The organism is Bacillus sp. NEAU-Y102, from assembly GCF_054788175.1.
This window is the reverse complement of the sequence record NZ_JBTWFK010000014.1, coordinates 55,683-161,797: the sequence shown is the minus strand read 5'-3', so window position 1 is coordinate 161,797 and position 106,115 is coordinate 55,683. Positions and strand designations below refer to the sequence as shown.

101 protein-coding genes, 1 pseudogene and 1 riboswitch (1 of these 103 only partly in view) are annotated in these 106,115 nt (G+C 35.5%); of the genes and pseudogenes, 31 read left to right on the top strand and 71 right to left on the bottom strand.

Annotated features, from left to right (window positions below; translation table 11 throughout):
• The 7 genes from ACYFX0_RS27620 to ACYFX0_RS27590 all read right to left on the bottom strand — a co-directional run.
• Nucleotides 1-1,108: amino acid adenylation domain-containing protein (locus ACYFX0_RS27620; RefSeq protein ID WP_142398851.1), on the bottom strand; the 1,108-nt coding region annotated here is incomplete at its 3' end.
• Between the two features lie 903 nt (nucleotides 1,109-2,011).
• Nucleotides 2,012-2,749: a TIR domain-containing protein gene (locus ACYFX0_RS27615; RefSeq protein WP_000093953.1), complete on the bottom strand. Its 738-nt coding sequence runs from the start codon at nucleotides 2,747-2,749 to the stop codon at nucleotides 2,012-2,014.
• A gap of 956 nt (nucleotides 2,750-3,705) precedes the next feature.
• Nucleotides 3,706-4,230, bottom strand: coding sequence for a nuclear transport factor 2 family protein (locus ACYFX0_RS27610; RefSeq protein WP_000764218.1), 525 nt, complete (start codon nucleotides 4,228-4,230; stop codon nucleotides 3,706-3,708).
• A 146-nt stretch (nucleotides 4,231-4,376) separates the two neighbouring features.
• Nucleotides 4,377-4,769 (bottom strand): nuclear transport factor 2 family protein, encoded by a 393-nt coding sequence (locus ACYFX0_RS27605; RefSeq protein ID WP_001046367.1) that lies wholly within the window; start codon nucleotides 4,767-4,769, stop codon nucleotides 4,377-4,379.
• 4 nt (nucleotides 4,770-4,773) lie between these two features.
• Entirely contained in the window at nucleotides 4,774-5,595 is an 822-nt protein-coding gene (locus tag ACYFX0_RS27600; protein ID WP_460272027.1) for an MBL fold metallo-hydrolase, read from the bottom strand.
• Nucleotides 5,596-5,768: 173 nt separating this feature from the next.
• A complete protein-coding gene (locus ACYFX0_RS27595) occupies nucleotides 5,769-6,389 on the bottom strand; it encodes a DsbA family protein (protein ID WP_000448622.1) in 621 nt (206 codons plus the stop codon).
• A 467-nt stretch (nucleotides 6,390-6,856) separates the two neighbouring features.
• Nucleotides 6,857-7,486, bottom strand: coding sequence for a DUF4352 domain-containing protein (locus ACYFX0_RS27590; protein ID WP_000913403.1), 630 nt, complete (start codon nucleotides 7,484-7,486; stop codon nucleotides 6,857-6,859).
• Nucleotides 7,487-7,751: 265 nt separating this feature from the next.
• On the opposite strand from ACYFX0_RS27590, the gene ACYFX0_RS27585 reads away from it, so the two are divergent.
• A complete protein-coding gene (locus tag ACYFX0_RS27585) occupies nucleotides 7,752-8,537 on the top strand; it encodes an ABC transporter ATP-binding protein (RefSeq protein ID WP_079245114.1) in 786 nt (261 codons plus the stop codon).
• A 181-nt stretch (nucleotides 8,538-8,718) separates the two neighbouring features.
• Here ACYFX0_RS27585 and ACYFX0_RS27580 read toward each other — a convergent pair whose 3' ends face one another.
• The 8 genes from ACYFX0_RS27580 to ACYFX0_RS27545 all read right to left on the bottom strand — a co-directional run bounded on the left by ACYFX0_RS27580 (nucleotide 8,719) and on the right by ACYFX0_RS27545 (nucleotide 16,982).
• Complete coding sequence (locus ACYFX0_RS27580; protein WP_000771857.1) at nucleotides 8,719-9,099, bottom strand: BA_1872 family lipoprotein; 381 nt, start codon at nucleotides 9,097-9,099, stop codon at nucleotides 8,719-8,721.
• Nucleotides 9,100-9,295: 196 nt separating this feature from the next.
• The gene (locus ACYFX0_RS27575; RefSeq protein WP_000544137.1) at nucleotides 9,296-10,267 is read right to left on the bottom strand and encodes an ABC transporter ATP-binding protein; all 972 of its coding nucleotides are present in this window, start codon (nucleotides 10,265-10,267) and stop codon (nucleotides 9,296-9,298) included.
• Complete coding sequence (locus ACYFX0_RS27570; RefSeq protein ID WP_001291161.1) at nucleotides 10,260-11,252, bottom strand: ABC transporter ATP-binding protein; 993 nt, start codon at nucleotides 11,250-11,252, stop codon at nucleotides 10,260-10,262. Before ACYFX0_RS27570 ends, ACYFX0_RS27575 begins: the two co-directional genes overlap by 8 nt.
• Before the next feature lie 26 nt (nucleotides 11,253-11,278).
• Nucleotides 11,279-12,130, bottom strand: coding sequence for an ABC transporter permease (locus tag ACYFX0_RS27565; protein WP_106082159.1), 852 nt, complete (start codon nucleotides 12,128-12,130; stop codon nucleotides 11,279-11,281).
• Between the two features lie 6 nt (nucleotides 12,131-12,136).
• Entirely contained in the window at nucleotides 12,137-13,087 is a 951-nt protein-coding gene (locus ACYFX0_RS27560; protein WP_000278790.1) for an ABC transporter permease, read from the bottom strand.
• 101 nt (nucleotides 13,088-13,188) lie between these two features.
• A complete protein-coding gene (locus ACYFX0_RS27555; RefSeq protein WP_000810663.1) occupies nucleotides 13,189-14,778 on the bottom strand; it encodes an ABC transporter substrate-binding protein in 1,590 nt (529 codons plus the stop codon).
• Between the two features lie 202 nt (nucleotides 14,779-14,980).
• Nucleotides 14,981-15,958 (bottom strand): ornithine cyclodeaminase family protein, encoded by a 978-nt coding sequence (locus ACYFX0_RS27550; protein WP_000960312.1) that lies wholly within the window; start codon nucleotides 15,956-15,958, stop codon nucleotides 14,981-14,983.
• A gap of 19 nt (nucleotides 15,959-15,977) precedes the next feature.
• Complete coding sequence (locus ACYFX0_RS27545) at nucleotides 15,978-16,982, bottom strand: proline racemase family protein (protein ID WP_106082163.1); 1,005 nt, start codon at nucleotides 16,980-16,982, stop codon at nucleotides 15,978-15,980.
• A gap of 208 nt (nucleotides 16,983-17,190) precedes the next feature.
• Between ACYFX0_RS27545 and ACYFX0_RS27540 the strand changes: the two genes are divergently transcribed.
• A complete protein-coding gene (locus ACYFX0_RS27540) occupies nucleotides 17,191-17,421 on the top strand; it encodes a YflJ family protein (RefSeq protein WP_074790672.1) in 231 nt (76 codons plus the stop codon).
• A 105-nt stretch (nucleotides 17,422-17,526) separates the two neighbouring features.
• Here the strand turns inward: ACYFX0_RS27540 and ACYFX0_RS27535 are convergent, their stop codons facing one another.
• The 3 genes from ACYFX0_RS27535 to ACYFX0_RS27525 all read right to left on the bottom strand — a co-directional run bounded on the left by ACYFX0_RS27535 (nucleotide 17,527) and on the right by ACYFX0_RS27525 (nucleotide 21,596).
• The gene (locus tag ACYFX0_RS27535) at nucleotides 17,527-18,480 is read right to left on the bottom strand and encodes a TRM11 family SAM-dependent methyltransferase (RefSeq protein ID WP_106082158.1); all 954 of its coding nucleotides are present in this window, start codon (nucleotides 18,478-18,480) and stop codon (nucleotides 17,527-17,529) included.
• A 150-nt stretch (nucleotides 18,481-18,630) separates the two neighbouring features.
• Nucleotides 18,631-20,238: an N-acetylmuramoyl-L-alanine amidase gene (locus ACYFX0_RS27530; RefSeq protein WP_106082157.1), complete on the bottom strand. Its 1,608-nt coding sequence runs from the start codon at nucleotides 20,236-20,238 to the stop codon at nucleotides 18,631-18,633.
• A 308-nt stretch (nucleotides 20,239-20,546) separates the two neighbouring features.
• Nucleotides 20,547-21,596: a M42 family metallopeptidase gene (locus tag ACYFX0_RS27525; protein WP_098829682.1), complete on the bottom strand. Its 1,050-nt coding sequence runs from the start codon at nucleotides 21,594-21,596 to the stop codon at nucleotides 20,547-20,549.
• 126 nt (nucleotides 21,597-21,722) lie between these two features.
• Here ACYFX0_RS27525 and ACYFX0_RS27520 point away from each other — a divergent pair, with 126 nt between their 5' ends.
• On the top strand, nucleotides 21,723-21,902 hold the full coding sequence (locus ACYFX0_RS27520) for a hypothetical protein (RefSeq protein ID WP_086397354.1): 180 nt from the start codon (nucleotides 21,723-21,725) through the stop codon (nucleotides 21,900-21,902).
• A gap of 21 nt (nucleotides 21,903-21,923) precedes the next feature.
• On the opposite strand, the gene ACYFX0_RS27515 is transcribed toward ACYFX0_RS27520, so the two are convergent.
• The 3 genes from ACYFX0_RS27515 to ACYFX0_RS27505 all read right to left on the bottom strand — a co-directional run bounded on the left by ACYFX0_RS27515 (nucleotide 21,924) and on the right by ACYFX0_RS27505 (nucleotide 23,507).
• The gene (locus ACYFX0_RS27515; protein ID WP_001277348.1) at nucleotides 21,924-22,250 is read right to left on the bottom strand and encodes a nucleoside triphosphate pyrophosphohydrolase; all 327 of its coding nucleotides are present in this window, start codon (nucleotides 22,248-22,250) and stop codon (nucleotides 21,924-21,926) included.
• 17 nt (nucleotides 22,251-22,267) lie between these two features.
• Nucleotides 22,268-22,585 (bottom strand): hypothetical protein, encoded by a 318-nt coding sequence (locus tag ACYFX0_RS27510; protein ID WP_000827125.1) that lies wholly within the window; start codon nucleotides 22,583-22,585, stop codon nucleotides 22,268-22,270.
• A gap of 109 nt (nucleotides 22,586-22,694) precedes the next feature.
• The gene (locus ACYFX0_RS27505) at nucleotides 22,695-23,507 is read right to left on the bottom strand and encodes an enoyl-CoA hydratase (protein WP_001999174.1); all 813 of its coding nucleotides are present in this window, start codon (nucleotides 23,505-23,507) and stop codon (nucleotides 22,695-22,697) included.
• 300 nt (nucleotides 23,508-23,807) lie between these two features.
• Between ACYFX0_RS27505 and ACYFX0_RS27500 the strand changes: the two genes are divergently transcribed.
• A complete protein-coding gene (locus ACYFX0_RS27500) occupies nucleotides 23,808-25,202 on the top strand; it encodes an O-antigen ligase family protein (protein ID WP_106082156.1) in 1,395 nt (464 codons plus the stop codon).
• 46 nt (nucleotides 25,203-25,248) lie between these two features.
• On the opposite strand, the gene ACYFX0_RS27495 is transcribed toward ACYFX0_RS27500, so the two are convergent.
• The 4 genes from ACYFX0_RS27495 to ACYFX0_RS27480 form a co-directional block, all read right to left on the bottom strand.
• On the bottom strand, nucleotides 25,249-27,111 hold the full coding sequence (locus ACYFX0_RS27495) for an S-layer homology domain-containing protein (RefSeq protein ID WP_000847500.1): 1,863 nt from the start codon (nucleotides 27,109-27,111) through the stop codon (nucleotides 25,249-25,251).
• Nucleotides 27,112-27,253: 142 nt separating this feature from the next.
• Nucleotides 27,254-28,342 carry a polysaccharide pyruvyl transferase CsaB gene (gene csaB, locus ACYFX0_RS27490; RefSeq protein WP_001241600.1) on the bottom strand — a complete coding sequence of 363 codons (1,089 nt, stop codon included), beginning with the start codon at nucleotides 28,340-28,342 and terminating at the stop codon, nucleotides 27,254-27,256.
• A gap of 143 nt (nucleotides 28,343-28,485) precedes the next feature.
• Nucleotides 28,486-30,006 (bottom strand): putative polysaccharide biosynthesis protein, encoded by a 1,521-nt coding sequence (locus ACYFX0_RS27485; protein WP_001044005.1) that lies wholly within the window; start codon nucleotides 30,004-30,006, stop codon nucleotides 28,486-28,488.
• Nucleotides 30,007-30,342: 336 nt separating this feature from the next.
• Nucleotides 30,343-31,812, bottom strand: a complete 1,470-nt coding sequence (locus ACYFX0_RS27480) for a SulP family inorganic anion transporter (RefSeq protein ID WP_000486648.1) — start codon at nucleotides 31,810-31,812, stop codon at nucleotides 30,343-30,345.
• A 187-nt stretch (nucleotides 31,813-31,999) separates the two neighbouring features.
• On the opposite strand from ACYFX0_RS27480, the gene ACYFX0_RS27475 reads away from it, so the two are divergent.
• On the top strand, nucleotides 32,000-32,464 hold the full coding sequence (locus ACYFX0_RS27475) for a hypothetical protein (RefSeq protein WP_000954998.1): 465 nt from the start codon (nucleotides 32,000-32,002) through the stop codon (nucleotides 32,462-32,464).
• Between the two features lie 134 nt (nucleotides 32,465-32,598).
• Complete coding sequence (locus ACYFX0_RS27470) at nucleotides 32,599-32,796, top strand: hypothetical protein (protein ID WP_001098258.1); 198 nt, start codon at nucleotides 32,599-32,601, stop codon at nucleotides 32,794-32,796.
• A gap of 631 nt (nucleotides 32,797-33,427) precedes the next feature.
• Here ACYFX0_RS27470 and ACYFX0_RS27465 read toward each other — a convergent pair.
• Both ACYFX0_RS27465 and ACYFX0_RS27460 read right to left on the bottom strand, forming a co-directional pair.
• On the bottom strand, nucleotides 33,428-34,984 hold the full coding sequence (locus tag ACYFX0_RS27465; RefSeq protein WP_000281976.1) for a fatty acid--CoA ligase: 1,557 nt from the start codon (nucleotides 34,982-34,984) through the stop codon (nucleotides 33,428-33,430).
• Nucleotides 34,985-35,254: 270 nt separating this feature from the next.
• Nucleotides 35,255-36,742 carry a coproporphyrinogen III oxidase gene (locus ACYFX0_RS27460; RefSeq protein WP_000908777.1) on the bottom strand — a complete coding sequence of 496 codons (1,488 nt, stop codon included), beginning with the start codon at nucleotides 36,740-36,742 and terminating at the stop codon, nucleotides 35,255-35,257.
• A 255-nt stretch (nucleotides 36,743-36,997) separates the two neighbouring features.
• Between ACYFX0_RS27460 and ACYFX0_RS27455 the strand changes: the two genes are divergently transcribed.
• Nucleotides 36,998-38,701 carry an S-layer homology domain-containing protein gene (locus ACYFX0_RS27455; protein WP_016078053.1) on the top strand — a complete coding sequence of 568 codons (1,704 nt, stop codon included), beginning with the start codon at nucleotides 36,998-37,000 and terminating at the stop codon, nucleotides 38,699-38,701.
• Between the two features lie 68 nt (nucleotides 38,702-38,769).
• On the opposite strand, the gene ACYFX0_RS27450 is transcribed toward ACYFX0_RS27455, so the two are convergent.
• Both ACYFX0_RS27450 and ACYFX0_RS27445 read right to left on the bottom strand, forming a co-directional pair.
• On the bottom strand, nucleotides 38,770-42,849 hold the full coding sequence (locus ACYFX0_RS27450) for a SpaA isopeptide-forming pilin-related protein (RefSeq protein ID WP_460272026.1): 4,080 nt from the start codon (nucleotides 42,847-42,849) through the stop codon (nucleotides 38,770-38,772).
• A gap of 385 nt (nucleotides 42,850-43,234) precedes the next feature.
• Nucleotides 43,235-44,107, bottom strand: coding sequence for a Cof-type HAD-IIB family hydrolase (locus ACYFX0_RS27445; RefSeq protein ID WP_000640419.1), 873 nt, complete (start codon nucleotides 44,105-44,107; stop codon nucleotides 43,235-43,237).
• A gap of 134 nt (nucleotides 44,108-44,241) precedes the next feature.
• Between ACYFX0_RS27445 and ACYFX0_RS27440 the strand changes: the two genes are divergently transcribed.
• A complete protein-coding gene (locus ACYFX0_RS27440; RefSeq protein ID WP_086397351.1) occupies nucleotides 44,242-44,859 on the top strand; it encodes a DNA-3-methyladenine glycosylase in 618 nt (205 codons plus the stop codon).
• A gap of 138 nt (nucleotides 44,860-44,997) precedes the next feature.
• Here the strand turns inward: ACYFX0_RS27440 and alsD are convergent, their stop codons facing one another.
• Nucleotides 44,998-45,756 carry an alpha-acetolactate decarboxylase gene (alsD, locus tag ACYFX0_RS27435; protein ID WP_106082154.1) on the bottom strand — a complete coding sequence of 253 codons (759 nt, stop codon included), beginning with the start codon at nucleotides 45,754-45,756 and terminating at the stop codon, nucleotides 44,998-45,000.
• Between the two features lie 16 nt (nucleotides 45,757-45,772).
• Nucleotides 45,773-47,461, bottom strand: a complete 1,689-nt coding sequence (alsS, locus tag ACYFX0_RS27430; RefSeq protein ID WP_000103532.1) for an acetolactate synthase AlsS — start codon at nucleotides 47,459-47,461, stop codon at nucleotides 45,773-45,775.
• A 430-nt stretch (nucleotides 47,462-47,891) separates the two neighbouring features.
• Between alsS and ACYFX0_RS27425 the strand changes: the two genes are divergently transcribed.
• Nucleotides 47,892-48,452, top strand: coding sequence for an HAAS signaling domain-containing protein (locus ACYFX0_RS27425; RefSeq protein WP_106082153.1), 561 nt, complete (start codon nucleotides 47,892-47,894; stop codon nucleotides 48,450-48,452).
• Between the two features lie 21 nt (nucleotides 48,453-48,473).
• Nucleotides 48,474-49,079 carry an NDxxF motif lipoprotein gene (locus ACYFX0_RS27420; protein ID WP_097820833.1) on the top strand — a complete coding sequence of 202 codons (606 nt, stop codon included), beginning with the start codon at nucleotides 48,474-48,476 and terminating at the stop codon, nucleotides 49,077-49,079.
• 126 nt (nucleotides 49,080-49,205) lie between these two features.
• Here ACYFX0_RS27420 and ACYFX0_RS27415 read toward each other — a convergent pair whose 3' ends face one another.
• Both ACYFX0_RS27415 and ACYFX0_RS27410 read right to left on the bottom strand, forming a co-directional pair.
• Nucleotides 49,206-49,562 (bottom strand): YlbF/YmcA family competence regulator, encoded by a 357-nt coding sequence (locus ACYFX0_RS27415; protein ID WP_000164612.1) that lies wholly within the window; start codon nucleotides 49,560-49,562, stop codon nucleotides 49,206-49,208.
• Nucleotides 49,563-49,704: 142 nt separating this feature from the next.
• Nucleotides 49,705-50,841 (bottom strand): DUF445 domain-containing protein, encoded by a 1,137-nt coding sequence (locus ACYFX0_RS27410; RefSeq protein WP_142398816.1) that lies wholly within the window; start codon nucleotides 50,839-50,841, stop codon nucleotides 49,705-49,707.
• Between the two features lie 129 nt (nucleotides 50,842-50,970).
• Here ACYFX0_RS27410 and ACYFX0_RS27405 point away from each other — a divergent pair, with 129 nt between their 5' ends.
• Both ACYFX0_RS27405 and ACYFX0_RS27400 read left to right on the top strand, forming a co-directional pair.
• On the top strand, nucleotides 50,971-52,023 hold the full coding sequence (locus ACYFX0_RS27405; protein WP_000242803.1) for a YheC/YheD family endospore coat-associated protein: 1,053 nt from the start codon (nucleotides 50,971-50,973) through the stop codon (nucleotides 52,021-52,023).
• Nucleotides 52,024-52,043: 20 nt separating this feature from the next.
• Nucleotides 52,044-53,501, top strand: coding sequence for a YheC/YheD family endospore coat-associated protein (locus ACYFX0_RS27400; protein WP_033668911.1), 1,458 nt, complete (start codon nucleotides 52,044-52,046; stop codon nucleotides 53,499-53,501).
• A gap of 19 nt (nucleotides 53,502-53,520) precedes the next feature.
• Here the strand turns inward: ACYFX0_RS27400 and ACYFX0_RS27395 are convergent, their stop codons facing one another.
• Nucleotides 53,521-53,766 (bottom strand): hypothetical protein, encoded by a 246-nt coding sequence (locus ACYFX0_RS27395; protein WP_000510474.1) that lies wholly within the window; start codon nucleotides 53,764-53,766, stop codon nucleotides 53,521-53,523.
• A gap of 450 nt (nucleotides 53,767-54,216) precedes the next feature.
• On the opposite strand from ACYFX0_RS27395, the gene sasP reads away from it, so the two are divergent.
• Nucleotides 54,217-54,420 carry a small acid-soluble spore protein, SasP family gene (gene sasP / locus ACYFX0_RS27390; RefSeq protein ID WP_000013338.1) on the top strand — a complete coding sequence of 68 codons (204 nt, stop codon included), beginning with the start codon at nucleotides 54,217-54,219 and terminating at the stop codon, nucleotides 54,418-54,420.
• A gap of 51 nt (nucleotides 54,421-54,471) precedes the next feature.
• On the opposite strand, the gene ACYFX0_RS27385 is transcribed toward sasP, so the two are convergent.
• The 5 genes from ACYFX0_RS27385 to ACYFX0_RS27365 form a co-directional block, all read right to left on the bottom strand.
• Nucleotides 54,472-55,206, bottom strand: coding sequence for an amino acid ABC transporter ATP-binding protein (locus tag ACYFX0_RS27385; RefSeq protein ID WP_000623613.1), 735 nt, complete (start codon nucleotides 55,204-55,206; stop codon nucleotides 54,472-54,474).
• Between the two features lie 28 nt (nucleotides 55,207-55,234).
• Nucleotides 55,235-55,933, bottom strand: coding sequence for an amino acid ABC transporter permease (locus tag ACYFX0_RS27380; protein ID WP_000281496.1), 699 nt, complete (start codon nucleotides 55,931-55,933; stop codon nucleotides 55,235-55,237).
• Nucleotides 55,920-56,717, bottom strand: coding sequence for an amino acid ABC transporter substrate-binding protein (locus ACYFX0_RS27375; RefSeq protein ID WP_000732844.1), 798 nt, complete (start codon nucleotides 56,715-56,717; stop codon nucleotides 55,920-55,922). Before ACYFX0_RS27375 ends, ACYFX0_RS27380 begins: the two co-directional genes overlap by 14 nt.
• A 294-nt stretch (nucleotides 56,718-57,011) precedes the next feature.
• Nucleotides 57,012-59,012, bottom strand: coding sequence for an ABC transporter ATP-binding protein (locus tag ACYFX0_RS27370; protein ID WP_016078062.1), 2,001 nt, complete (start codon nucleotides 59,010-59,012; stop codon nucleotides 57,012-57,014).
• Nucleotides 59,009-60,769 carry an ABC transporter ATP-binding protein gene (locus ACYFX0_RS27365; RefSeq protein WP_000953778.1) on the bottom strand — a complete coding sequence of 587 codons (1,761 nt, stop codon included), beginning with the start codon at nucleotides 60,767-60,769 and terminating at the stop codon, nucleotides 59,009-59,011. Before ACYFX0_RS27365 ends, ACYFX0_RS27370 begins: the two co-directional genes overlap by 4 nt.
• A 596-nt stretch (nucleotides 60,770-61,365) precedes the next feature.
• Here ACYFX0_RS27365 and gapN point away from each other — a divergent pair.
• From gapN to ACYFX0_RS27340, 5 genes are all read left to right on the top strand, one after another.
• The gene (gene gapN, locus ACYFX0_RS27360; RefSeq protein WP_000213634.1) at nucleotides 61,366-62,805 is read left to right on the top strand and encodes an NADP-dependent glyceraldehyde-3-phosphate dehydrogenase; all 1,440 of its coding nucleotides are present in this window, start codon (nucleotides 61,366-61,368) and stop codon (nucleotides 62,803-62,805) included.
• A gap of 177 nt (nucleotides 62,806-62,982) precedes the next feature.
• A riboswitch (Lysine riboswitch) is annotated at nucleotides 62,983-63,164 on the top strand.
• 148 nt (nucleotides 63,165-63,312) lie between these two features.
• Complete coding sequence (locus tag ACYFX0_RS27355; RefSeq protein WP_106082151.1) at nucleotides 63,313-64,737, top strand: amino acid permease; 1,425 nt, start codon at nucleotides 63,313-63,315, stop codon at nucleotides 64,735-64,737.
• Nucleotides 64,738-64,796: 59 nt separating this feature from the next.
• Nucleotides 64,797-65,996, top strand: a complete 1,200-nt coding sequence (locus tag ACYFX0_RS27350) for an ABC transporter permease (RefSeq protein WP_000021362.1) — start codon at nucleotides 64,797-64,799, stop codon at nucleotides 65,994-65,996.
• Nucleotides 65,997-66,185: 189 nt separating this feature from the next.
• Nucleotides 66,186-68,183 carry a catalase gene (locus ACYFX0_RS27345; RefSeq protein WP_001036539.1) on the top strand — a complete coding sequence of 666 codons (1,998 nt, stop codon included), beginning with the start codon at nucleotides 66,186-66,188 and terminating at the stop codon, nucleotides 68,181-68,183.
• A gap of 23 nt (nucleotides 68,184-68,206) precedes the next feature.
• Complete coding sequence (locus ACYFX0_RS27340) at nucleotides 68,207-68,722, top strand: type 1 glutamine amidotransferase domain-containing protein (RefSeq protein ID WP_074790667.1); 516 nt, start codon at nucleotides 68,207-68,209, stop codon at nucleotides 68,720-68,722.
• 95 nt (nucleotides 68,723-68,817) lie between these two features.
• Here the strand turns inward: ACYFX0_RS27340 and ACYFX0_RS27335 are convergent, their stop codons facing one another.
• The 5 genes from ACYFX0_RS27335 to ACYFX0_RS27315 form a co-directional block, all read right to left on the bottom strand.
• Nucleotides 68,818-70,020: an MFS transporter gene (locus ACYFX0_RS27335; RefSeq protein ID WP_000742945.1), complete on the bottom strand. Its 1,203-nt coding sequence runs from the start codon at nucleotides 70,018-70,020 to the stop codon at nucleotides 68,818-68,820.
• A gap of 212 nt (nucleotides 70,021-70,232) precedes the next feature.
• Nucleotides 70,233-70,811, bottom strand: a complete 579-nt coding sequence (locus ACYFX0_RS27330) for a TetR family transcriptional regulator (RefSeq protein ID WP_002162922.1) — start codon at nucleotides 70,809-70,811, stop codon at nucleotides 70,233-70,235.
• A 129-nt stretch (nucleotides 70,812-70,940) separates the two neighbouring features.
• The gene (locus tag ACYFX0_RS27325; protein ID WP_000539671.1) at nucleotides 70,941-71,255 is read right to left on the bottom strand and encodes a DMT family transporter; all 315 of its coding nucleotides are present in this window, start codon (nucleotides 71,253-71,255) and stop codon (nucleotides 70,941-70,943) included.
• A gap of 2 nt (nucleotides 71,256-71,257) precedes the next feature.
• The gene (locus ACYFX0_RS27320) at nucleotides 71,258-71,602 is read right to left on the bottom strand and encodes a DMT family transporter (protein ID WP_000796019.1); all 345 of its coding nucleotides are present in this window, start codon (nucleotides 71,600-71,602) and stop codon (nucleotides 71,258-71,260) included.
• 412 nt (nucleotides 71,603-72,014) lie between these two features.
• Complete coding sequence (locus ACYFX0_RS27315) at nucleotides 72,015-72,374, bottom strand: MerR family transcriptional regulator (RefSeq protein ID WP_000288075.1); 360 nt, start codon at nucleotides 72,372-72,374, stop codon at nucleotides 72,015-72,017.
• Between the two features lie 134 nt (nucleotides 72,375-72,508).
• Here ACYFX0_RS27315 and ACYFX0_RS27310 point away from each other — a divergent pair, with 134 nt between their 5' ends.
• Complete coding sequence (locus ACYFX0_RS27310; RefSeq protein ID WP_000878080.1) at nucleotides 72,509-73,279, top strand: SDR family NAD(P)-dependent oxidoreductase; 771 nt, start codon at nucleotides 72,509-72,511, stop codon at nucleotides 73,277-73,279.
• A 66-nt stretch (nucleotides 73,280-73,345) separates the two neighbouring features.
• Here the strand turns inward: ACYFX0_RS27310 and ACYFX0_RS27305 are convergent, their stop codons facing one another.
• Complete coding sequence (locus tag ACYFX0_RS27305; protein WP_000686659.1) at nucleotides 73,346-73,801, bottom strand: N-acetyltransferase; 456 nt, start codon at nucleotides 73,799-73,801, stop codon at nucleotides 73,346-73,348.
• 128 nt (nucleotides 73,802-73,929) lie between these two features.
• Entirely contained in the window at nucleotides 73,930-74,424 is a 495-nt protein-coding gene (locus ACYFX0_RS27300; protein WP_000446097.1) for an Lrp/AsnC family transcriptional regulator, read from the bottom strand.
• 205 nt (nucleotides 74,425-74,629) lie between these two features.
• Between ACYFX0_RS27300 and ACYFX0_RS27295 the strand changes: the two genes are divergently transcribed.
• Nucleotides 74,630-75,541, top strand: coding sequence for a DMT family transporter (locus tag ACYFX0_RS27295; RefSeq protein WP_106082150.1), 912 nt, complete (start codon nucleotides 74,630-74,632; stop codon nucleotides 75,539-75,541).
• A gap of 34 nt (nucleotides 75,542-75,575) precedes the next feature.
• Here ACYFX0_RS27295 and ACYFX0_RS27290 read toward each other — a convergent pair.
• The 9 genes and pseudogenes from ACYFX0_RS27290 to ACYFX0_RS27250 all read right to left on the bottom strand — a co-directional run bounded on the left by ACYFX0_RS27290 (nucleotide 75,576) and on the right by ACYFX0_RS27250 (nucleotide 83,435).
• Nucleotides 75,576-76,060, bottom strand: a pseudogene (locus ACYFX0_RS27290) (DUF6241 domain-containing protein).
• The gene (locus tag ACYFX0_RS27285) at nucleotides 76,060-76,461 is read right to left on the bottom strand and encodes a nuclear transport factor 2 family protein (protein ID WP_001126696.1); all 402 of its coding nucleotides are present in this window, start codon (nucleotides 76,459-76,461) and stop codon (nucleotides 76,060-76,062) included. Before ACYFX0_RS27285 ends, ACYFX0_RS27290 begins: the two are co-directional and overlap by 1 nt.
• Before the next feature lie 154 nt (nucleotides 76,462-76,615).
• Nucleotides 76,616-77,020 (bottom strand): DoxX family protein, encoded by a 405-nt coding sequence (locus ACYFX0_RS27280; RefSeq protein WP_001071547.1) that lies wholly within the window; start codon nucleotides 77,018-77,020, stop codon nucleotides 76,616-76,618.
• A 152-nt stretch (nucleotides 77,021-77,172) separates the two neighbouring features.
• Entirely contained in the window at nucleotides 77,173-78,246 is a 1,074-nt protein-coding gene (locus ACYFX0_RS27275) for a DUF871 domain-containing protein (protein ID WP_460272025.1), read from the bottom strand.
• A gap of 48 nt (nucleotides 78,247-78,294) precedes the next feature.
• On the bottom strand, nucleotides 78,295-79,659 hold the full coding sequence (locus ACYFX0_RS27270) for a PTS transporter subunit EIIC (RefSeq protein WP_106082147.1): 1,365 nt from the start codon (nucleotides 79,657-79,659) through the stop codon (nucleotides 78,295-78,297).
• Nucleotides 79,660-79,683: 24 nt separating this feature from the next.
• Nucleotides 79,684-80,568 (bottom strand): N-acetylmuramic acid 6-phosphate etherase, encoded by an 885-nt coding sequence (gene murQ, locus ACYFX0_RS27265; RefSeq protein WP_106082146.1) that lies wholly within the window; start codon nucleotides 80,566-80,568, stop codon nucleotides 79,684-79,686.
• Nucleotides 80,569-80,879: 311 nt separating this feature from the next.
• Nucleotides 80,880-81,743, bottom strand: coding sequence for a MurR/RpiR family transcriptional regulator (locus tag ACYFX0_RS27260; RefSeq protein WP_000648167.1), 864 nt, complete (start codon nucleotides 81,741-81,743; stop codon nucleotides 80,880-80,882).
• A gap of 29 nt (nucleotides 81,744-81,772) precedes the next feature.
• The gene (locus tag ACYFX0_RS27255) at nucleotides 81,773-82,087 is read right to left on the bottom strand and encodes a hypothetical protein (protein ID WP_000704958.1); all 315 of its coding nucleotides are present in this window, start codon (nucleotides 82,085-82,087) and stop codon (nucleotides 81,773-81,775) included.
• Between the two features lie 124 nt (nucleotides 82,088-82,211).
• The gene (locus tag ACYFX0_RS27250) at nucleotides 82,212-83,435 is read right to left on the bottom strand and encodes a cation:proton antiporter (RefSeq protein ID WP_430981370.1); all 1,224 of its coding nucleotides are present in this window, start codon (nucleotides 83,433-83,435) and stop codon (nucleotides 82,212-82,214) included.
• A 105-nt stretch (nucleotides 83,436-83,540) separates the two neighbouring features.
• Between ACYFX0_RS27250 and ACYFX0_RS27245 the strand changes: the two genes are divergently transcribed.
• A complete protein-coding gene (locus ACYFX0_RS27245; protein WP_247727747.1) occupies nucleotides 83,541-85,001 on the top strand; it encodes an amino acid permease in 1,461 nt (486 codons plus the stop codon).
• Nucleotides 85,002-85,029: 28 nt separating this feature from the next.
• Here ACYFX0_RS27245 and ACYFX0_RS27240 read toward each other — a convergent pair whose 3' ends face one another.
• From ACYFX0_RS27240 to ACYFX0_RS27225, 4 genes are all read right to left on the bottom strand, one after another.
• Nucleotides 85,030-85,200 (bottom strand): hypothetical protein, encoded by a 171-nt coding sequence (locus ACYFX0_RS27240; protein ID WP_001174833.1) that lies wholly within the window; start codon nucleotides 85,198-85,200, stop codon nucleotides 85,030-85,032.
• Nucleotides 85,201-85,212: 12 nt separating this feature from the next.
• Nucleotides 85,213-85,416 carry a hypothetical protein gene (locus ACYFX0_RS27235; RefSeq protein ID WP_000435797.1) on the bottom strand — a complete coding sequence of 68 codons (204 nt, stop codon included), beginning with the start codon at nucleotides 85,414-85,416 and terminating at the stop codon, nucleotides 85,213-85,215.
• A 79-nt stretch (nucleotides 85,417-85,495) separates the two neighbouring features.
• Nucleotides 85,496-87,958, bottom strand: coding sequence for a LamG-like jellyroll fold domain-containing protein (locus tag ACYFX0_RS27230; protein ID WP_142398814.1), 2,463 nt, complete (start codon nucleotides 87,956-87,958; stop codon nucleotides 85,496-85,498).
• A 261-nt stretch (nucleotides 87,959-88,219) separates the two neighbouring features.
• Complete coding sequence (locus ACYFX0_RS27225; protein WP_003276823.1) at nucleotides 88,220-88,468, bottom strand: hypothetical protein; 249 nt, start codon at nucleotides 88,466-88,468, stop codon at nucleotides 88,220-88,222.
• On the opposite strand from ACYFX0_RS27225, the gene ACYFX0_RS27220 reads away from it, so the two are divergent.
• Nucleotides 88,353-88,736 carry an S-Ena type endospore appendage gene (locus tag ACYFX0_RS27220; protein WP_223697876.1) on the top strand — a complete coding sequence of 128 codons (384 nt, stop codon included), beginning with the start codon at nucleotides 88,353-88,355 and terminating at the stop codon, nucleotides 88,734-88,736. The two genes, ACYFX0_RS27225 and ACYFX0_RS27220, sit on opposite strands and share 116 nt — an antisense overlap.
• A gap of 54 nt (nucleotides 88,737-88,790) precedes the next feature.
• Here the strand turns inward: ACYFX0_RS27220 and ACYFX0_RS27215 are convergent, their stop codons facing one another.
• The 4 genes from ACYFX0_RS27215 to ACYFX0_RS27200 all read right to left on the bottom strand — a co-directional run bounded on the left by ACYFX0_RS27215 (nucleotide 88,791) and on the right by ACYFX0_RS27200 (nucleotide 90,521).
• Nucleotides 88,791-89,135, bottom strand: a complete 345-nt coding sequence (locus tag ACYFX0_RS27215) for a DUF3992 domain-containing protein (RefSeq protein ID WP_000525819.1) — start codon at nucleotides 89,133-89,135, stop codon at nucleotides 88,791-88,793.
• 20 nt (nucleotides 89,136-89,155) lie between these two features.
• A complete protein-coding gene (locus ACYFX0_RS27210; RefSeq protein WP_001277542.1) occupies nucleotides 89,156-89,524 on the bottom strand; it encodes a DUF3992 domain-containing protein in 369 nt (122 codons plus the stop codon).
• Between the two features lie 98 nt (nucleotides 89,525-89,622).
• Nucleotides 89,623-90,228 carry a DedA family protein gene (locus ACYFX0_RS27205; RefSeq protein WP_000435017.1) on the bottom strand — a complete coding sequence of 202 codons (606 nt, stop codon included), beginning with the start codon at nucleotides 90,226-90,228 and terminating at the stop codon, nucleotides 89,623-89,625.
• A gap of 11 nt (nucleotides 90,229-90,239) precedes the next feature.
• On the bottom strand, nucleotides 90,240-90,521 hold the full coding sequence (locus tag ACYFX0_RS27200; RefSeq protein WP_000733844.1) for a YkvA family protein: 282 nt from the start codon (nucleotides 90,519-90,521) through the stop codon (nucleotides 90,240-90,242).
• Nucleotides 90,522-90,872: 351 nt separating this feature from the next.
• On the opposite strand from ACYFX0_RS27200, the gene ku reads away from it, so the two are divergent.
• Nucleotides 90,873-91,685, top strand: a complete 813-nt coding sequence (ku, locus tag ACYFX0_RS27195; RefSeq protein ID WP_000557750.1) for a non-homologous end joining protein Ku — start codon at nucleotides 90,873-90,875, stop codon at nucleotides 91,683-91,685.
• An 18-nt stretch (nucleotides 91,686-91,703) separates the two neighbouring features.
• Here the strand turns inward: ku and ACYFX0_RS27190 are convergent, their stop codons facing one another.
• Together ACYFX0_RS27190 and ACYFX0_RS27185 are read right to left on the bottom strand one after the other, a co-directional pair.
• Nucleotides 91,704-92,483 (bottom strand): DUF2935 domain-containing protein, encoded by a 780-nt coding sequence (locus ACYFX0_RS27190; protein WP_106082141.1) that lies wholly within the window; start codon nucleotides 92,481-92,483, stop codon nucleotides 91,704-91,706.
• A gap of 14 nt (nucleotides 92,484-92,497) precedes the next feature.
• A complete protein-coding gene (locus ACYFX0_RS27185; protein ID WP_003276813.1) occupies nucleotides 92,498-92,866 on the bottom strand; it encodes a VOC family protein in 369 nt (122 codons plus the stop codon).
• A 93-nt stretch (nucleotides 92,867-92,959) separates the two neighbouring features.
• Here ACYFX0_RS27185 and ACYFX0_RS27180 point away from each other — a divergent pair, with 93 nt between their 5' ends.
• From ACYFX0_RS27180 to brnQ2, 4 genes are all read left to right on the top strand, one after another.
• Nucleotides 92,960-93,175, top strand: coding sequence for a spore coat associated protein CotJA (locus ACYFX0_RS27180; protein ID WP_001046257.1), 216 nt, complete (start codon nucleotides 92,960-92,962; stop codon nucleotides 93,173-93,175).
• Between the two features lie 8 nt (nucleotides 93,176-93,183).
• Complete coding sequence (locus ACYFX0_RS27175) at nucleotides 93,184-93,447, top strand: spore coat protein CotJB (RefSeq protein WP_000194492.1); 264 nt, start codon at nucleotides 93,184-93,186, stop codon at nucleotides 93,445-93,447.
• 12 nt (nucleotides 93,448-93,459) lie between these two features.
• A complete protein-coding gene (gene cotJC, locus ACYFX0_RS27170) occupies nucleotides 93,460-94,029 on the top strand; it encodes a spore coat protein CotJC (protein WP_000265275.1) in 570 nt (189 codons plus the stop codon).
• Nucleotides 94,030-94,247: 218 nt separating this feature from the next.
• Nucleotides 94,248-95,564, top strand: a complete 1,317-nt coding sequence (gene brnQ2 / locus ACYFX0_RS27165) for a branched-chain amino acid transport system II carrier protein BrnQ2 (protein WP_001260941.1) — start codon at nucleotides 94,248-94,250, stop codon at nucleotides 95,562-95,564.
• Nucleotides 95,565-95,608: 44 nt separating this feature from the next.
• Here the strand turns inward: brnQ2 and ACYFX0_RS27160 are convergent, their stop codons facing one another.
• The 3 genes from ACYFX0_RS27160 to ACYFX0_RS27150 all read right to left on the bottom strand — a co-directional run bounded on the left by ACYFX0_RS27160 (nucleotide 95,609) and on the right by ACYFX0_RS27150 (nucleotide 98,304).
• Entirely contained in the window at nucleotides 95,609-96,613 is a 1,005-nt protein-coding gene (locus ACYFX0_RS27160; RefSeq protein ID WP_460272024.1) for an ABC transporter permease, read from the bottom strand.
• A gap of 1 nt (nucleotide 96,614) precedes the next feature.
• On the bottom strand, nucleotides 96,615-97,481 hold the full coding sequence (locus ACYFX0_RS27155; protein WP_106103411.1) for an ABC transporter permease subunit: 867 nt from the start codon (nucleotides 97,479-97,481) through the stop codon (nucleotides 96,615-96,617).
• 88 nt (nucleotides 97,482-97,569) lie between these two features.
• Nucleotides 97,570-98,304 (bottom strand): YwaF family protein, encoded by a 735-nt coding sequence (locus ACYFX0_RS27150; protein ID WP_086397337.1) that lies wholly within the window; start codon nucleotides 98,302-98,304, stop codon nucleotides 97,570-97,572.
• Nucleotides 98,305-98,515: 211 nt separating this feature from the next.
• Between ACYFX0_RS27150 and ACYFX0_RS27145 the strand changes: the two genes are divergently transcribed.
• The 4 genes from ACYFX0_RS27145 to entC all read left to right on the top strand — a co-directional run bounded on the left by ACYFX0_RS27145 (nucleotide 98,516) and on the right by entC (nucleotide 103,341).
• Complete coding sequence (locus ACYFX0_RS27145) at nucleotides 98,516-99,622, top strand: efflux RND transporter periplasmic adaptor subunit (protein WP_086397336.1); 1,107 nt, start codon at nucleotides 98,516-98,518, stop codon at nucleotides 99,620-99,622.
• Nucleotides 99,619-100,293 (top strand): ABC transporter ATP-binding protein, encoded by a 675-nt coding sequence (locus tag ACYFX0_RS27140; RefSeq protein ID WP_000609101.1) that lies wholly within the window; start codon nucleotides 99,619-99,621, stop codon nucleotides 100,291-100,293. Before ACYFX0_RS27145 ends, ACYFX0_RS27140 begins: the two co-directional genes overlap by 4 nt.
• 26 nt (nucleotides 100,294-100,319) lie before the next feature.
• On the top strand, nucleotides 100,320-101,474 hold the full coding sequence (locus tag ACYFX0_RS27135) for an ABC transporter permease (protein WP_430981371.1): 1,155 nt from the start codon (nucleotides 100,320-100,322) through the stop codon (nucleotides 101,472-101,474).
• Between the two features lie 457 nt (nucleotides 101,475-101,931).
• A complete protein-coding gene (gene entC, locus ACYFX0_RS27130; RefSeq protein WP_106082138.1) occupies nucleotides 101,932-103,341 on the top strand; it encodes a cell wall-binding protein EntC in 1,410 nt (469 codons plus the stop codon).
• 233 nt (nucleotides 103,342-103,574) lie between these two features.
• Here entC and ACYFX0_RS27125 read toward each other — a convergent pair whose 3' ends face one another.
• The 3 genes in view from ACYFX0_RS27125 to ACYFX0_RS27115 are tightly spaced (each overlapping or abutting the next) and all read right to left on the bottom strand, a layout consistent with a single transcriptional unit that may run on beyond the window.
• Entirely contained in the window at nucleotides 103,575-104,660 is a 1,086-nt protein-coding gene (locus ACYFX0_RS27125) for a DUF871 domain-containing protein (RefSeq protein WP_000440072.1), read from the bottom strand.
• Nucleotides 104,650-104,928, bottom strand: a complete 279-nt coding sequence (locus ACYFX0_RS27120; RefSeq protein ID WP_460272023.1) for a hypothetical protein — start codon at nucleotides 104,926-104,928, stop codon at nucleotides 104,650-104,652. Before ACYFX0_RS27120 ends, ACYFX0_RS27125 begins: the two co-directional genes overlap by 11 nt.
• Nucleotides 104,904-106,115 carry the 3' portion of a PTS sugar transporter subunit IIC gene (locus tag ACYFX0_RS27115; RefSeq protein WP_098662060.1) on the bottom strand. Its footprint extends 99 nt past the window's final position, so the window shows 1,212 of its 1,311 coding nt (coding positions 100-1,311); its start codon lies beyond the right edge, outside the window — the gene reads right to left on this strand; the stop codon is at nucleotides 104,904-104,906. The genes ACYFX0_RS27120 and ACYFX0_RS27115 overlap by 25 nt, the downstream gene beginning before the upstream one ends.

The following is a 106,115-nucleotide window of genomic DNA, read 5'->3' as shown; positions in this document are numbered from 1 at the left end:
GTGGGATAAATGAGGCCTTTGTTAATTCAGGTTGATTCAAATATCCTCGTGCTAATGCGATACCTCCTATATAAAGTTCACCTACTGTTCCAATAGGGACAAGTTTTTTAGCTTCATTTAATACATATACCTCTACATTGGGAATGGACCGACCAATAGGAGGTGCTCCATCTCCTTTGTATATTCCCGCAACGGTATAAACTGTAGTTTCTGTTGGACCATACGCATTAATAAAAAGGTGATTTTGCATCCATCGTTTTGCCACTTGTTCACTACAGGCTGACCCCGCAGAAATAACAACCTGTAAATCTTTAAATACAGATTCATCTAACAAATTAAGTACCGTAGGGGGTAAAAGTGCATGTGTAATTTTATTCTTTTGCAAGAACTGAGTAAGTGGTTCAACTGGCATAATATCGTGTTGACTACATACATATAAAGTTCCACCTGAAACTAGGCTAGTAAATATCTCAAATACTGAAGCATCAAATGATAATGAGGCAAATTGAATATTTCTACTGTCTGAATTCATTTTTGTTAAATTAATACTAGAAATAATAAAGTTACATAAGCTTTTTTGTTCAATTAATACCCCTTTGGGTTTTCCTGTAGATCCAGATGTATAGATTACATATGCCAAATTATCTGGTTTAACTTCAATTGTAGGATTTATATTTTTTTCTCTCGAAATATTCATTTCATGTTCTTTTATATTAATACAGTCTATTTCTTTAGGTATCCACTGTGTTGGATGGTTTTGGGTTAGCAATACTTGTATGTTGGCATCTTTCAAGATATATTTAAGCCTCTTTGTTGGATATGCGGGATCTAGTGGGACATATGCGCCACCAGCTTTTATTATTCCTAATATACTTACAATCATCTCTAAAGAACGTTCTATATAAACCCCTACCATACTTTCAGGGCCTATGTTTCGTTTTTGTAGATAAAAAGCTAATTGATTTACTTTTTCATTTAATTCCTTATAAGTTAACTGTTGATCTTTATATACCAACGCAACAGAATCTGGATTCTGAATTACTTGCTGTTCAAATAATTTTTGAACAGTGTGTTCTGGTCTGTTTGATAATTTAAGATTAGTATTCATTATATCACTCCTTGAATATTATATTTAACAGTACTCATAGCGGTCCCAACAACAAAGCGCGAATTTCGTACGCTCAGGAATTATAAAGATTATAGCCTTAGCGTACAGAATCTATGAAATGTTGGTGCTACCCCATAAGGAAAACGTAAACAATCTCATTAGGCATATTAACTTTTAGGGGCAATGCCTTAATAAGTCAATTATATAACAAGTATTAACATTTGAAGATTTAAATTTTAAAAATTTAGTCAATTAAGAAAACAGAATGATTCATTGTATTTGCATCCCTAAAAAAATCCCATCTGTTCATTTTGTACAAAAAACTTTAAATCAACATTGATATTATAATGAATTAGTTAAATTATAAATATAAGTAAATAGCGAAGAATATTGCATTCTTACTGAAAGATATATATATTTATCTAAAAATAATATATGCATTAAATATATACATATAGTTATACGCATCTATTAATAAATCCATCATCATCTTTTCTTTTTAAAGTGTTCCAAATATAAATTAATGTATAATTTATATATAACAAAGAAAAAAGCACCTACTCTTATAGGTACTTTTTTCTATTTTGATTAATTGTGCATCTAGTTACAATTGCGACTTCATTTATATTTGAACAAAGGTTAACTAAAATGAGTGGGTCTATAAAAGATTACTATTTAAATAATATAAAAATAGATTGTTCAAATTAAGAATTCTAAAGATCCTAGATTATGCCTAAACAGATAAGTAGCTAACCATCTCTACACTCGATACCACAGAAAGACTGCCAAATAACTCTTCCGACGTATCTTTAAGGTTGTCACTATAAAAATGCTAACGCGCAATGGCTGAATATATGGTTCTGAAGAAAAGTAGCATTTAAACACCTCATAAATAGTAATAAATTATACAAATAACTTATTTGCATCTAACTCGTAGCCGGCATTTTTTAGCTCTTTAAATAACGCCATGTGCCAACCATTCCCTGAATCATAGTTAACATATACAACTCCTGATATATCATTTGGTTTTTCGATATTATCTTTAACTAATGCACAAACATTGGATCTTCCCAATCTAGCAATTAGATATCCATGTTCAAATACAACATTTTGTCTAGCTCTCATTTGTAGTTCATCATCATTCTTAGCCTTACCTAAATCACAAGGCGTATAAAGTACAATTCCAAACCCTACCTCTGTATTATTTTCTATTTTTTCAATAATTGTTGATCCACCACTAGCTTGTTCATGTAAAATTATTGGTTTCAAATCTAACCTTTCCAGAAACCTAGCGACGGAAATTTTTACACTCTCATCATGTCCATGTACTATAAATACTTTTTTATTATCAATTTCAGTAGATGAAGGACTTACTGATAATTTTAGAGGTTCTCGCATTCTTACTTTAGCTTCTTTTATTATTTCTGTTGTTACATCTTGAGTACATTCATCATCAACAAATGCATCCTCTTTTGTTACAAACCAAGCAATAGTTTCTGGTGTTTGAGCATCTATTATTTCTACTATAGCTTTTATTGGCAATTCTGTAGTTTTTACTTGTATTCTAACTATATTTTGAGCCTTTAAAAAATAACCGTTGAATTGTAGTTCTTCTTTTTGTAGGTTAAGAAAAGAAGACATCGCTTAAGATGTCTTCTTTTACTTGTACACTTGGTGTTAAGAAGGTATTTATTGCTTAAAAACCATAAAAAAATATAACAATCATCGAGTAAACATATTATAGCATCAATAAATAGAGTTTTTATATGAATCTTTACATATATATAGATTTATTTATGTTTTATCTATATAGTTAAATTGTCTGTTTCTTGTTTTAATTCGTTTGTTTATTTTGAGTGCTCCAGCAATGGAGCCTTTTTTTATGCAATAAAATATTTTCTTATCATTACTTAGTTGATCTATATTAACTTTACCCTCTTAAATTATATCTATATTTTACCAAAAAATATATAGATAACCAGTTTTTTCTAATAATCTAGTGGATTGATAATTTTAATGTTAGTTATTAATACTTACAGGAAAATTCAGTATGCAATGGAAATTGAGAAATCAAGAATTATAAAAAACTTATAGTATCTTTCGGAAAAATATATTTATAATCCATATATTAATATGTTATAATTTAATTTCTAAAACTACCAAAAAAGGACTGCCAGTAATGGTGGTCTTTTTAAATTGGTGAGATTGTACTAGGTTGAGCAAAAAAATGGAACCGAAAAAGTTATTTCTAATGAGGATAGCCTTCTTATGATGAAGTTTAATTCAGTGGATCTGCAAGCAAACATAAAAGAAGGAAAAAATTACAATTTTAATTTACGTGGATATAGAGTACCTATACTTTCATGGTTTCCAAATTTAGATGGTGTCGAACCACAAAATTAGCACTATTCTTTAATAAAAAATCCTACTCATTTTTTACTGAGTAGGATTTTTTATTAAAGAGCTATTTCGTATTAATTTGTGCCATCATTTAATATGCTATTTTTAAATGATTTCCAAATTTGATAACTAATTATCTAAATTTCTAAATTCTATACAGCACTATCAATTAAACAATTATTAAATATATCTTCTATCTAAAACATCGTATTATCATTAGCTGCTTCACTTGGAATCTCTTGAATTACATCCCAGTGTTCGACAATCTTTCCATCCTTGATACGAAATATATCCACTATAGCAACTCCCTTATCTTGAGAATTAGTACGAGAGTGTACATGAAGAGCAACCGTATCCCCTTCAGCTACTACACGTTTAATCTCTGCAGAGGAATTAGGATTTTTAACAAAATCCTCCTTAAAGAAATCCATGAAGGCTTTTCGTCCATCAGCAACAAAAGGATTATGTTGCTTATAATCTTCGCTAACATATTTAGGGATAATATCGATATTATGTTTGTTAAAAACTTCATTATAGAAATCAACTACCATCTTTTTATTCTTTTCATTTTCTTTCACTTCTTTTGATACAGAAGTAACATTCTCGCTCTTTATTGAGTTCCCTTTGTTATTACCGGTGGAAGCTTGATATACCAAAGTCGAAACTACTCCTAAAATAAATACAGAAATAATTGTTATGATTAAACTTTTCTCTAATTTCATATATACCTACCTCTTCTACTTAAATAAGTTTTCTTCTATAAAAAGTTTGAAGAAGGAGAAACCTTCCCCAAAATGTAATGTCAGGGGTAATGTTAGGAATTTCATTTATCCTCCCCCTATACAAGGCATATTAGAAACGATTAACTCTAACTTAATACCTCATTAACAGTTGCACTGTCCACAATTTGAATAAACTTCTTAACCTTATCGTTCTCATCAAACTTATAAAGATGACAAAAATCTGCTACAAATGACTTCCCTGTAGCTTTATATGTTCCACTATATTTTCCATACACAATAACAGTATTGTTATTAAAAGTATAAATTTCATCTTTAGCGCTATAGTCATCCCATTCCGTGCCAAGACGTTCATGTACGTTTTTCACTACTTCATCTGGACCTATATAAGTACCTGCATATGGAAACCCAGCAGCTTCTGTCCAAGATACATTTTCACTTAAATATGTTTTGAACGCATCCAATTTCCCTTCGCCAGTTAACACATACGTTTCATGTAATAGTTTTTGATATTTATTCATATCATTAACCCCAAGGCATTTCTTTTGTTACAACTTTTGCACTTAATTCTAATACACCTTTATTTGCAAAGTCTGGATATGCTGCTTCAAGTTTTGCCACAAAATCTTTTGAAGTTCCACTTTCCTCAGAAGCTTGAACCGCAGTTCTTAGATAATCCATTGTCGCAGTAAGTGCTTGATTATTTAGGGACTTTTCGATTGATCCATGGCTAGGTACAATTATGTCAGCATGTAATGCTTGTAACACTTTCAAGTTCTCAATCCACGCCTCCATCGTCGCTTTTGAACTAGTATCCGCTAAGAATACATGTATTTCGTTAAATACATCAATACCACCAATTAATACTTTCAGCTCTTTATTAAATAAGCTAGTTCTGTAATGATCTAAGCCTACTAGTTCAAATGTTAACCCCTGAAAATCAATCGCTTTTTCTTTAAACACTTGAGGTAATATCACGTTACTTGGTGCATTTTCTCCAAGGACGTCTTTCCAAACTTTTAATTTCCCTAAGACAGAATGAACGATATGTTCAACAGTAGACTCTGTTGCATACGCTATAGCTTCTGGGTAAACGGCTTTAATGCTCTCTAATCCAAAGTAGTAGTCTGGATCCCCATGAATAATAAAGATTTTATCTAAAGATAAGTCGTTTTTTTTCAGATACTCAACAATTTCTTTCGAATCAGATTGAGTAAATTTTGAGTTTATTAAAAATGCATGTCCTGCTTTCTCAACTAATGTTGCTGTGACCATAAAGCTTTTTTCGTCCGAACTAAACACCGTTAATTTCACATCTTTTTGATTTGTATCGATTGTTTTAAACATAGTATGTTATTCTCCTTTTGTTAAAGTTATTAACTAATTATCATATTTTTATCTTGTTCCGATAAAATCTCCCACTCCCATTTATCTGAAAGTGTAATAGTACTGGCGAATATTCCGGAGATGAATGTCAGGTGGCCTAAGATAACATGTTTGCTACTATATCCTAAATTTTCTTAATATAAATTTTTAAAACGCGCTTCAATTTTATCCGGCGTCATTACGCCACCACCAATAGGAATAATTTGATTATCCTTTTGTAAAAGTAAGGAAGGATAGCTATTAACACCAAGCTGTCGAACTTTATTGAAATCATTTTGGACATCTATTATTGTTTCTTGAGCGTTTAAACGTTCTAATACTTGTTCAGGGTCCAAACCATGCTCGATTGCAATTTTGCGATATGTTTCAGGATCACTCAGACTTTGGCCCTCATAATAAAACGCTTTTTGCATAGCCGAAGTGAATTCTAATAAACGGTCTGGCGCTAATGAGCGTAAAGCTGAAAAACCAATTGCAGCATCTTTCGAATTCATTTTAAAAGTCCCTTCCTCCACCAATTTTTGATATGAAGGACCAAATTCAGCACCTGTAAGTTGATTAATTCTTTTATTTCCTTCTTCTATATATGAAAAGTTTTTCATTGGTAAATTATCTAAAAATAACCCTCCACATAAAACTGTTAATGGCACTTCAGTGTGGTTTTTGTAAAATCCTTTAATACTTTCTGAAAAACCATAGCACCATCCACAATATGCATCCCATACGTAAATAAGGTTATCTTGTTTCGTCTCCATTTAAATCTCCTACCTTTTTTTTATTATCCAGCTCAACTAAATTTTTGGTTTATATAAGTACATCTTTTTATACCTTGTTCTTTTTTAGATACCTTACTATATTTCCCCAAAACTAATATTTCCAAAGAAAGATCCACCAAGGTTTTTAACAAAAGATAACGTTGCACCTTATTGCCCCGTAACAGAAAATACTAAAACTTAGAATATGCATTGATTTGAATGTGTTAGTAACTTTCTACACCGGGTGGCAACGTATGGACCACCATCCTTAATTAAATATATAAATCATATTTTTAGCAGATATTAGTTGTAACTAAATCGATTACATCTTTATGTAACTATTTTAGTTACAACTAATATAGAAGTCAATTCTTTTTTTCGAAAACATTAAATTTCTACATTATAACGAAATTCTGTGTTAACTTATAACAAAAAAAGAGGAACCATCTCCTCTTCATAAATAAACACTATTTAATTTGTTCCTTATACTCCTTGTTAACAAGTACATACCATTTTCCTGTATCAAATTTTTCTTTATTAATCACGTAAACTTTACTTTCTCTCCTTACCTCCCCTGGTTTTAATTCCTTAGTAATAGTAGAGGTCTCGCCTTTTTCAACCGCATAACTACTAGCTGCCAACACATCACTTTGGTAAGCATTATCATTTTCATCCACTAAATCCACTGATGGTAAAACGGCTAATTTCATCGGTTCGTTTGTGATATTTTTCCCTTCTGCTTCTACAACAATAAAGACATGTCCATCTTCAGGTTTTTGGAATCCTATACTTTCTTTACCAACCTTATCTCTTTCTACAACTCTTTTTACAGTTACATCAAATTTAGGTGTATGAAAATCCTTGTTTACAGCATACTCTTTTTCTTTTATTTTTGATTTCTCTTTTGTTTGTTCTGTATTTTTCTGCTTTGTATTCTCTTTCGTTTTCGCCTCATCAGTTGTTTGCACTTTCTTTTCTTCTTGTTTAGAATTGGTTTCTTTAGATTCTGAAGAAGTTTTGTCGGATGTATTGCCGCAACCAGATAAATTAAATACTAAAGCGCCACCTAAAATACATGTAGTAAATTTTTTCAACATCTCTTTTTATCCCCCAATAACACGATATGTAAATTCCTTACTTATCATAGCAAAAAATACAATCTTAAATTGTTGCATCTTGTCGAATGATTAAGAATAATCAAGTTACTCCACGTCCTCTTTTATTATAAAGGTAAATATAACGTCTATAAAACCTGCTATAATAGGTTTTTACACCCTTAGCGTACAATTTTTTACTTTCGGTAATGTGCCCCCCATTTGAAGGATAATTGGAATATTAAGACCAACTGATAGAGGTGTTTGCGTGGAATTATTTGAGTATTATAAAAAAAGGGGGAAGTTGAAGTGTTTAATTGGAACTGGGCTTTTTCTTTATGGATTAATTGGTATGTATAATACTTGGGGTAATATTAATTGGGGACCAGTAATCTTAATTATTATAGCTTCTCTTGTATTTTTTAGTATTGGATTTTGGCAATTAAGAAAAGGAAATTTACTAGAAAAAAATATAGTTAAAAATGATTTAACATTTTGGGATATTGATACTTATGTTTTGTTAGAATTACCCAGCAATAATAAACATTTAGGTTTATATACTCCTGATGGAAGATATGTAGCAGGAACAAAGATGATTTCTTCAACATTACCTATTTTAAAAAACAAAAAAGTTTTTGGATTGGAAGCAAGTGATGGAGAAATTCTTGCATATTTTCAAAGTGAAGTTGAAAATTATGATTGGGCTATTTATGATTCGAATTATAATTGTGTAGGTATGTTTAAAGAAAATATGATACAAGGATTTGGAATGGTACGTGGTTCTTTGATGAATGAAAAAGAGATAAAAATTTCTGAGATAGAAGTGGAATTTGATTTTTTCGAAACGTCTTTTCATACAATGGATGATCGTATATTAATAAACTGCAAGAGGGGATATATGCCTTTAGAATGGAGTGAAAGATTTGGCTTAAATGTACCGATTATTAAATTAGGTAATAATATTTCTAATACTGAAAAAATATTTGGTTTAGGTATTCTTCTTTATATTTTAGAAACAATTAAAGTAAGAAAAAGTAGGATTTTTAATGATTAGAATTAAATATTTATATTATGAAATTTATTGAATCTTTTATTAGAGATTACATCGCTGAAAGTGAAATATTGTATATTTTAGAATTACTTTACGTTCACTTCTTGAAATTGAGGAGCATTTGTTATGCCAGAACCAACTGGAAATGGAAACGGCAAGCGAGTATACTCCGCTTGCCGTTTTTTCATAGCTTCGTATGTATTTGAATTCCTTTTGCTTTCTCTTCTTCACCCTTCACACGTACAATTAAATCATATGATCCGGATTTTGGCGCTTCAAAAGAAAGCAAACCTTCTTTTTGAGAAGTGACTTCTTCTTCATAAATGACCTTATCGTCTTTTGTGACTTGCAATAAAATCGTACCTTCTTCAACTGCTGCCTCATAAGGAATTTCCACATTTCCTTTTTCAGCTTTAAGCGTTTGTACATCGTAATACCCCTGCAAAGAACCAATTGTTAAAGTCGTTTCGCCATTTTTTTGAACCTTTGTGACTTTTGTTGCTGTATTACATGCGCTTAACAATACAACAAGAGTCAAAATGAGAAATGAACGAAGCAATTTCATAGAGAGTCCCCCTTCCATTAAATATATTAAAGATAAAATATACAATCTAACATATCATTACAATTATAGTTGAAAAATAAGGAAAATTATATAACAGGAAATGCAACTATAAACAATCACTGACCATTAGTCTACAACCAACCCCACACCCCAACACAAAAGAAAAAAGCACCAGGTCCCCCCTAGTGCTCTCCCTCTAAAACAAATGACAAGCCACCTCATGCCCCTTCTCAATCTCCACCATCTTCGGTACTTCCTGTGCACATTTTTCAGTGGCGAATTTGCAGCGCGTTCTGAATTTGCAGCCGGATGGTGAGTTTAGTGGGCTTGGTACTTCTCCCTCTAGGATGATCCGTTCTTTGCCTGTGTTTGTTGGATCTGGTTCTGGCATAGATGAAAGTAGTGCTTGTGTGTATGGATGTGCCGGTTTTGTGTATAGGTCTTCACTGTCGGCAATTTCTACTATGTTTCCTAAGTACATGACTCCGATTCTGTCTGATATGTGCCTTACCATAGATAGGTCATGTGCGATGAATAAGTATGTGACGCCTGTTTCTTCTTGAATGTCTTGCAGCATGTTTACGACTTGTGCTTGGACTGAGACATCGAGTGCTGAGATTGGTTCGTCACATAAGATAAAGTCTGGTTTTACAGATAGTGCCCGCGCGATGCTAATGCGCTGGCGCTGGCCTCCGCTAAATTCGTGCGGATAGCGATATAAATGTTCTTCTTTTAAACCTACCTTTTTCAGAAGGTCTAAAATGATTTCTTTTTGTTCTTCTTTTTCGTAGGAACCGTGAATGTTCATCGGTTCGCTAATAATTTGGAATACGTTCATTGCCGGGTTTAATGATGCGTATGGATCTTGGAAAATGATTTGCATTCTTTTTCGATATTCTTTTAGTTCACTTTCCTTTAAACTTGCGATATCTTTTCCGTCAAACAAAACGTTACCTGAAGTGACATCATGTAAGCGAATGATACTTCTTCCTGTCGTTGATTTTCCACAGCCAGATTCCCCTACTAACCCGAATGTTTCACCCTTTTTAATAGTGAAGCTTAAGTCATCGACTGCTTTTAATTGCTCTGTTTTTCTGCCGAATAGTCCTTTTTTAATAGGAAAATACTTTTTTAAGTTCCGAACTTCAATTAAGTTTTCTTCATGCATGTGAATCACCTACTGTCTTATCGTTTAACCAGCACATGGAACGTCTTTTGTTTCCGATTTCAAAATATGGCGGACGTTCTTTTTCACAAATGTCCATCGCATGCGGGCAACGCTCTGCGAATGGGCAACCTTGTGGCGGGTTTAATAAGTTTGGCGTTACACCTTGAATAGGAGCGAGTCTTTCTTTTACGCCGTTCGCTATTTTTGGCAAAGAGTTTAATAGCCCTTTCGTATATGGATGATTCGGCGATTGGAAAATATCAAGTACAGGTCCTTCTTCCATAATAAGCCCGCCGTACATAACGATAACGCGCGTACAGTTTTGCGCGACGATTCCTAAGTCATGCGTAATAAGAAGTAACGCCATATTCGTTTCGTTCTTTAAGTTTTTCATTAAATCTAGTATTTGCGCCTGTATCGTTACATCAAGTGCAGTCGTCGGTTCGTCAGCAATAAGAAGGTCCGGATTACAAGACATCGCCATTGCGATCATAACCCGCTGCTTCATACCACCGCTTAGTTCATGCGGATATTGTTTTACCCTTTCTTCTGGTGACGAAAGGCCGACTTGTTTTAACAAGTTGATCGCAATCTGCTCTGCTTCTTTCTTTTTCACTTTTTGATGACGTATAATTACTTCCGTCATTTGTTTCCCAATTTTCACGACTGGATTTAGCGCTGACATTGGGTCTTGAGAGATAAGTGAAATTTGATTTCCTCTAATAGAACGTAATTCTTTTTCAGATTTAGAAAGTATGTTTTCATTATGAAAAAGGATTTCCCCTTCTTTCACTTTTCCTGGTGACGTAACGAGAGACATAACAGACTTCGCCATTACACTCTTTCCGCTTCCAGATTCCCCAACGATACCGACTACTTCTCCTTTATTTAAGCGAAATGTAACGCCGCGAACCGCTTCAACTTCGCCACTTTCTATGAAAAAAGAAGTCTTTAAATTTTTTACTTCTAGTAGTTTTTCAGACACGCTTCTCACTCCTTTCACTTAACACTTTAGTTTTCATGTCCGGCTCCTTTTGGTGCGAAAGCTTTCTTCAATGCTTCACCAATTACGTTAAAACTAAGTACCGTTAAAAGGATAAGGAATCCTGGGAAGAGTGTTAAATACCAAGCTTCACCAATATATCCTTGCGCATTGTTTAGCATGCTGCCCCAAGAAGAATCTGGTTCTCTAATACCTAAACCTAAGAAACTAAGTGATGATTCCATTAAAATCGATGTCGCAATTGTTAATGTCGCAGCGATAATAATGGTCGATAAAATGTTAGGAATGATATGTCTTACAATAATCATAAGTGATTTTTGTCCTGATACTTTTGCGTATAAAACGTACTCACGCTCTTTTACAGATAACGTTTCTGCCCTTACAATACGGGCGGTGTCCATCCATGTTAGTAATCCGATAATAAGAACTAACGTCGTAATTCCTGGTTTTAAATACGCATTTAATAGTAGCATTAAAAAGAATGATGGAATTGACATAAGTACTTCAACAACCCTCATTAAAAAGTTGTCTAACTTTCCGCCAAAATATCCGCTAATTGTTCCAACTGCGGTACCGATTGTAATAGAAACAACCATCGCAAGAAAACCGACCGCAAGTGAAACTCGTCCGCCATATAACGCTCTCGTTAAGTAATCTCTTCCGTAATCATCCGTTCCGAAAGGATGACTCATACTTGGTTCTTGTAAGCGATCTGGAATCGACATTTTGCTAGGATCGTACGGCGATACGAATGTGAAAATTGATGCGACCGTTAAAATCGCAAGTATAATAACTCCCATTGCAACAAACTTATTTTTTGTAAAGCTATGTTTTATCGTTTGAAATCTCCTATTATTCATTCCAAATCACCCCCTCATTCGAATGCGCGGATCTACTACGCCATATAAAATATCAGCAATTAAGTTACCGAGAATTAACATGAATGATGATAGTAATGTAATTGCCATGATAATCGGATAATCAAATCTAAAAATAGCATTTACCCCAAGTGAACCAAGACCCGGCCATGAAAATACTGTTTCCGTAATAAATGCTCCGCCTACTAAACTTGGAATCGATAATCCGAAAATTGTAATGATTGGTATTAATACATTTCGAAGTACGTGATTAAATAAAACCGTTTTCTTTGAAGCACCGTACGCATATTGAATTTGTACATATTCTTCTTCTAATTGCTGAATCGTACTTGAACGAATATATCTCATATAAACAGATACGTTTTGGAACGCTAGCACCATACAAGGTAAAATTCCGTGTTGCACAATATCCCAAACAGAATCTTTACCTACGGTGCGCATACCCATACTCGGAAGTAGGTTCAATTTTAAAGAGAATAAGTAGACTAATAATAACGCGAACCAAAAGACTGGCATTGAGATTCCCACATAAGAGATAAAGTTCACAATGCGATCAAAGATAGAATTCTTTTTCACACCTGTAAGTAGTCCAAGTGGTATTGCGATTACGAATGAGACGAGTAAAGATGATCCCATTAACCCAATTGTTGCGGGTAATCTTTCTGCGATAAGATCTAAAACAGGACGATGATTTTGAAGTGAGTAACCAAAGTTCCCTGTTAAAATATTTTTTAACCATAAAATATACTGCACGTAAATTGGTTGATCTAGTCCTAAACTTTTGCGAATACGCTCCACATCAATTGGACTCATATTTGGCGTTACAAAGTTTCGAACCGGATCCCCCGGTGCTAGTTTTATTAATAGAAAAGAAATAATAGAAATAACAAATAAAAGCGGAATTGCATTTAAAAGCCTCTTCGCAATTACTTTATACACAAACTTCCCCCCTCAAGCTAAAGTGAAACTTTCATTAGCCTACATCAATTAGGCTTTAACTTGATAAAGAAGCTGATTTCCACCAGCTTCTTTATTGTTTCTTATTTCACTTCATAAATCTTAGATAGATCTTCAAACATTGTGACAGGAATTGCTTTCGCTTCTTTTAATCCATCAAACTTTTTATCTACTGCAATAACTGCTTTCGGATACGCGATTGGTAGATAAGGTACGTCTTCTCTAGCTGTCTCTTGAATTTTATGGTATAGCTCTGCGCGTTTTGTTTTATCTGTCTCAACTGCAGCTTCTTCCCATAACTTATCGAAATCAGCGTTTTTATATCGTGCATAATTGTATTCAGCATTGCTTAAGAATAAGCTCTTATATGAATCTGGCTCAGGTCCCATTATGTAACCACCAAATGTAATGTCATATTCTTTATTCTCTTTATCTAAGCCTTTTTCACTTGCCGCACTAGCATCTAATGCATTTAGTTCAACTTCTAAGCCAACTTCTTTTAATTTTTGTTGTGTATAAAGCGCTAAGCTTTCCATAATTTTATTATTCGTTACATACATCACACGTACTTTTTCCTTATCTTTCACGCCAGCTTTTGCTAATAAATCTTTCGCTTCTTTTTTATCATACTTATAGTCTTTAATATCTTTCGCATAATACATAGCGTCTGGCGTTAAGATTGAATTTGCTGGTTCTGCAAATTCACCCGAAACGAATGCTGAGTTAATCATTTCTTTCTTATCTAACGCATGTGCAATTGCTTGGCGCACTTCTTTTTTCTTCATAAGATCAGTATTCATGTTATAAGATAAGTAGAATAATCTACCTTCAGGGAATGTCACCATTGAGAAGTTCCCAGTGCTATCTAGTTTCTTAAAGTCTTGCGGCTCAATCATCTTCATGTTGATTTGACCATTTTGCAGTGAAACATTTGCTGTATTACGGTCTTTTACAACGCGGTATACGATAGAGTCTAATTTAGCTTTCCCACCTACATAATCATCAAATCGATCTAATGCAACGTACTCATCTGATTTATACTCTTTAAACTTAAACGGCCCTGATCCTACAGGCTGTAAGTTTTTCTTACTCTTCGCTAAATCTGCTTCCCCTTCAAATACATGTTTCGGAATTGGGAAGAAATCATTCATCACACCTTCGAAAGATGCGCTTACTTGTGGTAAAACGAATTGAGTTGTTAACTCATCTACCTTTTTCACCTCAAGCGGCTTTCCTTTAAAAATAAAGTTTTCACGACTTGAGCTATTTTGCTTCTCATCCAAAATAGATTGGAATGTAAATGCTATATCGTCTGATGTAATTTTCTTACCATCATGCCATTTCAAATTATCTTTTAATTTCAATGTCCACGTTAATTGATCTTCTGAAGGCGTAAAGCTCTCAGCAAGAACAAACTTTTTCTTACCGTCTTCCATATGATATAGCGGCGCATATAAAGCTTGCTGCACAGTTAATGACACACGATCATTCGCATAAAGCGGATTCATCGTATCTGGATTATCGCTAACACCAATCGTTAACGTTCCTCCATCTTTCGGAGTCCCTGATTTACTAGTGCCCGCTTGCTTCGAAGAATCTTTTTCCCCAGAACAAGCCGCTAATGCAATAAGTAGTATTAGAACAAATGGTAATGCAAATAACTTCTGTTTCATCTTTCGGCCCCCTCGAACTGTTTATACCCATAAGAAAACTCGGAATTAATCCCGAGTTTTCTTATAAGTTTTAAATTACCACTACCTGTATGTAAAGTCAAACTTTTTTGTAAATGTGGAAAGTTTGCAATTTATTAATTCATTTTTGCCATAAAATATATTTATAAGGATGATAAAATAAAAAGACCACCAAAAGGCAGTCTCAAAACTCAATCTTACTCCCTACTCCTTGCTCCACCGCTCTCTCATACAAATACTTCGCAACGATAATATCCACTACTGCCAAACCAACTGATTTGAAAATAGTAATCTCTTCATCGCTTTCGCGGCCTGCTTTTTCCTCGCTTATAATTTGACCAAGTTCAGCGTGAATGGCGTTCGCTTTGAATAGACCTTCTTTTATCGGAACTTGGAGATCGCCTGTTTCGTCTAGTGCTGCTTCTTTTGATTCGACTACTACTTTGTTTGCGCTTGTGATGGCGTGAGATGGTAGTTCTTGCATGCTCGGTCTGAATGAGCCGACGGCGTTTACGTGGACGCCTTTTTGTAGTGTTTCTGAGAAGACTGGTGTGGATGCGTTCGTAGTTGTGACGATGATGTCTGCTTCGCTTATTGCTTCATTTGGATCTCTATAAACGTATGCTGGTTTACCTAATTTCTCTTGTATATATTGCGCAAATGCATACGCTTTTTCTTCTGTTCGATTGTATAAAATGACCTTTTCGATATCTCTAACTGCAAATATTGCTTCGGCAATCCCCTTTGCTTGTTCACCCGTGCCGATAATGCATAAAGTTTTTGCGTTATGACGAGCTAAATATTTTGTCGCTACTCCTGATAAGGCACCTGTTCGAATCATCGTTAAGTACGATCCTTCTAAAAGTGCGAGTGGTTCTCCCGTTTGAAAGTCTGATAGCATCACAATCCCATTGATTGTTTTCTTTCCTATCTGTTTATTTTGCGGGACTACCGTTACTATTTTTACTCCAAGTGCCTCAAGCCTTTCCGCTACTGAAGGCATAATTAATGCCGTATTTTTCTCGTTCGCAAATGGTAATGACCCCCTTATTGGTGTAATCGTTCTTTCTGCGGAAAATTCTTTTAAAGCAAGCGCCGCGTATTCAATAACTTCATTCATATTTACTAAGTTTCTTTGTTCGTTCGCGCTTATGACTAGCATATTTGTTCACCTCCTCCTCTTATCCTAACAAAAATCCCCGATTCAAATCATCCCTCGGATCTACAACGAACTGATGAAACCCTGTAATAAATGCATGCCCCGTTACTTTCGGAACGACAGCTTTATATGTATCTACTAGGGTTACCGACAATACTTCTCCCTCGAATTTCCCATCAGTAATGCATTCGTGGACGAACATTTCTCCCTTTTGTAAGGCATCTTTTTCAAAAAGAGTTGCGATTCTCGCTGAAGTTCCTGTACCGCAAGGAGAACGGTCTACTTGCCCATCAGCAAAAATCGTCACATTTCGTAGCGTAGCGCCTTTTTCTTTCGGTTCATCTGAAAATATAACGCCGTATATTCCTTTCAAACCTTCTTCAAGTGGATGTTTCACTTCCATTTTACTCTCTATATAATGTTTAATTTTATTGCCCCACGTTTGAATAGCAGGCAAGTCTTTAAAATCAACTTTCAAACCAAATTCTTTACAATCTACAACAGCGTAAAATGCTCCTCCAAACGCAATATCTACTTGAAATTCATAGTTATCTATTTTAATAGGAACGTCTTTTTTGTATACAAATGAAGGAATATTTTCAAATGATACAGATTCTACTTCACTCCCGTTATATTTTGCATACGCAACAACTTCTCCGGCCGGGCTATCAATAATGAACTTTTGTTTTTCACCCTTTACTTCAAACATGCCTGTTTCAATTCCAACTGTAATGACAGCAATAATGCCATGACCACACATCGTACTCCATCCTTCATTGTGCATAAATAACACGCCAAAATCAGCATGAGCACTTGCTGGCGGTGTAATGATACAACCGTACATTCCGTGATGCCCTCTCGGTTCATACATCAGAACTTCACGAAGGTAATCCAAATGTTCCATACAGTATGCGCGTCTTTCCAACTGCGTTTCCCCTTTTATTTCTGGCACTCCGCCCGTAATAATTCGAAGCGGTTCCCCAGCTACGTGTGCATCAATCGTTGTATATATTTTACTAACCTTCATTTCTATCTCTCCCCTATACGTTGATACTATTTCCAACGCAAGTATCATGCCAAATCGTATAGCATTCCTTTTTTCAAATCCCCTGGACAATGTGTATTCTTTTTTCAACAAATTCATATACAACTGTCTACTTTTTTATACACGGCTTGGACGTTACGCTATAAAACACCTCGATAACTTTGCAATTTCACTGGTACACACATGTAGGATTCCTTTTATCATTATTATTTTCAATGTAAAGTTACTTCGCTCCCAAACATATACTGTTCAAAAGCAAAAAGGAAGTGATCCAATGTACTACGGAACAAAAGGCTGGTACGTAGCTGAACTAAAAAAATTAGGCGTACGCTATCATGAAGGACGAAAACTAGAAAGTTACCGCGGGCACATATTACGCAATTTATTAATTGCACAACAAGAGAAATTAAAAGAACAGTAATAGATTCTCCTATCACAATATCAACTTATCGCCGCCTACAAACTGCCAATCAATCACACATTAAACTACACTAAAAAGGTCACCCAAACGGGTGACCTTCCTTTCTTATTCACAAACAAGAATTTGTCTAGTAAATGACCCTTTTCTTGTAATACAGCGATCTGTAATTTCAAATCCTGCTTCATGGATCATGTCATCCATTGTCTCCATCGTTACAACGACTACCTTTTTAGCAATGCGGCGCGCACTTGAAAGAATGGAGAGCTGGTCTTCTGGTGTGGCATGCGTAAATAAGTCATACGGCATATCGATAATTGCAACGTCGTAGTTCTCAGTAATTTCTTCAATTGGTCCTTTTGTTACTGTTCCTTCAAATCCAAAATGTGCGATGTTTTTTCTCGTTCCAAGAACTACAAGTGGATTTATATCTCTACCAACGATATTAATCCCCATAGAAAGTGCTTCTACTACTACTGTTCCAATACCGCAGCACGGGTCAATTGCTCGTACTCCCTCTGGATTTGGTACAGCGATATTGGCAACTGATCTCGCAACACGTGTGCTAAGAGATGTCGAATAACTATGCGGTTTTTTTATGTGATGATACCAAACTGGCTCACTTTCTACATAGTGTCCGAAGTACCAGCGTCCTCCAAGAGGAACAATCCCGAATACACGCTCTGGATTACGAACATCCGCTTCTCCTTCAATATGCATGCCGAGGTCGCGTTCAATGAGACGTCTTTCCCCATATTCAATTTTATTCTCTCCAACGAGGTCATTGATTTTAACGAAAATAACTTTAAATGACGCCCCCGCCAAATCAATTTGTTCCACTTGTTTTAAAATGCTTTCTAAGTCGTCTCCTTCATACATAACCTCAACGCGCTCTTTCATAAACGCACTTCTACTCGGGTCAATTTTGACATCACTTTTCAAAATATTAACGTGAGACTCCGTTCCAAAGAACGAGCGCATTTCCAAGTAACATAAAGCACGCTCCTCCTCACGAAATGCATACGTATATATACATGCAGGTGTTGTACTATGATTACTCAATCTATTATCATCCTTTATCGTTTAAAATTATTATGATTACAATTATTCGAATATCTTTTTTACGTAAAATTAAATGATATCACATGCCGGAAATAAAGAGAAACGTTAATAAATAAAAGAGACTGCCTATTGGCAATCTCTTTTGATTTATTAACGGAAAGAAGATACGTTATTACCCATTGCTTCGTAGTAATCTAAAATACCTTGATAAATCGCTTCTGCTGCACGTTGTCTCTGTGCTGCTGTAGCGATTTTATTTGCATCATTCTTATTATCTACAAATGCTAATTCTGTTAATACAGCTGGCATTGTATTTTCTCTAATTACGTATAAATCGCCTTTTTTCACACCACGATCTTTTGTTCCCAGTGCATCTACAAGACGCTCTTGAATTTTTTCTGCTAGTAAACGACTTTCTGATACGTTAGGATTTGTTCCTCTTGCTGTCGCTGATTCATAGTAGAACGTTTCTGTACCTTGTCCATTTTTCTCTTCCGTGCCATTACCATGAATGCTTACAAAAATATCCCCATTATTTTTTTGAGCAAATTCTACACGTTTCTTTAAAGAATCAGAAGCACTTGTTCCTGGACGTGTATCATCTGTACGAGTGAATAACACAGTAAATGGTGTCTTTTTCTCAAATATCTTCTGTAATCGCAATGATACATCTAATACAGTTTCACTTTCTTTCTCATAATAACCTGGATTACCTGAATCAACTCCGCCATGACCTGGGTCAATGATAATCGCTTTTCCTTCTAAGAAGTTACCCTGCTTCACTGGATTTAATTGATTTTTATTAACCCATTGGAAACCAGCGCCCATGCGGATACGAATCCAGCTGCCGTTCTCTTCAATAACAGTTACTTGTTGTGCGCTATGTGTTCCCATTACTTTTGAAGAAGAAGAAGCTTCTGCATAAGTAGTGAATCCTTCATTAATAACTTCTGTTTTCTCTACTAAAGGTGTCCATTTATCACCTTTACTTGTTGCAATTTTGATCCATCCATCTCGTTCTTCTTTAATTTCAACCATTTGTGGATTATGCTGATTTGCACTAATCCCAGAACTTAATGATGGTGCGTGATATGTAATGAATTTTCTATCTATGTACATTTTCTTTGTTTCTACTGGACGATCACTATTCTTGCTAAATTTATCTGTTTGCGCAGTAAGCTGAGCTGCTTGTTCACGCGTAATAGAATCATTCGGTTTCCAGCCATTCTCTGTACCTAAAGAAAGTTTTAATTCTACTAAAATATTAACTTCTTCTTTACCCCAATGATTCTCTAAATCAGCGAATTTTGTAGGAACTGGTCCTGTTACTTTGCTCTTCAGATTATATGCTCTTACAAGCATAGCTGCCATTTCAGCACGAGTTACTTTTCCTTCAGGATCAAATACTCCTGGTTCTCGCCCTTTAATAATATTCTCTTTTTCCATGGCTGCAATAAATGAAGCTGCCCAACTATTTTTTGCATCATTATAAGACGGCTTTGCATTTGGATCTACTTTAGCACCAATTGCTGTTGCGATAATCTTTGCTGCCTGGGCACGTGTTAAATTTCCGTATGGCATAAAGTTACCATCTGGCATACCGTTAATTACATTTCTCTCTACTAAATAATAAATTGCGTCTTTCGACCACGCACTATCTGAAACATCAGGAAATTTCTTCGTTTCTGCTAAACTACTAATTGGATGTGCTAGTAAATTTGCTGCTAATAAACCTGCGGCTATTGCTTTGTACTTCATGAAAAATAAATCTCCTCTCAAAACTTCATATTCATACAATTTTTTTAATCAAGCTAACTAAAACATATTAACTATTAATTAATTCCTTTCATAGTGTATAACATTATATATCTATAGTAAACACGTTTCCGGCCGTATAACAAAAATCGCATATATATAACTTATAATGAATGTATATAAAATAAAACTTTAATCAGCCCACAAATAGCGGGCTAAAAAAGCGATTAGAACATGTCTCCTAATCGCTTCGCCAAATAAAAAGCTGATTAAAAATAATATTTTTAATCAGCTCTCTATTATCTATGAAATTATTCTTCAATTAAATTAGACATTACATATGCATACACTAATGATTCTGTATGCGCAATAGAACTTTCATGTGTACGTTCAAATGCGTGAGAAGAATCAATACCCGCTCCAATTAACGCATGTTTCACGTCAAATCCCGCACGAATCGCAGCTGATGCATCAGATCCGTAGTACGGATAAATATCTACTTTATATTCAATATGATTCGTTTTCGCAAGCTCTACTAAATGTTTACGTAAAGCGTAATGATACGGGCCGCTAGAGTCTTTTGCACAAATAGATACTGTATATTCATCAGATGTTTGTCCATCACCTAACGCTCCCATATCAACTGCTAAGTATTCAACAGTTTCTTCTGGAATGTTAGAATTACCACCGTATCCAATCTCTTCATTATTAGAAATTAAGAAATGTGTCGTATATGGTAATGTTACGTTTTCATCTTGTAATCTTTTAATTAATTTTAATAAAATCGCAACACTTACTTTGTCATCTAAATGACGTGATTTTATGTATCCACTCTCTGTAATTTGAACGCGCGGATCAAATGAAACGAAGTCTCCTACTTCAATTCCTAATTCGCGTACTTCATCAGCTGAAAATACGCGCTCATCAATACGAACTTCAATATTTTTCTCATCGCGTTTTGCTTCACCTGCATCTTTATATACATGTACAGATGTTTGATGCATTAAAATCGTTCCTGTATACGTCTTGCCGCCTGACGTTTCAATTTCGCAATATTCTCCTTCTACAGAGTTCCAGCGAAATCCACCAATCATAGAAAGACCCAGGCGACCATCAGACTTAATTTCTTTTACCATCGCACCTAACGTATCAACGTGTGCTGTTAATAAGCGGTGCTGCGCATCATTCTTCCCTTTTACCGTTAAAATAAGAGCTCCCTTATTATTACGTTTCGTTTCTACGTTCCACTCACTGACATAGTTTTCAATGAAATTAATAATTTTTGCTGTATTTCCAGATGGACTTGGAATAGAGACAAGCTCCTTAATAAGTTCCATCGTTTCTCTCGCATGATGTGCCATTGTCGTTTCCTCCTCATTTTCTCTACTATTCAGTATACAAAATTCACCAGAAAACCTCTACTTATATAGCTTAATTTTCTAAATTGTAGTAAAATTCTTTTTAGTATACAAAAGGAGTCCTGAAATATGAATATATCAAAAAAATATATACACATTGCACTCATTTGGTTTTTAGCATCATTATTTTGTTTACAAATCTCTTATGCCATTCATACTACTACTTCTATTACAATTGGCTGGATATTAACAGCTATCATCTTCATTATTAGCTTCATTGCAACAAAAAAGCATAGCGTTACTCATTAACGCTATGCTTTTCCTATTAAACTATTCTTCCGAGACATCTAATAAATAAATCCCTCTTTCAAATCCACCACGCTCTACTTCTTTTTTCTTACGAAGGCGTTCCACATCTTCAATTGATGCACCTTCCGCACGTGCTAATGAAATGATTACTTCTAGTGCATCCGCAAGAGAATCTAGCGCATGTTCACGTTCTTTCATAGAAGCAAATTCTCGAATTTCTTCCGTTCCAATTTTCGCTAAAGCTTGTATGTATGCTTGACCTGTTAATTTTTGTGCGGTATACGTTTTTCCAGACATTAAAATCTTCTCCGGAACACGATCTCTTACTAACTTGTTATATGCTGACATCATTCATCCTCCTATATTTAATAACATCCGAGCTCTGCTTTATAGAAAAACCATTTTTTCTTCACGCATGCACTTAACATATCAATTCCTGATTCATGTGCTCTTACATGCGGAAAGAAATAGTGCTCTGAGTTTTCTTCCTTACCATATAGAGTTTGGTACTCATCTGGAATCGCTTCTTTTTTCACATCTTTTTCTTTCGTCACCCCACCAGAAAACGCAACACTTGGATGTCCCTCAAAAAATAACGCAGTCCGAACTGCCAAAGATGGTGTACTATGCAAAGCAGAATATGTAAGCAAAATAATAGTGATAACACCGATCATTCTCTTCATGTATTACTCCTTAAAAAAAGTGCTAACACAATTATACTAAAATGTGTTAGCACTTTCTCCCCTTTATCCCGAATTAACGAGCTACTCATCAGTGAGGAATGGACAAACTTTATTCCCCTTTAAATGCTGGTAAACGTTTCTCTAAAAACGCAGCAATTCCTTCTTTATGATCCGCTGTTTGTCTCATTGCATATTGACCACGCTTTTCTAATTGCAATGTTTGCTCTAAATTAGAGCGATTTACTTCACATAAAATTTGCTTCGTTTGAATCATTGCTTTAATCGGTTTTTGTGACCATTCATTAATTTTTTGCTTCACAGCCGTTTGGAAATCTTCGCCGATTACTTCATCAATTAAGCCGATATCAAGCGCTTCTGTCGCTGATAATTTCTTACCTTCCCAAATAATTTGCTTCGTCATATTTTCACCAACGCGCTTTTGAAGGAAGAAATGACCGCCTCCATCTGGAATTAAAGCGATTCCAATAAAGTTCATTGCAATAACAGATGATATATCCGCCATTACATAATCAGCTGTTAACGCAATACTTAACCCAAGACCTGCAGTTGGTCCATGAATTGCACTAATAACAAGCTTCGGCATCGTATATAATGTCACGACAACTTCAGAAATGGTATTCATAATGCCATCAAACTTACTTTCATCATTACTTGAAAGCATCGATTTAATATCCCCACCCGCAGAAAAACCACGGCCGTTCCCGCATAACACAACAATATGCGCAGAACTTTCCGCTACTTCTTTCAACTTTTGTAATAACTCTTTTAATGTCGGCTCATCTAACGCATTTAACACCTCTGGGCGATTGACCATAACCGTTGCAACGTGGCCTTCATATTTCACAACGACAGATTCTGTTTTACTTGTTATTTCCATTATATATACCCCTCTTTTCTCCATAAAGATTATACTTATATAATTATAGAAAACCACTGAAAAATCCTTCTTTTTTCTTAATTTTCTGTCTAATAATCTCGCAATTTGTACATATATCGTATAAAACATACAATTCCGTTGAAAAATATAGAAATTAAAGTCGGTTTATCCATGCTTTTCATCTATTTACCATTACAATGAAATGGTGTATTCTTAAGTTTGATAAAAAACAAATATTGAAATTCATTCGCCTTACTATGTAAAAAAGGCTTTATACCCATCTTTTGGGTGTTGTAATAAAGGAATGAAGAACTGGAGGAACATATGTTTACTAAGTTGAAACAAACGGATAACTACTTCCCACATTTCCTATTGCTATTCATTGTGTTTCAACCAATTTTAGATTTATTAACATCTTTTTCAATCTATATATTACACATGAGCGCAACAGTTGGAGTTGTAGTCCGTTTCGCCTTTATGCTTCTTGCATTAGGATACCTACTTCTTCATCACAAACAACAAGATGCGAAAAAGTACATCCTCTATTTATGTTTACTCGGAATCGCACTCGCAATCGGTCTTGTAAATAATATGATGGTTAAATCTCCAGTTTCATTTGGAGAAGAAGTTAAATTTATCTTAAAGAGCATATATCCAATTGTGCTACTGTTTGGATATATTATCGCCTTTAAAGAGCTAAAAAATAAAGAGTATGTATTTCATAAAATCATTACATATTTCTTATATGCAACTTTAATTTTAAGTATCACAATGATTGTCGCAATGCAAACTGGAACAGATTTCCCAAGCTATCCTCACTCAAAAATCGGTTCAAGAGGTTGGTTCTTCGCTGGAAATGATTTAAGTTCTCTTTTCGCCATTATGTTCCCAATCATTGTCTTATATTCGATACATAAAACAACTTCTTTCTCGAAAATATATTACTGGATTCCAACAATACTTGCGATGTATGCAAGTATTATGGTCGGAACGAAAGTCGGATATGGCGCAATTGTTATTACATTAGGCGTAGCACTTTTCTTCTCATTCATTGAATACATGATAAATCGTAAAAAAGAAGGAAAAGGATTTACACATATTGTAAATACCATTGTTGCCGCAGTTATACTAGGAGGTTTAATTGCTCTTACACCGCATACTCCTATCGCAAAAAATATGGGCATTCACATGCAAATATACGAATACAAAAAATCAGTACAAGAAGAGAAAGATCGAAAAGAAGGGAAAGTAATTAAAGAAGATCCAGAAGATGCAAAAAAACATGCAAAAGGTGAACTTACAGATTCTGAAGTGAAAAGTTTAATTTATAGTGATCGCGACAAATTCTTAAAAACATACAAACAATACTATAAAGACGCACCGCTTTCACAAAAACTATTCGGAATGGGTTACGCTGGTAACTACACAGATAAAATTAAATTAATTGAAATGGACTTCCATGACCTATTTTTCGCCTTTGGCATTGTCGGTTTCCTTATTTACTTAATACCTCTTCTATACTTTGGTATTAAATTATTTATCCGCATGATCACAAACTTTAAGAAAATCATGAGCGTAAAGTATATGCTATTAGCGAGCACACTCATTCTATCACTTGGCATTGGCTTTATGTCTGGCCACGTATTAACAGCGCCAGCCGTTAGTATTTTCTTCGTTGTTATACTCGCTTATATCATTGTTGATTTTGAAATTGAATAGAAAGAAGGTGCTACGAAATATTAGTAGCACCTTCTTTTTTATTTAATTAATGTTTTACGTACTCTAAGCTTTCTTTTGCAATATACGCTTCAGTTACAGTAGGATTATCTGAAATAACTTTAATCCACGCTTTTCCATTTATTATTTCTTCACCAGTAACTGTGACAACTACATTTGTATTTAAACGATACAGTCGCTCATTTGATATACTAGGATTCTTTTTCACTTCTACGTTATTCATCACACGTGCAAGTTTATACTTGTTGTATTCTTTTTTACCTAAATAAGAATCAAAACGGTTCATATGCCCCGCTACTTTTTTACCCCAGTTCGCATCAGATGCATATTTCGCATTTAAACCAGCAGCTTTATCACCTGTATATGTTGCTGTATAACGCCAATGTCCTGGATTTAAATATCCTTCATTCATGTATAATTTTGCTGCATGTTCAATACAATCTTCTTTTGAATTAAATGCTTCCCCGTTACCATATGGACTATCGTCTGTTGCTTTTAAACCAAATAAATTATTTTTATCTTTTGCAAGAGCGCTTGTTCCATAATAACTTTCATGGATTGCTAATGAATATAAGAATAATGCATTTACATTATACTTGCTTTCTACTTCTTTAAATTTCTTTCCTAAACCAATTAATGGAGAGTCTGGCTTAATCGATTTCACATAACTATCTAGTTGTTCAGCTGTATAATTTGTTTTCGAACGTAATGATAAATAATTGAAATATTGATAGAAAGTTTCATCTCCAAATGTTTTTCCATCTACACTATACATTTGCTGTCCTTGCTTCATGAAAGAAGGTGCCACACCATATCTAAATTCTGTATATCCAGGTGAACTTGTATTATATGTATAATATTTATGGTATAAATATCCATCTGATTTCACATAATAAGACGACTGTTTCATTTCATTTGTAGGAATTAAAGTGATTTCATTCTTCTTCACATAACCTGTCAAACCAGAAAGTTGAACTTTCACACGATCTTCGCCAACTTCTAAAACTTTCAATTCTGTTCCATACTGAATATACGTATATACTGTTGACAAATTCTCATCATAAATATTAATGATGTTTTGCCCAGTTATTCTTTTCGCACTTGCAAAACCATCTTTAATCCATAAAAATTCGTTCTCGTATTTTACCGCATTCATACCTTTATTTTGAGCAGCCGTAACTGCTTCTTTATACGTATTATAGCGCTCTACTTCTTGCTCTGTTCCGTTTTCTCTTACATTTGTCACAACATATTTCTTAGTTTCTACAGGATTGCTATTTCCGTTTTTTTCAATCGTCTGAAGCATACGATCCAACATAGCTGAAGCCATCCCTCTTGTAGCTGATAAATGTGGTCTAAATGTATTATCTTCTGGATACCCTTTAATAATTTGAGTAGCCACCATAACTTGTACATGCTCTTTATAGTTAATACTATCTTTATCAGTAAAGGTAAGCGGACTTACAGCTACTTTAATATTTTTATAGTCTAACGCTCGCTTTACCATTATCGACATTTCTTCACGTGTAATCACATCATTTGGTGAGAACGTCTCGTTCGTACGACCATTAATAATTTTCGCTCCATATGCTCTACTTACACCATCATATAAACCGTAAGTCTTCGGCACATCCTCGAAATTCGAATCAGCTTTCGGTAAATTTAAAGACCTTGCTATGAATGTAGCAAACTCTGCTCTTGTTACTAATTTATCAGGCGCATATACATTCTCACCATACCCCATTAAAACTCCTTTAGTAATAAGTGAGCGCATATGCGTCTCAAACATATGTCCTGTAATATCATCATTTGCCGCATAACTTGAAATAGGAGTTAAAAGTAATGATCCCGTTAATGCCACTGCTGTTATACCTTTTGAAAAAGTCTTCAAGGTTATCCTCCTCGTAATCTACGAATTTATTATCACAAATTTGATTATATAATAATCGCAATCATTTTAGCATAATAAATAGGAATTAAAATAAAACGTTTTTATAATTATAATTTTCATTAAATTCAAAACAAAAGACACTTTACTTTTTTAATAAAGTGTCTTTTTCCATATGATCAATGAGTTTCTTTGTTGCCTGTTTGCCTTGCAACCGAAGCTCATCTATTATTAATTGTAACTCTTGCTCCACAGTTCCTTGTTGCATTAATTGCTTTTTCGCAATTTCATATAAATACTGCGCACTCCATTCGCCATCCACACTTCCTATAACTGGCTGATTCACTTGACTTAAAAACGAATCAATTTTCGGATCGTACGAAATCCCGACCATTGGAGTTTTGGCTACAGCAGAAAAAACAAGTGCATGAAGACGCATACCAATTAGTAATGAACATTGTGATAAAATGAATATTTTCTCGTCGATATCCATTTTATATGGAAGCATATACGTCTCTTCTCCCATTAAGTCTACTACTTCACGCGAAGCTTTTTGATCAAATGGCTCATGCATTGGAACAAATAGAATTTGGTATCCTTCTTGCTTTAATTTTTTTAATGCCGTAGCTAATTTTTTTACATAATCTTCTTTTGAATTCCAATAACGCACACTAACCGCGATTACTTTTCCATGTATCGAATGCTTTTGCAACCAATCCGATTGTTTTGTCCGTTTCCATGTTAAAACAGGGTCTGGAACAATTTCAATATCGTTTTTTATGCCAAGTTCTTTTAAATATAAAAACGAATCTTCATCTCGAACTGATACATAGGAAGCTTTTGACAAGTTCCATTTTACCAATAGACGATTATATCCTTTTGTAATTGGACCTATTCCTTGTGAATAAATATAATATGGCTTTTTTAATAATCGAGCGAGTCCCATAATACCCGTATAATATAGAATACTCTTCGTACTTGTCTGATCTTGAAGAAGGCTCCCGCCACCGCTAATAACTCCATCACTGTTTTTGATTGCATGATAAACAGCTTTTATATTCCAGCGATCTACCGATTCTACACCATACCTTTCCTTTGTATATTTAGAATCATTTGATAGTACTACTAGTTCTATATCCGGGTTCTCTTTACTTAACGATTCAATAATTGATTGTAGAATCGCCTCGTCTCCAACATTATAAAAACCATAATATCCTGATAAGACTAAACGCACCCTAAATCTCCTCCAAAACTAGGTAACCGTTTATTTCATCTAACATAAACTGGTACCCATTCCTTACCTAAACACTTAATACCCTACATAGTTTCCTCTTTATCAGCTCATATGAATTTTAATAAAAAATTAAATTTCTATATTTATCTTTTCAAAAATGGTATTTTTTTCATTGATATCCATTTTAATTTCAAAGCACATACACCATACAAAATGGTTGTAATACTTAATGCTATACCGCTGAATAATAACGTCATAATTCTTGAAGATGTAACATCTATCACATTACATAGTTCATACAATCCTAGTCCGAAAATACATGCTATTGCTAGCACACCGAAAAAGTTTTTGAAATGAATAGAATAGGCAATATAGCTTCGAATATACAAATGATTTACAATACAAATCAATACGTAAGTAATTAATGTACTATACGCCGCTCCATCTATGCCAAACTTCTGCACTAACATAATGTTTAACACGACTTTCACACAACTCGCGCCAATAACAATCCATGCAGCTTGTGCAGAACGATTAATCCCCTGTAAAACACCTATTGATAATACCATAACCGCAGTAAAATACGAACTGCCAATCATAACTGTTAACATACTACTGCCTTTTACGTCTGTGAACAATCCGACATTTAACGGTACTGTTAATGCCATCAACCATACTGTTAATGGTGCTGTCAAAACATGCGCTAGTCGATTTGTATTTTGAATTGTTATTTTCGCCAAATTTATATCTCTTTTGGCCAATGCGGAAGTTAAGAGTGGTATTAACGGAAATACAATTGCACTTGCAAAAATAACAATTATTTGCGTGAATGCAAAACCGCGACTGTATATTCCAAATTGTTCTTGAATTTCTGTTGATGATCCTTGTAATACATGCGGTATTGTAAGCGAGTCTACTAAATTTAAAAGCGGCATTGATAAAGCTCCGATAGCGATTGGGATCGATACCCGCAATATCTTTTTGCCGTTTTCTCTTAAATCTCGGAGCGAATAGGAATTGCTTTTATTGTAGTATGGACTTCTATTATATTTTATACGCAAATATATAAGCGAACTAATGACTCCAAGAAAAGAGCCAACCATCGCACCACTAGTAATAACAGTATTACTCTTATCCCACGATACTAGTATGTAAGCAATTATTAACATAAAAAACACACGGACAAATTGCTCAATGACTTGTGATACTCCTGTTGGTTTCATATCACCGAAACCTTGGAAATACCCTCTATACACCGCCATGTATGGCGCAATGAGTAATGCTAATGAAGTAATAAGCAACGGCATTCTAGTTTCTTGTCCACCGAGCATATTTGCAATTTCAATAGAAAATAATACAATGACTAAACAGCCGAAAACGCCAAATGCTATCCCTATAATTGACGCTGATTTAAATAATTTCGCAATTTCCTTTTGCTTATTTTTTTCGTTCAACTCTGCAATTAGTTTCGAAATTGCAAGTGGAACTCCGGCTACCGATAATGTAAGAGCAATCATATATACAGGAAAAACAAGGCGGAAAATACCTAGCACTTCATCTCCTGCAATATTTTGTAATGGAATTTGAAAAAAACTACCAAGCAATTTCGACAAAAAAGTTGTAATGGTTAAAATTGCTGCTCCTTTTACAAATGTTTTATTCATATTTTTTCTCTTTTCTTTTATACATATACTCTCAAACATATTGTTTTAAACGATAGGGATTCACTTTATCCCATTGGTTATCATAACAAATTTATTATAGGTTGAATACTTGGTTTTTTTTTCAAAATAGAAAACAGAACCAATTCAAACCTATCTCTTCACAATCTTTTTCTAATTCCTTCCATTATATATATGTACACATTATAACCGTTTCTGTTACGCAAAAAGAGCTCTTCCTCTCTATCACTGCGATACATATTACTAAAAACATTATAAGAATATCCCACAACTCTACATTATAATTTATGTAAAGTTGTGAGATATTCTAATTGCCATCTAAACACTTAAGATTTTCAATTGCTCTTTCTGTTCATCGCTTGCCATTACTACAATTGTTTTTTCAATACTTGGATGTACTTGCTCAAGCTTTACACTTGCCCCTACTTTATTTGATTGCTCAACAAAATTTAATAATGCCATAGCTCCTGATACATCCATATAACGCACATCTTTCATACGTAATACAACTGGTGACTTCACATCTTGTAAAGTAGAGAAAATACGATCTACTGATAGGAAAGAGAGCGGTCCTTGAATTGTATACGTTTCTTCTCTTTCTTTTACGATAGAAGTTTTACGTTCTTTACATTTCACCATATATATGATGAACGAAAGAATAATACCGAATGCAACGGCAATCATTAAATCGAACTTCACCGTTACAATCATCGTTACGAGCATAACAACGACATCACCTTTAGGAGCGACATGCATCTTTTTCATGCTTTCCCAATCGAACATTCCAATACCAGTTAAAATTAAAATACCTGATAATACAGCAAGTGGAATATATTGTACGACCGAACCAAGACCCATAATAAAAATAAATAAGATAACACTATGCATACATGCCGAAAGTGCCGTTTTACCACCACTTCTTATATTCACAATAGATCTTACAGTCGCACCTGCACCTGCTAATCCGCCAAACAATCCGCTCATCATATTACCGATACCTTGTCCAACAAGCTCTTTATTACTTTTATGACGCGTACCAGTCACATTATCCATTACGACCGATGTTAACAACGAGTCAATCGATCCTAATAAAGCAATACTAAGCGCTGGTAAAATAAGTGCTGCTATTCCTGTTCCACTTAAAGATGGAATATGAAGCGTAGGCATCGCTTCTGGAATGGTTCCAATCTTTTCAATTACTTTATTTAGTGAAAGATTTCCGATAATCGGTAACTTTACTGCAAGTCCTTCGAGTAGAGAAGAAAATAAAGGAAGCAAAGCTGTCACACCGACTAGTGCTACTAAACTAGACGGAATCGCCTTAATCCATTTGCCAGAAACAATCATTACAATAATCGTTAACACAACAAGTAGAAAACTATTTTGTACATGCTTTATTTCACCTAAAATAATGATTAATGCAATACCATTCATAAATCCTGAAACGACAGGATACGGAATATATCGAACGTAAGAACCGAGCTTACATACACCGAATAAAATTTGAAATAATCCTGCCATCATAAAGGCAATAAAACTTGCCTCTAACCCGTGCGTCGCAATAACTCCAGTTGCGATAACGGTAATTGGTCCAGTTGGCCCCGTTACTTGCCCAGGTGTCCCGCCAAATAACGCTGCGAATAAACCTGCAAAAATCGCACCATATAATCCAACAAGCGCTCCCTCAGACGTTCCTGTCGCGGCAATACCAAATGCAATCGCAAGTGGTAACGCAACAATCGCAACAGTAAATCCTGCTAAACATTCCTTTGCTATTTTTTGAAACATAAAAAAACCACCTTTGTATAAAGTCCATGTTCCATTGTACACCTAAAAAGATACATTCGTTAGCTCACTTTTTACATTCTCGTGACGTAAACGGATTTAATGAAAAGTTTCCCCCTTATCTTTGGAAACAATTGCAACTATGCTATAATGAACAAATTAAATCTTTTACTATATACTTGGAGGCACTATGCTAACTTTTGAAGAAAAATTATCGATTATTGAATCTTTCCCAGAACTAGAAAGAAAGAACGTATCATTAAAACGTGTAAACTTCCACTTTGAAGAAAGTCGTTTAGATAAAAAGAACGTTGTATTTCATTTACACCCAAATGGAAATGGATTTGTGTATGCAAGCGGTATTAAAGGTTACAAAACGGATGATAAAGGTATGGTTAACATCCGCGAGTTTTCAGCAGAAGAGTTACGTTCAGTAATTGAGAAATCAATTGACCTTCTATCACAAGAAGAAGTAGTAGCACCTGTAGAACCTGCGAAAGAAGAAGAATGGCAGAACGAAGATGGTCATATTCTTACTCTTATTTCAGAGGATGACATGTGGAACGTGTACGCTGGTGTAAACTTAGACGGTACATTCAACTCTTATCCAGAAGCTGCGGAATACCTTGATGAAGAAGGTTTTTCACGCAAATAAAAATAGAAACCTATTTCATTCAACGACTTTTATAGTAATCAAAAAAGACACTTAAGGTGTCTTTTTTTGTTATATAAACTCCTTTCTCACACTATCTCTATTAATTTTCATAAAATGATTCAGAGGAGGTTTATATGAATACAACTGCTAAATTAATAAATTGGAAAGAACATGGCGATATGATTATTCTAGAATGTGAATTAAATGGAAAACGCTTCGAGATATCAACATATAAACAACGAATATATAATGCACACCTTTTATCAGCTGACGTTTATATTCGTTTAGATTCATCTGATAATATAATTGGAATAAATATCTATAAAAAGTAAGAAAAGCCCCCTATTCCGTAAGCGGGCTTTATCTTTATTACAAAATGTTAGAGTATACTCTCTTTTTTTTCATACAGTTTATGTAATTATACATATTCATTAAAAAATACACTAAATGAATATTACATGTAGTAAAATATAACTTGTGGGCACGTTCTATAAAGCAGATTCTTTTAAAAGGCGTAACATATCAATTATTATAGGGGATGTGGCGTCACTTCGATATTGATCTCAAATCTCTTGTCTTTTGTGAACTAACAATCTAGTGTATATAGACGATTCTGCTTTATAGTGTGTGTTTACACTCATAACAAAGGGGTAATGGTAATACGGATAGATTCCGATTCGTATGAAATGAAATGGTTCAAGTCGGAGAGAGGCACCTTAAGGTGTCTTTTCTTTTTGGACATTACATCCATTTTGTTTTTCCACCTTATTTCAAATGCGCTAATTAACCTTCACCAAGAAGAAATGAGAATTAAGTAAATATAAAGTGATTGATATTTACTTAATTCCCAACCTCTACAAAAGAACAGGACATTTAAGAATTAACAAAGATATTGTTTCTTCTGTTTAATCTCTTACAGAAAAAGAGACGAAAACCCCATAGATATGGGGTATCCTTCATTTTCTATTTTTTCGCACCTTTCAGTGACTCCCTTAGCACAAACTTCTGCAACTTCCCGCTCGCATTACGAGGGAGTTCATCTACAAATAAATAATGACGCGGACGTTTATAATCTGCTAGTTCATCACTTTCTTTGCAATACGTTTCTAAATCAGCTTCTGTTATTGTTTCATCTTTCTTCACAATAACTGCCACCACACGCTCTCCCCATAATTCATCTGGCTCACCAAGTACCGCCACATCTAATATACCGTGATGACTATGAAGGAAATCTTCAATTTCACGAGGGTAAATATTTACACCACCGCTAATTACCATATCATCAACGCGATCTGCAACGAATAAATAACCATCTTTATCGAAGTATCCTAAATCACCAGAATGATACCATCCTTTATACATCGATTTTTTATTTGCCTCTTTGCGATTATGATAGCCAGCCATCATAGTTGGGCCACGTAAAATAATTTCTCCCACCTCATAAGGAGGTAATACATCATCTGGTTCTGCCGGTGCCTCCTCGTTCGGTTTCACAATACGAACTTCGTGGCTAAAGCATGGCGTGCCTGCTGAACCAGCTTTCGTAATTTGATCCTCCTCTACGAGAAACGCAACAACTGGTCCCATTTCTGTCATTCCGTATATTTGAACAAGGTCAATATAAAGACGTTCTTTACATTCCTTCACTAACGCCGGCGCCATTGCCGCTCCGCCATATATACCAATTTTCATTGAAGTTAAATCATACTGAGTTAAATCTTTTTGCAACAACATATTCCACATCGTCGGTGCTGCAAAGAACGTCGTAATCTTTTCTTCTTGAATCGTATGTAATACTGTTTCTGTATCAAAATGATGCAAAATAACATTCTTCCCGCCAACTTGAATGCGTGGTATGATTCCGGCATTTAATTCACCACAGTGATATAAAGGCGCAACAACAAGCCCCACACTATCTCTATTATATTTTAGGAAATACGTACAAATCATACTATGCTCAGCCATTTCACGATGACGATGTAACACACCTTTCGGATGACCTGTCGTACCGCTCGTATAAAGCATAGAACAAAAGTCCATTTCATCAATTTCGATATTTACTTTCTCAGGAGATGCTGCATTCACTTTTTCATGGTAGGAACTTGCATAGGAAGGTTTATCGTTTTCTATAGACCAAAAAGATGTATTTGGAAAATCTCGTTCAATGATAGCAACAGTTGACTCAACTGCTTTTTCAAAGACAACGACTTTCGAGGATGCGTCCTGAAGAATATAAGATACTTCTTTCGCCTTTAAACGAAAGTTAATTGGGTTAAAAATCGCACCAATTTTCGCACAAGCTAAGTAAACGTTTACAAATTCATGGCAGTTATATAAGTAAACAGATACCGTATCTCCCTTTCTTACTCCGTCTTCTAATAAAGCGTGTGCCGTTTTATTTATTTGTTCGTCCCACTGTTTATATGTCCAGCGAATATTTTTTTCAGGTTCCACTAACGCCTCTTTATTCGGATACTTACCAACAGATAAATCAAAAATTCTCCCTATCGTCATGTACATGCCAACAATTTCCCCCTTTTCTCTTTCATAAATCTATCATTTCGTCCATAAGTAGACATTGTCCTTCAATGTTTTGACTAATTTTTCTGATTATTATCGACATAGTTTTACAACACGTGCAAACCTTTGGTACATGAAATTATATTGGCGATTTTTCAAATATATCGACCGCAATTCAATTTATAGCAGCGATTTTTCGAATATATCGCCTTACTGACAAAAGCTGACAATATAAAAAAGAGAGTGTTCCGATTTGGAACACTCTCCTTCTTATACAAATAGCTCTTCTAAAATTTTCAGTTTATCTTCTGTATATTTTACAAAGCCATCGTTATATGATTTTGGATCTTTCGGATTTGCGAAGTGCGTAATTGCCCCCGTCTTCGGATGAACAAATTTACTTGATGCACCGCAACCAAGTCCGATAATTGATTGTACTTCTTCCATAATGACAATGTTGTAAATACTTTCTTGCGTCGGCATTGCATAACCAACGTTCTCTAAGTTACCTAAAATATTCTTTTGACGATATAGGTAATATGGTACGTAATTATGCTTTTGCGTCCATTCTTCTGCTTCGTGCATCATCGCTGTAATTTCTTCGCGACCTGCTACTTTATATTTACGTTTGTTTTGCGTCATTTCAGAAGCACGTTTAAATGATAACGTATGAACTGTTAATGATTCTGGCATTAACTTTTCTGTTTCATCTAACGTATGCTTGAAGATATCTAACCCTTCACCAGGAAGACCAATAATTAAGTCCATATTAATATTGTTCATTCCCATTTCACGAGCTAAATGGTATTTCTCAATTGTTTCTTCTACAGTATGGTGACGTCCAATTGCTTTTAGTGTCTCTTGATGATATGACTGCGGATTAATACTAATACGGTCAATGTTCCATTTATTTAACACTTCTAGCTTTGCTGGCGTGATCGTATCTGGACGACCTGCCTCAACTGTTACTTCACGTACATTTTTCACGTCTGGGAACGCTTCGTACATTTCTTCATACAGCATATCCATCTCTTCTGCTGTAATACTTGTAGGTGTACCGCCGCCATAATAAATCGTCGTAACTTTCACACCTTTTTCTTTTAAAAACTTACCAATTTCACGAACTTCATAATGTAAACCACCTAAGAACGAATCAACAGACCCTTGGCGTCCATTAATCGCATAAGCCGGGAATGTACAGTATGCACATTTCGTTGGGCAGAACGGAATACCGATATAAATACTTACTTCTTCTTTCAAACGGTATAAATCCGGAACAACTGCTAATTGGCAATCAACAATGCGCTGAAGAAGTTCAATTTTCTCTTCATGAATTAAATAACTTTCACGAAGTTCTTGATGCGCTTCTTCCTTTGACATACCATTTTGAAGCATTTTATGAAGAAGTTTCGTCGGACGTACTCCCGTTAAAATACCCCAGCTTTGTTCAAGTCCAGTTAACTGCTGAAGAACAGAAAGATATACATAAGAAACAACGTGCTTCACTTGCTTCATACGCTCTTTTTCATCTGTGAAAGCAGATAAATCTTTCGAGAATGTTTCTTCATACACATTTCCTGTGCTAACATCCGTTAATCGAGCGGATGCTTTCACATTATCCTCAATGTGTATATCAACGATCAGATTCGCTTCCTCTTGTTCAAATCCAATCGTACTATCTTCAAAAAATAAGCCGCCAATATTTTGTAGCGGACGTAAAAAACGATCATCTTGTAACGTTTTAATTGAAATTAACACATTATCACCTTTTCATTTGCAAACTCTCTTTAGTTTACTTGAAGGGCGTTTACAGGTCAATACAGAAGGTTTTACCTGTTTTTCTTACATTTTTTCAAATAATTCTTTTTATATGAATATCGCTCATGTATATAGACATCATGATTTTCTCTTGTTAAAATTTATTAGTGTTAAAATTGATACATAGTGAAAATACAATATAAAAAGGAGGAATGTTAACACTAGATTCCATAATCTAATGTGTTAAAAACAAATATGAAAAAGAAATTTTATAGTGTTTTAACTCTCTCTCTTGCATTACAAACTGTTCTTGCACCTACTTATTCATTTGCAGAGAGTGCTGAAAAATCCGCCGAAGTATATACGGAGGATCAAGTTTTTAAAAGTATTAAAGAGCATGTTAATGAGCATAGTACTCATGAAGAAGATATCGAGGTTACTGGTCAATTCCTACTATACACTTCAAAAAAACATTCATTATATACCGCGAATGATTTAAAAAACAAATCGAATATCGAGATTACAGAACAAGTCGTAACGGCGACAAAGAAAAAAGGAAATGCTTACTACATAACGACGTCAACTGGCGCTGGATGGATAGATAACAATGATAATAGCTTAGAAGTTCAAGAGATTCATAAACTATCTAACCAAAAATTAATCGTAAAAGAAGAAGCTTCCATACATGCACTTCCGTTCCAATCGTTTAACGAAGAAGGGAAACTACAGCCACAAGTCATTACTCCTACTGAACAAGCTGGAAATTGGTTTAAAGTCCAAATAAATGAAACAGCAAAATGGATTTATGCACCTTCTGCTACATTTGAAGGTACAAAAGCTTCATTATTAAAAAACAGTCGTACTGCTAAAAATAGTTTATTGAGAGCTCCGGAAGCTCTACAAACAAACAATATTTATGGCGTTACATTTAAAGAAATGATTGTCCCAAAAGGAAATGACGATATTCGCCCTGGCTACCCGATGGTACCTAAATATATTACGATTCACGAAACGGCTAATACAGCGAAAGGTGCCAATGCTCTAAATCATGCAAAATTCTTAGATAATCAAGCACGCGGAACAGCTGATCGCGCCGCATCTTGGCATTTCACAGTAGATGATAAAGAAATTTATCAACATCTTCCAGTAAATGAAGTTGGATGGCATGCTGGAAATAAAACTGGAAACTATGAATCTATCGGAATTGAAATTGCCGTTAATCAAGATGGAAACTATGAAAAAGCGGTAGAAAATGCCCGTAAATTGGCAGCTTATTTAATGAACGACTTAAATATTTCTCTAGATAAGGTCCAAAAACACCAATTTTGGTCAGGAAAAAACTGCCCTGCGTTTATGATTCAACGCGGACAATGGAATGCTTTCTTAAAAGGAACTGAAACATACTATAAGGAAAACCAAAAAAATCCCGTAACTGATGACATTACAGGTGGATGGTATGAACAAGACATTCGTCAATTAGCAGCTAGAGGCATTATGCAAGGAGAAGGGAACGGCAAGTACTTCCCAGAACGTCTTGTAACGCGTGCTGAATTTGCTACACTAATTACTCGTGCTTTACAATTACCAAGTGGAAACGCTAAGTTCACAGACTTAGAACAAGTACACCCATCTTTAAGAGACGGTATTAATCGTGCAGCAAGCGCAGGCATAATCCGCGGACGTGGTGATAATACATTTGATCCAAATACTACAATTACACGCGAAGAAGCTGTTATTATGATTGATCGTTCTCTAAAACACGCTGGTATTTTTGCAAAACAAGTTGAACTACCATTCGTAGACCAAAACTTAATTTACGCTAAAGAAGAAGTACAAAGAGTGTATGGATATGGAATTGTAAAAGGTAATGAATTTAATCAATTCGTACCAAAAGGACCATCACAACGTGCACACGCAGCTGCATTTATAAACAGAATGCTTAGCGTAATTGAAGCTTAAAATATTTATCTGTATTAATTTAAAAGGCATCAGAGATTGTATAATCTCTGATGCCTTTTATACATCTTTTAACTATTTTTAGCCATGAATCTTAAACGTATTCCTAGTAACAGAAGCATAAAACCGATGAATGGAACGTAATTCGTATTGTGTCCTGTAGCTGGAAGTTGTTGATTATTAGAAGAACCTTGTCCTTTTTCTGGTAAATTAGGTTTTTCTACTCCCTCACCTGGTTTTTCTGTTCCTTCACCCGGCTTCTCTGTTCCTTCATCTGGCTTCTCTGTTCCTTCACCTGGCTTCTCTGTTCCTTCACCCGGCTTCTCTGTTCCTTCATCTGGCTTTTCTGTTCCTTCACCTGGCTTCTCTGTTCCTTCACCTGGTTTCTCTGTTCCTTCACCTGGCTTCTCTGTTCCTTCACCTGGCTTCTCTGTTCCTTCACCTGGTTTTTCTGTTCCTTCACCTGGCTTCTCTGTTCCTTCACCTGGTTTTTCTGTTCCTTCACCCGGCTTTTCTGTTCCTTCACCTGGTTTTTCTGTTCCTTCACCCGGCTTTTCTGTTCCTTCACCTGGTTTTTCTGTTCCTTCACCCGGCTTTTCTGTTCCTTCACCTGGTTTTTCCGGACCTTTTTCTGTATCTTTTTTATTTGTAATTTGAAGCTTTACAACTTCAATTTTTTCATTAGAAATCGTAAATTTCATTTCCTTATTGGATAAAGTGTATCCTTCTGGCGCTTGGATTTCTTTTAAAGTGTAATCTCCTGGTTCTAACTTCTCAGAAGTCGCTTTACCGCTCTTGTTTGTTGTTAATGTGTCGATTTTTGTTCCGTCTTTCCAAATTTCAAACACTGCGCCTGCTAAAGTTTTATTTGTATTATTGGCATCTACCTTTGTAATTTCTAATTGACCTGTAATTTCTTCTTTCACTTTTTCATTCATAACTTCTTGTTTTACTACTTCGTTCGCTATAACATTTACTTCTACTGTTACTTCTAACGCCTTATAACCTTCTGGCGCTTTTGTTTCCTCTAACGTGTACTTTCCTGGCACTAAGTTTTCGAATTTCACAACACCTTCTTTATTCGTTGTTTTCGCTTCTTCAACTACTTGACCAGCTTCGTTCTTTAATTTAAATTCTGCACCCGCTAGAACTTTTGCACTCTCTGCATCCTTTTTGATTACTTGTAAGCTTCCTAGTTCTTTTGCGTTTTCTACTTGTACTTCTACTACTTTGTTTGCTTCCACAACGACTTCAATTTCTTCTTTTAACAACTTATATCCTAGTGGTGCTTTCGTTTCTTTTAATGTGTACTTTCCTGTTTCTAATTTCTGTGAAACTACTTTACCAGTTTTATCTGTTCGTAACGTATCTACTTTTTTACCATCTTTATACACTTCGAATTCTGCGTCTGATAATACTTTCGTTTTATCTTCCGCATCTACTTTTACAATTTCGAATTGACCAAGACTCTTACTGTTCGTTACTTTTACATCAACAACTTTTTCACCGTCAACTGTTACATGAATTATTTGTTTTGTTAACTCATAACCTTCTGGTGCTTTTGTTTCTTCTAACGTATATTCACCTGGCACAAGTCCGTCTACTTTAACCGTTCCAGACTTATCTGTTGTAATTCCTTCTTTTACAACATTTCCTTTCGCATCGTTCAATGTAAATTCTGCGCCTGCTAAGCGTTTCGTTTGATCTTTATCATCCATTTTAATAATTTGTAGAGAACCTAAGATTTTTTCGTTTTCTGCCTCTACTTTTACTACTTCTTTCTCGTTTTGAATTGTTACTTTCCATTCTTTATTTGAAAGCTTGTAGCCCGCTGGTGCTTTCTTTTCTTTCACTGTGTATTCACCTAGCGGTAATTTCGGTGACATCACTTTTCCACTCTCATCTGTTTTTAGTTCTGCTACCTTTTTACCATCTTTATACACTTCGAATTCTGCACCTGATAACAATTTCGTTTTATCATTCGCATCTACTTTCATGATTTCGAATTGACCCATTACTTTTTCATTCATGACTTCTTGTTTTACTACTTCGTTCGCTACAACGTTCACTTCTACTGTCACTTCTAGCGCTTTATAACCTTCCGGCGCTTTCGTTTCCTCTAACGTGTACTTTCCTGGCACTAAGTTTTCGAATTTCACAACACCGTCTTTATTCGTTGTTTTCGCTTCTCCAACTACTTGACCAGCTTCGTTCTTTAATTTAAATTCTGCACCTGCTAGAACTTTTCCACTCTCTGCATCCTTTTTGATTACTTGTAAGCTTCCTAGTTCTTTCGCATTTTCTATTTGTACTTCTACTACTTTGTCTGCTTCCACAACGACTTCAATTTCTTCTTTTAACAATTTATATCCTTGTGGTGCTTTCGTTTCTTTTAATGTGTACTTTCCTGGTTCTAATTTCTGAGAAACTACTTTACCAGTTTTATCTGTTCGTAACGTATCTACTTTTTTACCATCTTTATACACTTCGAATTCTGCATCTGATAATACTTTCGTTTTATCTTCCGCATCTACTTTCACGATTTCAAATTGACCCGTTACTTTTTCGGAGATCTTTTTATTCACCACATCTACAGTCACTACTTTATTAGCCTCTACATCAACAGAAACTGAACTAGATGATAATTCATATCCTTTCGGTGCTTCTACTTCTTTTAATGTATAGCTTCCAACTGGAAGTTGTTTCGATAAGGCTTCACCTTTATCATCTGTAACAATTGTTTCCACAACTTTCCCATCTTTATCGATAACATCAAATTTTGCACCTGGTAGAAGTTGACCAGATTCACTATCTTTTTTCAATAATTTAAATTGGCCATTCTCTACTTTTCTCGTATTCTTCATAACAAGTTCAATTACGTTTGTATTATCAATTGTTACTTTGACTGGTGTATCAACTTTTATATATCCTTCTGGTGCATTTATTTCTTTTACAAAATAGTCACCAAGTGGTAAATCTTTAACTTCCGCAATACCCTTTTCGTTTGTTGTAACAGTAGCCACAACGTTATTATCTTTGTCTATAACATCAAATTTTGCATCTTTTAAAACAATGTTTTCATCATTTTCATCAACTTTTTTAATTTGTAAATGTCCTTTTTCAGCTGCTGGCTTATTCCACTTTGGCCAGTTAAATTTAAAGTTATGAACCTCAAAACCATCTCTTTGGTGTAATCCTCCAACATAGGCTTGTCCATTAATAGAACCACCTTTTGTTTCTACAACTGCATTAGGTGCAAACACACTACCTACTACACCATAACCTTTAGTTGTTATCTTTGTAGCATTAGGAAATACCCAAATTACCTTACTAGCTAACTCAGTAAAAGATGAATTAGGATCGTATGCTTGAGATGTATTAATTAAATCCGTCGCCATCCCAGTATTTCTTGTATCATACAAAATTGCACCGCCACCAAAACTCACTTCTTCTGCATCTGAATAAATAACAATAAAGTCTTTATTCTCTACATTCGGAAGAAAAACGTCTTTTACATCAAATGTTTTCTTTCCAGTTTGGCCTGAAGAGACATAAATATTAGGGTTATTTACATCTTCACCGATGCCAAAGCTCATATTAGGTTTTGACTTATCAGTCTGTAGTTTACTTGCATCCCCGATTACACCATCAACGTCTTTTCTAAATTCTTTAAACTTAGCATCAATCTCCGCTTGCTCTTTATAAGAGATACGGTCATATGATGTTTTCATTGCGCCATCTGGGTCACCGTCTTTTGTCATCGCCACTGTTCCATCTTGAATAATTACTTGTCCTGCTCCCGCTTTCGTAAATTGACCGCCTAGTAATAATGATGGATATCCTTCATCTACCCAAGTTGCTCCAGCTAAGTTATTTGCTCCAGTTGCAGCCGCTACGACTGTATAACTTGATGCGTTCATATTTTTCTGAACAGCCATCGCACCTTCAATATCCGCACTCGTTGCACTATGATCTCCAAAAATGATGGCGTTGTAATAAGATACATCACCTAAACCCTTTAATTCTTTTGTAGCTGCCTCTGCTTTAAATGGTAAGTGGATTAAAAAATTCATACATATTAGTAATACAACTATCAAACTACTACTTAACTTTTTAATTTTTTGATTAAATGATTTCCTCAAGAAATTCATTCCCCCTTTTAAACTTCCTAAAACCACAAAAAGAAATACATATCATATGTACCAAACCTTACTCACATTAACTTAAAATAATCCATTTAAATAAAACAAAGAAACACTACAACTACTTAATAAGATTGCTACAATTCATTTTTGAAATAATACGTGAACTAAACTGTCATGCGGAAATACTTTTACGTATGGGAGCCCAATAAAATTAATCTGAAGAATATTTCATGTGGTGTAACTATTTTGGCAACATCATTCACTTTACATTAGTTTTCTAAAGGATTCAAGTGAATTGTATAGATTTCATACACAATTCATATTTTAAAACGCTTTCACTGTTTTTAATAAGATAAACAAAAAAACGTAGCCAAAAAGCTACGTTTTTCTGTCATCGTTTCGGTGTATTTTTATGATTCTTCAAAAACGGAAGCGGGAATTGCTTACGGAAATGCTCTTTAATCATATACTCTACACCGTTTTCACTATTTGAACGTGTGATCCAATCTGCTGCTTGCTTTAATTCTACAGGCGCGTTCCCCATCGCTACCCCAAGTCCCACGTTTTCAATAACCTCTAAATCTTCCATACTATCTCCAATCGCAACCATTTCATTTAGCGAAATATTTAAATGCTCTCCAAGCAATTGTAATCCACGTAACTTTGATACATTTTGCGGTAAAATTTCTATTCGTTTTGAATCACATTCAACATACTCTACATCTTGGAATGCTTTTCTTAATGTGTTCAGTCCTCTTTCTTTTTCACCTTTACTTTGGAAAAGAACATCAATTTTTGGCGCCGCTACCGGATGGTCCCGAAGCGCATCACCTAACGAATCTACAAATTGAACTGGATAAAATAACGGATCTGCGCTTGATAATACAGTGCGCGCAATTAAGTTTGGTGTATTTCTCTCACGATTTCCTATCGAAAACCGTTCATGAGAAATACGTACGTTACAATCAAAGTGCTCTAACACTTGCACAATGTTAAAAGTCTTCTCTTCAGACAATCTTCTTTGAACGTACGGCTTATCTAACGTTGCTGAAACGAAAGCACCACCATGTGTCACTAATATAGAATCTAATTTTAACGCCTTTGCTACTTTATGAGCGGATTGAAAATTACGACTCGTAAATAACGTAACGTATACATCTTTTCTTTTCACAAATTCAATTGTTTCTCGTAATCCTTTTGCAATTTTTCCATTGTTGTATAGTAGTGTCCCATCTATATTAAGAGCTAGTAAGCGATAAATCATGTCGCACTCCCCCTCTTCGCTGTTGTACTCTATCCATAATTTATGAAATAAATGTAAAAAATAGAACGAGTTAGAATTACTACTGAAAATTTGGTTTACTATATACATATACACTTAGCAAAGGAGATAGTACAATGCATGCACCACCTTCCTTTTATGAAGGCGATACGTTAGAAGTCGCAAAAAAATTACTCGGGCAAAAACTTGTTCATATTGTAGACGGAATAAAGCGAAGCGGAATCATTGTAGAAGTAGAAGCATATAAAGGCCCAGATGATAAGGCCGCACATAGTTACGGCGGTAGACGGACAGATCGCACAGAAGTTATGTTTGGCGCACCAGGGCATGCTTACGTATATTTGATTTACGGTATGTATCATTGTTTTAACGTTATTACAGCACCAGTGGGCACCCCACAAGGTGTTCTCATTCGAGCCCTTGAGCCGGTAAATGGGATAGAAGAAATAAAACTAGCGCGCTACAATAAGACCGAAATTACAAAAGCACAGTATAAAAATTTAACGAACGGTCCTGGCAAACTATGCCGTGCCCTCGGAATTACTTTAGAAGAACGTGGCGTATCATTACAAAGTGACACATTGCATATTGAACTCGTCCCAGAAGATGAACACATATCATCACAATATAAAATAACAGCAGGACCTCGTATTAATATCGACTATGCAGAAGAAGCTGTACATTATCCGTGGCGTTTTTATTATAAGGGGCATCCGTTTGTTTCAAAGAAATAAACGATATCAATGATCTTTCAAATATATCTATCATAACTTACAATATATCAACGGTTCGACAAGAAATATCGATTTATCGACAAATAATAACATTACGAATAAAAGAAGACTGTTCCAAAATGGAACAGTCTTTCCCTCTTACTCTGCACCTTCCGCAGTTGCAATATTATCCTCTAAGTTTTCTCTTGATAATTCAGCCGCCATAAAATCAGCTGTTTCTGGAAGTGCTAAATGCATATGAGCTTTTTGACAAATTTGGATCGTACAGTTTTCTATAACATAGTCGAAAACATGTCCACCTCCGCTTCTTTCATCATCAATATAATGTAAGTGGAATCCAGCTACACCAATACCTTGCGCATAATCTGGTGTCCAAAATCCAGCAAGCGTACCTTCTGTATTTTCAAACGAAAAGATTGGTTGCGATTTCGTCACTTCAACGAGTGGTGTATACGGTTTTTCTTGTCTTGGAACAGTTCTCGTTCTTACTTCACGGAACATACCGTCCATTCGAATAGCGTAAAATAAGTTTTTACTTGGCATTAATTCATGTAATAACGCTTCAACTTCTTCACGATTCATCGGACGCTCTACCGTATAACTCATTTCTTTTTCAAAAAACGTTACAGTTGCAAATGGCGTTGTTTCTTCTGGCTCTACTTTTTCCGCTGAACCGTCTGAACGTAAATGATAAAATCCATTATCAAATGCAATCATTTCACCGTCTAATTGATCAAATGTGCCGATGCCGAAATCACCATGTTTTTTCAAATCTTCAAAGCTAATCACACCATCATATATACCATCTAATAGCGCAAGCATTGTAGATGTTTGATATACTTCATTACTCATTTTCGTTTTTTTTGCATCAATATCAATTAATTGCGCAACAGTCATCTCAAATCTGCCTCCATTAGTTTAATTGGTTTGGTAATAATTTTTCGCTTAATTTAATGTTGTCACGATAATCGATTGGAATATCAATAATGACAGGGCCGTCTGCTGCTAATGCTTCTTTTAATACCCCTTCTAATTCATCAGGCGCGTTAACACGAAGACCTAACGCCCCGAAACTTTCCGCATATTTCACAAGATCAACATCGCCAAACTCTGTAGCTGATGTTCTGCCGTATTTCATCATTTGTTGGAATGCAACCATATCATATGTGCCGTCTCTCCAAACAAGATGGACGATTGGAGAATTTAAACGTACCGCCGTTTCTAACTCCATCGCTGAGAATAAGAAACCACCGTCACCTGATACGGAAACTACTTTTTTACCTGGTTCTACTAAAGTAGCTGCGATTGCCCAAGGAAGTGCAACACCTAACGTTTGCATGCCGTTACTAAATAATAATCTACGTGGTTCATAAGAACGGAAACATCTCGCCATCCAAATAGAATGGGAACCGATGTCACATGTAACAGTTGTATCGTCACTAATTAAAGAACGAAGTGTACGAATCACTTGAAGTGGATGCGTAACACCTTCTGCAGGACGATTTGGAACTTCTGCTTGTTCTGATAATTTTGCGCGTAATCGTTCTAATACCGCTTCTGATTTCGTACTTAATACAAGTTTCGGTAATTTCTCCGCGATGCTATTTACCGTTAAGGCAATATCACCAATTAATTCACGCTCTGGTTGGTAATCATGGTCGATATCTGCTTGATGGTCGTCAAGATGAATAATCGTTCTGTCGCCAAGTTTATTCCAGAACTTTGGATCATACTCGATTGGATCATAACCGATAGAAATAACAAGGTCTGCTTCTTCTAGTAAAATATCACCTGGTTGGTTACGGAATAATCCAACGCGGCCGAAGAAATGATCTTCTAACTCACGTGAAATCGCACCAGCTGCTTGATATGTTTCAACGACAGGAAGTTCTGTATCCGCAATTAATTTACGAACAGCTTTCGTCACTTCATTTGTGCTCGCTCTCATACCGAGTAAAATAACTGGTAATTTCGCTGATTTTATTTTTTCTACTACATATGTAATATCATTTGTGGGAGCGATTCCAAGCTGTGGCTTAGAAAGCGCACCGATAGACTCTACAGTTGTTTCCGCAGTCATAACGTCTTGCGGAAGACTTACTAAAGTAGCTCCCGGATTTGTGGAAGTCGCACTTCGAAATGCATTACTAAGTGCTTCTGGCACATTATCAGGATGCTCTACTTCTACGCTATATTTTGTGATTGGTTCGAATAGTGCAGCATTATCCATAGATTGATGCGTACGTTTTAATCGATCCGTACGCGGTACTGCACCAGCTAAAGCAACAACGGGATCACTCTCCGCATTCGCAGTAACAAGACCTGTCGCTAAATTTGATGTCCCTGGCCCTGAAGTTACAAGACATACGCCCGGTTTCCCTGTTAATCTACCAATAGCAGCTGCCATAAATGCTGCATTTTGTTCATGACGACAAACGATTAACTCTGGTCCTCTTTCTTGCAATACATCAAATACAGAGTCAATCTTTGCTCCTGGAATACCGAAAACATGTGTAACACCTTGTTTAATTAAACAATCAACAACAAGATCTGCTCCTTTTGTTTTTGTCTTCACGTCGTTTGCTTTTACACCTGTACTCAAAACTAATCACCCTTTATTTCATAATGTGTGTAATAAAGATTTTAATTTCACCTAGTTAATTAATGTGGTGAATTATATTTATCATTATATTACAAATGCATTATTTTTCCAACAATATGAATTTGAAATTATTTTGACAACACCCAAAGAATGCGCTTACAACCTTTTGTTTATCTTAAAATAACATTTTTATATCTCTCCTAAAAATGTACAAAAATACTTCCATCCATTCACATTATTAACAATTTTATAGTACCTTGCAAAGAATAATAGCAAGTGATATATTTGTAAATAATGGAACACCCATTATTTGGAATGTCATTCACGATTAGTATATCCCCCTTCAAAAGGAAGATACAGATTGTGCTGTTTAGAAAAAAGATAGGATTCTCAGCTGTAATTCATCATTTTATAAAGGAAAGTGATTGTTATGAACAAAAGTGAATTTTTAAAACAACTTAGTTCTTCCCTATGGAATATGTCTAATTTAGAAAAGGAGGATATTATCTCGGAGTACGAAACTCATTTTATTAGTGGTAAACAAGATGGAATATCTGAAGAGGAAATTTCTAAAAAGCTAGGAAACCCTAAAACTATCGCTAAAGAACTTAATGTTTCATATGCAATAAGCAATGCTGACAATAGACGCAGCCTAAAAAATATTATGACAGCACTGTTTTCTGTTATGAGCTTAAGTGTTTTAAACTTTATATTTATCATTATCGCCTTTTTCGTATTACTCTTTCTATTACCGCTTCTTCTAGCATTTATAATTGCTACACCATTATTAATTATTTCACCTATCTTATTAATAGGATTAGGATTCTTTAAAGGGTTTCATCAAATCAGTTATTCCGATGTTTATAATGTATTTATAGCTTTTTGCATCGGCTTACTAATATCCGTCATATCTTATCAATTAATAAAACATATATACTCACTTTTAGTTAAGTATTTAAAATGGAATTTAGCTATTTTACAAAGATACTAATGAATATAAAAGGAGATTAATATGAAAAAGTATATTTTATATCCACTCATGTTACTTACAATGTTATTTCTATCAGCTTGTTCAAACAGTGTACAACCTAAGGAAGAAAACGATGTACAATCTATTAAAGATGTTGCTATTAAAGTTCCAGAAAATATATTTAGTTCCTCAAAGAAAAATGAAAATATTAGTGAAGACGAAATGAAACAAAATATAAAAAGTTATTTAAATTATAGCGGAGAGTTAGACGAAAATATCGTTCCACTTTCATCCACTACATCCGATGAAAATATCACTGAATCTGACCGAGAAAAATTACAAAAACTAATAGAATTAGCGAAACAAAATGATACAAACTTCCATAATTTTATTAGTAACAATACAATCCCTGATGATTACAAAAAGCCTTCAAAAGAAATATATGAATTTATTTCATCATCTACAGCACTTTCAGTAGAACTAGATCAAGAATTAGACAAACTCGCTCAAGATGGTAACTTATTCAAAACTGATTTCTCTTTTACAAAGCGCTTTGAGAAAGCTAATGGTAGGAAGCAAAAAGAAATTGAAAAGTTTTTGAAGGAAAAGAACATTAAAACTTCAATTAACAGCAATAAAAAAAATTAGATGTATTACATACCCCTTTCAAAATAACCAATAAGAAATGGCTATTTTGAAAGGGAGTTTTTGTGGTATAACTATTAAATTCCCTAAACAAAAAAGACGCTCCTAAACTAGGAGCGTCTTCCACTATTACGCTTGTTGTTGCGCGCTATATAATTCTTCAAGTGGCTTCATGATAATTTTGTTAACGTCACCGATTACAACGTTTAGGCGTTGCTCAGTTTCCATTAATTTTGTAATTTTAGCATCTTGTTGAATGCGAGCTACAACTTCTTGTGCTTGTTGGTTGTCTTCTTCAGTGATTTCTTGGCCTTGCATCATTTTTTGTTGTAGGCTAAGTTGCATTGTACGGAACTCATCAAATAAGTTCTTTGAAGCCGCATCGGCTTGAACTGCTGCGTAGCTCTCTTTTAAAGTTTTGAAGTCTTCGTTTTCAGCGATTGCTTTTTGTAATTCATATGCAACATCATGAATGTTCTTTGTCATTTTATTTTTCCTCCTTTAGAAGGCTAGCGCTTTTCACTCGCACTGCCTTTTCAGTGCATTTACATACGCACCTCTTCTTACCATATCAAACTATGCAAGAGATGTGAAGAAATTTCACTTTTATTTCTATGTACTCACCTTATTATCTAAGAAACAATAGTAACAATCCTTGTACGAGTCCGATCATTCCGCCTAATAACGCCCCTAAATACGTAATCATTTTCAATTCGTTTTTCGTAATAGACAGAACTAGGTCTTCTAATCTTTCTGTTGAAAATGTAGACACTTCTTGCTGGACAATTTCCGCAAGATGTAGATTGTTTAGTATACTCTCTACGTTTTCTGTTCCCCACTTCAAGCCTTTCGTTACTGTGCTTGGAACCACTTTTTCAATAATTGTTTCTCGAACTGGCTCACATACTTGCTGAACAGATTGATTTAAAAACTTACTCACTGTTTCCTCTACTTTAACTGCTGACAACACGGAGCTTACAATCATTTCTTTCTCTACAAACGATTCTAATTCTTTTACATCTCTTCCTTTTAACTTTTCCCACTCTTTTTGCAGTACGTCAGTTAAAAGCTGCTTTGTACCATCTTGCCCTAAAAACTTAATAACTTCTGGCTGCACACGATCCACTACACTTACATTTCCTAAAAACATTCCGACTAAGTTAAGTAGCGTTCCGCGAGAAGCAAAGAAATCATCAATCATTTTTGAAAGACGGCCTTTCCCTTCTTCACTTTCAAAAAAGCTAATTCCTCGCTCTAAAATAAACGCCGAGACATTCGGAATCGCATTCTCTACTTTTTCATTTACAGAATGAGGTAAAGCCTGTTCCCATGTATATGTATAATACTCAGCTAAAAATGCCTGTATTTTTTCTGTAATCACATGTTCAATTTTTTGAGTCACTTCTTCTTCTACATACGCTACATTCCATTTTTCTAACATATGTCGCAGTGATTGTTCATTCTTAATTACTTTATCCACTTCCACTTGCGCCCAGTGGATTAAACCTTTTTGAAACTCTTCATTTGTTAGCTTTTTTCCGATTCCTTCCGGTGTTAACAAATGTTCTACGACCATTTTCCCTAATTGAACAGCAAGTTCATCACGACGTTTCGGAATTAATCCTGGTGTAAATGGAACTTGAAACTTTCCGATATAAATAGGGCGATGAGGACGAAATAACATTTTTATCGCTAAATGATTCGTGTATCCCCCAATAATTGCTCCGAGTCCTGTCGTCGTTAACATATTTAACCATATATTCATTACAATCAACCTTTCACTTCTCCAAAACTATAGCATATCATCATACGGACAAAAGTATAATGGTATAAAAACGTATTTGCAATATATAGCTTCGCCTATTATGCAAATAGTAGTAAAGGAGTGATTTCGTTGGTTCTCGGTCTTTTAGCTTCTAAACTTCATTATGAGCAAACATATTACACCGAAATCGCTAAACGCGCTCGGCTTTATCATAATGTCGTTGCCCAGTTTACGCCATTTTGTATTGATCCTAAAACAGACCTTGTTTCTGGTCTTATTTACGATACAGATACAGGAAAATGGAAAGAGCAAACATTCCCTATTCCTTCTTATATATATGATCGTTATTCTTTTCACGAGGAAACAGACTTTAAAAAAGCAAAATCAATTATTCACTCTTTGCACAATCGTCCTTCCACTACCTTTTTAAATAACACACTTATTAATTTAAGTGAACTACATGATTTATTTCTCACTAATAAGAAACTGTCTCCTTATATACCAAAATTTGAAATTGCAACGTTACAAAACATTTTCAAACTGTTGTTAAAAACTAAAGATATTATTATACGCCCCACTAATATACATTCTAAGGATAACTTATATCGAATTGCTTACAAAAATAAAACGTTTCATATCGATACAGTAAATGAAAAATACCATACTTCTATTACAATCAAACGGACAGACGAATTTATATCTTGGTGTAAATCTAACATACGTTCATCCCGTTACATAGCGCACACTATGCTACAACCACCAAATCAATTAACATATCCACTCCACATTCGAACCATTTTGCAAAAAAACAAAGAACAAACTTGGAATGTTATCGGTCAATTTATACAAAAAAGCTCATTTCCTAATCAACTTTTACCCTCAACAACGGACGATGATTCATTACATTCATTTTCAAAAATTAAATACGTACTATCTAGTACGGGTGTGCAACTATTGCAAGATGCTTTACACGACATTGTAAATGAAGTATTCCAAACACTAGATCAGTCTTATTCTTCGTTATTTGAACTAGAACTTTCCACAATTATGGATCAAAAAGGCGCAATTTGGCTTATGTATGTCAACACGATTCCCCCTTACGAACAATACATTCGTCATAGTGATTCATTAGCTGAAAAGATATTTCACGGACCACTTAAATTCAGTCGCTTTACACCATAATGAAAGGAGGTAAACCTATTTTGAAAGAACATATATATACATTAAACATTTCAGATGAACATCCAAATAGTATTACTTTACCTTACGTTTTTTCTATTACGCCACCTATTACATCCCTCTCCTTCGGTATACGTCACATTGCAAGTGAAGAGGTGAAAATTCATTATTCCTTTACTCGCGAAATTATTATCGGAAAACATATTGCTGAAAAACTTTTACTACCTCAATCAACCACTATTCATGCATTAACACAAAACCAAACAATTATTTTCGGACCATTAATCGGCATTTTCACAACTGGCTTTAACGATGATTCTTCTATCCCTTTAGGAAATCGTTCAATTGCCCTCAGTGAGTTGTTAACACCACCATTCTCATTACGACCGTTCGTATTCGTCTTTGGCGTTCAACATATAAACTGGGAAGAAGAAACGATTGAAGGATATTTCTTTCAAGAGAAACAATGGATAAAGAAAAAGGTTCCTTTACCAAATGTCATTTACGATCGATTACCAAATCGACAAGCAGAAAATTACAAACCAATTGTCAGAGCAAAAAGAAAGTTAGAACAAGACTACTCCATTCCATGGTTTAATCCAGGTTTTTTCAATAAATGGGAAGTTCATCAACTTCTTATGAAAGACGAATCAATTAGACCCTTATTACCAAACACAGAAGCATTTCAGCATTTTGAACAAGTAGAACGGTTTCTTGGCACGTATAAATCAGTGTACATGAAACCAATACACGGGAGCTTTGGTAGAAATATTCATCAAATATTTTATTCTCAAACAGAGAATTGCTACTACTGTCGTTATCGCGAAAATGAAGAAAATAAACTGAGAAAGTATCAATCATTAGAAACTCTTCTAAACCACGTATTAAAGGGACATGATTTAAAAAAGTTTATCGTACAGCAAGGTATTTCGTTACTTCGCTTCGATGGGCAACCTGTTGATTTCCGCATTCATACAAATAAAAATCATTTCGGTAATTGGATAGTTAGTGCAATCGTCGCCAAAATCGCCGGCAAAGGCAGTTTAACAACGCACGTAAATAGCGGCGGTGATACAAAATTGCTACAAGAGCTTTTTCCAGATTCAACGAAACAAGTTCAAATTGAAAACAAATTAAAACATACTGCCTTACAAATAAGTTACGCGCTCGATGAACAAGTAACCGGAAATATTGGAGAAATCGGTTTTGATATCGGTTTAGACACAAAGGAAAATCCGTGGCTCTTTGAAGCCAACTCTAAACCTGGGCGAACTGTATTCCAAGATGAAAAATTAAAAGAGCAAAGTGAAATGACGCGCCAGTTATTTTACGAATATGCCGTCTACTTAACTGAACATTCTTTACGTGATACAAAAGAAAAAATGTCTCAAATAAAATCAGGGGCTTCATCAAATACCGAACATATCCCTTCCCCTATGATTCACTCACAAATACAAAAACAAAAACTTCCACCTAGATAATAAGGTGGAAGTTTTCTATTTACACAAGTTTTACTACAACCTCTGTTTCCACGTTACATACTCCGCAATAAAAAATATGATTGCAATATTCATTTGAATTATTATGCGTTAAACCATCTACTGCACTTAATAATTCTTGATCCATATAGGCACTATAATCGTCTATGTAATCTACAGACTTCCCATAATCTTGGAGTATACTTTGGCAATTTTGACAAGAATATGTTTGTGATTCTAATGCGTTGCAAAGCGGGCAAATCCCCATCATGATTCCTCCATACGTTATCGTTTAAAGCCTCTCTTTTTTAGATTGAAGAGAGCACCTACCCATGCATAGGAGCGGTCACTCCATCCCTACTTAAAAATAGAACTATGAAGTTGCTACCGATTTCATTTCAATAAATCATAAATAAGAAGCTAATGATTAGCCTACAAGTAGCAGGCTACAATGAGAAAATTATATTTAATATCCTCCTTAGTTTGGCCTGTTTTCTTAAAAATACAACGATTACTCTTATTTCATAATTTACGAAATCAATAAGTTTTTTTTACAAAATTTACAAATTATTATTTTGTATATCTTTCTAGGTAACATCCATACTATGAGTACAAACTTAATTACCGATGGATTAGCGCCAACCGGGGCGATAATCTGGTTCAACTCCAGCTAGTCCAACCAAAAAAACTTTTATAACTCTAAGGAGGATATATTCCTATGGCAAACCAAAATTCTTCAAATCAATTAGTAGTACCAGGTGCAACAGCTGCAATCGATCAAATGAAGTACGAAATCGCTCAAGAATTTGGTGTACAATTAGGAGCAGATTCTACGGCTCGCGCTAACGGTTCAGTTGGTGGAGAAATTACAAAACGTCTAGTTGCAATGGCTGAGCAAAGCCTTGGCGGATTCCACAAATAAATATATATGGCAAAAAGGTCTCAAGGCATATGCCTTGAGACCTTCCTTAATTTATTGCAACATTTGTAAAAACTTCTTCGTACGTTCTTCTTTTGGATTTGTAAATACATCTTCTGGTGTACCTTGTTCAACAACGACACCGCCATCCATGAAAATAACACGGTTCGCAATTTGATGTGCAAAACGCATTTCGTGCGTTACAATGACCATCGTCATACCTTCTTTAGCAAGTTCTTTCATTACTTTCAGAACTTCTTGAACAAGTTCAGGATCAAGTGCTGACGTCGGCTCATCAAATAGTAACACTTCCGGCTCCATCGCAAGCGCGCGCGCAATTCCAACACGCTGTTGTTGTCCGCCTGATAATTGAAATGGATATAAATCCACTTTATCTGCTAAACCAACTTTTTCAAGGAAGTAGTTTGCTTTTTTCTTCGCTTCTTCTTTCCCTACTTTTTTCACTGTAATGAGTCCTTCCATTACGTTTTGAAGTGCTGTCAAATGAGGGAATAAGTTATGGTGCTGGAATACCATACCTGTTTGCGTACGAAGATTTACAATATCTTTCTTCGATACTTTTTGAGCAAAATTAAGCTCTTTATTGCCGATGCGAATGCTACCGGCGTTTGGTGTTTCTAGTACGTTAAGACAACGTAAGAATGTCGTTTTACCAGATCCAGACGGTCCAATAATAACAACAACCTCGCCTTTCTCAACTGTTAAATCTATATGCTTTAGTACGGTATTATCTCCGAAACTTTTTTGTAAGTGCTGAATTGAAATCATAAAAACAAAAACTCCTTTTGTAAAAGGATTATTTTAATGTGTAGCGTTCTGAACGCTTCTCTAACATCTGTTGTACGATTGATAATAAGAAACAAATAACCCAATAAATAAGACCTGCTTCAAAATAAACAATTAAAAACTCGTAGTTCATCGCCGCAATCTCCTGCGCTTTTCGGAACATTTCTGTTACTAAAATTAATGATGCTAATGAAGTATCCTTCACTAAGCTAATAAATGTATTCGAAAGCGGTGGAATTGATACGCGCGTTGCTTGTGGTAAAATAACACGTTTTAATGCTTGTGGATATGTCATCCCAATTGTGTAAGCTGCTTCCCACTGCCCTTTCGGAATGGAAAGGATAGAAGCACGAATAATTTCAGATGCATATGCACCGACATTTAATGAAAATCCAACAACTGCTGCTGTATATGGCTCAACTTCAATATTAAGAGTTGGAAGACCATAGAAAATAATAAATAACTGTACAAGAAGTGGCGTTCCGCGAATGATAGATACATAGATACGAGCAATCCATTGTAAAATACGACTACCAGAAATACGTGCGAGCGCTGTTAACGTTGCCAGTATAATCCCGATAATAAATGTAATAAGCGTTAATGGAATTGTCGTAAAAACAGCTTCCTTCAGCATAGGCATGAAGGAAGACTGCATAATATCTATCCAAGTAGACAATCGATCTGAAACCAATGCACTACTTAGATACATTTTCACCGAACCATTTTTTCGTTATTTTGTCATACGTACCGTCTTTTTTCATATCTTCTAACGCTTTATCTACTTCTTGTACAAGCTTAGTGCTACCTTTACGGAATAAGAATCCACTTTCTGAAGCTTCTTTTTCAGTATCTACAATTTTAATTTTCGCATCTTTTTTCGTTTCTAAGTAGTTTAGTACTGATAACTTATCATTGATTGTGAAGTCAACGCGTCCTGAAGCTAATAATTCTGCTGCTTGGCTAAATCCTTCTACACCAATAATTTCCGCACCATTTTTCTTAGCGATATCTGCATAGTTACTCGTTAAAGATTGTGCTCCTTTTAGTCCTTTTACATCAGCAAATGTAGCAGGCTTATCTTTATCTTTTGCAATAACTAATGCCGCTGAAGATGAAACGTATGGCTTAGAGAAATCGTATTTCTTTTGACGATCTTCACGAATACCAACTTCGTTTGCAACCATATCGAAACGTTTTGCATCAAGACCAGCAAGTAAGCTATCCCATTGTGTTTCTTTAAATACAGGTTTTACACCTAAACGTTTTGCAACTTCTTCTGCTAATTCAACATCAAATCCAGTTAATTTATTGCTTGAATCGTGGAACGTAAATGGTGGGTATGTACCTTCTGTACCAATTACAAGTTCACCGCTTTGTTTAATCTTTTGTAACGCGTCTTGACTAGCTGTATCTTTTTTCTCTTCTTTACCGCAGCCGGCTACAATCCCGATCGCTAATGTAGTTACTGCAAGCACTGAAAATAATTTCTTCATGATTGTAATCCTCCAAGTATTCTGATAGGAATTTAAAAACTATATTGATTGTATGCAATCTTGAACAATTTTTCAATGAAAATGTTCTTATTTAGTTTATCCTTTTTCTTCATAATCAAACAAAAGGGAAAAATAACGCCACATACAAAAAATAAGTAACATTTTTTAATATAGCATTTATAAAGAAAAAGGTAAAACAATACTTCTTATTTAACTGTCGTAATTCGCTAAAGAGTCGACATGTTCATCAATAAAAAAGAACTTGTGAAAATCACAAGTTCTCCTCCATACCTATTAAGCACTCTGATTGCCTTCCATTTGCGTTTTATACATATCATAATAACGCCCACGCTTTTTCATGAGTTCATCATGAGACCCTTTTTCCAAAATCGTCCCTCTATCGAGCACAATAATTTGATCTGCGCTTTTAATTGTTGAAAGGCGGTGAGCGATAATAAATGTCGTTCTTCCTTTTTTCACAACTTCTAGTGCTTGTTGAATCATCGCCTCTGTTTCTGTATCAATACTAGACGTTGCTTCATCTAGTATTAAGATAGCTGGATCAAAAGCAAGCGCCCTAGCAAACGAAATAAGCTGACGTTCTCCAGTGGAAAGCGTACTTCCCTTTTCTGTAATTTCTTCATTTATATTGTTTGCAAATCTTTCAGCACCAACATCACGTAGCGCCTTTACAATGCGCTCTTTTGAAATTTTTTCGTTTTCTAAGCTTACGTTGGAAGCGACCGTCCCGCTAAAAAGAAACGGGTCTTGCAGTACGATTCCCATATGCTCACGAGTTGCTTGTTTCGGCATTTCTCTTACATCATGACCATCAATCGTAAGCTTTCCTTTTTCAAACTCATAAAATTGAAAGAGTACATTCATGATAGAACTTTTTCCTGATCCAGTATGACCGACAAGTGCCACTGTCTCGCCTTGTTTCGCTTCAAAAGAAATATTTTTTAACACTTCATCTTTTCCATTATAAGAAAATGATACATTATCAAATTTTACATTTCCTTTTAAACGAGGCATACGTTCTTCTTCTACCGCTTCTCCTTTTTCCTCTAACAATTCAAAGACACGTTCTGATGCAACGCGCGCTTGCTCTAAGTTTGCAAGCTGGTTCACCATATTCGTAATTGGCGAGAATAATCGTGTTAAATAATCGACGAACGCATACAGTACCCCAAGTGAAATAATACCTGTAGCACTTAATGACGCACCGCCGAAATACCAAATCACTCCTGTGAAAGCGATATTTCTTAATACAGCTACTAAGTTATGCGAAGTTGCTGCATTTAAATTTAAAATTTTATTTTGATACTTAAAATAATCGCCGTTTAATTCTTCAAATTCTTTTTTCGTTTCACGCTCTTGACGGAACGCTTGAATAATTGGCATCCCTTGAATGGATTCATTCACTGTTCCGTTAATATCGGATAAACGTGAACGCATTTTATGATTATATACAGACGCATATTTTCTATAAAGAATCGCCCAAACAATTAAAATTGGGATAATTAATAAACATAATGAAGCGAGCTTCACATCTAATAAAAATAGCGCAGCGAATATCCCAATAATATAAATGATACTAGAAACGAATGTTGCAAGTACAGTTACATATAAATCACGAATGGCCTCTGTATCATTCGTCACACGCGAAACAATTTTCCCTGCCGGTAAATGATCGAAATAACGAATCGGCAACGTTTGAATATGAGAAAACACATCTTCCCTCATAATTTGAATAATTTTGTTCGCTGCCTTCTGCAAGAAGAACTGCTTTCCGTATGCAAATAATGATACGACTACTAATAAAGCGAAATAGCCACCACCAAGTAATAATAGACGGTTTATTTCTGGTTTATAAAATGCAAACACTTCTTCTTTCGTTAATGCCTTCGCTTTATACACTTGCACCGCCTTACCATTTTGAACGGTAATCATATCACCTTTTACAGTACGTGACCCTTCAATACTCACTTTATTCGGTACAAAATAATATTGAAAACCGACTTGCATCACACGTACTTCTTTACCTTTTGTCTCGCCTTGTTCAAAGCGATCACTTCGCTTATAAAAAGCGCCATTATATGAAACAGCTTCTTCACTCTTTTCTGTTTCATACCAAGGTTTCTCTATCCCGACGATATGATCATCAATCATCGTTTTAGCGACGAAAGGACCAGCAAGCTCTGCAATGACGAAAATAAATAACATTAGCATCGCTGCAAAAATCGTCCCCTTCACTTTCATCGCATATTGAAACAATCGTTTTGAAACGCTCATATTTTCACCCCACTATCCGCACTTTCACTTTCACCTTGTTGTCTTTCAAACTGCTCAGCATACCAGCCTCCGCTCTGGATAAGCTGAGCATGTGTACCTTCTTCCATTACTTGCCCCTCATCCATAACGAGAATCCAATCCGCATGTTGCACTGCAGATAAACGGTGCGTCGTAATAATCGTCGTCTTTCCGCTTCTTTCTGTTCTTATATTTTCAATGATCGCTGCTTCCGTACGAGCATCTACAGCTGATAAAGAATCGTCCAAAATTAAAATTTCTGGATTTTGAATAACAGCTCGCGCAATCGAGATCCTTTGTTTTTGCCCTCCTGATAAAGAAACACCTTTCTCTCCAACGAGCGTTTCTAATCCTTCTGGTAAAAACTCTAAGTCTTTTTTAAACGCAGCAATTTCAATTGCTTTCTCAAGTTCTTCTTCCGTCGCTTCCCTATTTCCGAATAAAATATTTTCTCTCGCTGTTTTTGAGAACAAAATATGTTCCTGAGGTACATACCCAATCCATCCGAGTACATTTTCATTCGTTATTTTATCTAATGTCACATCAGAGACCGCAATATCTCCATCTCCAAGCGGATATTGACGAAGAAGCTGACGTACAAGCGTCGTTTTCCCGCTTCCTGTTTTTCCGACAACCCCTAGCGTTTCTCCTTGCTTTAATGTGAAAGAAACCTTTTTTAAATTTTCTTCAGTTGATGAAGGGTATGAGAAAGACACATCATCAAACTGAATATAATCCGGATCTTGCACAAGCTTTGGATGTTTTGGATTCTTTACATCTGGCTCATACGCTAACGTTTCATTCACACGGTCAAGCGAAGCATTTCCTCTTTGCATAACATTGATTAATTCACCAATTGCAAACATCGGCCAAATCATCATCCCTAAATACACGTTAAAAGAAACGAGTTCACCAAGCGTCACCTTTGACTGGAACACAAGGTATGCACCGTACACTAAGCCGATTAAATAACTAAGACCGACAAGCATTTTCACAGTTGGTTGGAATAATGCATCAATTCTTGCTACCTTCATATTTTTTTCGTAGACGTCATCTCCTAAATGATGAAATCTTTCCTCGTCTGCATTCTCTTGTACGTATGCACGAATAACACGCACACCAGCAATCGATTCAAGTACTTTATCATTCATATCTCCGAACGCATCTTGCGCGACTGTAAATCTCTCATGCAATTTCTTTCCATATATGTTCATCGCATACGCCATAATCGGAAGCGGTATAAGCGCCGCAACTGTAAGCTCCCAACTAATTGTAAATCCCATCATAAAGACAATCGTAAGCATATATAAACTCGAATCCACGAGCGTTAATATACCGAAACCAGCTGTCATAGCAATTGCTTTTAAATCATTTGTCGCTCTCGCCATTAAATCACCCGTACGATTTTTATGATAAAACGTCGGTGTCATTTTAAGTAAATGCCCCATAAATTTAGAGCGCATCGTTTTCTCCAGTACGAATGCTCCCCCAAACAGCTGGTGTTGCCAAACGAAAGTAAGACCATATCCAATTACCGTAACCCCTATTAAAATGAGAATAAATTGCATAATCTCCGCATTCGTTAACGTTCCTGTTTTTATATTATCTATCGTAACCCCTAACACTTTCGGGGGAATGACTTCAACTATATTTACAATTAAAAGAGCTCCAATAGCGATACTATATCTCTTCCAATGCTCTTTAAAAAACCATTTTAGCTTTAGTAATACTGATAACAATGTAACCTCTCCCTTCTCGTTCTCGTTTAACTCTCACTTCTTTATCCACTATCCAGACCCATCACATTTACATTTCGTAACCCATACAATCTCATCACATTTTTCCACCTTCCAAAATTTTCATCGTAACCATACAAGGAAAAATAAACAAAAAAAAGCATACCGCCGCTTGACGATATGCACAAAAATGCATAAAAAGCGTACGTTACGATATACGCAACGTACGCTTCTTATAAGACAGAGAATGCCTTATATATCCGCACGGGTTGCGTAATGATATGAATGTTTTCTGCCATTTAACAGAGCTAAGCCCATTACATTTACGATTACAATCATTACGCACACCCCTTTCATTTATTTTCCATTTATAATCTTACAACTTTATTGAGTATTCTGTCAATTTTTTTTTTACAAACTGAATAAAAATATACGCTACATCATTTTGAAATAAGAGAATATTCCGTAAGAAAGGGCATACAAAATAAAAAAAGAATAAGAAATCGTTTTCACAAACATTTCATTTGAAAAATGTTATCAAACCCCCTACAATCACCTTATACTCACTCTTACAAGTTGCTATTTTAGGAGGACTAATCATGACAACTAGCAATACGTACAAATTTTATTTAAACGGAGAATGGAGAGAAAGCTCTTCAGGAGAAACAATCGAAATTCCATCTCCATACTTACACGAAGTAATTGGACAAGTACAAGCAATTACTCGCGGAGAAGTAGATGAAGCAATTGCATCTGCAAAAGAAGCTCAAAAATCATGGGCTGAAGCTTCCCTACAAGATCGCGCAAAATACTTATATAAATGGGCTGATGAGCTCGTAAATATGCAGGATGAAATTGCCGATATCATTATGAAAGAAGTCGGTAAAGGCTATAAAGATGCGAAGAAAGAAGTTGTTCGTACAGCTGACTTCATTCGTTACACGATCGAAGAAGCTTTACATATGCACGGAGAAAGCATGATGGGCGATAGCTTCCCTGGCGGAACGAAATCGAAACTTGCGATCATCCAACGCGCACCACTTGGTGTTGTATTAGCAATCGCACCATTTAACTACCCAGTAAACTTATCTGCTGCAAAACTTGCACCAGCATTAATTATGGGTAATGCTGTTATTTTCAAACCAGCAACTCAAGGTGCAATTAGTGGTATTAAAATGGTTGAAGCACTTCATAAAGCTGGCCTTCCAAAAGGTCTTGTAAACGTAGCTACAGGACGCGGTTCTGTCATTGGTGACTACTTAGTAGAACACGAAGGCATCAATATGGTATCGTTCACAGGCGGTACGAACACAGGTAAACATTTAGCGAAAAAAGCTTCAATGATTCCACTTGTATTAGAACTTGGTGGTAAAGATCCTGGTATCGTTCGTGAAGATGCTGACTTACAAGATGCTGCAAACCATATCGTAAGCGGTGCATTCTCTTACTCTGGTCAACGTTGTACAGCTATTAAACGTGTACTTGTACACGAAAACGTAGCCGACGAGCTTGTTAGCTTATTAAAAGCGCAAGTAGCTGAACTATCAGTTGGATCTCCAGAACAAGACAGCACAATCGTTCCATTAATCGACGACAAGTCTGCTGACTTCGTTCAAGGCTTAGTTGACGATGCTGTTGAAAAAGGTGCTACAATCGTTATCGGTAACAAACGTGAGCGTAACTTAATTTACCCAACATTAATCGACCACGTAACAGAAGAAATGAAAGTTGCTTGGGAAGAGCCATTCGGCCCAATCCTTCCAATCATCCGTGTTTCTTCAGATGAGCAAGCAATTGAGATTGCTAACAAATCAGAGTTCGGTCTGCAAGCAAGTGTCTTCACAAAAGACATTAACAAAGCATTTGCAATTGCTAACAAAATCGAAACTGGTTCTGTTCAAATTAACGGACGCACAGAGCGCGGCCCTGACCACTTCCCATTCATTGGTGTAAAAGGTTCAGGTATGGGCGCACAAGGTATTCGTAAGAGCCTTGAGTCTATGACACGTGAAAAAGTAACAGTATTAAACTTAGTTTAATTTTATATGTAGAAGCTGATCTAGTTTAGATCGGCTTCTTTTTATATCAAATAATTATTCATTCCTAATCACAAACTCTTCTCTATAATCTGATTATTACTATATCCATTGACGTATAAAAATTCATTTGTTACTCTTAAAGACGTTAATTTAATATTTAAATCCTCATTCGTATCTCGGTGAGGTAGAGGTTGCAATCATTAAGAGTATCATTTCAGGAGATGTAGTGGCATTGATGAAGGAATGAGAAAGGAATGGTTGCCGAAGTAAGTCGTGTCCACCATGCACGCTTGCTGGGTCTGCATTTAATAAGTGCAGAACTGTCACAAACGTTTCGTTTGTGGAGAGCTATCGAGAGGTATGTCGTGGGTTTCTTATAAGATAGAAAGCATGTAGCGGCAGATTACGTGCTTTTTTTGTTTTGTTTGGGACTTCTCTTCCTGACTCAGGAAGACATACATATCTCCTCGCTTGACTTGGTTATACTAACTTTGGAGGTATTTTTCTATGCAACAAAAAAAATGGGGCTTTTGGGTACTAACAGCTTTCGTTGTCGGTAACATGGTTGGCGCTGGTATTTTCATGGTGCCAAGTACGTTGGCAAAAACAGCAAGCCCACTCGGTGTCACTTTAGCTTGGTTAACTACAGGGTTTGGTGTTTTAATGCTAGCTCTTGTTTTCGGTAATTTAGCAATTCGTCGTCCTGATTTAACGACAGGGCCACAAAGTCATGCATATGCTTTATTCTCAACACCAAAAAAGAAAAAAATGGCTGGTTTCAGTATGGTATGGGGATATTGGGTTGCAAACTGGGCAAGTAACGTTGCCATCATTACATCATTTGCGGGATATTTATCACTCTTCTTCCCAATTATGAAAGATACGCGACTACTATTTTCAATCGGCTCGTTTAACGTAGAAGTCGGAAAACTAATTACATTTACGATTTGTTCCATCTTACTTTGGGGAACTCATATTATATTAACGAACGGTGTAAGCGGAGCTGGAAAACTAAACTTCTTAGCAACAACAACGAAAGTAACTGGATTCCTTTTATTCATCGTCGTTACGTTATTTGCATTCGAAGCTTCTAAGTTTGGACAATGGTACACACCGATGATTGATAAATCAGGTGCATCACACGGTCTTCTTTCACAAGTAAATTTAGCTGCTCTTACAACGCTTTGGGCGTTTATCGGAATTGAATCAGCCGTTCTTTTATCAAACCGTGCTGTTTCTCCAAAAACGGTAAAACGTGCAACAGTTGCGGGATTACTTATTACAGTTGCGATTTACTTAGGAATTACAATTTTAACAATGGGTGTACTTCACGTTGATAAATTACAAACTTCTGAACGTCCATTAGCAGATGCACTAAACGCTGCAATGGGTCATGGCGGCGGGAAACTTATGGCATTACTTGCTCTTACTTCCCTGTTCGGTTCTATCTTAGGCTGGATTTTATTAAGCTCAGAAGTACCTTATCAAGCAGCAAAAGAAGGTTTCTTCCCTTCCTTCTTCACGAAAACAAATAAAAAAGGAAGTCCAATTTACTCATTACGATTAACAAACATTATGTCGCAAGTATTCCTATTCTCAACATTATCAGGAACTATTGCGGAAGCTTATACATTCGTTATTACCGTATCAACACTGGCCTACCTCATTCCATATCTCGTTTCACCAATCTTCCAGTTAAAACTAGTCGCAACTGGTGAAACATATAAAAATGAAATGCGGGCAAGAATTACAGATGGTATAGTCGCAGTGATCGCACTTTGCTACGCACTATGGGTTATTAAAACCGGCGCATCCGATATAAAAACGTTCCTTCTCGGAATTGGTTTATTCGTAATTGGATTTGCTTTCTATCCATTAATGAATCGTGATCAGAAAAAAAATAACGAAAAGAAAAACGGGCAAGTTGCATAACGCAATTTGCTCGTTTTTTCTTTTGTAAAACATATATAATAGAACAAAGAGGTGAAAACATGTCAATCGAATCGCTATGGAGCAGTCGCTTCCAACAACATATTCAAAATATCATTACATACTTTGCACGTATGATTAACGGTTTACTATATAGCTTTATCTTTATTTCATGCGTTGGTGCATATTATTATGCTCAGTTTCTAAAAGCATCTCCTTCTAAAGGAATATCTTTAATAATTATAACGATTGTACTTACGTTCATTATAACGAGATGCCCTATCCGTACATTTATTCAAAAACCTGATGCTGTCTATTTGCTTGCATTAGAAGAGAAACTAACATCCTATTTCAAAAAATCTCTTCTATATAATTACATCATTCAGCTTTTCCCATTATTATTTACGTTCCTTATTCTCGTACCACTTGCTATGCAATCATTACAATTAACTGTACCTTTTTTATGTACAATCTTTATCGTGTTAATGATTACGAAAGCCTGGAACATGTACATACATTGGATGTGGCGTGATAGTCACGAAAAAAATATATGGCTGATCATTCGTATTACTTGTAACGCCCTAATCATTTACATGCTGTTTTATTCCGCAAATGTTCTCATATTGGGCGGACTACTCTTACTACTTGCTTTCCTACTTCTATATACGAAAAAACAGCCTACAAAACGAATACCGTGGGATTACATAATCGAGCAAGAAGAAAAAATGAACGTTCGTTTTTATCAATTTGCTAGCATTTTCACAGATGTTCCGCAACTGAATAAACAAGTAAATAAAAGAAAATGGCTTACAAATTGGATTGAACCTTTATTACATAAAAAACGAGCAACTTTCTTCTACTTACATACACTAGCATTTTTACGTGGAAATGATTATTTCGGTATATATATTCGCTTAGGATTGATCGGTGCTTTCGCCTTATATTTCATACCAAATATATACGTAAAAGGTGCTATCACTTACATCGTTCTATATATGATCTCTATGCAGCTTCGTTCACTATGGAAATATTTTTCGGGAAATATTATTGCAGCATTATATCCAATCCATACTGAAGAAAGAATGAAACAATTTCTTAGCTTAATCTTTATATTGCTAAGTATTCAACTCATTGTATTTTCGAGTGTTATACTCATTGCTACAGGTCAATTTTTACATAGCCTTATCATTATGATTGTCGGGTTACTCTGGATCAAATTTATTATTGTACCAAAAACGAAGCAACGCGTTTCTTCGTTTTAACGAAAAGAAATCTCTTAAACGCCAAGGAGAAAATAAATTATCCTTGGCTTTTTTATTTTGCTTCCTCAAACAAGAATCACTGAAACAACCGATATTTTATGATTTTTACATACAAAAACGATAATACATGTTTACGACCTAATAAAAAGGGTATCTATTAATTAACAGAGTAAAGGAGGGGCCTATATTGTGAATAAAAAAACGGAACAATTGAAGCATCACGTTACTGACAATCAATGCAAACATGCTTTAACAACAAATCAAGGGGTAAAAATAGCTGAAGATGAATTTTCTTTAAAGATGGGCTTAAGAGGCCCAACCTTAATGGAGGATTTCCACTTTCGCGAGAAAATGACTCATTTTGATCACGAACGAATTCCCGAAAGGATTGTTCATGCACGCGGGGTTGGCGCTCATGGTTATTTTCAGCTTTATGAATCTTTAGAAACATATACGAAAGCAGATTTTCTTACTAATCCTTCAAAGAAAACACCTGTATTTGTACGGTTCTCAACCGTTCAAGGTTCTAAAGGATCCAACGACACAGTAAGAGATGTACGCGGATTCGCCACAAAATTTTATACAGATGAAGGAAACTATGATTTAGTGGGTAATAATATGCCAGTATTCTTTATCCAAGATGCTATTAAATTTCCTGATTTTGTCCATGCAGTTAAACCAGAACCACATAATGATATTCCTCAAGGAGCTAGCGCTCATGATACCTTTTGGGACTTTGTTGCGCATAATCCTGAGTCCACTCATATGGTCATGTGGCAAATGAGCGACCGAGCTATTCCGCGTAGTTTACGAATGATGGAAGGTTTTGGAGTTCACACATTTCGACTCATTAACGCAGAAGGAAAAGCCCATTTCGTAAAGTTTCACTGGAAACCTACCCTCGGGGTTCATTCATTAGTATGGGATGAAGCTCAAAAGATTGCTGGGAAAAATCCTGATTTTCATCGTCAAGATTTATACGAAGCAATTGAAAAAGGGGATTATCCTGAATGGGAACTTGGATTACAGTTAATTCCAGAAGAAGATGAACATAAATTTGATTTTGATATTTTAGATCCAACGAAATTATGGCCAGAAGAAAAAGTTCCCGTAAAATTAGTTGGTAAAATGACATTGAACAAAAATGTTGATAACTTCTTTGCTGAAACAGAGCAGGTAGCTTTTCACCCTGGTCATGTCGTACCAGGTATTGATTTTTCAAATGACCCTCTTCTGCAAGGAAGATTATTCTCCTATACAGATACACAATTATCTCGTTTAGGGGGCCCTAATTTCCATCAAATCCCTATCAATCAGCCCGTATGTCCTTTTCATAATAATCAACGTGATGGTATGCATCAAATGCAGATTCATCGCGGTCAAACAAGCTATCATCCTAATGGATTAAATAACAATCAACCTGCAACCGTCCAAGCCGAACAAGGAGGATATGAACATTATCAAGAAAAGATTGATGGGCATAAAATTAGAGGTCGCAGTAAAAGCTTTCTTAACTTTTATTCTCAGGCTAAACTTTTCTACAATAGTATGAGCCCTATTGAAAAGCAGCACATAAAAGAAGCTTTTTGCTTTGAAGTTGGGAAGTGTAAATCAGACATGGTGAAGGCAAATGTAATTGCTCTCTTAAACCACGTCGATCGTCAATTAGCACAAGAAGTCGCTAACATTATTGGAGCTCCTTTACCTAAGGAAAATCACGAAGTAAATTCAGATGCAAAATCACCTGCACTAAGTATGTCCAATACTATTTTTAAATCTGATTCCAAAAATGTTGCAATTCTATTAAATGGTGACCCAAGCGTCTCACTTCTGTCCGAATGGATTCAAGCTTTTGTACAACACCGAATTAACTATAGCATCATAGATAATAAAATTTATCAGTTCAATGATTCCATTAAAGTAACTGATACTTATACAACAACAGACTCCTCCCTTTTTGATGCAGTATTAGTGTTTAGTAGTGAGTCTGTCATTCACCCCCCTGTTTTAGAATTTGCAGAAACTACTTTTAAACATTTTAAACCGATAGCTCATGTTCTTAGTAATCCTCATGCTTTGGACCATAGTAAGATTAAACTGGATGGAGCAGGAGTTTACAACTTAACAAACACTTCAATTGAATCATTTATAGAAGGTATTGCCCAAGGAAGATTCTGGAACCGATAATATAATATAAGGAGCGGATTAGAATGAGTAAAAAAATTGCTATTTTAATAACGGATTACTTCGAGGATACAGAATACACAGAGCCAGTAGAAGCTTTTAAACAAAAGGGATATGAATTAACAACTATTGAAATGGAAAATGGGAAAACGGTACACGGTAAGCAAGGGAAAAGTGAAGTCGTGATTGATAAAAGTATTGACGATGTTTCTCCAGAGAACTTTGATGCCCTCTTCATACCGGGTGGATTTTCTCCAGATATACTTCGTGCAGATGAACGTTTTGTTCGCTTTAGTAAAGCATTTATGGATGCGGAAAAACCTGTTTTCGCTATTTGTCACGGACCTCAGCTACTCATCACTGCACAAACACTTGAAGGACGTGATGTAACTGGATATAAATCTATTGAAGTCGATTTAAAAAATGCCGGCGGGAACTTTCATGACAAAGAGGTTGTCGTATGTCAAAATCAGCTAGTAACAAGTAGACAGCCAGAGGACATCCCAGCGTTTATTGAAGAATCGTTGCGTATATTAGGATAGTTACTTTGACAAAGTTATGGATACAGCCATCCACATATTAACATGCAAAAAAAGCCCCTTACAAAAAGGGGCTTTCCAATAACTTTTTATTCTTATTACTTCGCAAAACTTTCAGCCAACTGTTTCTCTCTCCACATAAATGTAATGCCGAGACCAACTATTAAAACAACGCCTGAAAATGCATATGGATAATGAATATTCATATCAAATAATATTCCGCCCATCGCTGGTCCTGCGATATTTCCTAAACTCGTATAAGTCGAGTTCATACCAGCAACGAATCCTTGCTCTTTTCCAGCTGCTTTTGATAAAAACGTCGTTAAAGCTGGACGAAGTAAATCAAATGCTAAGAAAATGAAGCAAGTAACGAGAAGTACAATCCAATAATTAAAGACTACAGTCGAGACGAATGCTAATACTGCCCCTACAATTAAACATATTTGGATTAATACTTTCTCACCGAACATGTCTACCAATTTGCCAAACATAAATACCTGTACAACTACCCCAAAGATTGAACTAATTGTAATAATCGCTGCAATATCTTTCGGCGAGAAACCAAATTTATGATCAGAGAACAAGCTAAACACTGTTTCATACGCTGATAATCCGAATGCGAGTACAAATACAATAATAAATGCAATTGCATACATTGGATGTAATGATTTCTTTAAATCACCAATAAAACTTGATTCTTTCGTATTAGAAGAAATCTCTGCAAGTTCTTCTTTCGTTAACGGTTCTTTTAAAATAAAAATCGAAATCACACATGCTATAAAAGCAATTACTGCTGCAACGAAAAACGGCACACGTATACCGTATTCTGCAATAAATCCGCCGATTCCAGGCCCTATAATGAATCCAGTACTAATAGCCGCAGATAAGTATCCCATCGCCTTTGGACGTTCCTGAATAGATGTAATATCCGCAACATATGCCGTAACACCAGGCATAATAAACGCAGCACTAATTCCGCCTAATACCCTTGCTACATAAAGCATCCATACATCTTTTCCTAATCCAAAAAGAAGTTCTGAAACACCAAAAATAAATAATCCAATGATGATCATTTTCTTCCTACCGTAAAGGTCAACCCATCGGCCTGTAATAGGTGAAGTAATGAGCTGGGCCATTGCAAACACTGCAACGAGATATCCCATCGTCTTCCCTGTTAAACCCATATCATTCATAAAGGACGGCATAACCGGAATGATTAATCCAATCCCTAAAAAAGCGATAAATATATTACTCAAAAGAATGACCAATACCATCTTTTGTTCTTTTATCGGTTTCTTCACTTTTTAACACCTCTTCCCGTAAGCTCCTCTCAAAAAATAATGCCCAAGAAGCTTTTTCTTTATCCTGCTATTTGTGGGCTAATCATGAGTAGAGATGCCTCCACTCATTAGAATTTCACTCTATCCTTCCACACATACATAAATATTAGGTGAATGACTATCATTCATTTCCCCTCAAAAATAAACCTACCTTTTCAGACAGGTTCATCTCACTATTTCTTTATATGTAGTGCATGTGTTAAAAAATCTAGTACTTCTGCCTTTTGTAGCTCGACCTGCTCATCATCTTTATGATCATATAAATAAACTTGTTCCGCTGCTGATTCAACAAGAGCAATAAATAACTTCGCTGTTCGCTCTGCGTGAACTGAATCACGAATTTCACCGGCTTCTTTCGCCCCACTTAAAAATTCACTTAGCCACATATAAAGAGGCTCATACACAGCTTCCCATTCTTTTATATGTTCCGTAGATGCAAGACCTGCATACATTAAAGCTTGTATTTCACGATATTCCTCTATAAAGTGAAACACCGCATCGATTACTTGTGCCACTTTATTTGAAAAAGGTACATCTTTTTGTACTTTTTCTTTCACTGCAAGTATCATCTTTTCAACCATCACTTCTGCTATTGCAGGCATAACAGATAGCTTAGAAGGAAAATATAAATAGAAAGTTCCTTGCGCAATGCCAGCTAATTTCACGATATCAGAAATCTTCGTTTTTTCGACGCCCTTTTCCTGAAACACTTCAATAGCTGCATAGACAATTTTCTCTTTTTTATTCATCATCTAAACCCTTTCACACGCGTATTGAATGACTGTCACTCATTTTATAAAATAACTAGCTGTACTGTCAATTATCGTGCACTTTTTATAATAAAAATCTCCTAACGACTTGTTAGGAGATACAGTATATCTTTAAGAAAGTGCCTTTAATCCTGTCACTCCACATACAATAAGAAACACACTAATGATACGCGCTTTACTTTTCGACTCACCAAACAAGAACATGTTTAACAAAACTGCACCTGCTGTTCCGATACCAATCCAAACCGCATATGCGACACTTACTTGTAAAAATAAGAAGGAAGTATACAAAAATGCGAAGGATGTAGCAAACCCACCTATATAAATCGCACCATTGGCTAATGTCTTATCTTTACTATACATTTTAAGTCCTATCACACCGACTATTTCACTAATTGCAGCACAAAATACGAAAAACCAACCCATTTTTAAGCAACTCCTTCCACAGTTTCTTCTTTATTGTCAGCTAACTTTAAACCGATAACGCCGGCTACTACCATAAGAATGAAGAATAGTTTGCCTGCGCTGAAACTTCCACCGAAAAGAAATACATCCATTAAGAAAGTACCTACCGTACCAGCTCCAGCGAAAATAGCATATACAGTTCCTGTTGCAAGATGTTCACACGCTTTAGAAAGGAAGTGAAAATCAACAGCGATAACTCCTAAAATAATAATCCAATGCCACCAAGTATTAGCCGTATTAAAACCAAACACCCAAAAAATTTCAAAGATACATGTTAATATGACATATAACCAAGCTCTATTTTTCATACCTCTCACCTCTTATGACTGACTATCAGTCATTTTTGTTTTAAAAAAATATACTCTTTCATCAATACTATATAAAAACAACTATCATCCTCATTTACCATTGTATTTGTTCCATTTCTAAGCTAAATGCATCCTGTCACATAAAAATGACTGAATGTCATTCATATGTATTGTACATGAACATTTTAAAAATTGTCAATGCCGAAAGTTTATTTAAAATTTCTTTCATCAGATTTGTATATTTCCTAATAATCTGTCAATAATGCTAGTAACATAATATTTTCTCCACTCCCCCTTGGAGAGATCCCTTGAATGGAGCAGTTAGCTTTTGCTAGCTGCTCTTTTTTATTTATCCGTACACTATGATGAAATACTCATAGATCAAATCCATTTTTCATCACATAACAACCATCTATTTATTTTCCAATGAGCCTTTGTATGCACTAATTTTATTCTCGAGCATCTTCTCTGTAACTTCTAAGTTTTCTCTTTGAATCTGAATAGATTTCCTATGATCTTCTAGAAGCTGTAAACGAGCTTCTGTTGTATGCTCCCCTTCTGTATATAGTCTAGCGTATTCTCTTATTTTCGCTATTGGCATTTGCGTTTGTTTTAATTTCATTACAAACTGCAACCACTTTATATGTGACTCTTCGTAAAGTCGATTTCCATTTGTATCACGATTTGCAATTAATATACTTTCCTTTTCATAATAGCGTAGTGTATGTGTGCTCACTCCTAATAATTTTGCTACCTCGCTAATTGTGTACATACTCAAACTCCCTCCATATGCTTACCCTCATATATCTTATGACCGAATCAAATTTATAAAAAACATTTGACTTAGAGTATACTCTAACAAATACAATCTAACCATAAATGAATTTGAATTTAGGGGGATTTTATATGAAATACACGGTTATTACTGGCGCAAGTTCCGGAATTGGTTATGAAGCAGCTTTAGCATTTGCATCTCGCGGAAAAAATTTAGTACTTGTAGCTCGAAGACAAGAAGAATTAAACGGATTAAAATTGAAAATTAACGAAATGCATCCTGAGTTGGATGTTGTCATTCGAAAAACTGATTTATCTGTGACTGAAGATGTTTATAAACTTTATGAAAGCCTACAAGCTTTTCAAATTGAAACGTGGATTAACAACGCAGGTTTTGGTAATTTCGCCTCAATTGCTGAACAAAATTTAAATAAAATAGAGACGATGTTGCATGTCAATATAGAAGCACTAACAATACTCTCTTCTCTTTTCGTTCGAGATTATTCAATGGTTGATGGAACACAGCTTATTAACGTTTCATCTGGCGGCGGATACACGATTGTTGCTGATGCTGTTACGTATTGCGCTACGAAATTTTATGTAAGTGCCTTTACAGAAGGGCTGTCTCACGAACTGAAAGAACAAGGCGCAAAACTGCAAGCAAAAGTTTTAGCTCCTGCTGCAACTGAAACAGAATTTGCGAAACGTTCATTTGATATTGATGAATTCCAATACGATAATGTTGTACCAAAATTCCACACTGCAAAACAAATGGCACAATTTATGCTCGATCTTTATGATAATGATAAAGTTGTAGGGCTTGTCGATGGTTCTACTTATAACTATGAGCTTAAAAATCCCATTTTTAATTTTGCAGTACGAAAAACGAATTCAAGTTCTTAATTTCCCTAAAATATAGATGCCCACTATTACATAAATAATAGTGGGACTTTTCTCTCTCTGAAACTTTCACCCAACATACCGAACCATCGCCACTTCATCACAATAATCAACCTTTGGACAATGTCTACAATCAATCCATACTTTCTCTGGTAACGCCTCTCTATTCACAAAATCAAACCCGCACTTTTGAAAAAATTCCGTTTCATATGTTAAAGAAATGACTCTATTCACTTTTATTTTCGCTGCTTCATTTATTACATGGTTCACTAACATACGCCCTATCCCTTTTCCTGCATATGTATGCGAAACTACTAACGATCGTATTTCTGCAAGATCTTCCCCCAATACATGCAATCCAGCAACTCCAACAATTTTCTCGTCCTCTTTCATAACATATAAACATTGCAAATATTGATAAAGAGACAAAAGAGATCGCGGTAAAACAACTCCCTCTTTTGCATAAACCTCAATAAGACTATAAATTTCTTTCACATCACTCGTCACCGCATTACAGATTTTCATATTACATCCCCTTGCCCTCGATATTAATATTTATAACTTCAAATGAATTTTAATTCATAATTTTATATAATAATACATCTCTCTTTTCTCCTCGTCAATCAATTTATACAAACAAAAAACCAAGCAATCTAATCGATGCTCGGTTCCTCATTTCGTATCGGCAATACTGTCGAATATTTAATTTCACGAAGTGCTAAACTTGTCTGTATCCTTGTAATACCAAGCTTATTCAGCTTTCTAATAAACTGCTCTAGTTCTTTACGATCACGATTTGCAACCTTTAATAAATAATCGTACTCTCCTGTTAAACAGTGACATTCTAACACTTCCGGCATCGATTCTAATTCTTTCTCCAACACTTCCAACTTGTCAAATTGATGAATATTCGTACTCATAAAAATAAAACATAATAAATCAAACCCAAGCTTTTCTTGATTTAAAATCGCGACTTGCTTATCGATGAAACCTTCCCCATCCAATCTTTTTATTCTTGCATGCATCGCAGCCGGTGATAAATTAACGCGACGTGCCAGCTCTGCATTACTTACTTGTGACTCCTTCTGCAATATATCTAAAATTTGTACATCCAAATCATCCAACACTTTAATAACAGACGACTCCATTACAATTCCCCCTTTTTTCTTACCGATGATTATTCGAAAAAACACCTTATACCTTACACAAAACTGAATATCATTCCGTAAATACCATTCATAAATAAAGATTTTATCGAGTTTTCACCATTATACAAAAGAATATATTACACAATAAAGAAAAATGCTAAAATTATTTACAATAAGTATTGATTACAAAAAAGGGGATTTTATCATGCCTTATTTTTACGTCTTTTTACTATTACTAACGAGCTTATTATGGGGAGGAAATTTCGTCGTTGGAAAATCACTCGTCGATCATGCATCGCCGATGACACTGACAAATTTAAGATGGATGATTGCGATTGTTTGTTTATTACCAATGGTATGGTTTAAAGAAAAGAAAATCCTTCCACCACGTACCGCAATACTTCCGTTAATATTGATGGGAATTTCAGGGGTCGCTCTTTTTAACATCTTTCAATTTTTAGCATTAGAAAAAACATCCGCTACGAATGTAGGTCTTATCTCTACTTTGAATGCAATTTCAATTGCATTATTTTCAGTATTATTTCTAAAAGAAAAAGTAAATACACTCCAAATCCTATCCATGATTCTTTCATTCTTCGGGGTTATCCTCGTCCTATTAAAAGGTGATTTCTCGCTTTTATTTTCACTACATTTTAATAGTGGCGATTTATGGATGATTGCAGCAGTTTGTATTTGGGGAATCTATTCTGTTTGTAGTAAATGGGCAACAAAAACAACTACACCACTTATGGCAACGTTGTACTCTGGTATTTTCGGCGTTATTTTATTACTACCGTTTAACATAGGTAGCTTCACTGTTTCAAATATAAATACTTCTTTCATCACATCACTTTTATATACTGGGCTTATTTCGACAGTTCTTTGTATGGTATTTTGGAATATTGGCGTACAAAAATTAGGCACAACTACATCAGGTATTTTTCTAAACTTCAATCCAATTTTCACAGCCATTTTAGCATTCATATTCCTCGGAGAAGAATTAACGTGGATACAAATTTTAGGAACAATTGTCGTTGTAACAGGATGTTATTTATTTTCTCATTTCAAAACTGTCGCTGTTCAGCCTGTTAGACCTTTAATGCGAAAACATCCTTAATGAAAAAACATCGTCATCTGGGTTGGCGATGTTTTTATTTACTCTTCATTTCTTTTATATACTGCTTTTCCTCTTCTGGCGATAAACGTTCCGTCGCCTTGCCAGTATCTCCACCTTCGAGGTTCCATAAAAAGTTATGCTCCTCAACAGTTTGAGAAAAATCTCCTTTTTCCCATCTGTTTATAATAGAAAATAACTTCATTTTATATTGAAAACCTGTACTAGTTTCAATATCTCTTTTTACATTAGAAATTTCCTTTTTTGTCATTTCTACAAATCCCATTTTTCAGAGGATTTTACCTTTTGGTGCACCATTTTATGCATGGTAGAAATAATTTCACCTTCACTAATTTGCGGGACTTCTTCTGCAGCTTTTTTCTCTTTTTCGTTTGCCGCTCGCTCGGTTTGAATATTTTTATTTTCTTTTTCCATATATGCAAGCAATTTCTTTCCGCCAACTATAGAAGAGATGATTACAATAATGGTAATACATATACCTACAATCCATTTAAAAAGCATTAGCTCTTCATCGCTTCCCTAACAATATGACTATCTACATATTGCTTAAACTTCACGATTTTTCCATCTTCAAGCTGCCATACATGAACAAATTCTGCTTCAAATGATTTTCCTGTTTCTTTATAAACTCCAGAATACATACCTTCTGCAATAATTACATCTTTTCCGTTTACCTCATGATATGTATTTACACTTGCTTTATAATCATCCCAGTCTGATCCTAAACGGCTAAATACATTTTCCATTATAGCTTCTACGCCTTTATATGTTCCGCCGTATGGGAAACCTTCTGCCTCTGTCCATTCCACTTTTTCAGAGAAGGCTTCTGCTAAATGCTTTGCATTCGAAGAAGCTGATCCTTCATACGTGCTTTGAATAATTTCTAAATTTGATTTAGGCATATTACTTCCTCCCGTTTATTTATTTTTACACAAGATGTAACCCTAACAGTTACATCTTGTGTAAAAAAATATTTAAATTATTTTATTCTTAATTCATCAGTTGTAATCATTATAGTTACAATATTTCTTCAAGTCAACAATTTATAAATAAAATTTACTTCGTTTTCATTACTTTCTCTTTTAAGAAACGATCTACATATCCTTCTGCTTTTACTACGAATAAATACGCACCCATTGATAATAATGCAAGATCTAATTCATAACCTGGATTCTTTCCATCTCCTAATAAACCAGCTGCTCCATTTACCTTTACGATAGCTCCAGCTAAAATAAGAGCGAATAACAATCCTACATATCGTACACCTAAACCGATAATTAATAATATACCACCAACTAATTCAACTGTTGCTACGCCGTATGCAAGGCCACCTGGTAAACCGATGCTTGTAAACCATCCTGCTACGTTATCGATACCTGATTGAAACTTTGCTAAACCATGTGCAAAGAACGTAACTCCTAACACGATACGAATAATTAAATTCCCAATATGTTGATTCATTTTGAACTCTCCTTTTTGTTTTGTTATGGTGAACTTTTATTTACAAGTCAAAACAATACGGTATTTTATTTCATTCGTCAAATACTTTTTTAAAGAAAACAAAAAACATTATCCCTTTTACGGATAATGTTTTCCTACAAAATAGCGCTAATTCAAGCTTTTATTCTATCGCATAGAAAAAGTTGAAACATTTTTCCAGCGCCAATATAAGGCAGTAAAGACACGTCCTCTTCCACAACCATTCCCACAACATTCACTTTCTCATCTACAGGTAAATCATGTATGGCAACTTGCATCTCCCCTGCATATCTACCGTACAATTCATTATCAATTGTAATACTGCCTTTCTTTCTTACAATTGTATGCATCGGCTGTAACACCACTCTATTTCCTTCCCTTGATTCTACAGATCGAATAACATCACTAGCCGGATCTAGTCTATTTGTATGTACTTGCTCCACCACTTTTAATACTTCTTTATCAGTTATAAATGATTTGTAACGCAATGGAATAATCCCTCTACTCGCACTAGCTACTTCTTGCATACTTTCCAAACTTGCGCTTATATCCCCAATCAATACTTTATCAACACCACAATCTTGAACAAGTTCTAAGTATGCTTCAAGCAGGCGCATATTGCGGTGTTTTTCTAACGTCGGTAAACCTTCATATAACGGACCACGTTTTTCCGCATCTCCTGGAATAAATGCCATCGTTTTTATTCCGCACTCCTGTAAATATTGATTTTGCTTTTGTAAGAAGGACTTTGCTAGTCCTGTCTCTGGACGTGGGTAAAAATTATGCCACGCTTCTACATTCTCTACTCGTATATGTTCTGCAAGTAACTCTTTCCAAAATGACTTTGTAATCGTACTCGCATTTAAAGCTATTTTCATCTTGTGAGATACGCGGGCGATTTCTTTTGGCGTGATGCCATAGTCCATTCTTAAACCGGTAATGCCCCAGTTCAATAACTCTTCCACATTTTCATATGTTAGCCCTAAATGGTGTAACGATTTTGGAGAAACATCAACCATTAACTCCATTTCATTTTCAAGAGCCTGCTTCCCAAGTATTTGAATTAACTCTTTATACGTACCAGGATCATCCTCTGGTATATGAAGTGATGTAAAAATAGACAAAAATCCATTTCCCTTCGCCACTTTTAGCCACTCTTCTTGTTTCTCTACTCGTTCTTTTGAAAGATAAATGGAAACTCCGATCATATAAATCTCCCTTTCTATTAATAGAAAAAGAGAAAGGAATCCCTTTCTCTATATGTTTTCTGCCATTTCTTCTTTAAATCCGAAGAAGTACGTAAAGATAAATCCGAAAGTATATGCAATTACTAAACCTAAGAAATATAGTAAATATTTATTGTCAGCAATTAACGGAATTAAAGATAGCCCTGATACGCCAATTCCAAGAGAAGCTGTTTGCATAACTGCTTGGAATGCACCACCGACAGCCGCTCCTAAACAAGCAGTAATAAACGGTTTCCCAAGTGGTAATGTCACCCCGTATAATAACGGCTCACCAATTCCTAAAAAGCCAACTGGCAATCCACCTTTAATTACGTTACGAAGTCGTTTGTTTTTTGTTTTCACATAAATCGCAATTGCTGCGCCCACTTGGCCAGCACCAGCCATTGCGAGCACTGGTAATAAAGGTGTTACGTGTGTTTGATTAATAAATTCCATATGAATTGGTGTTAAACCGTGATGCAATCCGACCATAACGAGAGGTAAAAATGTTCCCGCAAGTACTGCGCCAGCAAATGCTCCGCCAATATTTAAAATAGCATTAATTCCGCTCGTAATACCATCTGATAAGAAACCTGCTAATGGCTGAATGGCTAACATCGTTACGATACTTACAACTAATACAGTAATGAGTGGTGTCACGATAATATCAACTGCATTCGGCACTGCTTTTCGAACTTGTCTTTCCACTACAACCATAAGCCATGCTGCAAAAATAACTGCGAACAATCCGCCACGTCCGGGCACTAATGCTTCACCAAACAATTTTACGTTTGCCATCGCCGGGTTGAAAATTAAAATACCAGCAATTGCCCCAAGAACCGGTGTCCCGCCGAACTCTTTCGCTGTATTCCAGCCGACTAAAATTCCTAAGAATGTAAAGATACCGCCGCCAATGAGTAGTAACATTTGTAACCACGTTGCATTTGGATCAGCACCAGCGTTTTTCGCAAAATTAGCAACCCCGTTTATAATTCCTGACGCAACAAGTCCTGGAATTAACGGAATGAAAATACTTCCTATTTTTCGTAAAAAGTTTTTCACTGGGGTATTATTTTTCTTCTTAATCTCTGACTTCATCTCTTGCCCAATATCTTCAAGGTGATGATTTGCTACCTCACCAATTCGTAGTCCTGTCAAACCTTCCATTTCAGCTGCTACTTTATTTACTGTTCCTGGACCAACGACAACTTGAAGCGTCTCATCTTCTATAACACCCATAACGCCTTCAACTTTTTTCAAAAGGTCCATGTTTACTTTACTTTCATCATGAAGCGTTAAACGTAGTCTCGTCATACAATGAGCAATACTACGAATATTTTTTATTCCTCCAAGTTGCTCCAAAATTTCCTTGGCCATTCTCTCTTCTTTCTTCATAATAGAATCCCCCTCCCTATTATTTTATAGTGCTTTCTTCACAAACCCTTTTGCGCATTTTAGTTTCTCCAGTGCTTCCCCATATTCGCACTGCAACAACACCATAACAATGGCAGCTTTTACGTTACGTTCTGCCTTTTCATAATACTCTGTCGCTACTTCATAACTAGCGCCTGTTGCTTCCACAATAATTCGTTTTGACCGTTCTACTAACTTTTCATTTGTGGATTGAACATCTACCATTAAGTTTTTATATACTTTTCCTACACCAATCATCGAAGCTGTTGAAATCATATTCAGCACTAATTTTTGTGCTGTACCTGCTTTTAAACGCGTTGATCCTGTTAATATTTCTGCACCTGTCTCTACTTCCACATTTAACTTTGCATATTTACTTATTTCAGCATTTTTATTACAAGAAATACTCGCTGTACTCGCTCCCACGCTACCTGCGTATTTCAAACCGCCAATTACATAAGGAGTTCGACCACTTGCAGCAATTCCAATCACTGTATCTTTTTCATTTAATCCAATACTTTTTAAATCTTCTTCTGCTAGCTCTTCGCGATCTTCAGCACCTTCCACCGCCTTAGTAAACGCTTTCAATCCACCTGCTATAAATCCTTGCACCATTTTATCATCCGTGCCAAATGTCGGCGGACATTCCACTGCATCTAGAATACCTAAACGACCACTCGTACCAGCACCAATGTAAATTAAACGTCCCTCTTCTTCAAAAGATTTAATAACAGTCTGTACAACCTTTTCAATTTGTTCTATCTCTTTTTCAACTGCTAACGCAACAGTTCGATCTTCTTCATTCATACTTTGCAACACTTCTTTTATGCTCATTTCATCCAGATTCATTGTTTTCTCATTACGATGTTCTGTCGATAAATTTTCTAACATATTGCCACCCTCTTTGAAATTATATTTCACACTTTTATTATAAATTTAAGAAACTAAAAATCAATAACTTTTTCTTATTTTATGAAATAAAATTTCACAACATGACATATTTTTGTCAAAGATCATAAAGTGAAACTTTAATCAGTGGGGGTTTTGTTCATCCCCACTGATTATTAGCCCGCACCAATCGGGCTTTTACGGGCAGTTGATCCCCCACCTAACTTTCTTTGCTTCCGCTGAATTTTGAAGTGGGGGTCTTACTGCCCGGCAAATAGCGGGATAAAAAAAGATGAGTCTCCTCATCTTTTCTTCTACTTTAACTTCCGTAACCGCAACGCTTCTTCTCGCGTCTCCATAAATTGATCCAATACTTTATTGCCAATTCGGTTGAAAGTAATCACATATAAAGCATCAATCATATTCAGTTGCGTCATTCTCGACGCAATACTTGCAATACGATGATCTTGTTCTACATCTGGCATACAAAGGCGAATATCCGCTTCTTTATATAGGGGTGATGATTGATCTAGTTTCGTAATTCCAATAACAGTTGCACCTTGTCTCTTTGCATACTGCGCCATTTCAAGCACATCTCTCGTTCGACCAGATGTTGAAATCGCAACAAATATATCGCCCTCTTTTAAATTTGTCACAAGCGGCAACATCATATGAAAATCAGATAGCATCATCGCTGTAAATCCGAGCCGCGTAAATTTATAAGCCCCGTCCATTGCTGGCGTAGCTGATCCGCCTACTCCGTAAAATATAATTTTATCCGCATTGACAATACGATCTGCAGCTTTCTCAAGTTCCTTCTTATCTATCGCAGTAACACTCGCCTCAATCGCAGCTTTATTCACATAAGTGACTTTATTAAACAAATCGTACGGTCCATCTTCCGTATTCATCACTGAAAAATCATTTATATTATAATCAGCAATCGTTAATTCACGAACGAGTGCTATCTTAAATGCTTTAAAACTTCCGATTCCAATCGATTTACAAAAGCGAACGACACTCGCTTCACTTGCGCCTGCATTCGTTGACACTTCTTTCGTCGTTAAATTCGGTACAATCTCTGCATTCTCCATTATGTACATGGCAACCTTCTTCTCAGCTGGTGAAAATTGATCCATATTACTTTCAATTTTAAATAGTAATGTTGAAGCTTTCACTATTTAACCTCCACTTCTTACGGTTGCGTTCACTTATTTTCTCTTGCTTCAAGAAGGTAATAACCATCATCGCCAGGAGGATGAAACACATTTACAATGCGATTCCCTTTTTGATAAACAGTTCTTTCCCCTTCTGTCCACTTCTTTTCCCAACCGTTCATCCAAATCGCAACATCAGGTAAAAAAGCAGTATATTTCAGCTTCTGACCGTACTCACCATCTGCTTCTTCCGAAAAAATAGAAACCGGAAAATCTTTCACTTTTGATTCTTTCCATGCAGTAAATGGTATACATACTGCAATAAGTACGATTACACCGATAACCTTCTCCTTCGTAATCTTCACACTTCCCTCTCCTTGTCATATCACATACATAGATTTTACCATAATTACAAACCCTTCATACTATATGACCATTGCTTTTTGGAATAAAAAAAGAGCTTACCTACATCCGATAAGCCCTTCCTCTCTATACAAAATATTTCTTCAAAAGTGGCGGTGTAATAATGGTCGTCAATATAACCACAATAACAATTGCTGTGAAATTTTCTTTCGCTAATAAATTCGCCGTAAGTCCATTTGCTGCGATGATAAGTGCTACTTCTCCGCGCGATACCATCCCCGCCCCAATACTAATAGAAGATTGGAGATTAAACCCTGTCAGTCTCGCTCCTAAACCTGATCCGATTAACTTTGTGAAAATTGCAATGAGAGTCATAATAATAATGAACCAAAGCTGACTTCCAATGCCTTGAAATGTAATTTCCATCCCAATACTAACGAAAAATACCGGCACGAATATCGCATACGCAATCGGTTCAATTTTATGTTCTACTTCTTGCTTATACTCTGTTTGAGAAATAGCAATTCCTGCTGCAAACGCTCCAATAATACCTGCAATTCCCATCATTTCACTGTAATAAGAAAAAGAAAAGCAAATAATAAGAGCCGCGCTAATTAACGCTTCAGTTACACGAAGCGGGACAAGCATTTTCATAATCCAAGGAACGACTTTCCAAGCAATAAAAACAATACTTACAAAGAAAATAATTTTCTTTGCAATGACAAGTATTATATTCACATCTTGTGTTCCTAAAAAGCTCATTACAAATGCCAATAAAATAACGACAATGACATCATCAAATACGGCAGCACCTAAAATTGTTGTACTTTCTCTCGTGTTCATTTTCCCTAGATCACGTAGCGTCTGCACCGTAATACTAACCGATGTTGCGCAAAGTAATAAACCTAAAAAAATGGCATGGGACTGCATTAATCCAAACAGCAATCCTGTTACATAACCACCGATGAAAGGAAAAATAATTCCACCAGCCGCTACTGCAAATGACGATTTCAAATTTCGATTTAACTCTTCTAAATCTGTTTCAAGTCCCGCCATAAACATAAGTAACAAAACACCAATCTCACTCAGTTCATCAATTAGTTCAGAACTATTAATAATACCGAGTACAGCCGGACCGATAATAATACCAACAATTAACTTACCAAGTACAGAAGGCTGACCAAGTCTCACACTAATGTCACCAGCTAATTTCGTACAAAGTAAAATGACGACAAGTTCAAAATAAAATAACATAGCATCTGCTCCTACTTTAACTTTAATCAGTGGGTCGTTAACCCCCGTCCATTTCTGCAAGTAGTTTCCCCTATTGATCCGCATTTTATTTGTCATATTTTTATTTGACAAAATATTCTGAATTATATTAAGATTAATCCAGCAATTTTAAAAAACTACATACCATAACTGTACCTCCATTTCCTTACATACTCTTTTCTAATGGGCTCATACTATAGTCGCAGTTATGGAAATGAAAAAACGGGGGGAGAGTCCAAAGTGAAGTCATTATTACGAAAAAAAGCGCTTAGTACTGAATCACCAAAGCAGCTAGATAGAACATTAACTGCACTCGATTTAACGTTTTTAGGGATCGGCGCCGTAATTGGGACAGGGATCTTTGTATTAACAGGTATTGTTGCAGCAAAACATTCTGGTCCTGGTATTATGCTATCATTCCTTATTGCTGCATTTACTTGTGCTTGTGTAGCCTTTTGTTATGCTGAATTTGCTTCTTCTATTCCTGTCTCAGGAAGTGTGTATACTTACGCATACATGACAGTCGGAGAAGTCGTCGCCTTCATCGTCGGATGGTGTTTAATGCTCGAATATTTACTTGCCGTTGCAGCAGTAGCTGTCGGTTGGTCTGGTTATTTGCAATCATTACTACAAGGGTTCAATATACACCTACCCGCCATAATCGCCTCGGCCCCCGGCGTAGGAAAAGGTGGTCTCATCGATTTACCAGCTGTCTGCATTTTACTTCTTATTACTGGTCTTTTAAGTTTTGGTATACGTGAAAGTGCACGCATTAATAATATTATGGTTCTTATTAAACTAGCTGTTATCATTGCCTTTATCGTAGCAGGCGCAAAATATGTAAAACCTGAAAACTGGACACCGTTCATTCCGTTCGGATACGACGGTATTATTACCGGAGCTGCCACTGTATTCTTCGCCTTTTTAGGTTTTGATGCAATCGCAACCGCTGCAGAAGAAACGAAAAAACCGCAGCGTGACTTACCAATTGGTATTATCGGTTCTCTTCTTATTTGTACTGTTTTATATATGATCGTATCTTTCGTTTTAACAGGTATGGTTCCTTATACGCAATTAGACGTTTCTGATCCAGTTGCATTTGCATTGCATTTCGTTGGTGAGGATACAATTGCAGGACTACTCGCTGTTGGAGCGATGACTGGAATGACAACCGTTCTCTTAGTCGTTATGTATGGACAAGTTCGAGTTTCGTATGCGATGAGCCGTGACGGTCTACTTCCAAAAGCGTTAGCACGTGTAAATAAAAGAGTAAAAATCCCTTTATTAAATACGTGGATTACTGGCGTTATTGCCGCTTTATTAGCAGGACTTTTAGATTTACATTTGCTAGCAAATTTAGTAAACATCGGTACGTTAACAGCCTTTACATTCGTTTGCTGCGCGGTACTTATTTTACGAAAAACACATCCTGATTTAAAACGTGGATTCCGTACACCTTTCGTACCTGTATTACCAGTTGTCGCGATTCTTTGCTGTTTATATTTGATGGCTAATTTATCTAAAACGACATGGATTAGCTTTATAGCCTGGCTTATAGTCGGGTTATGCTTCTATTTCTTCTACTCTAGAAAGCATAGCCATTTAGCTACCGAAAAAACGAATGATGAACAGAAAAAAGCATAACAAGATAGCTCGCCGTTTTAGCGGCGAGCTATCTTTCTGTACAATTATATTTTTTCGTTAACGATTGTAAAATGAAAAATATGCCGATGCAAGCTGTAAACCACGCCCAATTTCCTATTGGTGTAGAATATTTAAAAACGCCAATACCTACAAGCACTATGAAAATGATTACTTGATATATGAGCTTCCACTTTTGCATATATTCCCTCCTTTACTTCGTTCCCTTCTTTTTATTCTTCCAGGCATTCAAACTATCAAAGAAAAAGTTAATAAATAACGTTCCTAGTCCTGCTAATAAGAAAGTCATTAAAAATAAAACCCAAATACTTTTCTCTTTTAAGAAATAATATCCTACAAGGAGCACAACCGCGATCCATACATATTCAAGAATTCTTTTTAGCTTTTTCTGTTCCAAATTATTCGCTCCTTCTTTCTATGCTACTTTTAGTATAACAAAAAAGAAGCCTATCATGATAAGCTTCTTTTCTTCTCTCTTATTTGTTCATACTTTTTTCAACGAGTGAAATCGCATATTCTAATGTACGATTCATCGTTTCTACCTGTGCATCTTTTACCTTCGCATCTTTTAATACAGCTTCTGCAACTGTAATTTTTTGTTGCAATGATTTCACTGAACCATCTGTTACATTTACAGCTTGCGCTTTCTTCACTACTGCTTTTGCAGATTCAATATTGATCTGTAATTTTTCTTTCGGTGTTTTTGGTTGTTCTTCTGCCACTTTTGATTGTACGAATGTTACATTAGCTGTTTTTAATTCGTTATATGTTTGAATAATTTGTTCCCCAGTACTTCCTACATTTTCAAATGCTTGCTTAGCAGTGTTATAGCTTTTTTCTAGTTCTTGAAATGCTTCCTTTGAATATTGACCTGGCTTACCACCAAACTCATACGTACCATCTAACACTTCCTTTACTTTTCCTAGCTCCTCATATAATGCGTTGACTTGCTCTAACTTCATACGGTTAGAAAATTCATTGTACGCTGCTAATACTTCTGAAGAACTTAACGCTTTACTATATAATTTTGCAAGCGCGATTTGACCGTTTAATGGAATGCCGCCATTTCCATTGCTATCAGGATCCGCTCCAAATGCAAATGGTACGTTCGGGTTATAAACTTTCCCTTGAGCTAACTGACTATTTACTTTTTTACCATCTACGTAAATTGCCACTTCGCTTCCGTTATATGTTCCTGTTAAATGATACGTTTTGTTCGCTTCCAATTGAACGCCAACACGTTTGTAGCTACCGCCAATGTGAGCCCATAATTCAACATATCCACTTCCTGTAGACTCAAAACCAATTCCGCCGCTCTCTGTATTTTGCAAAATACCTTGTCCGCGAATTTCATTCATTGAAAACACAGTTTCTAACGTAAACGTATTTGCTATTTTCTCTTTTTGTGCTGCTGAAAATGGAATATATCCAAATGTATTAGCTTTTCCATTTAACTTCATAACATTCTTTTTCAATGCTTTATCATATTCAATAGTCACATTACCCTTCAATTCACCTTTTGTACCAAATGGTGAATTGTCTTTAAATGTACCATCTGAGAAATTCACATCAAAAATATCAGCCTTTGGTACTCTCACATTCGGATCAATGTTATCTTTTTTCGTAGTAATTTCTGCCGTTAACGGTTGCACACTTTCATTACCAAATGAATCAATCGCGACTACTTCAAACGTATATGTTCTCCCGCCATCTAATCCTGCAAGTGTAAATGTCAGTTCTTTCGGCACTGGGTCACGATAAAACTCTGAAAATGCTAGTAATTTATTTTTTATTTCTCCAGTTTGCTTATCTCTAGCTTGTACGCGATAAGAATGAACAAGAAGGTTGTCCAATGCTTGCATGAATGTTACTGTTGCTGCATTTTCTGTTACATTCGATACTGATAACTTTGCATCTTTTGCAAAAGATGGCTTTTCTTTATCACGATCTTCTACATGTGTAAAAGTTTCTTTCTTTGATGGCAACTGAATTTTCCATGGCTCGCCTGTCCAAGAATTCGTATGGAAATCGCGTCGATTAATCGTTACTTCTTTATCGTCTACTTCTACTAATAAACCTTGGCTTAATGCACGCGATTCTGAAGGAATATTCCCTTGCACTTTGCCACCCTCTACCTCCATATAGCTTACAGAAGAGGTACCAACAGATGTAAAGTCCTTTTGATGAATCGATCTTGGATCATCTAATGGATAATGTGAATGACCTGAAAACGTAATGACTTGTGGATATTCTTTTAATACTGCATTAATTTTTGCACTATCCTTTGTTCCCCATTCTTGGCTACCGTACACTGTATCTTTAATATGTTGATGTAAAAATACAAAAATCGGTTTTTCTGGATCATCTTTTTGCGCCTTTGCCATTTCTTCTTTTAACCAATTAATTTGTTTGTCCGAATAATACCCATGTGTCGTTTCATTTTCTGGAGACATTACGATAAAATGATACCCTTTTACCACTTTATGATAATAAATTGATTCCATTCCTGTTTTTTCTAAGAAACGCTTCTGTGCTCCCTCTACTGATAAACCGTTCCAATAATCATGATTACCTAGAGAATTCATTCGTACCGCATCTTTATTTGCATTGTCATTATACACTTGCATGAAACGATCATATTGCTGCACAGACCCTGAATCAGTAAAATCTCCTACAATTACGAACGCATCTTGCTTTGGTGCAAGCGTATTGAACTGTTCAATCGCTCTTTTCCAGCGAAACATATCATCTGTTCCACTATTTTTAATATGAACATCACTTACAACGGGGAAAACTATTTTCTTCTCACTTGGTGCCTTTTCTTGCTTTTTCTCTTCCGCTTTGACTGATGTACTCCACGGAAATGATACAAATGCTAATACAAAAACCATCAATAATCCAATAAGACCTTTTACTTTTCGTAAAGCAATTCTTTCCACGTGAATCCTCCTCATAATAATTGATTCATTACAAGGGCTATTTTATCTAATACATGTTAATGTCGTTTAAATAACAAATGAACTTTATTAGATTTTTGTAAATATACAGTTAATTACAAATTAAGTCCAACATTCCTCGTACTATTGTATACAACCACCTTTTGTCTAAAAGAGTCTGATCATTCTTTTCCTATGACTATTCACATATAATCTTTTCTATAACACTAATGATAAGTTAAGGTTTAAGCCTATTAGACAATCTTAATTTTTAATATTTCCTTCTTTTTTTAACACATCGGCCATGCTTTTACATTTAATAGTAGTAAAAGACCACTTAAAAGGAGGGGTTGTATTGAAGAATAAAAAAAATATCGGCTGTTTCGCTCCTTTATCTATTATTTGTCCAGCCCCTTGTCCACCGCCCCCTCCTCCAAATCCAAATTGCGAGCGAGTAACAAATGAATTTGCAGGGAATTTCCTTATAACTAATAACACCATTCCTTCTACCAAAGATGCATCACAATCAATGATACTGTGGCAAAGTGATGGGATACTACTTATATCAGGTACTGTTTCGGTTTACAATAGTACTAGCAGCACAGAATCAATTACAATTCAAATCGTTGGAGCCGCAACCAATATTTTCACTGTGTTTCCTGGTAATACAATATCGTACACAGGAAAAAACTTACAGTCAGTCAGTATTATCAATATAACAAGTAATCCTTCACTATATTTAGAAGGCAAGTACTGTTGCGAATTTACATGTTGCTTATAGAATACCAATTTCATTACTTTCTCAAAAAAAAGCATACCGTTCACGGTATGCTTTTTATGAGATTGGATAACGTACTGTAATACAAAACTCACCTTGATTAACAGTCGTTCCTGTCGTAGTAATTCGGACAGTAGTAAAATATCGGACAGTGAAAGTACCACTACTTTGTGGTTGTACAGTAATTGTATCAACTACTGTTGCCCCTACTAAAAAATCAACTGTAATCGGGTTGGCTCCCACATCGTATTTCACGTAACCTGAACCATATACTTCTTGCGTGATATTATTTGTATATACAATTTGAGTACCAGCACCTGTAATAGACCAGTCTGTACATACTTGGTCTTGCACAAGTGTTTTATTAGAACAACAAGACAAACTGGAACTTCTCATTCCCATTTTGAACCTCTCCTATTCTGCTATGAAAGTGGATAACGTGTTGTAATACAAAATTCTCCCTGATACGTTCCAGCAGGTGTTGCAGGTAACACAACTTGTATACTATCAAAGCGGCGATACGTAAAAGCAATACTCGTTCCTGGGTTTAATGTTTGTGTATCAATTGTACCCCCAGCAGAATCAAGTACCTCTACAGTAATTGGGCCTGGTCCAACATCATATTTAACAAAACCAGTACCAACTACGTTTTGGTTAATATTATTTGTATAGAGAACATTATCAATTGCTGTTGCAACTACAGTAGCAGACCACGGACTACACACTTTATCTTGCACATAATTTTTATCTGGACAACAAGTTAATGCTGACCCTGAGCACTCACAAGACATAGTTGTTTCCCCTCTCTCTTTTATATTCCCTATATGTGTATGTCCCTCAGAGTCTTTTGCCTGTACTATTCATCTATTTTCAAAAAATATTCAAATGACTAGATAGATTCCGTTTTATTTCTTTTCTTCATATATTTATAGACAAAGATACTAGCAACGATAAGAATAACGCCTCCTAATATCGGTAGCATATATTGCCCAACAACGTCCGCTGCTTTTTCCCAATGAGGACCTAATTTCATTCCAAAATAAACATATAAAGTCGTTAATGGGAACATTGCTACAAATGTATATATACTAAATTTCCATATGTTCATTTTCGCCATACCACACGGAACAGAAATAAGCGTTCGAACTCCTGGCACAAAGCGTCCAACAAATGCTACAACCGGTCCATATTTCTCAAAGAAATCATCTGCTTTTTGAATTTGCTCTTCTTTAATAAAGAAGTATTTCCCGTATTTTATTAATAGAGGACGACCGCCGTAATAACCGAGTGCATATAACGTTAAAGGTCCTGTCGTTCCGCCGAGGGTTCCAGCTAGTACAGCAAGCCAAAAATTCATATCTCCCTCGTACACCCAATAACCAACCATGGGCAAAACTACTTCTGCTGGAATAAATTCAAACGTTAATGCTAACACAACTCCAAAATAAGAAAACTGCTTTAAAAACTCGATTATATCTAAAATAATTTGCTCCATATTTTTAACTCCTATCCTACGTTTACGTTATGCTTTTCTTGTAATTGAACTGGCGCCATTTTTACAATTCGGTTCAAAATAAATAACACAATTCCAATATCATCTAAAATACCGATAAACGGTAAGAAGTCTGGAATTAAATCGAGCGGCATCGCAACATAACCAACTAAAAACGCAATAGATAAAATTTTCTTCTTTATTGAAACCTCTTTTGAAGTGAAAAAGTCAAATAGAAATGGAACAAATCGGCGAACATGAAATACAACTCTTAATCTACTAATAAGTTTTTTCATTTTTATATCTCCTCTCTTTGTATACAAAAAGGACCCTACCAAACATGGTAAGGGTCCTAAAAAAGACAATAAGGGGCCTTTACCATTGCTGGTAAAGGTCTCACTAACAACGGAACGTTGCCAATAAAGCCGAGGGTTTCTCCCTGTAATGACGACTTTACTGTAATAAGTTACTCCCCTTTATAGACAATTTTATACACTCACATTAAAATATTTCGAAGGGCTTGTCAATATATTTTATATCTCAGGCTCTCCCGCTTACTCTTCACTAAAAAAGCAAATAAACGTATAGGAAATTTCTTACTATCTCATAATATACATAATCATTTGTAAGGAAAGGAGAGACTTCATTTGCATACCGTATGGAAAGGTGCACTCTCACTTGGATTATTAAATATAGGAATTAAACTATATAGTGCTGTAGAAGAAAACGATATAAAATTTTTAAGTCTCCATAAAGAATGCTTAACACCTATTAAATATAAAAAATTTGCTCCCGATTGCACGGATGAAGAAATCGATGATACAGATATTGTAAAAGCCTATGAATACGCACCTCATAAATACATTATTATAGATGAAAAAGAATTGGCTGAATTACAAAAAGCTCACGAACCACGCTCCATTCGTATTATATCTTTTGTCCAAAATAACGAAATCGATTCTGTTCTTTATGACCGTTCTTATTTTATAGGCCCTACCCCAGGACATGAAAAATCATATTTATTATTAAAAGAGGCTCTTGAACGTACAAATAAACTTGGGCTTATTCATATTTCTATTAGAAAAAAACAACATTTAGCTATTATCCGTAACTTTGAAGATGGGCTTATGTTACAAACTATTCACTATCCTAATGAAATTCGCGATATAACAAATACACCTAACTTACCAAGTAACGAAAATTATCCTATCCAAAAACAAGAACTCACAGCAGCAATTAATTTAATCCACCACCTTACAAATCCTTTTGAACAAGAAATGTATACAGATGAGTATAAAGAAGCACTTACCGAACTAATCGAAAACAAAATTGAACAACAGGAAAAAACCGAAACAATCTCTCCAACTCCAAACATCATCAATATTATGGAGACATTACAGGCAAGTATTGAACAAGCGAAAATAAAAAGAGAAAATAAAACAGAAAAAGAGGCCAAATAAAATTGGCCTCTTTTTTCTTTAAAGCGGATTACATTTTGGTATCTCAAGTCCAGATGATTGCGCTAATTTTAATAAGTAATAACATTCTTCTCTTGCCATATGATCCGCCATTCTAGCAGATAATGTACTTAATATTTCATTCGATAACTCTAGCTCTTCAACTTCATGGAGAAAATGTGAAAATAATTTTAACTCAAGTGAAACATCTTTTGTAAACTTCTTTAATGCAGGAAAATGATGAAGCTCTGTCCGTAAATACCCTGTCATCTCAACTGCCTTTAAGTAAAATTGTTCAAAGTGCTTCGTGAATTCTTCACTTTTCTCTTTTAATCTTTTTTCAACAAGATCTAGTCCACCAGAAATAGATCCTGCATGACCAGCCGCATCTGTTAACCAAACGAGGTGATAATGTAATTCATGAAAAACAGGCGGAACTTCTCCTTTCTTTAAAAATTCTAACACTGTTATATACTCTTCTACTTCGTTTACCATATGATTGATGAAAGTTGGCGTAAAATGAATAGTGATTTTTCCCTCGAGTTGTTTCTGTATAATACTTAATTTAAACATTCTTATTTCCTTTGCGGCTCGTTCTGCCTCTTTTGAAAATGTAATGAGATTCACATTATGTACTTTATTTAAAAGATTCGTAAATGTTTCAAGAAAATAAGTGGCCTTCTTTATATCCTCTTTTTCCTTCGGAGCTAATGCATCAAGTAAAAATTGCGAATGATCAGTAAGCACCTTTAGCCAAAATTGATGCTCAAACAACGCACTTTCTTCATAATTTCTCTCCACTAAATCCCCTCCTTTTATTCGGCCTTCTCTATCACTTGAAGTTTATATCCATCTGGGTCTTGTACTACAATACTCTTCTCACTTTTGTTTTCCGTATATAAAATTTCATAAAACGCTAGCTTCTTTTTTAACTTCTCTATGTTAGAAATCGAAAATGTTAAACCATCGCATGAATTCGTAACACTCTTCTCTCTTCCTCCTAACATGCGATTCATAACAAAACTAATTCTCGTTGAATCGGCATCATACCAAACACCTGTAATATCTAATTGTGGTCTTTCTGAACTAGGTGTTATTCCTAAAATTCCTTCGTAAAAATACAGAGTTTCCTTTAAGTTCTTTACTTCTAACACAATTAAATTTTTTACATTCTCCACATTCATTCCCCCTGCACTTATTACTTTTTTATATGTGTCATAAAGGCCTATTATGTCTGAATACAATACGTAGTAATGAACATTTAAGGAGGTTTATTCGTGAATAAATATATGAGATCATTCGTGCCCTATCATAGTCCTCTCGATCCTTGTCCTCCTATCGGAAAAAAATATTATTCTACTCCTCCTAATTTATTTTTAGGCTTTCAACCGCCAAACTTACCGCAATTCACGCCAAAAGAAGCACTACAAAAAGGGACTTTATGGCCTGTTTTTTATGACTATTATGAAAATCCTTATAAAAAAGGGCGGTGACTACTGACGTGACTCAATCGCTACCAGAAGAATACTATCAGCTTTTACTGGAGCTTCAAGAACTGGACTTTGTACTAGTTGAACTCACTCTTTATTTAGATACACATCCAGATGACACCGCTGCGATTAATCAATTTAATGATTTTTCCTATAAACGGAGAGTATTAAAACAAAAGATGGAAGAAAAATACGGACCACTCCAACAGTTTGGAAACAGCTATTCTAATGCCCCTTGGGAATGGAGCAAAGGTCCTTGGCCATGGCAAATATAAAGGAGAGAAACTATGTGGATTTATGAAAAGAAATTACAATACCCAGTTAAAGTGGGAACTTGCAATCCAGCACTTGCAAAATTATTAATTGAGCAATACGGCGGTGCAGATGGCGAGTTAGCTGCTGCACTACGTTACTTAAATCAACGTTATACAATTCCTGATAAAGTCATTGGCCTTCTTACTGATATTGGCACAGAAGAATTTGCTCACCTTGAAATGATTGCTACGATGGTTTATAAGCTGACGAAAGATGCGACTCCTGAACAGATGAAGGCAGCTGGTCTTGACCCTCATTACGTCGACCATGACAGCGCTCTTCATTACCATAACGCTGCTGGTGTTCCATTTACTGCAACCTATATACAGGCTAAAGGTGATCCAATTGCCGATCTATACGAGGATATTGCAGCTGAAGAAAAAGCACGCGCAACATATCAATGGCTCATTAACTTATCAGATGATCCAGATATAAATGACAGCCTACGCTTTTTACGCGAACGAGAAATTGTCCATTCACAACGTTTCCGAGAAGCAGTTGAAATTTTAAAAGAAGAACGTGATAAAAAAATATTTTTTTAAAACATGTATCCTAGCGGTATGTGTTTTTTTATGTTAAAAGTTAAATCCTTCCTATTAAACATATAAATAGTATATTTATTCGATTTAATGCATTATTTTTTAATATTTTCAAAATTCCCTATTGCTTTCTAATCATCAGACCTTTAAAATAATAACAGTTACTCGACAAATTATTTGAATTTTCGACAAAAAATACTCATTAGGAGGATTTTCTTTATATGCGTACAACTTTAAAACCAGCGCAAATACTTTCGATTAGTTTATTACTATTCGCAGTTTTCTTCGGTGCTGGTAATATGATTTTCCCGCCCCTTCTTGGTCTTTCTTCCGGAGAAAATATGTGGGTTTCCATTACAGGGTTTATTATTACAGACGTCGGTTTATCTTTACTTGCTATCGTTGCTGTTGCCCTTGCTGGTGGTAGTTTTAACACTTTAGCGAGCCGTGTTCATCCAAAATTCGCAGCAGTATTCGCTATCATTATTTATCTTTCAATCGGCCCACTATTTGTTATTCCACGAACTGGATCTGTATCTTATGAAATTGGGATTGTACCACTTTTCCCAGATCAATGGTATTCTATGTTAGTTTTTAGTGCGATTTTCTTTACAGTCGTTTACTTCTTATCATTAAATCCATCCAAGCTAGTAGATCATATCGGTAAAATATTAACGCCAATTTTACTTGTAATTATTGCAATTATGGCAACAAAAGCGATTCTTTCACCAGGAACGTTTGCAGAGCCTATCGGTGACTATAAAGACATCCCGTTTTTCAAAGGATTTCTTGAAGGATTTTTAACGTTAGATGCAATTGGGGCTCTCGTACTATCAACAATTGTTGTAAATGCAATTCGTCAAAATGGTATACAAGAGAAGAAATCTATCGCAAAATATACAATCATTTGCGGAAGTATCGCTGCTCTATTCTTAACAATTGTTTACTTCTTACTCGGTTATATTGGAGCTTCAAACGGAAACTTAGGGCAATTCGAAAACGGTGGGCAGCTATTAGCTACTGTTATGTATCAATTCTTTGGGACAAGCGGTAATATTTTATTAAGTATCGCCATTATCTTCGCTTGTTTAACAACGGCAATTGGTGTTGTGAGTGCATTTGCAAATTACTTCACAACAGTGCTAACAAATGTTTCATACAAAAAGCTTGTACTATACGTTTGTATCTTTAGTTTCGTTATTTCAAACTTAGGATTAAGCTTATTAATTAAAATCACATTACCTGTATTAATTATTTTGTACCCAATTACGATCATTTTAGTTTTCGTATCATTTATCGATAAATATACGAAACGTAAACCTTCTGTCTACATTGGAGCGATGATCGCAGCGTTTATTATTAGCTGTATTCATGCACTTGATAATGTGGAAATGATACCAGATTTTATCGCTAATATCGTACACACCATTCCTTTTTATAACTTAGGAATTGGCTGGATCATTCCAGCAATAATCGGTGGTATAATTGGATACTTTATTCCGCAAACAGAAGCTGCAGGTGAAGTTTCTACAAAATAAAAAAAAGAAGCAAGCATGAAATCCATGCTTGCTTCTTTTTCTCTTCACATCGTATGTTTAAAAGTAAATAAATCTTCTTTTGACTGCACAACAGATTGTTCCGCTTCTACTACGTCCTTCTTTATCTCTCCTCCTAATCTTACTTTCAACATCGCCTCTTCTATACTTTTTACAATCATATTTCCTGAAAAAATAGTAAGTCCAAAAAATGTAATCGGAACGAGAGGGATCCACGGATTCACTGTTAATGACCTAAAGTATACTCCAATTAAACCTGACCATTCATGCGTATAAGATTCCACCTCTTTTATTTGTCCACCAAACATTACAGTCCCACCAAAGAACACTTCAAGTAATCCTAAGTGCAGTAAAATAGTAAGAGTCTGCGTAAACTGCTGAAGAAATATGAGTATAAACGGCATATAGAGATGCGGAAAAATATGTTTTATAACAATATGTCTTCTCGATCCACCTAATATGCGCGCGGCATCAACAAATTCTTCCGTTCGCAATTTACGAACTTCCTTCGCAACATACAGTGCAATAACTGGCATTACAAGCAGTACAAGTAATACCACTTGAAACGAAGCCCTTTCAAAAAAGGTTGTTGTCTCCTCTCCGCTTCCAAATGCATTTGCAGATTGAAGAAAAAAATACGCAATCATAACTGTCGGAATAACTGTAAAACTATCAAAGAAAGCCTCAATTTTTGAAAATTCTCTTTTTATATACGTTCCGAGTACGACACCGAAAAACACACCTATTACCATTCTAAGTGCCGCAATTAAAATAGATATACCAATCGTCCACTTCGCGCCCTCAATGACTAAATGTAACAGGTCATACCCTTTCCGGTCTGTCCCGAGTAAAAATTGTAATGAAGGTGGAAAAGGTGGCACTTGTGGATTTTCATCCGCATCATATTGCAATGTAACTTGTCTAATATGTCCATCATTCCATAACGTATTTCCGATGCTCAAAAGAACTAATAGGAGAAGAAACCCAATGCTTATCCAAAATCTTTTATCACGTTTTATATACGTCCACATATTATAATCTCTCCTTCATCGCAGCCGGAATGAGATAATGAAACAATTTAAATAAAATAAAAATCGGAATATATATAAGAAGCACACTAACGATGAAAACCTCAACTCCAATACCGAAATACGATTTCAAAAACATAAAAATACCACCCGTATTAAAAATCCATTCTATAATATATAAATTAGATAACATAAAAAAGATATTCGTTTTCGCAAAGAATAATGTACTAAGCAACACATTTCGTAAAATATGACGATTTAAAATATGAAAGCGCCCCAGCCCTTTTGCCTTAGCAAATAGTACATAATCTTTTTCTAGTTCATTTTCAAAACGAAGCACGACCATTTTTACAAACATAATCGTAGTCGGGATGCTCAAACACAATATTGGCAATCCCCTAATCGACTCGCCTCCAATTGAAGCAATTTGAAAAGGTAAAAAACCTGTTTGTTTAAAAAACCATACAACTAAAATTTGTGATACTAAAATAAGAAGGATATCTGGAATGGATTCTAGGAAGATAAGAAATGATTTAATTCGATGTTGTATACGCGGTGAACTACTCATAATTACATAAACGATACAAAATGCTACAAATAATGAAATGAAAAAAGCAGCCAAAAAAATAATAATCGTTTCTTTATAATGGACGAACAACTGTGGAAATAAAAATTTACCTCTCACATATTGCAAATTGGAAATATCCATTAAGTTCACAAACACTTCTTTTAAACTCTGTATGTACTTTGATACATCCACCTTAAATCCATAAAACAATTTCGGCAAAGCCCCTAAAATAATAATCCCCAAAATCGAAATAAGAAATTGAATCGTCACTTCCATTCCATTCAAAAATACCTTTTTGACCATTTTCGCCCTTCTCTCTCTATAATTTACCCCTTAATTTTATTCTTAATTTTCTGAATTGTAAATATTCAATAGATAAAAAATCGCTAGGTTATGACCCTAACGATTCTTTGTGTAACTGTTTTTCTCTTTTCACAAATGGCATATACAAAATAAAACATCCAATAAGTGCAGCTATCTCTAATGAAATAATATAGTAAGGATGCGGCCCTAACATATCGAGTAATGAAGCTGTTTCTGGCTTATGAGCTAAAAACATATAATTACCACCTGTTTTGTAATTTACAAACGAAACAATCGGAATCAATATGTTTAAAAATATCATCGTACGTTTAATAGATTGTAATGTAGGACGATACCCTTCTACCCAAGTCATAAAGAGCGGTGCCCAAATGAGTAATACATGTGCGATGAAATATTCAATGAAACGAAAATGTGGAAAAGTATACTGCAAGTTCGGCGTTAAAATGGCTTGTGATGCACCAATAATTCCTGTAAAAAATACAATCTCATATATGCGGTAACTTTTCGTTACAATCATAATCGACGCTAATAATAAACTAATCGTACATAACTCAAACGGTAATGAAGTGCCTAGCTCAAAAATCCCTGCTTTCCATTCCCACATATAGAGCCCAATTTCACTCCCTATAAATAGAAATGCAATCGCATATCGAACCGTTATATTCCACTCACTTTGACGCAATAAATCTTGGTATTGATACAGAAAAAATATCCCCACCAACATAATAAATAATATAAGGACGTGTTGTCTTGAGTATGGAATAAACGATTTTAATGGATGCGCACTAAAATAAGCTTCCATCTTCCTTCCTCCTCTCCTTCATACAATATTATTGTAAGAAAGAAACAACGAGTCAATTCATTTGCTTATACTAGGACAACCTCTACCTTACATTTACATATTCATACCTTACAAAACTGTAAGGTTATTGTAAGCTAAAACGATTTGTCAGATTCTTCACCTCTTCTATACTTAATGTAGATACTAAAACGAACGAAAAGGTGATAAATAGATGAAAAAGAAAAATAAAGTGTTAATTACTAGTGTAGTAGCAATTGGAATTGCAGCTGGATCATACTTTGCATTTGCTGGTGGTGGCGGTTCAGAAGTAGCAATGGCATATAGCGGATATAAAGTAACTGAAAAACAAATCCAAAACGCGCAAAAATTTGGTGGCGAAGTTATTCCAAACGGAATTGAAACTATTTCATTCGATCCAACAAAAGGAACATATGAATTAGCTGTAAAAAAAGGCGATGAAGTGAAAAAAGGTCAGCTTCTGTTTAAATACAATGACCCTACTGCTAAACAAGGTGTAGCAGAAGCAGAAATGCAAAAGAAAATCGCACAAAAAGAAGTAACGTTGTTTCAAAAACAAATTGATGCAGCGAAACAAAAATTACAAAAAGATAAAAATGCAGGCCTTCCTTCTGAAGCATTAAAAGCATCAGAAGTTGAAGTTGGGCAATTAGAATCACAACTTGAAATGAAAAAGTTTGAAGTTGAAAAAGCTGATGAAATGATTAAAGCAGCAAAAGAAAAAGTAAACACACTTTCTGTAACAAGTCCTGCTGATGGCGTAATTGATGATATCGTGAAAACTGCTGACGAAAAAACAGGTATGAGCGGAATTACTCTTCGTCATGCTGGTCAATTCAAGGTAAAAGGTCAACTTTCTGAATATGAGCTTGCTAGTATGAAAGTTGGGCAAGAAGTAACTGTTTCCTCAAAAACTGTCGCTGGTAAGACTTGGACAGGAAAAGTAACAGAAATCGGTTCTACACCATTAAAGAGCATGGATGAAAATAAAACTGTTTCTAACTATCAATTCACTGTCACATTAGATAATAGTGACGAACTACAAAACGGCTTCCACGTATACGTAACAAGTAAATCTGGCGAAGCAACTGGTACAATTGTTCCGAAAAGCAGTATCGTGAAAAAAGGTGACAAAAATGTTGTCTTCGTTGTAAAAGACGGTAAAGCGAAAGAACAAGCAGTTACTGTTGAATTCGAGACTGATAGCGAATCAAAAGTTTCTGGAGTGAAAAAAGGAGAGGAAATTATCTCTAAACCTGAAAAAGACTTAAAAGATGGTATGGAGGTTGTCGCCCAGTGATTAACTTAAAAGGCATCACGAAATCCTTCCAAAATGGTGCAGAATCCGTTCAAATATTACACGGAATTGACGTAACACTGAATCAAGGAGAATTCACTTCTATTATGGGACCTTCTGGTTCTGGTAAATCAACATTAATGAACATTATTGGTTGCTTAGATAAACCGACGACGGGTACGTACGAACTAGCTGGACAAAACATTTCAAACATGTCTGAAACAGAACTTGCACATGTTCGTAATAAAGAAATCGGATTCGTATTCCAAAACTTCATGTTATTACCGAGACTTACAGCACTTCAAAATGTAGAGCTACCTCTTATTTACGCTGGAGTTGATAAAAAAGAAAGACGCGAACGCTCATTAGCCGCTTTAACAAAAGTCGGTTTAGCTGATCGCGCTACTCACTTACCAAACGAATTATCCGGTGGTCAAAAGCAACGTGTCGCCGTTGCCCGCGCAATCGTAAATAACCCAAAATTCATTTTAGCCGATGAACCGACGGGAGCACTTGATACGAAAACAAGTACACAAATTATGGACCTCTTTTACGAATTAAATAAACAAGGCTCAACAATCATTATGATTACCCATGACCGTGAAATCGGGGAAGCTGCAGCACGTCAAATTGTAATTCGTGACGGAAATGTCGTCCAAGATTGGAGAGGTTAATTTTGAATACGAGTGAAAATATACGCATGGCCCTTTCCTCTATCTTTGCTCATAAAATGCGTTCCATCTTAACGATGCTAGGTATTATTATCGGTATTAGTGCCATTATTACTATCATTTCAATGGGTGATGGTACAAACGCAAAGTTTAAAAAAGAATTAGGCCAAGGAAAAGATAACGAAGTAACGATTTACTACAACAATCCTGATTACGGAACAGATAGTGCCAAAATCACACCTGATATGCTAAACCGTCTGCAAACTGTAACAGGCGTTAAAGATGTGTATCCAGACGTAAGTATGAAAGTAAAAGCATCTGCTGGTTCAAAAGATGTAAATCTTGATTTAAAAGGTGGAACAGGCGCCTTTATGACAGATTCGAAAATAAAATTAGTTCACGGTCGTGAATTAAATGACAGTGAACTAAACCAAGCAATCCCTGCTGTTATATTAAATGAAGAAGCTTTCAACAAATTATTTAATAGTGGTTGGGAATCAAATCAATACACGGATATAAAAGGAAAGCCGTATAAAATAGTCGGTGTATACGAAACGAAAAACGACTTTGGAATGCCTATGCCTGAAGGTTATACATCACTTGAAAATGCACCTGTAATTTCAGGAGTAAATGAGTATGACTCCGTAAGATTAACAATGACCTCTCCGACAGAACGTAAAAGTGTAGAAAAACAAGCCGTTTCTGTCTTAAACGAACTGAAAGCTCCTAAATTTGAGCACAAATTCGAAGCACAAGACTTAGGTGAATTTACGAAACAACTAGACGAATCAATCGGTATGATGAAAATGGTATTCGGTGGTATTGCTGCTATCTCCTTACTTGTTGGTGGTATCGGTGTAATGAACATCATGCTCGTATCTGTAACAGAACGTACACGTGAGATTGGTATTCGTAAAGCTCTTGGTGCAACACGTGGTAAAGTATTAACACAATTCTTAATCGAATCTTGTATTTTAACAGGACTTGGTGGTTTCATCGGATTCATGCTCGGTATTTTCTTCGCTTGGATCGTCTCAATCTTTGCTGGATGGCCACTCGTTGTCTCAAAAGAACTTGGACTTCTTGCAGTAGGTATTTCAATGCTGATCGGTATTGCATTCGGACTACTACCAGCTAACAAAGCTGCAAAACTTGATCCAATTGAATGTTTACGATATGAATAAACAAAAACGTAGGAGTTTACACTCCTGCGTTTTTTATTTACCTATTAAATCGAGTTTCTTCTATTATATATGTTTCACGTTACAACTATCATTCTATTACTCTTCATTATTTATAGGTACTAAGGCTATTATCTAATCCTATTATTGCAAAAATACTATGTAACAGACGAAAATCAAGGCGTAATTTTTTCCATACATCGACTGATTTTGTAACAATTATATCGATATTTTATTAAATTTCACCTCGTTTATATGTTTTCACACCTAAAAACATTATCATTTCATAACTAATTTTTCATTCAAACAGTAAAATACATCATTCTTGTAACACTACAGACACTCACGAGAAGCATTACTGTAATATTATTAATGTTACAGTAATTGAAATGCTACTCATTTTGTGTTTTATATGCCCTGATACGCCAAAAAACAACAAGGAAGCGCTATCAGGATATTTATGGAATTGTTACAGAATATTAATGCCCCGTTACGAAAGCTTTGTAATTATATGTTTTTCGCAAATAAGAAAATAATGGTTGCTATAATGAGGTCAACGAAAACAAATGCAATGGAGGCTATTATGAAAAAATTTATGGGTATAGCAACAGCAGCGGTTTTTGGTCTTGGGATTTTCACAACATCTGCTAAAGCAGAAACAATCGTAACGACTGACGTACTAAACGTACGAGAAAACCCAACTACTGAATCAAAAGTTGTAGGAAAATTATTAGATGGATATAAAGTAAATGTTTTACATACAGAAAATGGTTGGTCAAAAGTTCAATTGAATAGCGGTAAAGAAGCTTTCATAAACGCTGACTATACAAAAGACACTTACTACGTAACAGCAAACGTATTAAACGTACGTGCTGGTGCAAACACAGATTCAGAGATTCTTGGTAAGTTGAAAAAAGATGATATAATCGAAACAACACACCAAGTACAAAATGATTGGATTCAATTTGAATATAACGGAAAAACAGCTTATGTTCATGTTCCTTACTTAACAGGTAAAGCTCCAATTAAAGTTCAGCCAGTAGTTAAAGTTGAAAAAACAACTACAGTTCAAAATACAGCTAAAGTTCGTGAAGCAGTTAAAGCTCAAGAAGTAGCTGAAACTCAAGCAAAAGCTCAGGCCGCGGAAGCAACTAAAGCTCGCGAAGCAGCTGAAGCTCAAGCAGAAGTTAAGGCTCAAGAAGCGGCTAAAGCTCGTGAAGCAGCTAAGGCTCAAGAAGCAGCTAAAGCTCAGGCAGATGCTGAAGCTCAAGCAGAAGCTAAAGCTCAAGAGGCGGCTAAAGCTCGTGAAGCAGCTAAAGCTCAAGCAGATGCTGAAGCTCAAGCAGCGGCTAAGGCTCAAGAAGCAGCTAAAGCTCGTGAAGCGGCTAAAGCTCAAGAAGCAGCTGAAGCTCGTGAAGCAGCTAAGGCTCAAGAAGCAGCTGAAGCTCGTGAAGCGGCTAAGGCTCAAGAAGCAGCTAAAGCTCGTGAAGCGGCTAAAGCTCAAAAACCAGCTACACAACAACCTGCTGCAAAAGAAACTGAAACAAGTACACCATCATCTTCTCGTGAGTTACGTGTTGTAGCAACAGCTTACACAGCAGATCCACTTGAAAATGGTTATAAAGCAGGCGACCAAGTAAAATCAGCTATGGGTCATAACTTAACAGCTAATCCAAACATGAAACTAATTGCAGTTGATCCAAGTGTCATTCCATTAGGTTCAAAAGTATGGGTTGAAGGTTACGGAGTAGCAATCGCTGGTGATACTGGTGGGGCTATTAAAGGTAATAAAATCGACGTTTTAATGCCAGATAAAGGCACATCAAGTAGCTGGGGACGTAAAACAGTTACAGTTAAAGTATTAAACTAGTTATAAAAAAGAGTCAGTCTCATCGTTGAGGCTGGCTCTTTTTTTACTCTATTAAACTACTGAAAAATGACATAGTAAATGAAACTATATCAACGATTTTTCGAATATATCTATCGTAACTTATAATATATCAACGATTCGACAAGAGATATCGATTTACCGACAAATTTCGACGTTAAAAGTACTTTAATATTAAAAAGGCGGTCCAAAATTTGGACCGCCCCCTATCTTCTCTATTCCACACAAGTAAACTGCGTCCAAGCTCCTACATAATTTAGTAAGAATAACTCCTCTTCCGCAATTGTACCGACGATATTTTTCCGTTCATCTATCGGCATTTCTTTTAAAATGATTTGCAGTTCACCTTTATACTTTCCGAATGAGTTATTACCAATTACAACTTGCCCTCTTTCCTGTAGCACACTTTCGCGCACTGGGAAGTCATAGTCTTTATATTTTTTACGCACTTCTGTAGAACGTATCATATACTCTGTTATGTCGCCGCGTCTTACATGTAATTCTTGCAGCGTAGCTCTCTTCTCTACTTCAGTCGCTTCGTCTACAAAGTGCACTTTTAGCTGTAACATGTAGCGATTTAAATTTCCTAGTTTTTCTAACTCCTCTTCACTTGCATAAGCATTTCCGATAATGACATCATCAATTAGCCCTGTTGCCCATAAATGCTTCGCTTGTACTTCAATTGGTAAATTACGATGCTCTTCTAACGTACATAATCCGTCGTTAATATCCCATGGACCGATGTTTGCGGCATGTGATGTAATAAAGGCTGCACTGCGAATACCATGCTTTTTAAAGCGTTCACTACAGCGAATGAAATAATCGTACGGAAGACCAGTGAATTTTTGCGGATAAAAATTATGGCAACCAATTAAAGCTGATTTATTCGCTTGATGCGAAAGAATATTTTCTAAGTACGCAATATCGTTACTTACATTTAACTCGATTTTTAAACCGTACGGATTATTCGTCATTTTCGCTTCCGTCAATCCGTCAAAGCCTACATCTAATCGAATACCATCTGCACCTAACTCTGCGAAAAATGATAGATCACTATAACTAATACCAAGCTGATCAAACACAGCTGGAGCTACATCTAAAATAACTTCCATATTGTTATCTTTCGCATGATTAATAATCTCTTTAAATTCAGCTATAATTTCTTCTTTCGGACGATTCACAGATAACAAACAAGTAAATATTCTTGAAAAACCGTGTCGTGCCGCTGACGAAATATAAGCCATATCTTTTTCTTTCGTTGAATGTTCTGGATAAAGTGAAATCCCTAATTTACGCTCCATGCTTTTGCATCTCCTTCACACGTTGTATTAATGCCATGCTCGTAAATCTATATTTTGCAGATAAACATGTTGCACATAAAATTGTCGGTACAATAATTACGTACGGTGATTGCAATCCTAACATTACATATACACCCATTGAACAACCGATAAATAAAACTGATACTAGTAGTAACACTAATAAGGATTTACTTTGTACCCATTTCGAATAATGGGCAATACACTGTCCGATCACAAATGTAATTAAGGTGATAATTGCTCCGAGCATTCTGTTTTCTCCTCTCCTGCTAATTGTTGTTTCTCATACATTTTGAAGAATGGATAGTAAATAACGAATGAGATTACAAAGTTAACAAGTACAAGTACACCAGCCATAATTGTCCAGTCCGTACTAATCACCGCTGCAATTGGTGCTAACATCGTAAATGGCAATTTCGCCATCATGAGTGGAATCATACCTGAAACAACTGCGAAATATGATACTGTCGTTGTCACTAACGGTGTAATAACGAACGGAATAATTAAGATTGGGTTCATTACAATTGGTGCCCCGAAAATAATTGGCTCGTTAATATTGAATAAACCTGGTACGAATGATAATCTACCTAACTCTTTTAGGAACTTAGATTTAGAGAACATAAACATAATTACTAAAGCTAACGTTGAGCCAGATCCGCCAATCCATACGAACCATTGAATGAACTGCTCTGTAAATAAGTTCGGTAACTGATGTGCATTTCCTGTAGCCGTGAACACTTCCATATTTTCAAGAATTGCGGAATCCCACATCGGACGAATGATTGGTCCTAAAATTGCCGGTCCATGTATACCAAATGACCAGAAGAACACGATTAAGAATACTGTTAATAAACCACCGAATAAGTTATTTCCTACTAGTACTGATTTTAATGGTGCGATTAAGTATGTAATTGTTGTATTTACATCGAATTTCAAACCGTAGCGAATGCCCCAGAATAAAAGAATAACTACTAATGTTGGAATTAATGCTGCAAACGAATTTGAAACTGCTGGTGGTACACTGTCTGGTAATTTTATTGAGATATTATGCTTAATCATAAAATGATAAATTTCTACTGCAATTAATGCTGTCACAATTGCGCCGAATAAAGACGTTGCACTTAATGTTCCTACTGAAATATATCGACCTGCATCAATAACACCTGGTACAGCTTTCGTAATTTGAATTGGTTCAACTGATGCTAGTAAAAAGGCGAGTACAGATAGTAGCCCCGCACTTAATTGATTGAGCTGATAAAAGTTCGCGAGCGAGGCCCCTACTCCAAACGCTGCGTATAAGGCCATTAGTCCTACTGTAAATCGGAATGGAATATCTAAAATATGGCGAAACGGTGCAATCCATTCCATATATGCATCAATTGGTAAATTTAAAAAGATAACGAAAAATGACCCGACGATCGTTAACGGTAATGTAGA

Coding starts and splice junctions, on each gene's coding strand:
- ACYFX0_RS27615 (WP_000093953.1), bottom strand. CDS start 2,749: ATGTCTTCTTTTCTTAACCTACAAAAAGAAGAACTACAATTCAACGGT.
- ACYFX0_RS27610 (WP_000764218.1), bottom strand. CDS start 4,230: ATGAAATTAGAGAAAAGTTTAATCATAACAATTATTTCTGTATTTATT.
- ACYFX0_RS27605 (WP_001046367.1), bottom strand. CDS start 4,769: ATGAATAAATATCAAAAACTATTACATGAAACGTATGTGTTAACTGGC.
- ACYFX0_RS27600 (WP_460272027.1), bottom strand. CDS start 5,595: ATGTTTAAAACAATCGATACAAATCAAAAAGATGTGAAATTAACGGTG.
- ACYFX0_RS27595 (WP_000448622.1), bottom strand. CDS start 6,389: ATGGAGACGAAACAAGATAACCTTATTTACGTATGGGATGCATATTGT.
- ACYFX0_RS27590 (WP_000913403.1), bottom strand. CDS start 7,486: ATGTTGAAAAAATTTACTACATGTATTTTAGGTGGCGCTTTAGTATTT.
- ACYFX0_RS27580 (WP_000771857.1), bottom strand. CDS start 9,099: ATGAAATTGCTTCGTTCATTTCTCATTTTGACTCTTGTTGTATTGTTA.
- ACYFX0_RS27575 (WP_000544137.1), bottom strand. CDS start 10,267: ATGCATGAAGAAAACTTAATTGAAGTTCGGAACTTAAAAAAGTATTTT.
- ACYFX0_RS27565 (WP_106082159.1), bottom strand. CDS start 12,130: ATGAATAATAGGAGATTTCAAACGATAAAACATAGCTTTACAAAAAAT.
- ACYFX0_RS27555 (WP_000810663.1), bottom strand. CDS start 14,778: ATGAAACAGAAGTTATTTGCATTACCATTTGTTCTAATACTACTTATT.
- ACYFX0_RS27550 (WP_000960312.1), bottom strand. CDS start 15,958: ATGCTAGTCATAAGCGCGAACGAACAAAGAAACTTAGTAAATATGAAT.
- ACYFX0_RS27545 (WP_106082163.1), bottom strand. CDS start 16,982: ATGAAGGTTAGTAAAATATATACAACGATTGATGCACACGTAGCTGGG.
- ACYFX0_RS27530 (WP_106082157.1), bottom strand. CDS start 20,238: ATGAAGTACAAAGCAATAGCCGCAGGTTTATTAGCAGCAAATTTACTA.
- ACYFX0_RS27525 (WP_098829682.1), bottom strand. CDS start 21,596: ATGGCACATCATGCGAGAGAAACGATGGAACTTATTAAGGAGCTTGTC.
- ACYFX0_RS27520 (WP_086397354.1), top strand. CDS start 21,723: ATGAATATATCAAAAAAATATATACACATTGCACTCATTTGGTTTTTA.
- ACYFX0_RS27515 (WP_001277348.1), bottom strand. CDS start 22,250: ATGTCAGCATATAACAAGTTAGTAAGAGATCGTGTTCCGGAGAAGATT.
- ACYFX0_RS27510 (WP_000827125.1), bottom strand. CDS start 22,585: ATGAAGAGAATGATCGGTGTTATCACTATTATTTTGCTTACATATTCT.
- ACYFX0_RS27505 (WP_001999174.1), bottom strand. CDS start 23,507: ATGGAGAAAAGAGGGGTATATATAATGGAAATAACAAGTAAAACAGAA.
- ACYFX0_RS27500 (WP_106082156.1), top strand. CDS start 23,808: ATGTTTACTAAGTTGAAACAAACGGATAACTACTTCCCACATTTCCTA.
- ACYFX0_RS27485 (WP_001044005.1), bottom strand. CDS start 30,006: ATGAATAAAACATTTGTAAAAGGAGCAGCAATTTTAACCATTACAACT.
- ACYFX0_RS27480 (WP_000486648.1), bottom strand. CDS start 31,812: ATGTTTCAAAAAATAGCAAAGGAATGTTTAGCAGGATTTACTGTTGCG.
- ACYFX0_RS27475 (WP_000954998.1), top strand. CDS start 32,000: ATGCTAACTTTTGAAGAAAAATTATCGATTATTGAATCTTTCCCAGAA.
- ACYFX0_RS27470 (WP_001098258.1), top strand. CDS start 32,599: ATGAATACAACTGCTAAATTAATAAATTGGAAAGAACATGGCGATATG.
- ACYFX0_RS27465 (WP_000281976.1), bottom strand. CDS start 34,984: ATGTACATGACGATAGGGAGAATTTTTGATTTATCTGTTGGTAAGTAT.
- ACYFX0_RS27455 (WP_016078053.1), top strand. CDS start 36,998: ATGAAAAAGAAATTTTATAGTGTTTTAACTCTCTCTCTTGCATTACAA.
- ACYFX0_RS27450 (WP_460272026.1), bottom strand. CDS start 42,849: ATGAATTTCTTGAGGAAATCATTTAATCAAAAAATTAAAAAGTTAAGT.
- ACYFX0_RS27445 (WP_000640419.1), bottom strand. CDS start 44,107: ATGATTTATCGCTTACTAGCTCTTAATATAGATGGGACACTACTATAC.
- ACYFX0_RS27440 (WP_086397351.1), top strand. CDS start 44,242: ATGCATGCACCACCTTCCTTTTATGAAGGCGATACGTTAGAAGTCGCA.
- alsD (WP_106082154.1), bottom strand. CDS start 45,756: ATGACTGTTGCGCAATTAATTGATATTGATGCAAAAAAAACGAAAATG.
- ACYFX0_RS27425 (WP_106082153.1), top strand. CDS start 47,892: ATGAACAAAAGTGAATTTTTAAAACAACTTAGTTCTTCCCTATGGAAT.
- ACYFX0_RS27420 (WP_097820833.1), top strand. CDS start 48,474: ATGAAAAAGTATATTTTATATCCACTCATGTTACTTACAATGTTATTT.
- ACYFX0_RS27415 (WP_000164612.1), bottom strand. CDS start 49,562: ATGACAAAGAACATTCATGATGTTGCATATGAATTACAAAAAGCAATC.
- ACYFX0_RS27410 (WP_142398816.1), bottom strand. CDS start 50,841: ATGAATATATGGTTAAATATGTTAACGACGACAGGACTCGGAGCAATT.
- ACYFX0_RS27395 (WP_000510474.1), bottom strand. CDS start 53,766: ATGGGGATTTGCCCGCTTTGCAACGCATTAGAATCACAAACATATTCT.
- sasP (WP_000013338.1), top strand. CDS start 54,217: ATGGCAAACCAAAATTCTTCAAATCAATTAGTAGTACCAGGTGCAACA.
- ACYFX0_RS27385 (WP_000623613.1), bottom strand. CDS start 55,206: ATGATTTCAATTCAGCACTTACAAAAAAGTTTCGGAGATAATACCGTA.
- ACYFX0_RS27380 (WP_000281496.1), bottom strand. CDS start 55,933: ATGTATCTAAGTAGTGCATTGGTTTCAGATCGATTGTCTACTTGGATA.
- ACYFX0_RS27375 (WP_000732844.1), bottom strand. CDS start 56,717: ATGAAGAAATTATTTTCAGTGCTTGCAGTAACTACATTAGCGATCGGG.
- ACYFX0_RS27370 (WP_016078062.1), bottom strand. CDS start 59,012: ATGAGCGTTTCAAAACGATTGTTTCAATATGCGATGAAAGTGAAGGGG.
- gapN (WP_000213634.1), top strand. CDS start 61,366: ATGACAACTAGCAATACGTACAAATTTTATTTAAACGGAGAATGGAGA.
- ACYFX0_RS27355 (WP_106082151.1), top strand. CDS start 63,313: ATGCAACAAAAAAAATGGGGCTTTTGGGTACTAACAGCTTTCGTTGTC.
- ACYFX0_RS27350 (WP_000021362.1), top strand. CDS start 64,797: ATGTCAATCGAATCGCTATGGAGCAGTCGCTTCCAACAACATATTCAA.
- ACYFX0_RS27340 (WP_074790667.1), top strand. CDS start 68,207: ATGAGTAAAAAAATTGCTATTTTAATAACGGATTACTTCGAGGATACA.
- ACYFX0_RS27330 (WP_002162922.1), bottom strand. CDS start 70,811: ATGATGAATAAAAAAGAGAAAATTGTCTATGCAGCTATTGAAGTGTTT.
- ACYFX0_RS27325 (WP_000539671.1), bottom strand. CDS start 71,255: ATGGGTTGGTTTTTCGTATTTTGTGCTGCAATTAGTGAAATAGTCGGT.
- ACYFX0_RS27320 (WP_000796019.1), bottom strand. CDS start 71,602: ATGAAAAATAGAGCTTGGTTATATGTCATATTAACATGTATCTTTGAA.
- ACYFX0_RS27315 (WP_000288075.1), bottom strand. CDS start 72,374: ATGTACACAATTAGCGAGGTAGCAAAATTATTAGGAGTGAGCACACAT.
- ACYFX0_RS27310 (WP_000878080.1), top strand. CDS start 72,509: ATGAAATACACGGTTATTACTGGCGCAAGTTCCGGAATTGGTTATGAA.
- ACYFX0_RS27305 (WP_000686659.1), bottom strand. CDS start 73,801: ATGAAAATCTGTAATGCGGTGACGAGTGATGTGAAAGAAATTTATAGT.
- ACYFX0_RS27300 (WP_000446097.1), bottom strand. CDS start 74,424: ATGGAGTCGTCTGTTATTAAAGTGTTGGATGATTTGGATGTACAAATT.
- ACYFX0_RS27295 (WP_106082150.1), top strand. CDS start 74,630: ATGCCTTATTTTTACGTCTTTTTACTATTACTAACGAGCTTATTATGG.
- ACYFX0_RS27285 (WP_001126696.1), bottom strand. CDS start 76,461: ATGCCTAAATCAAATTTAGAAATTATTCAAAGCACGTATGAAGGATCA.
- ACYFX0_RS27280 (WP_001071547.1), bottom strand. CDS start 77,020: ATGAATCAACATATTGGGAATTTAATTATTCGTATCGTGTTAGGAGTT.
- ACYFX0_RS27275 (WP_460272025.1), bottom strand. CDS start 78,246: ATGATCGGAGTTTCCATTTATCTTTCAAAAGAACGAGTAGAGAAACAA.
- ACYFX0_RS27270 (WP_106082147.1), bottom strand. CDS start 79,659: ATGAAGAAAGAAGAGAGAATGGCCAAGGAAATTTTGGAGCAACTTGGA.
- murQ (WP_106082146.1), bottom strand. CDS start 80,568: ATGTTAGAAAATTTATCGACAGAACATCGTAATGAGAAAACAATGAAT.
- ACYFX0_RS27250 (WP_430981370.1), bottom strand. CDS start 83,435: ATGACAAATAAAATGCGGATCAATAGGGGAAACTACTTGCAGAAATGG.
- ACYFX0_RS27245 (WP_247727747.1), top strand. CDS start 83,541: ATGGGCTCATACTATAGTCGCAGTTATGGAAATGAAAAAACGGGGGGA.
- ACYFX0_RS27240 (WP_001174833.1), bottom strand. CDS start 85,200: ATGCAAAAGTGGAAGCTCATATATCAAGTAATCATTTTCATAGTGCTT.
- ACYFX0_RS27215 (WP_000525819.1), bottom strand. CDS start 89,135: ATGGGAATGAGAAGTTCCAGTTTGTCTTGTTGTTCTAATAAAACACTT.
- ACYFX0_RS27210 (WP_001277542.1), bottom strand. CDS start 89,524: ATGTCTTGTGAGTGCTCAGGGTCAGCATTAACTTGTTGTCCAGATAAA.
- ACYFX0_RS27205 (WP_000435017.1), bottom strand. CDS start 90,228: ATGGAGCAAATTATTTTAGATATAATCGAGTTTTTAAAGCAGTTTTCT.
- ACYFX0_RS27200 (WP_000733844.1), bottom strand. CDS start 90,521: ATGAAAAAACTTATTAGTAGATTAAGAGTTGTATTTCATGTTCGCCGA.
- ACYFX0_RS27185 (WP_003276813.1), bottom strand. CDS start 92,866: ATGAATGTGGAGAATGTAAAAAATTTAATTGTGTTAGAAGTAAAGAAC.
- cotJC (WP_000265275.1), top strand. CDS start 93,460: ATGTGGATTTATGAAAAGAAATTACAATACCCAGTTAAAGTGGGAACT.
- brnQ2 (WP_001260941.1), top strand. CDS start 94,248: ATGCGTACAACTTTAAAACCAGCGCAAATACTTTCGATTAGTTTATTA.
- ACYFX0_RS27160 (WP_460272024.1), bottom strand. CDS start 96,613: ATGTGGACGTATATAAAACGTGATAAAAGATTTTGGATAAGCATTGGG.
- ACYFX0_RS27155 (WP_106103411.1), bottom strand. CDS start 97,481: ATGGTCAAAAAGGTATTTTTGAATGGAATGGAAGTGACGATTCAATTT.
- ACYFX0_RS27150 (WP_086397337.1), bottom strand. CDS start 98,304: ATGGAAGCTTATTTTAGTGCGCATCCATTAAAATCGTTTATTCCATAC.
- ACYFX0_RS27145 (WP_086397336.1), top strand. CDS start 98,516: ATGAAAAAGAAAAATAAAGTGTTAATTACTAGTGTAGTAGCAATTGGA.
- ACYFX0_RS27135 (WP_430981371.1), top strand. CDS start 100,320: ATGGCCCTTTCCTCTATCTTTGCTCATAAAATGCGTTCCATCTTAACG.
- entC (WP_106082138.1), top strand. CDS start 101,932: ATGGAATTGTTACAGAATATTAATGCCCCGTTACGAAAGCTTTGTAAT.
- ACYFX0_RS27125 (WP_000440072.1), bottom strand. CDS start 104,660: ATGGAGCGTAAATTAGGGATTTCACTTTATCCAGAACATTCAACGAAA.
- ACYFX0_RS27120 (WP_460272023.1), bottom strand. CDS start 104,928: ATGCTCGGAGCAATTATCACCTTAATTACATTTGTGATCGGACAGTGT.